109 protein-coding genes, 2 tRNA genes and 1 riboswitch (2 of these 112 running past the window's edge) are annotated in these 115,343 nt (G+C 48.3%); of the genes, 44 read left to right on the top strand and 67 right to left on the bottom strand.

All coding sequences use genetic code 11. The features are described 5' to 3' along the window. Both ACJJIM_RS21405 and ACJJIM_RS21400 read left to right on the top strand, forming a co-directional pair. Positions 1-580, top strand: partial view of an SDR family oxidoreductase gene (locus ACJJIM_RS21405; protein WP_444913411.1) — the 3' portion only. The gene continues 158 nt to the left of window position 1, outside the view; the window shows 580 of its 738 coding nt (coding positions 159-738); the start codon falls outside the window, past its left edge; it ends in the stop codon at positions 578-580. A gap of 11 nt (positions 581-591) precedes the next feature. Next, positions 592-1,200, top strand: coding sequence for a LysE family translocator (locus ACJJIM_RS21400; protein WP_413664051.1), 609 nt, complete (start codon positions 592-594; stop codon positions 1,198-1,200). A 3-nt stretch (positions 1,201-1,203) separates the two neighbouring features. On the opposite strand, the gene ACJJIM_RS21395 is transcribed toward ACJJIM_RS21400, so the two are convergent. After that, positions 1,204-1,950 (bottom strand): LytR/AlgR family response regulator transcription factor, encoded by a 747-nt coding sequence (locus ACJJIM_RS21395; RefSeq protein ID WP_444911924.1) that lies wholly within the window; start codon positions 1,948-1,950, stop codon positions 1,204-1,206. After that, the gene (locus tag ACJJIM_RS21390) at positions 1,947-3,104 is read right to left on the bottom strand and encodes a sensor histidine kinase (RefSeq protein ID WP_444911923.1); all 1,158 of its coding nucleotides are present in this window, start codon (positions 3,102-3,104) and stop codon (positions 1,947-1,949) included. Before ACJJIM_RS21390 ends, ACJJIM_RS21395 begins: the two co-directional genes overlap by 4 nt. 89 nt (positions 3,105-3,193) lie before the next feature. On the opposite strand from ACJJIM_RS21390, the gene argH reads away from it, so the two are divergent. Next, positions 3,194-4,618 (top strand): argininosuccinate lyase, encoded by a 1,425-nt coding sequence (gene argH, locus ACJJIM_RS21385; protein ID WP_444911922.1) that lies wholly within the window; start codon positions 3,194-3,196, stop codon positions 4,616-4,618. A 38-nt stretch (positions 4,619-4,656) separates the two neighbouring features. Here argH and cyaY read toward each other — a convergent pair whose 3' ends face one another. Then, positions 4,657-4,983 (bottom strand): iron donor protein CyaY, encoded by a 327-nt coding sequence (gene cyaY / locus ACJJIM_RS21380; protein WP_282930329.1) that lies wholly within the window; start codon positions 4,981-4,983, stop codon positions 4,657-4,659. A 107-nt stretch (positions 4,984-5,090) separates the two neighbouring features. Here cyaY and lptM point away from each other — a divergent pair, with 107 nt between their 5' ends. The 4 genes from lptM to ACJJIM_RS21360 all read left to right on the top strand — a co-directional run bounded on the left by lptM (position 5,091) and on the right by ACJJIM_RS21360 (position 8,491). Continuing rightward, positions 5,091-5,441, top strand: a complete 351-nt coding sequence (gene lptM / locus ACJJIM_RS21375; RefSeq protein WP_282930330.1) for an LPS translocon maturation chaperone LptM — start codon at positions 5,091-5,093, stop codon at positions 5,439-5,441. A gap of 11 nt (positions 5,442-5,452) precedes the next feature. Beyond that, positions 5,453-6,706, top strand: a complete 1,254-nt coding sequence (gene lysA, locus ACJJIM_RS21370) for a diaminopimelate decarboxylase (protein ID WP_444911921.1) — start codon at positions 5,453-5,455, stop codon at positions 6,704-6,706. 93 nt (positions 6,707-6,799) lie between these two features. Next, on the top strand, positions 6,800-7,630 hold the full coding sequence (gene dapF / locus ACJJIM_RS21365) for a diaminopimelate epimerase (protein ID WP_413664046.1): 831 nt from the start codon (positions 6,800-6,802) through the stop codon (positions 7,628-7,630). A 123-nt stretch (positions 7,631-7,753) separates the two neighbouring features. Beyond that, on the top strand, positions 7,754-8,491 hold the full coding sequence (locus ACJJIM_RS21360; protein ID WP_413664045.1) for a DUF484 family protein: 738 nt from the start codon (positions 7,754-7,756) through the stop codon (positions 8,489-8,491). 66 nt (positions 8,492-8,557) lie between these two features. Here ACJJIM_RS21360 and ACJJIM_RS21355 read toward each other — a convergent pair whose 3' ends face one another. The 5 genes from ACJJIM_RS21355 to ACJJIM_RS21335 form a co-directional block, all read right to left on the bottom strand. Next, complete coding sequence (locus ACJJIM_RS21355; protein ID WP_108731384.1) at positions 8,558-8,782, bottom strand: hypothetical protein; 225 nt, start codon at positions 8,780-8,782, stop codon at positions 8,558-8,560. Positions 8,783-9,165: 383 nt separating this feature from the next. Beyond that, positions 9,166-9,504, bottom strand: coding sequence for a P-II family nitrogen regulator (locus ACJJIM_RS21350; protein ID WP_108731383.1), 339 nt, complete (start codon positions 9,502-9,504; stop codon positions 9,166-9,168). 87 nt (positions 9,505-9,591) lie between these two features. Further along, positions 9,592-10,851 carry an ammonium transporter gene (locus ACJJIM_RS21345; protein ID WP_413664044.1) on the bottom strand — a complete coding sequence of 420 codons (1,260 nt, stop codon included), beginning with the start codon at positions 10,849-10,851 and terminating at the stop codon, positions 9,592-9,594. A gap of 54 nt (positions 10,852-10,905) precedes the next feature. Continuing rightward, positions 10,906-11,244 (bottom strand): P-II family nitrogen regulator, encoded by a 339-nt coding sequence (locus tag ACJJIM_RS21340; RefSeq protein ID WP_413664043.1) that lies wholly within the window; start codon positions 11,242-11,244, stop codon positions 10,906-10,908. Between the two features lie 52 nt (positions 11,245-11,296). Beyond that, positions 11,297-12,022: a TorF family putative porin gene (locus ACJJIM_RS21335; protein ID WP_413664042.1), complete on the bottom strand. Its 726-nt coding sequence runs from the start codon at positions 12,020-12,022 to the stop codon at positions 11,297-11,299. 426 nt (positions 12,023-12,448) lie between these two features. On the opposite strand from ACJJIM_RS21335, the gene ACJJIM_RS21330 reads away from it, so the two are divergent. Together ACJJIM_RS21330 and ACJJIM_RS21325 are read left to right on the top strand one after the other, a co-directional pair. Continuing rightward, positions 12,449-12,691 (top strand): accessory factor UbiK family protein, encoded by a 243-nt coding sequence (locus tag ACJJIM_RS21330; protein WP_108735120.1) that lies wholly within the window; start codon positions 12,449-12,451, stop codon positions 12,689-12,691. A 29-nt stretch (positions 12,692-12,720) separates the two neighbouring features. Then, positions 12,721-14,211, top strand: coding sequence for a YifB family Mg chelatase-like AAA ATPase (locus tag ACJJIM_RS21325; RefSeq protein WP_444911920.1), 1,491 nt, complete (start codon positions 12,721-12,723; stop codon positions 14,209-14,211). A gap of 85 nt (positions 14,212-14,296) precedes the next feature. Here ACJJIM_RS21325 and ACJJIM_RS21320 read toward each other — a convergent pair whose 3' ends face one another. After that, on the bottom strand, positions 14,297-14,998 hold the full coding sequence (locus ACJJIM_RS21320) for a YopT-type cysteine protease domain-containing protein (RefSeq protein ID WP_413664040.1): 702 nt from the start codon (positions 14,996-14,998) through the stop codon (positions 14,297-14,299). A gap of 309 nt (positions 14,999-15,307) precedes the next feature. Here ACJJIM_RS21320 and ACJJIM_RS21315 point away from each other — a divergent pair, with 309 nt between their 5' ends. From ACJJIM_RS21315 to ACJJIM_RS21305, 3 genes are read left to right on the top strand one after another with little or no spacing between them, the layout of a single operon-like run. Then, positions 15,308-15,595, top strand: coding sequence for a putative quinol monooxygenase (locus ACJJIM_RS21315; RefSeq protein ID WP_413664039.1), 288 nt, complete (start codon positions 15,308-15,310; stop codon positions 15,593-15,595). Positions 15,596-15,602: 7 nt separating this feature from the next. Continuing rightward, the gene (locus tag ACJJIM_RS21310; protein ID WP_413664038.1) at positions 15,603-16,046 is read left to right on the top strand and encodes a MarR family winged helix-turn-helix transcriptional regulator; all 444 of its coding nucleotides are present in this window, start codon (positions 15,603-15,605) and stop codon (positions 16,044-16,046) included. Then, the gene (locus ACJJIM_RS21305; RefSeq protein ID WP_413664037.1) at positions 16,043-16,240 is read left to right on the top strand and encodes a hypothetical protein; all 198 of its coding nucleotides are present in this window, start codon (positions 16,043-16,045) and stop codon (positions 16,238-16,240) included. The genes ACJJIM_RS21310 and ACJJIM_RS21305 overlap by 4 nt, the downstream gene beginning before the upstream one ends. A 31-nt stretch (positions 16,241-16,271) precedes the next feature. On the opposite strand, the gene bla is transcribed toward ACJJIM_RS21305, so the two are convergent. The 6 genes from bla to ACJJIM_RS21275 all read right to left on the bottom strand — a co-directional run bounded on the left by bla (position 16,272) and on the right by ACJJIM_RS21275 (position 20,012). Then, the gene (gene bla, locus ACJJIM_RS21300; protein WP_444913410.1) at positions 16,272-17,138 is read right to left on the bottom strand and encodes a subclass B3 metallo-beta-lactamase; all 867 of its coding nucleotides are present in this window, start codon (positions 17,136-17,138) and stop codon (positions 16,272-16,274) included. 15 nt (positions 17,139-17,153) lie between these two features. Further along, complete coding sequence (locus ACJJIM_RS21295; protein WP_413664036.1) at positions 17,154-18,104, bottom strand: alpha/beta hydrolase family protein; 951 nt, start codon at positions 18,102-18,104, stop codon at positions 17,154-17,156. 145 nt (positions 18,105-18,249) lie between these two features. Further along, positions 18,250-18,807 carry a GNAT family N-acetyltransferase gene (locus tag ACJJIM_RS21290; RefSeq protein WP_413664035.1) on the bottom strand — a complete coding sequence of 186 codons (558 nt, stop codon included), beginning with the start codon at positions 18,805-18,807 and terminating at the stop codon, positions 18,250-18,252. Between the two features lie 10 nt (positions 18,808-18,817). Beyond that, the gene (locus ACJJIM_RS21285; protein ID WP_413664034.1) at positions 18,818-19,321 is read right to left on the bottom strand and encodes a GNAT family N-acetyltransferase; all 504 of its coding nucleotides are present in this window, start codon (positions 19,319-19,321) and stop codon (positions 18,818-18,820) included. A gap of 17 nt (positions 19,322-19,338) precedes the next feature. Continuing rightward, entirely contained in the window at positions 19,339-19,791 is a 453-nt protein-coding gene (locus tag ACJJIM_RS21280; protein WP_152450565.1) for a YaiI/YqxD family protein, read from the bottom strand. A 2-nt stretch (positions 19,792-19,793) separates the two neighbouring features. Next, positions 19,794-20,012 (bottom strand): DUF3565 domain-containing protein, encoded by a 219-nt coding sequence (locus ACJJIM_RS21275; protein ID WP_252084134.1) that lies wholly within the window; start codon positions 20,010-20,012, stop codon positions 19,794-19,796. Between the two features lie 153 nt (positions 20,013-20,165). On the opposite strand from ACJJIM_RS21275, the gene rep reads away from it, so the two are divergent. Then, positions 20,166-22,199 (top strand): DNA helicase Rep, encoded by a 2,034-nt coding sequence (gene rep / locus ACJJIM_RS21270; protein WP_252084133.1) that lies wholly within the window; start codon positions 20,166-20,168, stop codon positions 22,197-22,199. A gap of 78 nt (positions 22,200-22,277) precedes the next feature. Here the strand turns inward: rep and ACJJIM_RS21265 are convergent, their stop codons facing one another. Both ACJJIM_RS21265 and ACJJIM_RS21260 read right to left on the bottom strand, forming a co-directional pair. Next, complete coding sequence (locus tag ACJJIM_RS21265) at positions 22,278-24,221, bottom strand: hypothetical protein (protein WP_413664031.1); 1,944 nt, start codon at positions 24,219-24,221, stop codon at positions 22,278-22,280. A 313-nt stretch (positions 24,222-24,534) separates the two neighbouring features. Continuing rightward, on the bottom strand, positions 24,535-24,957 hold the full coding sequence (locus tag ACJJIM_RS21260) for a c-type cytochrome (RefSeq protein ID WP_413665824.1): 423 nt from the start codon (positions 24,955-24,957) through the stop codon (positions 24,535-24,537). A gap of 191 nt (positions 24,958-25,148) precedes the next feature. On the opposite strand from ACJJIM_RS21260, the gene ACJJIM_RS21255 reads away from it, so the two are divergent. Then, positions 25,149-25,225: transfer RNA gene (locus ACJJIM_RS21255), tRNA-Arg, on the top strand. Positions 25,226-25,571: 346 nt separating this feature from the next. On the opposite strand, the gene moeA is transcribed toward ACJJIM_RS21255, so the two are convergent. Together moeA and narL are read right to left on the bottom strand one after the other, a co-directional pair. After that, positions 25,572-26,813 (bottom strand): molybdopterin molybdotransferase MoeA, encoded by a 1,242-nt coding sequence (gene moeA / locus ACJJIM_RS21250; protein WP_444911919.1) that lies wholly within the window; start codon positions 26,811-26,813, stop codon positions 25,572-25,574. Between the two features lie 41 nt (positions 26,814-26,854). Continuing rightward, positions 26,855-27,520: a two-component system response regulator NarL gene (gene narL, locus ACJJIM_RS21245; protein ID WP_108731363.1), complete on the bottom strand. Its 666-nt coding sequence runs from the start codon at positions 27,518-27,520 to the stop codon at positions 26,855-26,857. A gap of 198 nt (positions 27,521-27,718) precedes the next feature. Between narL and ACJJIM_RS21240 the strand changes: the two genes are divergently transcribed. Next, positions 27,719-29,332 carry an MFS transporter gene (locus tag ACJJIM_RS21240; RefSeq protein WP_444911918.1) on the top strand — a complete coding sequence of 538 codons (1,614 nt, stop codon included), beginning with the start codon at positions 27,719-27,721 and terminating at the stop codon, positions 29,330-29,332. A gap of 54 nt (positions 29,333-29,386) precedes the next feature. Here ACJJIM_RS21240 and ACJJIM_RS21235 read toward each other — a convergent pair whose 3' ends face one another. The 12 genes from ACJJIM_RS21235 to ACJJIM_RS21180 form a co-directional block, all read right to left on the bottom strand. Further along, the gene (locus tag ACJJIM_RS21235) at positions 29,387-30,586 is read right to left on the bottom strand and encodes a hypothetical protein (RefSeq protein WP_444911917.1); all 1,200 of its coding nucleotides are present in this window, start codon (positions 30,584-30,586) and stop codon (positions 29,387-29,389) included. A gap of 100 nt (positions 30,587-30,686) precedes the next feature. After that, the gene (locus ACJJIM_RS21230) at positions 30,687-31,805 is read right to left on the bottom strand and encodes an ATP-binding cassette domain-containing protein (protein ID WP_444911916.1); all 1,119 of its coding nucleotides are present in this window, start codon (positions 31,803-31,805) and stop codon (positions 30,687-30,689) included. Next, a complete protein-coding gene (gene modB, locus ACJJIM_RS21225) occupies positions 31,805-32,527 on the bottom strand; it encodes a molybdate ABC transporter permease subunit (protein WP_444911915.1) in 723 nt (240 codons plus the stop codon). The genes ACJJIM_RS21230 and modB overlap by 1 nt, the downstream gene beginning before the upstream one ends. Next, positions 32,524-33,306 (bottom strand): molybdate ABC transporter substrate-binding protein, encoded by a 783-nt coding sequence (gene modA, locus ACJJIM_RS21220; RefSeq protein ID WP_444911914.1) that lies wholly within the window; start codon positions 33,304-33,306, stop codon positions 32,524-32,526. Before modA ends, modB begins: the two co-directional genes overlap by 4 nt. Next, positions 33,291-33,770, bottom strand: coding sequence for a molybdopterin synthase catalytic subunit MoaE (gene moaE / locus ACJJIM_RS21215; RefSeq protein WP_252085941.1), 480 nt, complete (start codon positions 33,768-33,770; stop codon positions 33,291-33,293). Before moaE ends, modA begins: the two co-directional genes overlap by 16 nt. Before the next feature lie 10 nt (positions 33,771-33,780). Further along, a complete protein-coding gene (gene moaD, locus ACJJIM_RS21210) occupies positions 33,781-34,026 on the bottom strand; it encodes a molybdopterin converting factor subunit 1 (protein WP_444911913.1) in 246 nt (81 codons plus the stop codon). A 21-nt stretch (positions 34,027-34,047) separates the two neighbouring features. Then, entirely contained in the window at positions 34,048-34,539 is a 492-nt protein-coding gene (moaC, locus tag ACJJIM_RS21205) for a cyclic pyranopterin monophosphate synthase MoaC (RefSeq protein WP_444911912.1), read from the bottom strand. 3 nt (positions 34,540-34,542) lie between these two features. Beyond that, positions 34,543-35,085 (bottom strand): molybdenum cofactor biosynthesis protein B, encoded by a 543-nt coding sequence (moaB, locus tag ACJJIM_RS21200; RefSeq protein WP_108731355.1) that lies wholly within the window; start codon positions 35,083-35,085, stop codon positions 34,543-34,545. Between the two features lie 2 nt (positions 35,086-35,087). After that, complete coding sequence (gene mobA, locus ACJJIM_RS21195) at positions 35,088-35,687, bottom strand: molybdenum cofactor guanylyltransferase (RefSeq protein WP_444906676.1); 600 nt, start codon at positions 35,685-35,687, stop codon at positions 35,088-35,090. A 4-nt stretch (positions 35,688-35,691) separates the two neighbouring features. Further along, positions 35,692-36,669 (bottom strand): GTP 3',8-cyclase MoaA, encoded by a 978-nt coding sequence (gene moaA / locus ACJJIM_RS21190; RefSeq protein WP_413664021.1) that lies wholly within the window; start codon positions 36,667-36,669, stop codon positions 35,692-35,694. Continuing rightward, a riboswitch (molybdenum cofactor riboswitch) is annotated at positions 36,658-36,808 on the bottom strand. It overlaps the preceding gene by 12 nt. Before the next feature lie 196 nt (positions 36,809-37,004). Then, positions 37,005-38,213: an alginate export family protein gene (locus ACJJIM_RS21185; protein WP_444906677.1), complete on the bottom strand. Its 1,209-nt coding sequence runs from the start codon at positions 38,211-38,213 to the stop codon at positions 37,005-37,007. Positions 38,214-38,356: 143 nt separating this feature from the next. Continuing rightward, positions 38,357-39,667 carry an MFS transporter gene (locus ACJJIM_RS21180; RefSeq protein ID WP_444911911.1) on the bottom strand — a complete coding sequence of 437 codons (1,311 nt, stop codon included), beginning with the start codon at positions 39,665-39,667 and terminating at the stop codon, positions 38,357-38,359. Positions 39,668-40,070: 403 nt separating this feature from the next. Here ACJJIM_RS21180 and ACJJIM_RS21175 point away from each other — a divergent pair, with 403 nt between their 5' ends. The 4 genes from ACJJIM_RS21175 to ACJJIM_RS21160 all read left to right on the top strand — a co-directional run bounded on the left by ACJJIM_RS21175 (position 40,071) and on the right by ACJJIM_RS21160 (position 46,301). Next, positions 40,071-41,546, top strand: coding sequence for a NarK family nitrate/nitrite MFS transporter (locus tag ACJJIM_RS21175; protein ID WP_020413728.1), 1,476 nt, complete (start codon positions 40,071-40,073; stop codon positions 41,544-41,546). 101 nt (positions 41,547-41,647) lie between these two features. Continuing rightward, entirely contained in the window at positions 41,648-43,420 is a 1,773-nt protein-coding gene (locus ACJJIM_RS21170; RefSeq protein ID WP_444911910.1) for a protein kinase domain-containing protein, read from the top strand. Positions 43,421-43,859: 439 nt separating this feature from the next. Then, positions 43,860-44,363 carry a hypothetical protein gene (locus tag ACJJIM_RS21165; RefSeq protein WP_444911909.1) on the top strand — a complete coding sequence of 168 codons (504 nt, stop codon included), beginning with the start codon at positions 43,860-43,862 and terminating at the stop codon, positions 44,361-44,363. A gap of 450 nt (positions 44,364-44,813) precedes the next feature. Next, the gene (locus tag ACJJIM_RS21160; RefSeq protein ID WP_444911908.1) at positions 44,814-46,301 is read left to right on the top strand and encodes a hypothetical protein; all 1,488 of its coding nucleotides are present in this window, start codon (positions 44,814-44,816) and stop codon (positions 46,299-46,301) included. Positions 46,302-46,380: 79 nt separating this feature from the next. Here ACJJIM_RS21160 and csrA read toward each other — a convergent pair whose 3' ends face one another. Together csrA and ACJJIM_RS21150 are read right to left on the bottom strand one after the other, a co-directional pair. Then, positions 46,381-46,569 (bottom strand): carbon storage regulator CsrA, encoded by a 189-nt coding sequence (gene csrA, locus ACJJIM_RS21155; RefSeq protein ID WP_444911907.1) that lies wholly within the window; start codon positions 46,567-46,569, stop codon positions 46,381-46,383. A 398-nt stretch (positions 46,570-46,967) separates the two neighbouring features. Further along, entirely contained in the window at positions 46,968-47,123 is a 156-nt protein-coding gene (locus ACJJIM_RS21150; RefSeq protein WP_444911906.1) for a hypothetical protein, read from the bottom strand. Between the two features lie 176 nt (positions 47,124-47,299). Here ACJJIM_RS21150 and ACJJIM_RS21145 point away from each other — a divergent pair, with 176 nt between their 5' ends. Both ACJJIM_RS21145 and ACJJIM_RS21140 read left to right on the top strand, forming a co-directional pair. Continuing rightward, entirely contained in the window at positions 47,300-48,142 is an 843-nt protein-coding gene (locus tag ACJJIM_RS21145) for a hypothetical protein (RefSeq protein ID WP_444911905.1), read from the top strand. A gap of 126 nt (positions 48,143-48,268) precedes the next feature. After that, entirely contained in the window at positions 48,269-48,727 is a 459-nt protein-coding gene (locus tag ACJJIM_RS21140) for a hypothetical protein (RefSeq protein ID WP_444911904.1), read from the top strand. A gap of 216 nt (positions 48,728-48,943) precedes the next feature. Here the strand turns inward: ACJJIM_RS21140 and ACJJIM_RS21135 are convergent, their stop codons facing one another. The 3 genes from ACJJIM_RS21135 to ACJJIM_RS21125 are packed head-to-tail and all read right to left on the bottom strand — an operon-like array spanning position 48,944 to position 50,232. After that, complete coding sequence (locus tag ACJJIM_RS21135) at positions 48,944-49,519, bottom strand: hypothetical protein (protein ID WP_444911903.1); 576 nt, start codon at positions 49,517-49,519, stop codon at positions 48,944-48,946. Continuing rightward, positions 49,516-49,947: an AHH domain-containing protein gene (locus ACJJIM_RS21130; protein ID WP_444913409.1), complete on the bottom strand. Its 432-nt coding sequence runs from the start codon at positions 49,945-49,947 to the stop codon at positions 49,516-49,518. The genes ACJJIM_RS21135 and ACJJIM_RS21130 overlap by 4 nt, the downstream gene beginning before the upstream one ends. A 51-nt stretch (positions 49,948-49,998) precedes the next feature. Continuing rightward, entirely contained in the window at positions 49,999-50,232 is a 234-nt protein-coding gene (locus ACJJIM_RS21125) for a hypothetical protein (protein ID WP_444911902.1), read from the bottom strand. Positions 50,233-50,473: 241 nt separating this feature from the next. Here ACJJIM_RS21125 and ACJJIM_RS21120 point away from each other — a divergent pair, with 241 nt between their 5' ends. The 10 genes from ACJJIM_RS21120 (at position 50,474) to ACJJIM_RS21075 (ending at position 57,737) form a co-directional block, all read left to right on the top strand. Continuing rightward, the gene (locus ACJJIM_RS21120) at positions 50,474-51,028 is read left to right on the top strand and encodes a hypothetical protein (RefSeq protein WP_444911901.1); all 555 of its coding nucleotides are present in this window, start codon (positions 50,474-50,476) and stop codon (positions 51,026-51,028) included. 246 nt (positions 51,029-51,274) lie between these two features. Then, the gene (locus ACJJIM_RS21115; RefSeq protein ID WP_444911900.1) at positions 51,275-51,799 is read left to right on the top strand and encodes a hypothetical protein; all 525 of its coding nucleotides are present in this window, start codon (positions 51,275-51,277) and stop codon (positions 51,797-51,799) included. A gap of 441 nt (positions 51,800-52,240) precedes the next feature. Then, positions 52,241-52,780 carry an SF0329 family protein gene (locus ACJJIM_RS21110; protein ID WP_444911899.1) on the top strand — a complete coding sequence of 180 codons (540 nt, stop codon included), beginning with the start codon at positions 52,241-52,243 and terminating at the stop codon, positions 52,778-52,780. Positions 52,781-53,306: 526 nt separating this feature from the next. Next, a complete protein-coding gene (locus ACJJIM_RS21105) occupies positions 53,307-53,999 on the top strand; it encodes a hypothetical protein (protein ID WP_444911898.1) in 693 nt (230 codons plus the stop codon). Between the two features lie 8 nt (positions 54,000-54,007). Next, positions 54,008-54,424: a hypothetical protein gene (locus tag ACJJIM_RS21100; RefSeq protein ID WP_444911897.1), complete on the top strand. Its 417-nt coding sequence runs from the start codon at positions 54,008-54,010 to the stop codon at positions 54,422-54,424. Positions 54,425-54,910: 486 nt separating this feature from the next. Further along, positions 54,911-55,759 carry an EI24 domain-containing protein gene (locus ACJJIM_RS21095; RefSeq protein WP_444911896.1) on the top strand — a complete coding sequence of 283 codons (849 nt, stop codon included), beginning with the start codon at positions 54,911-54,913 and terminating at the stop codon, positions 55,757-55,759. Positions 55,760-55,976: 217 nt separating this feature from the next. Beyond that, a complete protein-coding gene (locus ACJJIM_RS21090) occupies positions 55,977-56,429 on the top strand; it encodes a hypothetical protein (RefSeq protein WP_444911895.1) in 453 nt (150 codons plus the stop codon). 64 nt (positions 56,430-56,493) lie between these two features. After that, positions 56,494-56,898, top strand: coding sequence for a hypothetical protein (locus ACJJIM_RS21085; RefSeq protein WP_413664000.1), 405 nt, complete (start codon positions 56,494-56,496; stop codon positions 56,896-56,898). Between the two features lie 179 nt (positions 56,899-57,077). Continuing rightward, positions 57,078-57,488: a hypothetical protein gene (locus tag ACJJIM_RS21080; RefSeq protein WP_413663999.1), complete on the top strand. Its 411-nt coding sequence runs from the start codon at positions 57,078-57,080 to the stop codon at positions 57,486-57,488. Between the two features lie 114 nt (positions 57,489-57,602). After that, positions 57,603-57,737 (top strand): helix-turn-helix domain-containing protein, encoded by a 135-nt coding sequence (locus ACJJIM_RS21075; protein WP_444911894.1) that lies wholly within the window; start codon positions 57,603-57,605, stop codon positions 57,735-57,737. A gap of 140 nt (positions 57,738-57,877) precedes the next feature. Here the strand turns inward: ACJJIM_RS21075 and ACJJIM_RS21070 are convergent, their stop codons facing one another. Then, complete coding sequence (locus ACJJIM_RS21070; protein WP_444911893.1) at positions 57,878-58,351, bottom strand: hypothetical protein; 474 nt, start codon at positions 58,349-58,351, stop codon at positions 57,878-57,880. 863 nt (positions 58,352-59,214) lie between these two features. Between ACJJIM_RS21070 and ACJJIM_RS21065 the strand changes: the two genes are divergently transcribed. Next, positions 59,215-62,310 (top strand): TonB-dependent receptor, encoded by a 3,096-nt coding sequence (locus ACJJIM_RS21065; RefSeq protein WP_444911892.1) that lies wholly within the window; start codon positions 59,215-59,217, stop codon positions 62,308-62,310. A 522-nt stretch (positions 62,311-62,832) separates the two neighbouring features. Here the strand turns inward: ACJJIM_RS21065 and ACJJIM_RS21060 are convergent. The 7 genes from ACJJIM_RS21060 to ACJJIM_RS21030 all read right to left on the bottom strand — a co-directional run bounded on the left by ACJJIM_RS21060 (position 62,833) and on the right by ACJJIM_RS21030 (position 72,719). Then, the gene (locus tag ACJJIM_RS21060; RefSeq protein ID WP_444911891.1) at positions 62,833-63,297 is read right to left on the bottom strand and encodes a hypothetical protein; all 465 of its coding nucleotides are present in this window, start codon (positions 63,295-63,297) and stop codon (positions 62,833-62,835) included. 1,137 nt (positions 63,298-64,434) lie between these two features. Beyond that, complete coding sequence (gene can, locus ACJJIM_RS21055) at positions 64,435-65,082, bottom strand: carbonate dehydratase (RefSeq protein ID WP_444895517.1); 648 nt, start codon at positions 65,080-65,082, stop codon at positions 64,435-64,437. Between the two features lies 1 nt (position 65,083). After that, positions 65,084-65,908, bottom strand: a complete 825-nt coding sequence (locus ACJJIM_RS21050) for a peptidylprolyl isomerase (protein ID WP_444892523.1) — start codon at positions 65,906-65,908, stop codon at positions 65,084-65,086. Between the two features lie 54 nt (positions 65,909-65,962). Continuing rightward, positions 65,963-66,652: a respiratory nitrate reductase subunit gamma gene (gene narI / locus ACJJIM_RS21045; RefSeq protein ID WP_282930422.1), complete on the bottom strand. Its 690-nt coding sequence runs from the start codon at positions 66,650-66,652 to the stop codon at positions 65,963-65,965. 4 nt (positions 66,653-66,656) lie between these two features. Continuing rightward, on the bottom strand, positions 66,657-67,379 hold the full coding sequence (gene narJ, locus ACJJIM_RS21040; protein WP_444911890.1) for a nitrate reductase molybdenum cofactor assembly chaperone: 723 nt from the start codon (positions 67,377-67,379) through the stop codon (positions 66,657-66,659). A gap of 19 nt (positions 67,380-67,398) precedes the next feature. After that, complete coding sequence (gene narH / locus ACJJIM_RS21035) at positions 67,399-68,946, bottom strand: nitrate reductase subunit beta (RefSeq protein WP_282930424.1); 1,548 nt, start codon at positions 68,944-68,946, stop codon at positions 67,399-67,401. 2 nt (positions 68,947-68,948) lie between these two features. After that, positions 68,949-72,719, bottom strand: a complete 3,771-nt coding sequence (locus tag ACJJIM_RS21030) for a nitrate reductase subunit alpha (protein ID WP_444892521.1) — start codon at positions 72,717-72,719, stop codon at positions 68,949-68,951. 320 nt (positions 72,720-73,039) lie between these two features. On the opposite strand from ACJJIM_RS21030, the gene ACJJIM_RS21025 reads away from it, so the two are divergent. Continuing rightward, entirely contained in the window at positions 73,040-74,890 is a 1,851-nt protein-coding gene (locus ACJJIM_RS21025; protein ID WP_444911889.1) for a histidine kinase, read from the top strand. A 481-nt stretch (positions 74,891-75,371) separates the two neighbouring features. After that, a complete protein-coding gene (locus tag ACJJIM_RS21020; protein ID WP_444911888.1) occupies positions 75,372-76,049 on the top strand; it encodes a CHRD domain-containing protein in 678 nt (225 codons plus the stop codon). Positions 76,050-76,171: 122 nt separating this feature from the next. On the opposite strand, the gene ACJJIM_RS21015 is transcribed toward ACJJIM_RS21020, so the two are convergent. Further along, positions 76,172-77,371 carry an alginate export family protein gene (locus tag ACJJIM_RS21015; protein WP_444911887.1) on the bottom strand — a complete coding sequence of 400 codons (1,200 nt, stop codon included), beginning with the start codon at positions 77,369-77,371 and terminating at the stop codon, positions 76,172-76,174. Between the two features lie 470 nt (positions 77,372-77,841). On the opposite strand from ACJJIM_RS21015, the gene ACJJIM_RS21010 reads away from it, so the two are divergent. After that, positions 77,842-78,285 carry an SRPBCC family protein gene (locus ACJJIM_RS21010; protein WP_413663988.1) on the top strand — a complete coding sequence of 148 codons (444 nt, stop codon included), beginning with the start codon at positions 77,842-77,844 and terminating at the stop codon, positions 78,283-78,285. A gap of 279 nt (positions 78,286-78,564) precedes the next feature. Here the strand turns inward: ACJJIM_RS21010 and ACJJIM_RS21005 are convergent, their stop codons facing one another. From ACJJIM_RS21005 to ACJJIM_RS20985, 5 genes are all read right to left on the bottom strand, one after another. Further along, a complete protein-coding gene (locus tag ACJJIM_RS21005) occupies positions 78,565-81,600 on the bottom strand; it encodes a S8 family serine peptidase (RefSeq protein ID WP_444911886.1) in 3,036 nt (1,011 codons plus the stop codon). A 245-nt stretch (positions 81,601-81,845) separates the two neighbouring features. Beyond that, a complete protein-coding gene (gene rtcA, locus ACJJIM_RS21000; protein ID WP_444911885.1) occupies positions 81,846-82,865 on the bottom strand; it encodes an RNA 3'-terminal phosphate cyclase in 1,020 nt (339 codons plus the stop codon). A gap of 46 nt (positions 82,866-82,911) precedes the next feature. Continuing rightward, positions 82,912-84,072: a slipin family protein gene (locus ACJJIM_RS20995; protein WP_444895524.1), complete on the bottom strand. Its 1,161-nt coding sequence runs from the start codon at positions 84,070-84,072 to the stop codon at positions 82,912-82,914. Between the two features lie 369 nt (positions 84,073-84,441). Next, positions 84,442-84,513, bottom strand: a tRNA-Ser gene (locus ACJJIM_RS20990). A 189-nt stretch (positions 84,514-84,702) separates the two neighbouring features. Next, positions 84,703-85,932, bottom strand: coding sequence for an RtcB family protein (locus ACJJIM_RS20985; RefSeq protein ID WP_444911884.1), 1,230 nt, complete (start codon positions 85,930-85,932; stop codon positions 84,703-84,705). A 219-nt stretch (positions 85,933-86,151) separates the two neighbouring features. Between ACJJIM_RS20985 and rtcR the strand changes: the two genes are divergently transcribed. The 3 genes from rtcR (at position 86,152) to ACJJIM_RS20970 (ending at position 90,172) form a co-directional block, all read left to right on the top strand. Then, positions 86,152-87,750 (top strand): RNA repair transcriptional activator RtcR, encoded by a 1,599-nt coding sequence (gene rtcR / locus ACJJIM_RS20980; RefSeq protein ID WP_444911883.1) that lies wholly within the window; start codon positions 86,152-86,154, stop codon positions 87,748-87,750. Between the two features lie 60 nt (positions 87,751-87,810). Further along, positions 87,811-89,301: a C13 family peptidase gene (locus tag ACJJIM_RS20975; protein WP_444911882.1), complete on the top strand. Its 1,491-nt coding sequence runs from the start codon at positions 87,811-87,813 to the stop codon at positions 89,299-89,301. A gap of 88 nt (positions 89,302-89,389) precedes the next feature. Next, positions 89,390-90,172 (top strand): TSUP family transporter, encoded by a 783-nt coding sequence (locus tag ACJJIM_RS20970; protein ID WP_444911881.1) that lies wholly within the window; start codon positions 89,390-89,392, stop codon positions 90,170-90,172. An 84-nt stretch (positions 90,173-90,256) separates the two neighbouring features. On the opposite strand, the gene ACJJIM_RS20965 is transcribed toward ACJJIM_RS20970, so the two are convergent. The 10 genes from ACJJIM_RS20965 to ACJJIM_RS20920 form a co-directional block, all read right to left on the bottom strand. Then, a complete protein-coding gene (locus tag ACJJIM_RS20965) occupies positions 90,257-91,483 on the bottom strand; it encodes a glycosyltransferase family 2 protein (RefSeq protein WP_444911880.1) in 1,227 nt (408 codons plus the stop codon). A gap of 2 nt (positions 91,484-91,485) precedes the next feature. Next, positions 91,486-92,463 carry a glycosyltransferase family A protein gene (locus ACJJIM_RS20960; protein ID WP_444911879.1) on the bottom strand — a complete coding sequence of 326 codons (978 nt, stop codon included), beginning with the start codon at positions 92,461-92,463 and terminating at the stop codon, positions 91,486-91,488. 268 nt (positions 92,464-92,731) lie between these two features. Continuing rightward, positions 92,732-93,775 (bottom strand): DUF5700 domain-containing putative Zn-dependent protease, encoded by a 1,044-nt coding sequence (locus ACJJIM_RS20955; RefSeq protein WP_444911878.1) that lies wholly within the window; start codon positions 93,773-93,775, stop codon positions 92,732-92,734. 252 nt (positions 93,776-94,027) lie between these two features. Beyond that, complete coding sequence (locus ACJJIM_RS20950) at positions 94,028-95,812, bottom strand: DUF885 domain-containing protein (protein WP_444911877.1); 1,785 nt, start codon at positions 95,810-95,812, stop codon at positions 94,028-94,030. Positions 95,813-96,017: 205 nt separating this feature from the next. Then, positions 96,018-96,755, bottom strand: a complete 738-nt coding sequence (locus tag ACJJIM_RS20945; protein ID WP_413663975.1) for a YopT-type cysteine protease domain-containing protein — start codon at positions 96,753-96,755, stop codon at positions 96,018-96,020. A 616-nt stretch (positions 96,756-97,371) separates the two neighbouring features. After that, on the bottom strand, positions 97,372-98,109 hold the full coding sequence (locus ACJJIM_RS20940) for a YopT-type cysteine protease domain-containing protein (protein WP_413663974.1): 738 nt from the start codon (positions 98,107-98,109) through the stop codon (positions 97,372-97,374). Between the two features lie 642 nt (positions 98,110-98,751). Next, the gene (locus tag ACJJIM_RS20935; RefSeq protein ID WP_444911876.1) at positions 98,752-99,759 is read right to left on the bottom strand and encodes a fumarylacetoacetate hydrolase family protein; all 1,008 of its coding nucleotides are present in this window, start codon (positions 99,757-99,759) and stop codon (positions 98,752-98,754) included. Then, complete coding sequence (locus ACJJIM_RS20930) at positions 99,756-100,316, bottom strand: VOC family protein (RefSeq protein WP_444911875.1); 561 nt, start codon at positions 100,314-100,316, stop codon at positions 99,756-99,758. Before ACJJIM_RS20930 ends, ACJJIM_RS20935 begins: the two co-directional genes overlap by 4 nt. A gap of 14 nt (positions 100,317-100,330) precedes the next feature. After that, positions 100,331-101,410, bottom strand: a complete 1,080-nt coding sequence (hppD, locus tag ACJJIM_RS20925; protein ID WP_413663972.1) for a 4-hydroxyphenylpyruvate dioxygenase — start codon at positions 101,408-101,410, stop codon at positions 100,331-100,333. A gap of 274 nt (positions 101,411-101,684) precedes the next feature. After that, complete coding sequence (locus ACJJIM_RS20920) at positions 101,685-101,936, bottom strand: hypothetical protein (RefSeq protein ID WP_413663971.1); 252 nt, start codon at positions 101,934-101,936, stop codon at positions 101,685-101,687. 348 nt (positions 101,937-102,284) lie between these two features. Between ACJJIM_RS20920 and ACJJIM_RS20915 the strand changes: the two genes are divergently transcribed. Together ACJJIM_RS20915 and ACJJIM_RS20910 are read left to right on the top strand one after the other, a co-directional pair. Beyond that, positions 102,285-103,265, top strand: a complete 981-nt coding sequence (locus ACJJIM_RS20915) for a calcium/sodium antiporter (protein ID WP_444911874.1) — start codon at positions 102,285-102,287, stop codon at positions 103,263-103,265. 138 nt (positions 103,266-103,403) lie between these two features. After that, entirely contained in the window at positions 103,404-104,390 is a 987-nt protein-coding gene (locus ACJJIM_RS20910; protein ID WP_413663969.1) for a glycerophosphodiester phosphodiesterase family protein, read from the top strand. A gap of 6 nt (positions 104,391-104,396) precedes the next feature. Here the strand turns inward: ACJJIM_RS20910 and ACJJIM_RS20905 are convergent, their stop codons facing one another. The 7 genes from ACJJIM_RS20905 to ACJJIM_RS20875 form a co-directional block, all read right to left on the bottom strand. Further along, positions 104,397-104,717, bottom strand: coding sequence for a chaperone modulator CbpM (locus ACJJIM_RS20905; protein WP_413665909.1), 321 nt, complete (start codon positions 104,715-104,717; stop codon positions 104,397-104,399). 5 nt (positions 104,718-104,722) lie between these two features. Further along, positions 104,723-105,694, bottom strand: coding sequence for a DnaJ C-terminal domain-containing protein (locus ACJJIM_RS20900; protein ID WP_444911873.1), 972 nt, complete (start codon positions 105,692-105,694; stop codon positions 104,723-104,725). 242 nt (positions 105,695-105,936) lie between these two features. Further along, the gene (locus ACJJIM_RS20895; RefSeq protein WP_282930449.1) at positions 105,937-106,305 is read right to left on the bottom strand and encodes a hypothetical protein; all 369 of its coding nucleotides are present in this window, start codon (positions 106,303-106,305) and stop codon (positions 105,937-105,939) included. A 310-nt stretch (positions 106,306-106,615) separates the two neighbouring features. Then, positions 106,616-107,179: a TFIIB-type zinc ribbon-containing protein gene (locus ACJJIM_RS20890; protein ID WP_282930450.1), complete on the bottom strand. Its 564-nt coding sequence runs from the start codon at positions 107,177-107,179 to the stop codon at positions 106,616-106,618. A gap of 121 nt (positions 107,180-107,300) precedes the next feature. Next, on the bottom strand, positions 107,301-109,010 hold the full coding sequence (locus ACJJIM_RS20885) for a flotillin family protein (RefSeq protein ID WP_282930451.1): 1,710 nt from the start codon (positions 109,008-109,010) through the stop codon (positions 107,301-107,303). Further along, complete coding sequence (locus ACJJIM_RS20880; protein ID WP_282930452.1) at positions 109,011-109,664, bottom strand: YqiJ family protein; 654 nt, start codon at positions 109,662-109,664, stop codon at positions 109,011-109,013. Beyond that, on the bottom strand, positions 109,664-110,326 hold the full coding sequence (locus ACJJIM_RS20875) for a PspA/IM30 family protein (RefSeq protein ID WP_282930453.1): 663 nt from the start codon (positions 110,324-110,326) through the stop codon (positions 109,664-109,666). Before ACJJIM_RS20875 ends, ACJJIM_RS20880 begins: the two co-directional genes overlap by 1 nt. Before the next feature lie 560 nt (positions 110,327-110,886). Here ACJJIM_RS20875 and ACJJIM_RS20870 point away from each other — a divergent pair. The 4 genes from ACJJIM_RS20870 to ACJJIM_RS20855 form a co-directional block, all read left to right on the top strand. Beyond that, on the top strand, positions 110,887-111,024 hold the full coding sequence (locus ACJJIM_RS20870; protein WP_282930454.1) for a hypothetical protein: 138 nt from the start codon (positions 110,887-110,889) through the stop codon (positions 111,022-111,024). Positions 111,025-111,061: 37 nt separating this feature from the next. Then, complete coding sequence (locus ACJJIM_RS20865) at positions 111,062-112,474, top strand: nicotinate phosphoribosyltransferase (protein WP_444911872.1); 1,413 nt, start codon at positions 111,062-111,064, stop codon at positions 112,472-112,474. A gap of 198 nt (positions 112,475-112,672) precedes the next feature. After that, complete coding sequence (locus ACJJIM_RS20860) at positions 112,673-114,304, top strand: TldD/PmbA family protein (protein ID WP_413663966.1); 1,632 nt, start codon at positions 112,673-112,675, stop codon at positions 114,302-114,304. Between the two features lie 35 nt (positions 114,305-114,339). Continuing rightward, positions 114,340-115,343: the 5' portion of a TldD/PmbA family protein gene (locus ACJJIM_RS20855; protein WP_413663965.1), read on the top strand. It continues 328 nt past the right edge of the window; the window shows 1,004 of its 1,332 coding nt (coding positions 1-1,004); its start codon is at positions 114,340-114,342; its stop codon lies off the right edge, out of view.

Genomic DNA, 115,343 nt, shown 5'->3' with positions numbered 1-115,343 from the left:
CGTTCGCGCCGATATCTCCTCAGAGAAAGATATTGTTCAGCTATTCAATGCGATCGACGAGCAACTAGGCCCAATTAGCTGCCTGGTTAACAACGCGGCAATCATTAAACCGCAAATGCGCGTCGAAACGATGGACGCTGAGCGCATCAATGAAATCCTGCGTACCAACATCACCGGCACCCTGCTCTGCTGCCGGGAAGCAATCAAAAGAATGTCTATCAAAAATGGGGGCACTGGAGGAACCATCGTGAATATTTCCTCTGCTGCCAGCCGTTCGGGATCACCTAACGAGTACATCGACTATGCAGCGAGTAAGGGCGCTGTCGATACGCTGACCATCGGGCTCAGCCAGGAAGTTGCCGATGAAGGGATTCGCGTAAATGGTGTTAGGCCTGGCTTTATTTATACAGAAATGCACGCTGATGGTGGCGAAGCAGACAGAATTGAGCGAGTAAAGTCTGCGATTCCACTCAAGCGTGGGGGACGAGCAGAGGAAGTGGCTAAAGCTGTGGCTTGGCTACTCGGTGATGAATCCACCTTTACTACCGGTTCATTTATTGACGTTGCAGGCGGGAAGTAGGACCAAAAAATATGTTAGAAGCACTCTTTTCACTAATTGCAGCAACCGCTCTATTGCTCGGCTCCCCTGGTCCAGCACCACTTGCCCTGGCCGCATCGGGAGCGACATTTGGAGTGAGAAAAAGCGGCGGTTTCCTTATCGGCATCCTGCTTGGCCTGAGTGTCGCCATTGTCGGGGCAACCGCCGGCATCGCCGCACTACTGGCAGCCTGGCCAGAAGCGCGCTTGGCGGTTCAGCTTTGCGGTGCCTTATATATTGGCTATATCGCGATCAAAATTGCCACGGCCCCGGTACTGGAGCAGGGCGAATCGTCGACGGCTCAGCCTCCGTCGCTGCTGGATGGGTTTATTTTTAACTTATTGAATCCCAAGGCCTATGCTGCTTTTCTCGCCATATTCTCCCAATTCTTACTACCGATTGAAGAGAGTGGCCTGAGCTATTTAGCCACAGGCTTGGTCTGTTTACTGGTAGCCGCTGCGGTGGATTTTATCTGGTTGTGCTTAGGAGGAAGCCTGAGGCCGGTTTTTCATAAACCCAGGCAGGCGCGAATAATCAGGGTATGTTTTGCGGTATTAATGGTTGCAGCCGTACTCGCTGTTTTTATCCGCGGAAGTATTTAAGCTCTAACACATCTCTGCGATCAATCCTTTTACCGAAGGCAGCATGCGCCGGCTCACCAGCGGCGCTGCTGTTACGCCATCCAGCTCTACCCGGTAATTTGTACCGTCCCTGCGCAACCCAACAATATATTGCACAGCCACCAGTGCGCTGCGGTGAATACGCACGAAACGCTGTCCAAACTCACTTTCAAGCTCTTTTAGAGACTCATCCAGAATGGTCTCTCCAGCGGAGTGATGGGCTACAACATACTTGCTGTCCGCAACCAGACAGCGGATAGAATCTACATCCAGCAGCTCCACCCCCAGGCGGCTTATCGCCTTAATGCGGCTGCGGCCACTGGGCTCCTCCAGATCCTGCTTGGTTAACAACTGCTGCTGCAGCTTACTCAGACGCTGCGCTTTGGAAACTGCCTCGCGCAGCTGTTCGACATTCACAGGTTTTAATAGATAACCAACCGCTGAGGTGGCAAAAGCGGGCAAAGCAAACTCATCGTGAGCAGTGCAGAAAATTATTGCCGGCGGACACACAAAGCTGGATAACTGCTGAGCCAATTCCAGGCCGCTACCACCGGGCATTTCAATATCCAGTAGCACAAGGTCCGGGTCGAGTTCGCGGATCTGTGATAGTCCGGCTTCAATATCTGCCGCTTCTCCTACAGCAATACAATTATCGATCCTCTCCAACTGCCGGTGCAGACGGGCACGAGCCAAAGGCTCATCATCAACAATCAGTACGCGCAATTGGGTCACTCCATCACCTCGATAGTCTTCTTGGAATTTGTGGTGGACTCTATTTCCCGCCGGTCCACTTCCCGGGGAGATAAGGGTAGCTGTAGTATGACCCGGTACCGGCCCTCCTCCCGACGGGCGGTAAATTTGAAGCGATCGCCGTAGTATGCAGTGAGACGCTGGCGAATATTCTCTGTCGCCATGCCATTACCTGTCTTCGCAGGAACTGCACTGTCCTGTGGCAATGGGTTTTCAATAACAACTTTGAACATGCCCCCCTCTTGCGAGAGTTGTACTCTGATCTCTCCGCCTGCCCGCAACTGTGCCACACCGTGCAACACCGCATTCTCCAATAGGGGTTGTAGCAACATACTGGGCAGCTGAACCTTATCCAGGCCCGCGTCTAGCTGCCAACTCTGGCGCAAACGCTCCCCCAGACGCAGGGCTTCAATCTCCAAATAGCGTTGGGCTAGAGTAATCTCTTGCGCTAAAGGCACCAGCTTTGGATCGGCGAGGCTTGCACGAAATAATGCACATAAATCCTCTACCAACCGCTCCGCGCGATCAGGATCAACAGCGATCAAACTAGCCAGGCTGTTCATACTGTTAAAAAGGAAGTGGGGGCGAATCCGCGATTGAAGTGCCTCAATTCGGGCACCGAGCTCCGCCTGCTGCTGGTTGTAGAGTTGCTGCTGAAGATAGGCGTAGCGCAATACCACCCCCGCACAAATAGCCCCAAGCAGGCAGTCGCCCGCAAACCCCCAGCTGTCAAAACTGGTCTGCAACAACACCGCGCGCAGGGAGCGCTGCACTGCCATCACCAATATGAGCACCGACAGCACTGCAATAAAACTCAAGCCGCCAGCGAGTTTGTGGGGCATTTTCGCCAGGCTCGGCCGAAGCCGGCACAGCAGCGCGGCCGAAGGTAATATCACCCATTGGATCACCAGAGAGATCAGCCCCAGGCGCTGCCAACTGAATTCCGGTAAACCATCCAGGGCCAGGACCAGCACCAACGCCAGCAACTCCCCCATCAACACCAGTACCGCCAGAGAGGTGACACTACAGAGGTCTGGCAGAAACGGAAGCTGCCCAGATAGCGCAGAATCCTTATTTCCTGTGCGATATTTTCGAATTTTCTGCGTTATAATGCCCGACGGCCAGGGGAATGACATGCAGTTGTTATTCTTGATTGTCCCAAAGTTCCAAGCGCAAGATATCACCAAGCTCCCCAGCCTTTCATCTCACTGCAGCCAGGAAAACCATGAGTAACGAAAAATCCCCCTCCGAGTCCGCCAACAATCCTGCCGCCAAACTCTGGGGCGGCCGCTTTAGTGAAGCCACCGATGCCTTTGTCGAGCGATTTACCGCCTCGGTGACTTTTGACCAGCGCATGGCCATGGAAGACATCCAGGGATCACTTGCCCACGCGCAGATGTTGTCAGAAGTGGGGGTATTAAGTGCTGATGAATATCACAAGATAGCCGACGGCCTGAAGGGCATCGCCGAAGAGATAAAAGCGGGAGAATTTCCCTGGTCTGTGCAGCTCGAAGATGTCCATATGAATATCGAAGCGCGCCTGACCCAACGCATTGGTGCCACTGGCAAGAAACTGCATACCGGCCGCTCGCGCAACGATCAGGTGGCAACCGACATCCGCCTGTGGCTGCGTGGGCGCCTCGATCTGATTGCTGCCGAACTGACCCGCCTGCAAAATGGCTTGGTCGATTTGGCGGAGCGCGAAGCCGATACCATTATGCCCGGCTTTACTCACTTACAGAGCGCGCAACCGGTGACCTTTGGCCACCACTTACTGGCCTGGAATGCCATGCTGAGCCGGGATTTCGAGCGCCTCATGGATTGCCGCAAACGGGTTAACCGCTCACCGTTGGGAGCCGCAGCACTGGCCGGCACCAGCTATCCGATCAATCGCGCACGCACAGCGGAGTTGCTGGGCTTCGATGCCCCCACAGAAAACTCCCTCGACTCAGTCAGCGACCGGGACTTCGCTATCGAGTTCTGTGCATTCGCCGCGCTGCTGCTCACCCATCTGTCTAGGGCCAGTGAAGAGCTGGTGCTGTGGACCTCCAGCCAGTTCGACTTTATTGACCTGCCCGATCGCTTCTGCACCGGCTCCTCAATTATGCCGCAGAAGAAAAACCCCGATGTTCCGGAGCTGGTGCGCGGAAAAACCGGCCGGGTTAACGGCCACCTGATTGCGCTGCTCACACTGATGAAGAGCCAACCGCTGGCCTACAACAAGGACAACCAGGAAGATAAAGAGCCGCTATTCGATGCCGCCGATACCGCTCTGGATTGCCTGCGCGCGTTTGCCGATATGGCGCCGGCACTGAAGGCAAAAAAAGAAAATATGCTGGAAGCTGCGGCCAAGGGCTTCTCCACCGCGACGGATCTGGCCGATTATCTGGTACGCAAAGGAGTGGCCTTCCGCGATGCTCACGAAATTGTCGGGCAGTCCGTATCCTTTGCTATTGAACAGGATAAAGACTTATCCGAACTCAGCCTGGCCCAACTACAGCAGTTCTCAACAGAAATTGGCGAAGATGTATTTGAGGTGCTGACTTTAGAGGGCTCGGTTGCGGCTCGCGATCATATTGGCGGTACCGCACCAAACCAAGTGCGCGCGGCCTGTAAACGCGCACGGGAAGAGATTTCGCAGCGCGCTTAAGCGCTGTTTAAGCGGATAATCCGAGGGAAACCTGTTCGCTAAGCGGATAATCCGAGGGAAACCTGTTCGCCTTGCTGCTCGCTCAATACGCGGTCGAGCAAAGTCGGCAGGTCCTCACCGGTCGTGGTGCACTTCCAACCGGGGTTTTCAAAAGAAAGATGGTAGCCACCGGATTTGGCGGCGACCCACAACTCCCGGTTGGCAGACTGGCGCGAGAGAATTACCTGGCTGCCATTGTCTTCCAGGGTCAGGGTCAGTACCGCATCACTGCGTTCGTAGTCAATATCCCAATCGCAGTGATCGAGTGCATCCTCAATACCGATTAGAGTCTGCTCCACAGCCGCATCATATTCCGCTTGGCTCATCTTTGGTTACTTCTGTTACCGTGTAATGTGTTGAATCAGGTGGGCCGCTATACTATCAGGCTTTTGCCGGTTGCCGCTGCGAATCTCCGACTCTCAGGATGTTATCGATGCTCAAAAAACGACTCTCTCTATTAACCATCACCATCGGTGCCACCGCACTGTTACTGGGCTGTGGCCAAAAAGGTCCTCTCTATCTTCCACAGGACCCCGCCATGCCCGCCTCCAATATTCCAGGTGGCCCGCCGGAGACAGTACCCACCAGTGGTGCAGCACAACCCGGCGAGCCCGGCTCCGCAGCAGAGCAAGCGGTGGAAACCGTTGACGAAATTGAATCTGAAGACGGCTATGGGCCCGATTTTGATATCGATGACACCATTGAGACCGGCCCGACTATCGAAGTCGACGACGAATCGGGCACAGCGGATGACTCCAATGTCGAGGAAGATTTAGAAGAGTAAGAACCGGTCATATGAGAGAGTTTAGTTATCGCGACGGTAGCCTGTGGGCTGAGCAGGTTTCACTGGAACAAATAGCTGAGAATTTCGGCACCCCCACTTATGTCTACAGCCGCGCACACTTTGAACGGCAATATCGGGATTACGCCGAGGCCCTCGGCAATCGTCCCGGCCTAATCTGCTACGCAGTGAAAGCCAACAGCAACCTGGGCATTCTGTCACTGCTGGCACAGCTGGGGGCGGGCTTTGATATTGTTTCCGGCGGGGAACTTGAGCGAGTGCTGCTCGCCGGCGGCGACCCATCGCGAATCGTATTTTCCGGAGTGGGTAAAACCTCAGAGGAAATGCGGCGTGCTCTGGAGGTTGGAGTGCACTGCTTCAATATTGAATCAGAAGCGGAAATTGACCGCCTTGAGCGCGTGGCCGCAGAGTGTGGCAAGACCGCCCCAATTTCCATCAGGGTCAATCCCGATGTGGATGCCCAAACCCACCCCTATATTTCCACTGGCCTCAAAGAAAATAAATTTGGAATCGCCATAGACAAGGCGATCGAGGTTTATCAGCACGCAGCGGATTCTGAGCACCTGAAAATTACCGGTGTGGACTGCCATATCGGTTCCCAGCTCACCGAAGTCGCCCCCTTCCTGGATGCACTCGATCGCCTGCTGGTCCTTATCGATCAGCTCGCCGAGCTGGGAATTACTCTGGAACACCTGGATCTGGGCGGAGGCCTCGGAGTGCGCTATCGGGGTGAGGAACCACCCCCTGTCGGGGATTACCTGGCGGAGGTCCACAAGCGTATCGGCGAACGCAATTTATCCCTGATTCTCGAACCCGGCCGCTCCATTGCCGCCAACGGCGGCGCCCTGCTGACCCGGGTCGAATACCTGAAGCGTACCGAAGAGCACAACTTCGCTATCGTCGATGCCGCCATGAATGACAACCTGCGTCCGGCCCTTTACCAGGCGTGGCAGGATATTGTGCCAGTGACACCGGACGAGAGTGAAAGTACCCTGTGGGATATTGTCGGTCCGGTATGCGAAACGGGTGACTTCCTGGGTAAAAACCGCTCCCAATCTCTGCGAGAGGGGCAACTGTTAGCCATGTTGTCGACCGGTGCCTACGGTTTCACCATGAGTTCCAATTACAACAGCCGCTGTCGCGCTGCTGAAGTACTTGTGGATGGCGACAAAACTTACCTGGTGCGTGAGCGGGAGACTTTTGCCGACTTGGTTCGCGGTGAGACCACTGTCCCCAAAAAAGCCTGATCAGCTACTTGCATCGCAGTGGGGTCCATTTTTCAGCCCGGGCCCCAAACCGCAGCTAACGCCGCGGAAAATCAGTACGAACAGAGAAATGGAATGCGCGTTAAATTCAGCAAGATGCATGGGCTCGGCAACGATTTCGTGATGCTCGACGGCGTCAGCCAAAAAATTAAACTGACCCCGGAAAAAACTCGTCGCCTGGCAGACCGCTGCCTCGGCGTGGGCTGCGACCAGGTACTGCTGGTGGAGCCGCCCCGCACACCCGAGGCGGATTTTCGCTATCGCATATTTAACGCCGATGGCAGCGAAGTGGAAAATTGCGGCAATGGCGCCCGCTGCTTTGCCCGCTTTGTACGTGAACGCCGCCTTACCGGTAAGAAAAATATCCAAGTAGAAACTGCCGCCGGTTTACTGCACCTGAGAGTACTGGACGGGGATCAGGTTAGTGTCGATATGGGAGCACCGGTCCTCGAGCCCCAAAAAGTGCCTTTTTCCGCCGATCGCCGTGCAGAATCCTATCCCCTGGAAGTGGACGGGGAGACCTTCACCATTGGTGCTGTATCCATGGGCAACCCCCACGCGGTTCTGCTGGTGGAAGATATCGCTTCCGCACCGGTAGAAAGACTCGGGCCCCTAATTGAACGCCACCCGCGGTTCCCACAAAAGGTCAACGCTGGCTTTCTGCAAGTGGATACACGCACCGAAGCCCGGCTCAGGGTATTTGAGCGCGGGGTTGGCGAAACTCGTGCCTGTGGCACCGGCGCCTGTGCTGCCATGGTATACGCTCGCCTGCGAAACCTGGTGGATGACAAAGTCCAAATTCAGCTCCCCGGCGGCACACTGACAATTCACTGGAGCGGACCCGGCCAGCCAGTTACTATGACCGGGCCCGCAACCACAGTTTTTCACGGGCAGATTATTCTCTAAACAATTGTCCGGGTATTTGGCAGTAAACCCGCCACAAGCGGGTACGGGATAACTCAGAGAGCAGAACGCTTCGCCACATCAGTTGTCCGATGCCCCATCCCCGTGCCAGAAAAAGCAAACACAATGGAACACACAGACGCCAATCAGCCCCCCGAAGAGATTGCCGGCGACACTCACAAGGAAACCCAGCGTGACGATAAACTGCTGGCACGGCAGGTAGCCCGCTACCTGATTCAAAACCCGGAGTTCTTTGAAGAGCGCATGGAACTTCTGGAAACCATCAAGTTGCCGCGGGAAAATGGCAAGACCGTGTCGCTGATGACCCACCAAACGAATTTGCTGCGTGAGCGCAATATCGAAATGCGCCAGCGCCTCGACCAGCTCTTGCACAACGCACGGGACAACGACCAGTTATTTTTCAATAGCCGCCGACTTATCCTGGCACTGCTGGAAGCTGAAAATATCGGTGAAGTCACAGAAGCTCTCTATGCCAGTTTCGCCGCTGACTTCAATGTTGAGTTCACCAGCCTGACTCTGTTCGAGCCACTATCTGTTCCCCGCCAAAGCCTGGGACAAGTTCAGACCAACACATTTTCCGATGCCGAGACGGCAATTGGCGGAATAATTCGTAACGGCCGCCCCATCTGTGGTGTTTTGCGCCAGCGGGAAAAAGAATTCCTATTTGCGGAAAAAGCGCAATATATCGCTTCAGCTGCCGTAGTTCCTTTGGGCAATCAACTTGGCACTCTAGCGGTAGGCTCTGCTGATCCCCAGTATTACCGGTCTAGCCTGGGTACTTTATTCCTATCCTATATCGGCGAAGTCCTGGAGCGCCTGCTACCGAAACTGCTCAATCGGTAAAAGCTCTGAGAGGGGTTTGGCCAACTGTCACTCCTCCTGCTGGAGGAGCAACAGCGACCAGAGAGATTAGATAGGGCGGCTGCCGTATTTTGGCTGCGGTTTGCGCGGGGGGTCGGCGGTAACTTCTGGATCAACTTCACTAATCGCGCCGCCACCGGCGAGAAACTCCTCTACATCGGAACTTAACTGGCTTCTGGCACGCTGGCGAGAGGTGATACTGCGTTCTTCTGCAAATTCCTCGGAGTCCTTGCTGCGAGAGTTCTTACCCTGATCTTCATAACCATCTTTCATAGCTAAAACCCTGTAACCTTTACTCCTGTTACAGAGGGAGTACCTCTGTGCCGCCCCTTTCCCGCGGCATCTACAAAACTGACAACCACTTTCCAGTGGCGATCCCCTACCGCGTCAATAGCGGCGATTAATTTATAGGCAGTTCCCCACCCCCGTGCCAGTAACACAAGGAGGAGGCTGTAGAGTTTTTTGTTGGGAAATGAAATGGGAATATTTCAGTTAGTTATGCAGATTTTTGCGCCTGCACCGGTAGCAGATATTTCAAGCAAAATAGATAACAAAGATCGAAGGCGAGATAGCGGGATTTATCAGAAGTGCATATAAAGCCCCTTGCGGGGCTTATGATACTCAATCGCTACGTTATGAAAGAGTTATCAAACAGGTTACACAGCTTCGCTACCGGTTTCACCGGTACGGATACGAATGACTTCTTCGAGAGCCGTGATAAAGATTTTGCCGTCACCGATTTTGCCGGTTTGCGCCGCCTTGGTGATTGCCTCAACAGCGGAGTCCACCATCTCATCATCAACAGCGAGTTCCAATTTTACTTTCGGTAGGAAGTCCACCACATATTCGGCGCCACGATAAAGTTCTGTATGGCCCTTTTGACGCCCAAAACCTTTTACCTCGGTGACGGTCATTCCTTGCACGCCCACTTCAGACAGGGCAGTGCGTACATCATCCAATTTGAAGGGCTTTACTACAGCCGTAATCAATTTCATCTTGAGTATTTCCCCTGATTCGTCCTCGTCGAGAGAACCTTACCCAGGCCACTGCCCCGCCTATGGGGCAGCACCGACACTGTTAACTTACTTGTTCATAAATTCCGGGTAAGCTTCCATTCCGCATTCGGTCAAGTCAACACCCTCTTGCTCCTCATCTTCGCTCACACGGATACCAGTGACGAGCTTGAGCAGGTACCACACTGCAAATGAACTGACGAATACCCAGCCAAAGATGGTCAGTGCACCAATCAATTGCCCGCTGAAACTGGAATCATTGTTAGTCACAGGTACCAATAGCAAACCGAGCAAGCCGACAACGCCGTGTACAGAGATAGCGCCCACCGGATCATCAATTTTCAGCTTATCCAGGGTGATGATAGAGAAGACCACCAACACACCGGCGATCATACCGAAGAGGGTTGCCTGCAATGCAGTCGGGGTCGATGGCTCCGCAGTAATTGCTACCAGACCAGCCAGGGCGCCATTGAGCAACATGGTCAGATCAGCTTTACCGAACAGGATACGGGCGGTGATCAGTGCAGCAATAGCACCACCGGCAGCAGCGGTATTGGTATTCACAAAGACCATGGCAACGGAGTGTGCACTGGCAGCATCGCCCAGCTTCAGTACGGAGCCGCCATTGAAGCCAAACCAGCCCATCCACAGGATAAAGGTACCCAAGGTTGCCAACGGCAAGTTAGCACCGGGAATGGCATACACTTGGCCGTTAGGGCCGTATTTGCCTTTGCGCGCGCCCAGTAGCAGGACACCAGCAAGCGCAGCCGCTGCACCCGCCATATGCACGATACCGGAACCGGCAAAATCAGAGAAACCGAGATCGCCCAAGTTGTACAGGCCGAAAACCTCTTTGCCGCCCCAGGTCCAGGCACCTTCCAGTGGATAGATGAAACCGGTCAAAACTACTGCAAAGGCCAGGAAACTCCACAGCTTCATACGCTCGGCAACCGCACCGGATACAATGGACATAGCGGTAGCTACGAAAACCACCTGGAAGAAAAAGTCTGAAGCTCCGGAATAAACGGAGTCACCTTCAAAACCATTTTCTGCAGAATCGCTGAGGACGCCTTCCAGACTAAACGCCTCAATACCGGACAATGCCCAGCCACCATCGTACATAATGGCGTAGCCAGTCAGCAGATACATAATGCAGGCAATCGCAAACAGGGCCACATTCTTGGTGAGAATTTCCGTGGTGTTTTTGGAACGCACCAAGCCGGCTTCCAGCATGGAAAAGCCGGCGGCCATCCACATTACCAAGGCGCCGCACATCAGAAAGTAAAAAGTATCAATTGCATACTGCAATTGAAAAATTTGGTTCTCCATATTCCTCTCCGTTCAAATCTGGATATTTATTAAAATTATGTTTTCGGTTTTTAATTAAATTGCTGCATTACCGGTTTCTCCGGTACGTATGCGCACGACCTGCTCAAGCTCTGCGACAAATATTTTTCCGTCACCGATCTTGCCACTCTGCGCGCTGGAACCAATTGCTTCGATAACCGCATCCAGTTGCGAATCTGACACCGCTATTTGCAGCATGGTTTTCGGAAGAAAATCCACCACATACTCTGCACCGCGATACAATTCCGTATGCCCTTTTTGGCGACCAAAGCCCTTCACTTCAGTAACCGTTACACCATTAACCCCCGACTCCCGCAGGGCATCTCTCACAGCATCCAGCTTGAAGGGTTTAATGATTGCAGTGATTAATTTCATGGTATTCCCCTAAAGAAAAACGGGCCCTCGTATTAGCGAAGGCCCTTTTGTATTACCAGGTATAAGTCGCGCCAGCGAGCAATGTAGGTTCGCACCAGTCGGTCTCGTAGCACTCTTTATCGCTGACATCGGTGCCCACGAAAGAAGCGCTCAGGCTCAAGCCGCCAAATTCCTTACTGAGGGAAACGGAGTAATCGATATAGGAATCAGATCCATCGAGAAAACCTTCTTCTTCAAAAAGGTTTAATCCCAGATGTAGATCGAGAGAAAGATCTGAGGGAAGAGCGAAACTATATTCCGCATAAGGGTAATAAAACTCACCGGTATCCGCCCAATAATCATCGGAATAGGCAAACCCCAACGTTAAGTCTGAAAAACTCAGGCTGCCGTATATTTCCTGATAATCTTCATCTTCACTTCCTCCGTGATAGGCGTAATAAATGTAGCCAACATCAAAGCTAACGCTGTCATTGATATCCGCACTATAACCGCCGTAAAAATCCTGTTCGTAGTCGGTTTGATCAGTCTCGTAATCAAAATCCACTTGGGATGCCCAGGTGCCAATATAAATGCCGTTTCCAAAATCGACATCGACACCACCCTGTAATGCGGGGCCTCCATCAGTCTGGCTAATACCACGGAATCTATAGTCAGAAACAAGACCCACATTGGCACTAATGCTGGGACCGCCCTCGGCAGCCATCGATAAATTTGCAGCGCCCAGTGCGAGAACGGCACCGGTGACGAGAGTGGCAACTTTATACATTTTATTTTCCACTTTAATCCTCCAAGGCTTTTGAAGCTGTTTTTTCGAGTGCTTTTATGGCGCCGCCTGCAATCAGTCCTTCACTGTCGGGTGTGACAGAGGGTCGCTTGCGTCTCGTGAACTGCTACTTTCCCAGACTCCCAATGATCGTTAATGGGACACCTGCACAGATTGTTTGCAGACTTGATGCCAACACTGCAACCGCAAGCAAAATCAATAAGTTAGGAGTAATTGAATTAGTAAAATTCGTACGAATAGAAACTCGGAGGCAAAGTGCTGCACCAACATGGAACTGCCTTTCTTCCTTTGCACTGAAGTGGGGAGGTAAAGATTAAGGTGCGCTCAGAACGGTGCGCTGTTAGGCTGCTTTTTCCAAAAAATGCACTGGGTTACAATCCCGTGCTATTCATATCCATCTTATTTAGCGAGGAAATGCCCGTGGCAGCAGATAAACTGCAACAGCTGCTGAAAGAGCTACAACAACAGGGCGCCGTGGTGACCAGTGACTTGCGCAGTGCTCTGGAAGTATCACTGGATAAATTGCCATTGGTCTCCCAGCGAGAGTTCGACACTCAGGTGGAGATACTGCGCCGGACCCGGGAAAAGCTGGCACGACTCGAAGATAAGGTCGAAATGCTGGAGCAGGCCCTGGCGCAGAGAGACAGCGCCGCCAAGGACTAAGCCCAGGGAGCCACTTCAAGGATGAAATCGTGAGCCTCTCAGTCACCTACTCCCGAGCTCAGCTCGGGGTCTCTGCACCTCTGGTTACCGTAGAAACCCACCTGGCAAATGGACTCCCTGCTTTTCATATTGTGGGTTTACCGGAAGCGGCGGTGCGGGAGAGCCGCGACCGTGTGCGCAGCGCCCTAATCAACAGCCATTTCGACTTCCCCCAGCGCCGTATTACCGTCAACCTCGCCCCCGCCGACTTACCCAAGGAAGGTGGCCGCTACGATCTGGCCATCGCCATCGGTATTCTCAGTGCCTCGGGACAGGTTCCCACCGAAACTCTGGAACGCTATGAATTTATTGGCGAGCTAGCACTCACCGGCGCCTTGCGGGAAGTAAGTGGTAGCTTACCGGCAGCCGTGGCCTGCACCAATGAAGACCGTAAACTCGTTGTGCCTACCGAGAACGGTGCGGAAGCCGCGCTGGCAACCGGCGAAGTCAGCATTGCCAACTCCCTACTGGAAGTTTGCGCCGAACTTCATGGGCGTGAATCTATGCCCAAAGCTGTTGCAGAGCCTATTGCCGAAGAGCACCTGTGCGCAGACTTAGCCGATGTGCGCGGCCAACTAAAGGCCCGCCGCGCTCTCGAAGTGGCAGCAGCCGGGAGCCACAATCTGCTTTTTTACGGTCCGCCCGGCACCGGCAAAACCATGCTGGCCAGCCGCTTGCCAGGAATATTGCCCCCGCTGACAACTGAAGAGTCACTAGAGGTAGCGAGCGTTTACTCCAGCGCAGGCCTACCTCACCAGAGCCTGCGCCCTTTCAGGGCCCCACACCACAGCGCCTCCCCAACAGCGCTGGTCGGTGGGGGCAGTACTCCACGGCCCGGTGAGATATCCCTCGCGCACCGGGGAGTCCTATTCCTTGATGAGATGCCCGAATTTCCCAGGCACGCCCTGGAGATACTGCGGGAACCCCTGGAGAATGGTGAAGTGCGTATCTCCCGCGCCCGAGCCCAAGTCACCTACCCCGCCCACTTTCAGCTGGTCGGGGCTATGAACCCCTGCCCTTGTGGCTATTTAGGCGAACCCCGCTGTCGCTGTACCCCAGACCAGATAGATCGATATCGTAACAAGCTCTCAGGCCCTCTGCTGGATCGTATCGATATGCAGGTAGAGGTGGGCGCTATGAATGCTGTGCAATTACAGGATTCAGCTCCCGGAGAAACTTCCGATACCGTGAGAGAGAGAGTTTGTGCCGCACGCCAGCAACAAATACAGCGGCAAGGTAAGACAAATAACCTGTTAAAAGGCGCAGAGCTGGAAAAGCACTGTGCCTTGGGGGAAAAGGAGAAACACCTCTTACGTCAATCGGTGGAAAAACTGGGGCTATCCGCGCGTAGTTACCATCGGGTCCTTAAAGTAGCCCGAACCTTGGCAGACCTTGCTAATTCTGAACGTATAAGCACAACTCAAATTGCTGAAGCTTTGGCGTACCGCAATCTGGACAGGCGCCAAACGGCTACGGCATAACTTGCCTATATGAACACTTACACATCCCGAGGAATCTATACCGGTCTCGATACCTTTATTCGTGAGCTGAGGTGGATACTCAATATCAGCTCATGAAGTAATTTAAATTAGGATCCCGACTATAAGACCCCATTTCCAAAACATGGAGCACTTTACGCCCCAAATATTGTGCACCTTGTTCACGTCCCCCAACCCCATAAGGAAAGATCACATCGCTTAAAAAATTCCTCAGGTGCGCCAGATAATTAAATTGGAAAGTCCCAATATTTGGATCAAAAAATATCAAATTTTCAAGATCCAAGGCCATAGTATGCGAATGAAAACTTCGAGTGGAAATTATTCGAAATTGATTTATATCTGGCCCCTGACAGCAGTAATCACCAACCCAATTTCTAAGTCTATTGACATATTCTTTACGGGGCATATTTCCTACGAAACCGTGAGTATTCATCCACAAATGGGCATCCTTCATCTGAGTACTCGCAGCTTTTGTGGCATTAAATAATTCTATTGCCGGTGAAAGAGCATCAGCAATAACTCTCTTATTCTGCCCGACCATAGGGTCTAGATAGACCCTGTTTTTAATTTGCCCCTCAAGCCAATAAAGTGCTAGTGCTATACATATACCATCTCCAACTCCCCTTTTAGTGAGTACAGTGTGAATTTTACTTCCAGGGGATTGTGAAAACTCAACGACTCTAATACAACCCCGAGCTCTTGCTGCTAAGATAACTCTTTCTATAATTCTGCGAGTATCTCTTGCAGTTCGATTCATCCATAAAGGCATATTTATCCTCACCCAGTAAAAGCTTCGATCATTATTCGACAAATTATTGCAACTCAACTTGTCGACAACTTTTCGTCCGATTGCATGTACATGAACAATTAACCTTCATCCTACAGTGAGGCTTTACTGTATTTTTGATTTTTCTTGCTATTTCTCCCCCTAGTGATTTCAGTATTTTATAAACCCAACCCACTTAAAATAGGCCTGTATTCATTCACATTAATCATTGCAATTATTGACATGGCGATCAGTTGACATAACCACCCAAATAGTTATCATGGCAATCATCTCTATGTAAAGGCACTATATATGAACAAGCATCTATTCATTATTGCCAAGATTTCCCCCAAGGCTGAATTCTTCATACAAGCCAAACAGGCCATCTTATCCATAGTGGCTAATACGTTGAAGGAAGAGGGCTGCCTGCAGTTTGCTGTGCACGAAGACGGGGAACACCTGTTTTTATACGAGGAGTGGCGCAGCCAGGAAGACTTAGACAAGCATTACGCTATGCCCTATATCGCTCCGATATTCGAAGCCTATCAAGAGTGGCTAAAAGAGCCTGTGGAGATCAATAAGCTGGTGAGGTTGGCTTAATACCCTTATGTTTTTTCTCAAAGAACTTCCCTCACAACAGATGGTTGAGGGATATTCCAAACGATTTTCTGTAAAAGACCCCACTGCCATTCAGGGCGCCCTCACCATGATGCGGGATGCGAGCCTCCTATTGCGGGAGCTGGAGGGTTACTTTTCTGAACACGGAACCTCCCAGCTGCGCTTCCTGGTAATGATCGTTATCGACCGGGAGCCTCAAAGAGATAGTTTACTCGCTTCAGAAATCGCAGAGCGCATCGATGTTTCTCGCCCGGTAATGACACGAACCCTGAAAAGCATGGTGGAAGATGAGCTCATCGTTATGGAAGCAGACTCCAGCGATGGCAGGGCAAAATGTGTAGCACTTACTGAGAATGGAAAACAATTTCTACAGAAAATCTTGCCCGGATATTTTAAGACAATTTCTAAATTTATGGAGGAATTGAACAAATGAAGAAACCGATACTACATGCTCTGTGCATCTGGGCATTGGTTTACCCTATTGTTACTCTATTACTTCTAGGGATGCAGGCACTGGAATTGCAAATTGCAATTGGTTTAAAAGCGCTAATAATGACCGTTATTCTGGTCCCACTAATGTATTTCTATCTTGTGCCAAAGGTGCATCAATTTTTGGCCCGGCATTAATATGCCGAGCCATGTTTTGTAGCGCAAATATCTAGTCAGCTGGATCTTTCTCAGCTTCCAGCTTTTCACTTAATTTTTCTTTCGCTTTCTCTGCATATTGATGACAGCTTACTGATTTTTTCTGTATAGCTTTGTTTTTAAACTCCCAACCGCTGGCAGGTGCATGAGGGGTAAGTAGTAAATCACAAGGTAAATCCCGCACACGGGCAAAGCTTGTGCGGAAGTCCTCTAAGATATTGGGATAGCGGCGGTTATCAATCAGTTGATAACCGGGCGCTGTAAGGCTATCCACATAAGCTATATCTTTAGTTTTACCATCAACTTTGTCTTCCCAGGTCCAGGCCATACTCCCTGGTGTATGGCCTGGGATAAAATGTACGCGTAGACGCAAATCCCCTAGAACCACTTGCTCGCCATCGTGCAGGATACGATCCGCCTTTATTGGCGGATATAAAAGTTCGTCGGCAAAATGAATATCATTGGCACCACCGCGAGCCATTAACACCGCTGACTCGGCATTGGTTACTACCTGTGCACCAGTTACGCGTTTTAGCTCGGCTAAGGAACCTACATGGTCTGCATGGGCCTGACTGTGCAAGATTAACTTGAGATCCGAGGGGGCGACTCCCAACCTGCGCATATTCTCCAATAAATGCTCAGCCGTCTGCTCCATGCCACCATCAATTAGAATCGATCCCTCTTTGCCTTTTAATAACAGTGAGGTAATTCCCTCGGTACCTATTTGCCACGTGTTACCTGCAATCTTTAGAGGCGCTACTGGCTGACGCCAGGATTCTGGTACCTTGTAGGTTTCCAGTTGTGGTAAGACAGCATAGTTTTCCGCTGCCGAAAAACTGGAATAAGCGGCCATCACTATTGCGGCTAATTGGATTCTTATATTCATTGATCAGTCTCAACTTTTACCGGCATCAGAGATACACCCGGGAGCTCCATTTAGTGCAGTCTTTTTGATCCATCCAGAAATTCTTTCAAAAACTTCTCCCCGGTGATTTACACCATCCTTATCTGTCATATAGTGATCGTAACCGGGGTACTCCCAATAAGTCAGCTCACAACGTCCGGCTGATGCATAGGCATCTTGTGCTGCTCGGCCGGAACTGACCGGGGCAGATTTATCTTCTGTACCCTGGATCAATAATACGGGGGCATGGCTGTTCAATAAATCGTTAACTGGTACCCGATCGACGACATCGGCCCACCAACGCATAGAGTTTCCACCCCAGACTTCCGCGCTTTCTGGGTTAGCTCGGGCATAGGCGAGTTTGGCATCTACCTCTTTAGCTACGTGGGGCGGAACCAAACTCTTTAGCACTTGAGCAAAGGATTCCCCCAATCCACTTGAAAAGACCACTGCCGCATCGGGATTTAGCCTCGGCGCCAGTCGTGCAACAAGATCACCACCCTCGGAACCGCCGAACAAGACCAGCTTGCCATTCCACCAATCAGCCCCGCGCAGTTCGTCGACAATCTGCTCTACATCTACCGCACGCTGCTCAACAGTATGGTTAGCTACATACTCTTTTGAACAATCTTTAAATTGCTCTTCCGGGCTGTCAGAGTGAGTTACACCATATTTTTCTACCAATAAAACAGCATATCCTGCCGCTAACTCTTTAGCCTGTTGGATAGTAGTATTTTTAACAGCAGGTAGGCAGCCAGACCCCTGGGCTATCAAAAACAAGCCATACTTCCCGTTAGCCGATGGTTGCTCTAAAGACCAGTAAAGCGTTGATCCATCTGGGCGTTTACTGACTTTAAGTAGAGGTTCGGCGGACACGCCGATATGCAAAGTCGCTAGCAGAAGACCAGTTGCCGTTATAAAGGCCGATTTAACACAACCCATAGCGAGAACTCCCTGCCCTCACCTGAAATTAATGGTGGGGCTATATTTGCTTGGTTATTGTTGAAGAGGGGATGAACCTCATATTCACCCCCTCTCCGAACCCAAGAAAAAGTAATGGTTCCCGAGCTAACTGAAGCTAATCACATCAAGATTTTTTCCAATCATCAGCACTTAAGCGATAAAGGCAGTGCCGCTGCAGATGGCTTTCGCTGGGGACAAGTGGATGTTCAAAGACGAGAGAATCCCGCCGCATACCCAGCCGCTCCATCACCCGCTGGGAACGAAGGTTTTGCAGTGCAGTAAAGGAAACGACTTCGCTGAGATTCAGGGTATTAAAAGCTACATCCAAAGATGCTTGTGCAGCTTCACTGGCATAGCCTTTTCCCCAGTGGGGAAAGGCCAAGCGCCAGCCAATCTCTACCGCTGGAGTGAAGGGCAAATCTTCGGTCACATTTTTCATGCCGACAAATCCAAGAAGCTCTTTAGTCTCTCTCAGCTCCAAGGCCCAAAAGCCCCAGCCGTATTTCTCAATATGCGCAATACTGCGATCCACACCGGCGTCGCTCTGTTGTCGCGTCAGCAATGAGGGGAAGAACTCCATCACCCTGGGGTCGGCATTCATTTCCGCAAGTACAGGCTTATCTTCCTCTCGCCACTGGCGCAGCTGTAAGCGCTCTGTCATAGGTTGTATTAATTCAGGCATGGAATATTCGCTATTCAATATTTTGTTTCTGCTGAAAATCTACAGACGGTGCGACCATAAAATCGCACTGATCCAGCCATTTTCGCTGCCCTGGGTAAGCCGCTTCCTCAAAGCCCAATTTCTGATAGAGAGTCCGTGCCGCTAGATTAGTACGCAGGACAAATAAAGAGCACTCGATTGCATCCAGGGCTCTGGCTCCTGTTTGTGCAAGCTGTACTACCAGCGCACGCCCTAATCCGGCTCCGCGATGATTGGGGGAGACAATTAAGCGACTTAGGTGGCAGCGGCCCAGGTGTTGGTAATACTGCCCAAAAGCCAGCACATCACCGCTGCTGTCCTGAAGTGCGTAGCTGGGAAACTCCGGCCAGCGACAATCCTCCAAGAAGGACCTCCCCTCGAACGGAAACCTGAAATCAGGCCCCCCCCACTGTTGGCACTGCTCCCTATCAGGTAGCCAAGACATCAATGTTGGGAATTGCCACTCTTCCATTGGCTTCAGTCTCAAATTATCCACGGCAATTCTCCTTAAAGTTACTTGCGACTCTTTGCCAGCCATCTATCTAACTGATCGGCAAAAGCTTTTCGGTCCGCCTGGCTAAGGGCCGGTGGTCCGCCGGTATGCACGCCGCTGGAGCGCAGGGTATCCATAAAGTCCCGCATATTCAGACGCGCGCGGATATTGGCTTTGGTATAGCGCTCCCCACGGGGATTAAGGGCTTCAGCACCCTTGTCGATCACCTCTGCTGCCAGGGGGATATCGCTGGTAATAATCAGATCCCCCGCCTCGCAGCGCTGCACTATCTCGTTATCCGCCACATCAAAACCCGCTGTCACTTGCACGGAGCGAATATAGCGCGACGGCGGCACCCGCACCGCTTGGTTGGCCACCAAAGTCAGTTCTGTGGCTGTACGCTCAGCGGCGCGAAACAGGATTTCCTTGATGGCGACCGGGCAGGCGTCGGCATCGACCCAGAGTTTTGTCATGGCTATACAACCTTTTCGAGCGTATCGGGCGGTGCGCCCTCATCGCATTTCTTGCAATTGAGCTGGAATCCCAGCATGGACTCGCGCCCTTGTTCAGTGATCACCCAGGGCCGGTTGGTCCAGGGAGGATTGTGGCGTACATGTTGGAAGTGGCCACAGGCGAGCTCCGCCACCCAGTGATTCTCTTCATCCAGGTGGTAGCCGGCGATGGGTTGTTGCATGGGGTTACACAAGCAGGGAATAAGGCGCAGTTATAGCCAATCCCAAGGGCAAAGTATACGTGTGGCCGGTGGTTCGCACTGGTACTGGGATGATTCGAGCCAAGACTGCTAGAATCTCCCGCTTTTCCGCGACGCGAAGATGCAGCCCCATCTATGACCCAGCTCAATCCCCGCCAATCCGAAGCCGTGAAGTACGTCGATGGCCCTTGCCTGGTACTGGCCGGTGCCGGCTCCGGCAAGACCAGCGTAATCACCCGCAAGATCGCCTACCTGATCGAGCAGTGTGGCTACGCCGCGCGCAATATCGCCGCCCTCACCTTCACCAACAAGGCGGCACGGGAGATGAAAGAGCGGGTCAGCAAACTGCTGGCGGGCCCTGATGGCAAGCGCTCAAAAGCGAGTCACGGTCTCACCGTATCCACCTTTCACAACCTTGGGCTGAATATCCTGCGCAAGGAATACCGCGCCGCCGGCTTTAAGCCCGGTTTCTCCATCTTCGATGCGGAAGACGCCCGCGCCCTGATCAAGGAGCTGATGCTCAGGGATGGCGACCTGGATACAGACCTGTTGGATCGGGTACAAAACCAGATCTCCAACTGGAAGAACGATATGCTCACCCCGCGCCGTGCCCTGGAGCAGGCACAGAGCCCCGGTGAGCAGGCCATCGCGGTTGCCTACGATCGCTACTGTGAAGCCCTCAAGGCCTACAATGCCGTCGACTTCGACGACTTGATCCTGCTGCCGGTACAGTTGTTCGACAAAGATCCAGAGTTGCTGCAACGCTGGCGCAAAAAGATTCGCTACCTGCTGGTGGACGAATATCAGGACACCAACAACTCCCAGTACCTGCTGGTGAAGCTGCTAGTGGGCGGGCGCGGCGGCCTCACAGTGGTGGGAGACGATGACCAGTCTATCTACGCCTGGCGCGGCGCGCGCCCGGAGAATATGAGTGCGCTGAAGACCGACTTCCCCAACCTTCGCCTGATCAAACTGGAGCAGAACTACCGCTCCACCAGCCGCATCCTCAAAGTGGCCAACCACCTGATCGCCCACAACCCTCACGAATTCGACAAAGCATTGTGGTCCGATCGCGGTCTGGGTGAGGAGATCCGCGTACTCAAAGTGGCCAATGAAAACGAGGAAGCGGAGCGGGTCGCCAACGAGATTTTTCTGCAAAAGAGCCGTCGCGGCTGCAAGTTTATGGATTTTGCCGTGCTCTATCGCGGCAACCACCAAGCGCGCTTGATCGAAATGAAACTGCAGGAACACCAGGTTCCCTACCAGATGTCCGGCGGTACTTCCTTCTTCGCCCGCGCTGAAATCAAGGATGTGATGGCCTACCTGCGCCTGTTGGTGAATCCGGATGATGACAACGCGTTCCTGCGCATTATCAATACCCCGCGTCGCCAAATAGGTACCAGCAGCCTGGAAGCCTTGGGCAACTACGCCAAGGGCCGCGAGATTTCCATGTTCAAAGCCTGCTCGGAATTGGGCTTTAAGGAGCATATCAACGAGCAGGGCTACGAGCGCCTAAATCGCTTCGCCCTGTGGCTCGAAGGGGTACAGCGCAACTGTCGCGATACCACTGCCAATGGCGCCTTGCGTGAAATGCTGGAAGATATCGACTACGCCGGTTGGCTCTCGCAAAACGCCAGCAGCGAGAAGGTGGCCGAGAAGCGCATGGAAAATGTGTATTGGCTACTGGAGAGCCTCAACAAGATTATGGAGGGCACGGACGATGAGCTGGAGCAGGATATTCGCCTGGAACAGGCCATCTCCAAACTGATTCTGCGGGATATGCTGGAGCGCCAGGAAGAAGAGGAAGCCACCGATAAAGTCAGCCTTATGACCCTGCACGCCGCCAAGGGCCTGGAATTCCCCCACGTATTTATGATCGGTATGGAAGAGAACTTACTTCCCCACCGCAACAGTATTGAAGACGACAATATCGAAGAAGAGCGCCGCCTCACCTACGTGGGTATCACCCGCGCCCAGCGCACCCTCACCATGACTTTGGCAGGCAAGCGCAAACAGTTCGGCGAAACCCAGGACACCACACCCAGCCGCTTTATTGACGAATTGCCGGAAGAAGATGTGTTGTTGGAAGGATTTGGTAAAGCGACGCCGGAGCAGAATCAGGCGAAGGGAGAGGAAACTTTAGGGTCTTTGTTGAGTATGTTTGATTGAAGTTTATTCACCCACCCATCAGCTCCAAGAACAATAAAGGCCGCTTGAAAAGCGGCCTTTATTATATGTATCAATCAATTACTGGATTGCTGACAAGGTCCAGCGATCGATATAGCCCGAGGCTTCTTTACATGAATCAATACCACTTAATTTACAGTAGTCCAGCTCCTGATAAACACGGAGGTAGTAGTAAGTACCATCAAAAAAGAGGGGTTCTACTTCTCGATATCGCCATTCTACACAATCAACATTGTCTGCAGGACAAGAACTGAAAGTTTCACTGGTAGTAGGATCTACAAAATAGCGATGTTCACGCATAATATTTGTATCTGACCAGCTGAAAAGGTTAAATCCAGACTCTGTAATTCCTTCACTCCCTTCGGAAACGTGTGTACCACTTCCATCGGCAAAGTACCGTAATCCGAATTGTTCCTGATAGCTTGGGAATTCCGAATCCAGTAAATCGAAGATACCACCGTAATTGAATATGTCGGAAGGAGCAGGCATAACAGTACCGCGCACAACCGGAGTGGCAAAGTGGCCTCCAACCGAAACTAAAGAACCATCTGCTCTGCGCAAAACACCCAAAGTCCGAATAGCAGCTCCGTAAGCACCAAAAGTATAGTATTCTACTTTTACCCCACGATTACTTTCTATAACCAGGTTTCCGGCATCATTAAAAGAAAGTACGCCACCATCTTTATAACCAGAGAGAAGGTCAAACCTTTGATCAATCGTTCCATTTGCATTTGGAGTAATGATCGAAGGTTGCCAAGAATCTGCGTATGAAAAATTGCTATCCCCAGATTGATCTCTAAAGCCAGCAATAGAAAATTCAGCTGAAGCTATTTCCTTCAAATCTCCTGCTCTCTGGATATTTACTTGGGCAAACTGATTTCCCGCTTGGAAATTAACTGCGTTTGCCTCATTTAAATCTGGTGATTCGCACGAATAGGCATAATCAATTTTATACGCTGAATAAAATGCAGCATCGTAATATTTTGTTAATTGGATACTATTGAGTTTAGCCGAAGAACTTCCATCCGCCGTACACTCTTCTGGAAAATAGCCACTTCGATCCCAGCCAGATACATCTAAAATCGTTTTATTGTCGGAAATTACATAAGTTAACGGATTAATTGTTTCAACATCATAGTGATCATCTATAAACTGCCCTGAACCCGATTCCTCTCCAGATAAGTTCATCACAAATCCATGAATACGCTCTATCTGGGGATCTGCTGCAACAAGTATTACATCTTCTCCAGAATAACCTTCAACAGGTGTAATTTGCTCACTATCACTCAAAAGCTGGGCTAGAAGATCTTCATAATTTTCAGCATTTACAGAAGATGTATTTTTCAACTGTAGTGCTACCTTTGCAGCTACCGGATAATCTTGAATAAATTCATAAGTATTATCGTGAGAAAAAAGTGGCGATTCACCACCACTAATAACATAACGAAGCCCAACAGCACTTTCTAACAGCATTTCTTGTGGCAAAACCTGAGATGCATTCAACAACTCAGTAGATAAAGTAATTTCGCCTCCATTAACTTTTTCTAAAAAAGCAGCTGCAGCGGTAGACATCGCATTTACATAAAGTGTCGGTAGCTCATCAACAGAAACCAATCCGTCATTTTCACGCGCTTCTACCAGTGAAACATCTCCTACATAAGACTTGAGGATAACTTCTTTACGATTTTCATTGGCAGGATAACTAACAACTATGCTGACTAAGTCATCAACCTCTGAATCCATTATTTCTGCAGAAAAGACTTTTCCATCAACAGTTGCATCGTAATCAGTGTCACCCACTTTGACTCTCACAGTAGCAACATCATCAATACTTTCTCCGATTAGGCCTTGAATCGTGAACTGTACTGATTGCGAACCACCCCCACCAGAAGTATCAGGTAATTCTCCATTATCGCTATCACTTCCACCACTACCCCCGCCGCCGCTACAAGCAGCTAATAAAATCGATAGAGTAGTGAAATAAAGCAACTTCCCTAGCTTCATATATAAATTCCCTGTGTTGTTATATACATCTTTTTAAGAAGCAGGTGCGGATAATACAGATTCTGCTGGGTTGGAGGGAAATGGCGCCTAATTACGGCTTATTACATTTATATTTTAAGAATTTTTCCAATAGTCATGTATGACAACTAACAAATCTATTCTTTATATTTGACTTAATAAGTTAATTAAAAAGTCAAATATGTGGCTGAAAATCACCGACTAAAAAGAGTAAATTGGCTGAAAGCAAGTTTTCTTTAGGCTAGATACAAAAAAGGCCGCTCAATGAGCGGCCTTTTTCCAATAGTGAAACAGCTTACTTGCTGTTATCCACCATGTAATTCACAGCAGCTTTGATCTCGTCATCGCTACAGTCCATACACAGGCCTTTGGCCGGCATGGCATTGATACCGTTAATGGCATTGTTGTAAAGAGTATCCATGCCCTTGGCAATACGGGGAGCCCAAGCTGCGGCATCACCAAATTTTGGCGCACCGGCAACACCCATTGCGTGACAGGTCTGGCAGCTTGCGTTGTAGATATCCTGGCCACTGCGAGCAGCGCCGCCGCTAGCACCCTCAGGTGCCGCCGCTACTGCCGCCGCACACTCTTCACCTTTCATGCAGGTTTCACCTGCCGGAGCAATTCGCTCTGCGATTTCTTCATTAACAGACTGCTGGGCCACTGCCGTAGCCGCACTGACGGCCAATGCCGCCACAATACCCAAAATACGCTTCATCATATTCCCCCAAAAGGACCGAAGTGAGTTGGCCCACAAACGTTCAAAATATCGTCGCAAACTCCTACGCCGCGCATTATAAGCACTGCATCGCCACCTGCCAAAGACTATATAAGCCAACAGAATGTCCTTTAACCCGCCCCCCAGCTTCTGTATAATCCGCCTCCCATTGGCACAGATAGCCAATTAAACCGCCCGTAGCTCAGCTGGATAGAGCGTCGCCCTCCGGAGGCGAAGGTCAGAGGTTCGAATCCTCTCGGGCGGGCCATATACAAAAAAGCCCGCTTATGCGGGCTTTTTTGTATATGGTTAACTCCCAGGGTTTTGTTCGAACTCAGGTTCGACTCGGAGGCAGCAAAGCTGCCGTAGAGCAGCGAGCCCAAAGGGCGAAGCTAATCCTCACGCACACCACCCGCTTATGCGGGCTTTCTCGTATATGGCTAACTCCCAGGCTTCGCTCAAACTCAGGTTCGACTCGGAGGCAGCAAAGCTGCCGCAGAGCAGCGAGCCCAACGGGCGAAGCTAATCCTCATCGCCCTTACCCATTTCAATCAAATTAATTTGGATATAGCTTATACGAGCCCATACTCAATACGAAAGCAGCTATAAAAAACCTACCCCAACGGCACCCTCAAAGGCTCAATCACCACCTGCTCCCCAGCCTCTACACTGCCACTCTCTCGCGCCAAAACAATAAAACAGTTAGCAGCAGCAAGACCGGAAAGAATATGGCTCCCCTGGGTACCAACCGGTTCTACTACCAATATTCCGTTTTCATCACTGCGATATACACCCCGCTGGAAATCGGTACGGCCAGGCTTTTTCTTCAGCGGTTTTAACAGTTTTGCCTGTAAGGTCTGCGGGCCAGTCCACTGATCGCCTTTCATCACACTCAGGGCGGGCACGGCCAGCTGGTAGAAAGTTACCAGGGCGGAAACCGGGTTACCGGGTAAGCCAAAGAAAGGGGTTCCCTGTAGGAAACCGAAGGCAAAAGGTTTACCGGGCTTCATCGCCACTTTCCAGAAGCCGATCTCTCCCAGTTCTTCCAACACTTCACGGGTGTAATCCGCTTCGCCAACGGAGACTCCACCGGAGGTGATAATAGCATCGGCCTCTTCGGAAGCACGCTGCAAGGCATTGGTAATAGCCTGTTTGTTATCGGGCAATATACCCAAATCCAAAATATCCAGGTCCAGCTGTTCCAGGGCGGATAACAGGGCAATGCGGTTGCTATCGTAGATATCGCCCTTACCCAGGGCTTCGCCGGGCTGGCGCAGTTCATCGCCGGTGGAGAAAAGTGCGATTACCGGTTTGCGCACTACAGTCACTGTGCCCACACCGGCAGCAGCGAGCAGGGCAATATGTGGAACGCTGATGCGCTCTCCGGCCTTGAGCAGGCTAGCTCCTTCAGCCACATCTTCACCGCAGCGGCGAACATGGTCGCCAGCGCGAACTTCACAATTTATTCGTATCGACTCCCCTTGGGCATCGACATTTTCCTGCATCACTACCGTATCTGCACCTGCGGGTACTGCGGCTCCCGTCATAATGCGCACGCAAGTGCCGGGGTTCACCACACCGTCAAAAGGTGCACCGGCAAAAGATTTGCCGATCAGTTCCAGCGGCAAGCCACTGGCCAGGTCTTCAAAGCGCAGGGCGTAACCGTCCATTGCGGAGTTGTCGCAGGGCGGTAGGTTTACTGTGGAGATAACATCCTCAGCCAATACTCGACCGGCGGCTTGTGCCAGGGGCAAAGTCTCAGTGCCACTGGTTGGGCTCAGTGCCTCGAGAAGTTTTTCGCGGGCGCTTTCGATGGGCATCAGGCCCGGTTGGCTACAGCAGTCGATAGTGGGCATGGACAATATCTCTTACTTCATTCCTTTGCGGTTGGGACAAACTAGTGGCTGCGGTTTTGGGATTCCGGTCGCTTCTGATTAACCATCCACACAGCAGCTTCTACGCGGGAGCGCATGCCCAACTTTTTCAATAAGTGTTTAACGTGAACCTTTACAGTGGCATCACTGATATCCAATTCACGGGCGATTAACTTGTTACTGAGGCCATCGGCGATCAATTGCAAGATCTGGTATTCGCGACTGGTAAGCGTCGACAGGGTATCCGCACCAGAATTGTCCGGTTTGCGCAGAGCGGAGGCGAGGATCTCGGTAAGGCGCTGGCTGATAGCGAGCTTGCCGTGTGTGGCCTGGATAACCTGATCGAGAATATCTTCCGGCTCCATATCCTTGAGCAGGTAACCATCGGCACCGGCACGAATACAGGAAACTACGTCCGCATTGTTATCGGAAACCGTGAGTATCACGATGCGAGAGGCTACATCGGCTGCACGCATTGCTCGCAGGGTATCCAGCCCGTCCATACCGCGCATATTCAGGTCCAATAGAATAAGGTCCGGCTCGTGCTGTTTGGCCAGCTCCAGCGCTTCCTCCCCGCTGCTGGCCTCGGCTACCAACTCCAGGCTGGGCTCCATAGCAAACAATTGCTTGAGACCTTTACGAAACAGAGGATGGTCATCAACCATCATTACCGTGGCAGAAGAAGTCATGGGGTGTCCTGCTTCATTGCTGTAAGTTGTACTAATTCTGAACAGTGACTTTAACACAGGGCTCAGTGCCTGCGCTTACCCCCAAATGGGTAGCTATTACGCGCGGGGGCAAAGGGGTTACTTACTGTTGGTAATTGAGCAGGGATAAGCCCCGGCCCATAGTGGCCGGACGAATCATTTCGAGGAGGAGTGGCCGCCGTGTCTGACATCTACGAGTGGGCCCCAGAGGACAGCAAGTTCTGGCAGTCCAAGGGCAAAAAAATCGCAAACCGGAATTTGTGGATATCCATTCCCAGTTTGCTGTGCGGCTTCGCCGTGTGGCTCTACTGGGGCATTATTACCGTTCAAATGCTCAACCTTGGCTTCCCCATTGCCAAAGCCGATCTGTTTACCCTGATGGCAATTGCCGGCCTCACCGGCGCTACCCTTCGAATACCCAGTAGTTTCTTTATTCGATTGTTCGGTGGGCGCAACACCATTGTCTTTACCACGGCCCTATTGATGATACCTGCCCTAGGCACAGGTATCGCCTTACAAAATCCTGAGACCCCATTGTGGGTATTCCAGTTGCTGGCTCTGCTGTCAGGTATTGGCGGTGGTAACTTCGCCTCTTCCATGTCCAATATCAGCTTCTTTTTCCCCAAGGAAAAACAAGGGTTGGCGCTTGGCCTGAATGCGGGCTTGGGTAACTTCGGTGTTACCACCATGCAGATCCTGGTACCGCTGTTTATGACCTTCGGTGCCTTCGGCGCTGCCGGCGGCGATCCCATGACCCTGGTTAGCAGCTCTGGCTCCCTGATTGGTAAAGTACCAGCCGGTTCTGAAGCGTGGATTCAAAATGCCGGTTTTGTATGGCTGCTGTTCCTGGTTCCACTGGCCTTTGTCGGCTGGTTCGGTATGAACAACCTGCGCACCGACGAAGTAACCCCGGATGTGGGCAGCTCTATCGGCGCGATGTTGAAGATGACCATGATGTTGGGAATCGGCCTCTTCACCGCAATCACAGGTCTGTGGCTGTTGCTTCCCGAAGCGGCCAACGGTTCAGGCTGGGGTGTGCCCAAGGAAATCGTTCTGGTACTGGTAATCGCCGCTACCGTGTTCGGCTTGAAGCTGCTGCCCGGTGAGATTAAAACCAGCTTGCAGCGTCAGTACCGTATCTTCAACAACAAGCACACCTGGGTGATGAGTGTCATTTACACCATGACCTTCGGCAGCTTTATCGGTTTCGCAGCGGCCTTCCCCCTGGCTATCAAGGTGATCTTCGGATACAGCCACGTGATGGTGGACGGGGTTATGACTCACGATACCATCAACAACAATGGCCCCAGCGCCCTGATGTACGCCTGGATGGGTCCGTTTATCGGCGCCCTGATTCGCCCGGTAGGTGGTTGGATCTCCGACCGCATCGGCGGAGCCCTGGTTACCCAAATCTGTGCTGCAATCATGGTGGGTAGTGCCCTGGGTGTGGCTTACTACATGAAGGCCGCCTACGGCTCAGCCACTCCGGAAGAGTTCTTCCTGCCCTTCTTCCTGCTGTTCCTGGTGCTGTTCGCCGCTACCGGTATCGGCAATGGCTCTACCTTCCGCACCATCGCCATGGTGTTCCCGAAAGAGCAGGCAGGCCCGGTATTGGGATGGACTTCAGCAGTTGCCGCCTACGGTGCCTTCTATATTCCCAAGGTCTTCGGCGAGCAGATCAAAGCCACCACCCCGGAATACGCTCTGGCAGGCATTGCTATCTTCTACGCGGTTTGCCTGGTGGTTAACTACTGGTTCTACCTGCGCAAGAACGGCGAATTCTACAATCCATAATTTGGTCTCACGGGCGGGAAACCGCAGTTGCGGGGAGGTTTAACCTCCCCTTTTTTATTTCACCTGAACCAATATCGGCGTTATATCCGAACCTTCAAGCAGGCTGGAAATCAGCTGTCTATCGGTGTCCCTGCGATAGTAGATCGTCACTTCATCCAAGTCTTCAACGGTTGGCATCGTCGGGCATAGATGCCTGGCAATAGCTATACACATCTGCTCATAAAAATCTAAATCGTGCAGCTTATCCAAATAGATATGGCACCCTGCGATATCCTCAGCACTAATCGTATAGTTGTAACCTATGGGCGGCTGAAAATAGTAGGCCTGCACAGTAATAGACCCATCTGCATTTTCAGTGACTTCGTATTGGACAGGTCTGCCGCAGATACTCTGTTGGTACCCAACAAGATCCTCCGCAACTGAGGCAAGACTGTCATCCGTCTCAATGGTGCTCTCAATTTCACTGTAGGCTTGATGGATAGCTTCAAAGCAGCTCAAGCAAGACTTAACACCCGCTTCTTGCAGCTCTGGCAGCAGTTCTGTCGCCATATCTTCAAGTAATTGCACCAGCTTTTCTGCCGAGATAGCGTCACGAAAATAGTAAGAGCCTTCTCTCTCAAGCGCCGACTGGAAGATTTTTAGCTTGCGCTCCGGGCAATAGAAATCGAGGTGGTAGAGAGGCTGTTCTGGATCGGAAGTGTGGTTATTCAGCTCTACCTTGCCCAAATACGGGATAAAGAAGGTAAAAGACCAGTACTCCGGGCAGTGAATAAATCGCCGGCAGTGCTCTTCGATATAACCGGGCAAATATTGAAGGTCAAAGAAATTGGCCAGATGGTAGTTACCACCCTGGTATTCCGCTATGGAGTCATAGTTATAAAACGGGTGCTCGCCGTGGAAATCTATCTTAACTCTCTGCCCACTGGCTGCACGGCAAGCCAGATGAAAGTACAAGGAATCGTCTTTGTAAGTAGAGTGGATAACGATATCGTCGCCCTTTCGGCGAAGCTGATAGCGGAAAGCATCGATCCGGTAGGGCTCACAATCCTCAAGTAGCTCGGCAATTTCCAGCTCACCCGATTTCAAGCGGCTTACTCGATAGTTGTGCCCGCCTTCTTCTATGCAGCGAGTAAGTACTGGGTGTAGTTCCTCAATGGTCACAGCTTTCGCTACAGATAAGCCCTCGACCTGTGCTTTTTCCCGGTAAAACTTATCGCCCTCGTTAAAGAGAGAAATTCCCAACACAACGCCCATAGGAGCACCACTAAGTTAGCTGATGTTCAAACTTAGCAAAAAAATTGCTGGGGTTTTAGGGATCGAAGCAATGCACTTTCAGAAATTTCCCTGGAACTACTTACAAACCGGCAAGACTACCGGCCTTAAACTGGGCAAAGTAGGTAGTGCCTTCACGCAGTTCTAGGCGCTCGCAGGAGAGACGGGAAATATCTGCGTAGAACACCTGATCAGCAGCGGCTAACTGCAGGCGAATGCGGCCATCGGTAAGGTTCTGCTTAGCAACTAAAGTTACCGGCAGGCAATTGAGGATACTGGACAGGCCCGGCCTCTCTACACTAAGGCTGATATCTCCAGCTTCCAGCAGAAAAGCAGCGGTATCGCCTTTGCGATAATGGCCTGCCACCCTATCTGCAAAGATAGAAATCCCCCCCAAATCCAAAGTCAGCAGACCATCGTTTAGGGATTCCACTCGCGCTTCAATCCGGCTGCGACAGCTATCCCCTACGCCGTGGCTATCCAGGCGCTGGGCAACTTCAGGTAAGGGAAGTGGCGCGGACAAATTAGTAGAACCCATCCACAAACAGCGCTGGGCCAGCAGCTGGATTTCATCAAAGTCGTGACTGGTCCAGATTACCAGCGCCGGATATCGGGCCCAGAAATCCCGCAGGGTCGGCAATAGGCGCCGAAGTACCTGGGCGCGGTCAACCGCTGAAAGCGGCTCATCAAATAATTGCAGCGGCGCGTTGTTAAAAAGCTGGCGCAATACAGCCACTCGCTGGGCTTCTCCACCAGACAATAGCTCCACCGGCTGATGGAGTAGCGGTTCAATACCAAAAGCCTTTAGCAGCCGATCACTCTCTTCCTCGGGTAGTGGCCTGCGGCTGTAACGGCGGGCCAGTGCCAGGTTATCTGCCACCGACTGGCCGGCAAACAGGCGGCTATCCTGAAAGCCCAAAGAAAGCGTTCTTTTGTGGGTAGCCAGGGCGCGGCGTCCGCGCTGCCAAACTGTATTAGCAAAAGTGATATTGCCACGGCAATGGCGCTGGCCCGCCAAAGCAGCCAGTAATGTGCTCTTGCCGCTGCCGGAAGGACCGGTAAGGCCAAAAACTCCAGAAGCAGGCAGCTCTAATTGCCAGGGAGTCGCAGCGTTAAGCGGAGTCACCAGCCCTGCAACACTCAGTCCGGTGGAATCAGAAGTGGTAGACGCAGTACCGAATAGGGGTAAGGTGATTTCCATTAGCCCAGCACCCCCATTACCGGTTTAGCGCGCTCACTGTTTAATCCACGCGGGGCCAATCTATGTCCCAGCCAACGGGCAGCGAGTAGCAGTACCGTAGTAATTCCCATCAACATCAAGGCCAGCCGGTGAGCCGCACCGTATTCCATCGCCTCCACATGTTGATAAAGAGCGATAGAAACCACCTGGGTCTCACCGGGAATAGCGCCACCAATCATCAGCACTACCCCGAACTCACCCAGGGTATGGGCAAACGTTAAAGCGCAGGCACTCACAATAGCGGCGCGACTCGCCGGCAAAAGAACTTTTAACAATGCCGCCCAGGGCGGTATACCCAGTGCTGCGGCAGCCTGGGTCAGGCGCTGGCCATTGGCATTAAACGCGGCCAATAGCGGCTGTACCATAAACGGCAGGGAATAAATCACTGACGCAAACACCAGGCCGGTGAAGGAAAATACCAAAGGGCCATCAAAAAGTTGTGACAACCACTGCCCAGGGGCGTAGTTAGGGGAAAATAAAAGCAGTAAATAAAAGCCCAACACCGTGGGTGGCAGTACCAGCGGCAGGGTAATTAATACCTCGATACCGTGGCGCCAGCGGCTCTGCCATTGACTCAATTTCCAGGCCAGGGGCACGCCGATAATAAACAGGAGTAAGGTGGTTAAGCCGGCCAATTTCAAAGTTAGCCACAGGGCCTGCCAGTCGGCAGCGGCGATATTCATAAGCCACTCCCTCCATCTCTACTTCGATCTTGAGTTGGCAAAACACCGTAACCCAAGTGCTGTAGTTGCGCCTGCACTTCCCCTGAACGCAAATAGTCAGCGAGGGATTGTGCCTCTTTAGGTCGGCGACTCTGGGTGGGAATCAGCAGCTGCTGTTCAATGGGCTTGTACAAATGCTGCGGCAGCAACCAGTAGTTATCGCGGCTGGCTGCTTGCATCTGGCTGGCGGCGACAAAGCCCAGCTGCGCATTGCCGGAATCCAGCATTAAATAGGCTTGGCCTGCATTGTGGGCCCGGACTAATTGAGTTTGTTTTTTCTTCCACAAATCCAGGCTTTGCAGCGCCTGCCGGGCGGCAGTGCCGAAGGGTGCTACTTTCGGATCGGCTAATACAATTTTATCGGGCCAGGTTTGCAGTAGCTGTTCGACATTCGATTCCGAATTTGGGTGCCAGAGAGCCAGTAAGCCCAGGGCGTAAGTCTTACGACTGTTGGCCAGTGCCCCACCCTGCTTTTCCAGCAGTTCGGGGCGCTCGCGATCGGCAGACAGGAATAAATCGAAGGGCGCGCGGTGCGCTATTTGTTGGTAGAGCACCCCGGAGCTGCCACTGCTGATTTGCACCACACAGGCATGGCGACGCTCAAATTCCGGCAGTACCTCTTCCAGTGCCGGGCGGAAACTGGCCGCTACCGCCACCCGCAAGGTGCAGTTATCCGCATTTACCGGTAGCGCGATGGCCACCAGTAAAGCGGATAGCAGCAGGCTCAGCCGGCGGACCACTTTTCCATCTCCGCAGCATCACTGGCCCGAGCTTCGACCCAGCGCTCTGAAGGCTTACCGGACTCATCCGCAACCGCTTCGCGCTTCCAGAAAGGCGCCTCAGTTTTGAGGCGATCCATGATGTATTGGCAAGCGGCAAAGGCGGCCTGACGGTGGGGGCTGGTGACGCCGACAAAAACAATCTCGTCGTTGATCTGCATGGGGCCAACACGGTGGACGATCGTCACACGACCCAGGGACCAGCGATCGCGGGCATCATTGATAATCCGTTGCAGGCTTTTTTCCGTCATGCCCGGATAGTGTTCCAGGGCCAGGCCGCAGACATCACTGCCCGCATTGAAGTCCCGCACCGAACCCACAAACAGGGCGCAGGCACCATCACCACTGTTGCCTTGCAGCGCAGTATATTCAGCCGCTACGTCGAGGGGCGTTTCACAGACTTCAATACGATCAACGGCTTTCATATTGGCACCACTAACCGCCGGTAACCGGCGGGAAAAATGCAACTTCATCCCCAGCCTTCACCTGGGCTCCGGTTTCTGCCAGCTCCTGGTTCAGGGCCATACGAATATCGTCTCTTTGCAGGTGCGGGCTCCAATCCGGGTGCTGTTCACATAGGGTTTTACGCAACTCGCTGAGACTGCCGGAAAAGTCCTTCAGGGTAGTCTCGCCCATGCCCAATTGCTGGCGCAGACGCGCGAAAAACAGAACCTTTACCATCGCTTTACACCTCTGAAATTTTTACGCCTTGTCCGCAGCATCGCCGCGCCAGTGGCCGCGCTTACCGCCGGTTTTTTGCAGCAGGCGGGTCGGGCCGATTTCCATCGCCGGGTCCACGGCTTTACACATATCGTAAATAGTCAGAGCCGCTACCGAAGCTGCGGTTAACGCTTCCATCTCTACTCCGGTGCGCCCGGCCAAGCGGCAGAAAGCAGTGATATGCACATTATGCTTTTCCGGCTGTAATTCGAAATCCACCGCTACTTTGGTCAATGCCAGCGGATGGCACAGGGGAATTAAATCCGATGTTTTCTTGGCGGCCTGGATGCCGGCGATACGAGCTACAGAGAGCACGTCGCCTTTTTTGTGCGCCCCTTGGCTCAGCAGTGCAAAAGCCTCTGCACTCATACAGATGCTGCTCTCGGCCAGGGCACTGCGGTCAGTGATGTCCTTCTCGGTAACATCCACCATGCTGGCTTCGCCGCGCTGGTTTAAATGGGTTAATTGGCTCACAAATTACCCCCGGCTCTCACAGGGCGCGCTGGCAAAGCGCACATGGGGGATAAAGTTACAGGGCTTGTGGCGGGCATCCAGCTGCTCCAGCAATATGCCTTCCCAAGCAGTGCGACATGCTCCGGTGGAACCGGGCATACAACATATCAGTGTGCGATTAGCCAGGCCGGCGAGCGCGCGGGACTGCACGGTGGAGCTGCCGATATCCCCCAGGGAAATATGGCGGAACAGCTCGCCAAAGCCGTCGACGGTTTTATCGAACAACGGGCTCAGGGCCTCCGGCGTGGAGTCGCGATCGGTAAAACCAGTACCGCCGGTCACCAATACCACCTGCACTTTCGGATCGGCAATCCAGGCGGAGACCACCGCGCGCATCTGGTAAACATCGTCCGGGGTAATGCGCTTATCTGCGAGCTGATGGCCGGCAGTTTTGAGGGCTTCCACCAGATACTGGCCAGAGGTATCAGTCTGCTCGTTGCGGGTATCGGATACGGTAAGTACCGCGATATTGAGCGGTACAAATTCTTTGCTTGCGTGTGCGGACATAATCAGTGGTCTCTCAAAAAACTGTTTTCTGGAGTTTTATCCGGCGTACTCAAGCCGAGATAATCTGCCGGCGTATTGATATTGCGATGCCAATCGCCAGCACTTTTTATGGGTATGGATTTGGCCCCCAGGTGACGCAGCAGCGCGCCGACAGAATTGCGCGCACTGCCCTCAACAGCACGGCGCAAATAATCCAGGCAGTCGCTGTTCAGAGGCAGCCACAGGGGAAAAAAGAAGTTTTCAAAATAACAGGGCCGGCCACTTGCCTGCCCCTCTGCCAATAACTCTGCGAGGTGCTCCCGCCCAAGCAAGGGCATATCGACCGGAATCACCAGGGCCGCATCGGCACCGGTTGTCAGGGCTACCGAATAAAGGCCGCCCAGAGGGCCCCGCTCTGGCACCAGGTCTTCAATCGCTCCGGGGCGAGCGCCGCTGGTGACGACTTTTTCCAGCGGAAGCCCACTCAGCAATGCCTCGGCATGCTGCAAAAAATTGCCCCGTTGGGGATGGGCCAGCAGAGCCTTATCGCGGCCCATCCGGCTGGAGCGGCCGCCGGCCAGCACCACACCAATTGTCGATTTACTACCAAGAGCCCTGGCCATAACCCTAGCCCCCCAGCATCGCCAGGTTGCGGGTAGCGCCGGTGAAACCTTCGTGCAGCTGGTGGCCTGCGGTCTTATCCACAATCAACTCGCGGATATGAGCTGCCAGCGCCTCGCTATCGCCATCGGCGATGATTTCGCGCATATCAAAGCCCTGGTCGGCGAACAGGCACAGGTGCAACTTGCCCTGGGCCGATACCCGCAGGCGATTGCAGCTTGCACAGAAGTCTTTGCCGTAAGGGGTAATAAGGCCGATACGACCGGCGTAATCCGGGTGGAAATACTCCCGCGCCGGACCGGCATCGCGGGTGCGGATCACCTGCTCCCAGCCTTCCCGCAGCAGCAGGGTTTCTATATCGCCACCGGAGACATGGTTGCTGGCGAAGAACTCACGGTTATCGCCGGTGCGCATCAATTCAATAAAACGCAGGGTCACCGGAGTCTCGCGAACCCAGGCGAGGAAGTTATCCAGCTCGGCCAGATTGTACTGGCGCATCAGCACTGCATTGACCTTGGTATCGATACCCAAGGCCAGGGCGCGATCCAGGCCTGCTAAGGCTTTATCCAGGCGATTGTGGCCGGTGATATGGTGGAATTGAGCCGGGTCGAGGCTGTCGATACTGACATTCACCTGATCCAAGCCCGCGCGGTGCCAGTCGTCAATCTGACTGGGCAGGCGGTAACCATTGGTGGTGATGGCTAAGCGGCGAATCTTATCGCTAGCGCGCACGGCTTCGAGCAGCGGCACCAGGTCTTTGCGCAGGGAGGGCTCTCCGCCAGTAAGGCGCACCTTTTCCGTACCCAGTGAAGCGAAAGCGCGCACTAATGTGCCCACCTCAGCGACTGAGAGAGGATTTTCCCCTTCCAGGGAACGTCCGCAACCGATGCCCTCAGGCAGGCAGTAGTTGCAGCGGTAGTTGCAGATGTCCGTCACGGACAGGCGCAGGTAGTAAAACCTACGGCCAAAATTGTCTTGTAACATTAAACGCCTTTCCAATGTCGGGAGGCCGCGCAGTTTCCCGCTAGACCCTGGTGGCCGGTACGGCCACGGTCCCGGCACCTTGCAACGTCAATAAAAAACGACGCGGTTTAGGTAGCGGGACTCGGTGTTTAAACTGATGTCAGTGTATCAAGCTGGTTAATTTATGCTTGGGGCAAAGGTGGTACTCCCTTGGTGCTCGAACTGATGCTCCTAGGGGAGACATCAAAACGTGGAGCTTCAGTCGATTAAAATTTATAAATTATAAAAACAGGTTCAAGGTGCAGGGAAAACCCCGGCCGAAGCCGGGGGCCTCGCTAAGGAGTTCTTTCAGCCGCTTAGAAATTAGCGGTTACCATGATCCAAAGCTTGTCAGTATCAGTGCTGTACTCATCAGCACGATAAGTTGCGTACTTAACGAGTGCAGAAATGTCGTCGGTGATTTTGTGCCCGTAGCTCAGGTTCCACTCATCACCGTAACTAACGGAGCCCTCGGCCGCTTCAAAATTGTGATAGGTCAAACCCAGCTTGCCACCGGCCACTTTCATAGAACCGCCAACATACAGATCTTCGACACCATCAGCGGGGGTTCCCAGGAATTTATCAGTGAAACCCTGGAACTTGTGCAAGGTTGCCAGCGGGGTTTTAAAACCAACGTCATTGTCGGAACCCAAAACTTCATAACCGAGTTTTGCCGCAACAGGACCCAGATCAGCGCCAAGCTCTGCCAGGTAATAATTAGCACTATAGTCATACTGGTTGTCACCAATATCTGACTGGTGCGCATAACTCAGGTTGGCTTTTACCGGACCAAATTTACCTTTGTAATCTACCCCATAAGTGCGGCTGGCATTATCGGTGAGATCTTCCAGATCCAGATTGTAAACAAAAGCGCTGATTTTATGGTTTTCAGCTACTGGATAAATCGCGTGTAACAGTTGGATATCGCCGCCCATATCGGAACCGGCACTGTCTTCACCGAAAATACGGTTAACGTTGTAGACGTAGCTATAATCCAACTGGAAGCTATCGGCACTTCCGTACTGGTAACGAACACCATCGTAAGTCTGCTCGTTTTGTCTCCAGCCAACACCGCCGACAAATCGCTGCCCGTCCAGGTTAATGCGCTGGCGACCGGCGGTAATTATGGAGTTGTCACCATTGTAGCGAATATAGGCCTGGTTAATTTCAGTTCCTTCTGGATCAACTACAGTCGGGTAGTCAGTTTTACCATTAATGGTGGAGTTGTAGCTGTCATTGCCAACCGCCGTAACATCATCCATTTCCAGGAAGCTGGTAAAGCCACGGTAGCTGCCACTGCGCCAGTTGAGGCGGGTTCTTAAAGTGGATGCAACTGCTTCATCATCAATGCCATCCTGATCAACAGTCTCTACGCGGTAACGCAGATTCAATCCGACTTCACCGGATTTCAACGCATCCACTAGAGTGGCATTTTCACTTTCCTGCGCAGCGGCCTGCAATGCAACAGTGCTGCATGCCCCCAACAGTAAGGCACCGAGAATTTTTGGGAATTTGGAAACGGTCATGACGCTTTTCCTTTGCAACAACGGAGTGAACAGTGACAAATTACAATTTTTCAGACTCGACTGAAACCATATATTTTTTCCTGCTTAATTAATCTTTACTCCCTAGCCTTTACTCAGGCGTAATCCCTTATTGGTAGTGGGCACTACCTATCCGGCAAAGCCTCGGTTTCGCTGGTTTCCTCAAGCAGGAAATTATTTTGCTGTGCGTACTGTAAACGCTGCATATAATTTTCTCTTTGAATCGCCAAATACATAACCAACATACAAATAGCGAGCACACCGTAGAGCAGCATAAAGGCCGCACTGTGGATACCTACTAAGTCCTGAGCGATACCAAAAAGAACAGGCAGGGTAAAACCACCGAGGGCACCAATAGTGGCTACGGTACCGCCAACACTCCCCATATGCGCGGGGAAATTATCGTGCAGCGCTTTGTAAACAGACGCGCGGCCAAATCCCTGGGCGATACCGATAACCAGTAGCAGTAAAGTGAACAGCTCAATACCCACTTCAATATTTAAATGCACATCCCGTTCCACCCCGTGAATAGTCATACTGGTGGGCGGGTAACTGAGGAAGAAAAGACAGACCAGGCAGGTCCAGAAAACACTCCAATTGACGGTGCGCGCACCGTAGCGATCAGCAAACCAACCCCCCAAAGCGCGCAGTGAACTGGAAAGGGCCACAAACAACAGGGTGAGTGCCATGGCTACCGGCGTGCTGACTTGGTACACCGACAGATAGTAATTCGGCAACCACAATAAAAGCGCGAGAAAACTGCCAAAAACAAAGTAATAGTAGAGCCCATAACGCCAAACCCGGATTTGCGTTAGCGGCTTTAAATGGCTGCGCAGATCCGGTTTTCCCCGACTACGCATATAGCGGGTTTCCTCTGGTGCAAAAAATTCGAATAAAACCATCATCAGAATAATCCCGGCCCCATAAGTCGGCCCAATCCACTCGCGACCAAACCAATTTTGAATGGCTGGAGCCAATGCCAAGGTAATTGCGGCTCCGGCATTTCCTGCACCAAAAATGCCCATCGCCGTGCCCTGCCGCCCTCTTTCGAACCACGGGCTGATATAGCGAATCCCCAAAACAAAAGACACCCCGGAAATACCCAGCCACAGCCCCGCCAGCAAGTGAGCCCCGTAGCTATCGATAAAGGGCAACAAAAAGAGCACAGGCAGCAACAACAGCATCTGCAATAAAATCAGCTTTTTCGCAGAAAAATATTCCACCAGTAATCCCACCGGAAAACGCAACAGCGCCCCACTCAAAATCGGCGCAGCCAGTAGAACCCCGTATTCAGTTGCAGACAGATCCAGTTGCCCGCGAATCTCTACCCCCAATACCGCATAAAGCGTCCAAACAGAGAAGTTAGCGGCGAACATGGCCGAGGCAAATATCAGCGCGCGCCCGGCGAGTTGCTGTGTATATTGCACGGCAGGCATCTCCAAAATATTGGCTGTCGAAAATTAATTGCCACCCCGGTTATTCACCGCATTGAGCCCCCGCCCCAGAAAAGTGATCACAGAATTACAGCGGGGGCGAGAAATCTACAGAGGCAAGCTATTGGCAAGATGCACAAAAAATCGGCTAGCGACAATTACTCCCAAAAACCCTTTTTAATCATTATCAATTTCCACCAACTACCCCCACAGGGGTAGAAACGCACTAAAAACCGCCCCTACCCATTCCGAGCTACTAACCCCAAGGGGTTACTCCCTTCCAACTACAAATCGATTTCCCTTCCACTTACCCCTTTTGCGCGCTTTCCCTCTGGCGCTGCTCAAATACTATCGGTCATGACCCTATCCACCTCTAAAAATTTCTGAGAAGCCGGAGAAAATAGTCATGAGTCAATCCAGCGGCCTCAATTTATTTAATTGGGGCGATCCCAAAATAAAGACGCTGCACGTTACTTGGTTTGCGTTTTTCCTGACTTTCGTGGTGTGGTTCTCCCACGCTCCGCTGATGGTCTTTATCAAGGAAGCGTTCGACCTCACCAGCCAGCAAGTAAAAGCCCTGTTAATCCTCAATGTGGCACTCACCATCCCCGCCCGTATCATTATCGGTATGCTGGTGGATAAATTGGGGCCGCGCCTGGTGTACAGCGGACTGCTGATGACCTCATCTTTAATCTGTTTGGGCTTCGCCACCGCAGACAGTTATGAATCCCTGGCCCTGTTCCGCTTCCTGCTGGGATTTGTGGGTGCCGGCTTTGTAATTGGTATCCGCATGGTGGGTGAATGGTTCCCAGCCAAACAAGTTGGCCTGGCAGAAGGTGTTTACGGCGGCTGGGGGAATTTCGGTTCTGCTGCCGGTGCCATGACCCTGCCCACCATCGCCCTGCTGTTCGGCGGTGAAGACGGCTGGCGCTATGCCCTGGGCCTCACCGGCATCATCGCCGGCCTGTACGGCATCATCTACTACCGCGTTGCCCGCAACACTCCTAAAGGTTCCACTTACTTCAAGCCGAAGAAGAGCGGCGGCCTGGAAGTGACCAGCAAGCGGGATTTCTACTTCTACCTGCTGATGAATGTGCCCATGTACCTGGCACTGGCAGCGCTGGCTTACAAACTGTCTCCCAGCGGTGTAGCCCTGCTGAGCCAGAATGCCACCTACGCAATGTGGGGACTGCTGGTAGCACTGTTTGCCTTCCAGACCCGCATGATCTGGAATGTAAACAAAGACCACCTGCGCGAAGGTGTGCCCGAGCTGGAGAAATACAACTTCAAGCAGGTAGCCATCCTCGACCTGGCCTACTTCGTCACCTTCGGCTCAGAGCTGGCCGTGGTTTCTATGCTACCCCTGTTCTTCCTGGAAACCTTTGAAGGATTGAGCCCGGTGAAGGCCGGCCTGCTCGCCTCTGGCTTTGCCTTTATGAACCTGGTGGCTCGCCCAACCGGTGGATACTTCTCTGACAAACTGGGACGCCGCCGCAGCCTGATGTTCCTGATCGGCGGCCTGGCAGTGGGTTACTTTGTGCTGAGCCAGATCAACGGCGGCTGGTGGATTCCCGCTGCGGTAGTTGCCACCATGTGCTGCTCTTTCTTCGTGCAGGCCGGTGAGGGGGCCGTATTCGCCGTCGTACCCCTGGTGAAGCGTCGCATGACCGGGCAGATCGCCGGTATGGCTGGAGCCTACGGCAACGTGGGTGCGGTTACTTTCCTTACCGCCCTGTCTTATGTCAGCTACAGCCAGTTCTTCCTGATTATCTGCGGCGCAGCAGCGGTGATCTTCTTCGCCTGCCTGTTCCTGGAGGAGCCCAAAGGCAATATCGCCGAAGTGCTACCGGATGGCACAGTGCAGCTGATCAGCGTGGAATAATTGGAAAGCAATTATCCAGCAACAAACGCAAAGGAGGGCCAATGGCCCTTCTTTGTTTTTCGCCGTTGGTCTGAGGGGACGAAAAGAGATAGGAGAACGCTGTGAGCGAAACCAATTCCGGGGTGCAAACAGAAACCGAGGCAAACCCCGAAGCCCAGACACCGCGATTGAGCCACGGCCTCTGCACCAGTGCCGGCATCAAACCGCAGAACGAAGACGCAGCAATCTATCACTGGCCAGCCAGCCCGCACTTACAGGAATACCTGGGCGCAGTCGCCGCACTGGCCGATGGAGTCAGCTCCGCCGAAGCCGGTGCCCAAGCCAGCCACACCGCCACCGAGCAGTTTGTGCGGGACTATTACAAGGTGCCGGATACCTGGTCTGTGGCCCACGCCGGACAGAAAATCCTCGCCTCCATTAACAGCAAGCTATACCGCAAGAGCCACGACTTTCCCCAACAGGAAAAGGGCTTCCTCTGCACCTTCTCGGCCCTGATTTTTAAATCCCGCACTGCCCACTATTTCCATATTGGCGACAGCCGTATCTATCACCTGCGCGGTGACAACCTAAAATGCCTCACCCGGGACCACAACATCACCCTGGCCCATCGCCAGCAGATGCTATCCCGCGCGCTGGGCATGGATACCGGCCTGCAAGTGGATTACGGCCAGCTCAGCCTGGCTAAGGACGATGTGCTGCTGATTACCAGCGACGGCGTGCACGACTTTATCAAACAGGATTTGCTGCGCGAGCTGCTGGCAGATACCCAGCTAAGCGAACAGGAAACAGCGGAAACCCTGGTTCGCCTCGCCGAGGAAAACGGCAGCGACGATAACCTCTCCGCATTAGTGGTAAAGGTAAAAGCATTGCCACAAACCACCCTGGACGACTACAGCCGCCAGCTTACCCGCCTGCCCTTCCCACCGGAATTGGAACCGGGCATGGTTTTGGATGGCTACCAGGTGGAACGGGAGCTGTTCTCCTCCCAGCGCAGCCAGCTGTACCTGGTGCGCGACAGTGCCACCGGCGAAACCCTGGTAATGAAAACCCCCTCGGTAAATTACGAAGATGATATCCACTATATCGACCGCTTTATTCAGGAGGAGTGGATAGGCCTGCGTATTCGCAGCCCCCAGGTAGTGCGCCTGCACCGCCAGACCCGCCCGCGCACCGCGCTCTATTACCTGATGGAGTATGTGCAGGGCAGCACCCTGGAGCAGTGGATCACCAATAACCGCTTTCCCAAACCGGCGGAAGCATTTCGTATCCTTAAGGAAATTGCCACCGGACTGCAGGCCTTCCACGATCAAGAAACCATTCACCAGGATTTACGTCCAGCCAATATCATGATCGACGGCGATGGGCGGGTAAAAATTATCGACTTCGGCTCAGTTTACGTAGCTGGCAGTGCCGAGATTTTCCGCCCCCTGGAGCACCCAGAAGCGCTAGGTACCGCCAGCTACTCCGACCCCCACTATATCCTCGGGCACAACAGCGGTATTCGCGGCGATGTCTATGCTTTGGCCACTATTGCCTACGAAATGTTTACTGGCGAGCTGCCCTACGGCGAGGAAATAGAAAACTGCCGCTCCCACGCCGACTTCGAGCGCCTGCGCTACCGCACCGCCAGCCAGTTTAATCCGGTAGTCCCCATCTGGTTCGACCGCGCCCTGGAGCGCGGATGCAGTATCGACCTGGAACAGCGCTATTCCACCCTAACGGAATTTATGCGCGACCTCGCCAATCCCAACCCGGATTACCTAAAGGAAGATCCTACTGAGAAAGGGGATGCCTCTTTGTTTTGGAAGATTCTTTGTGGGATTTGGGTGGCTACTTTATTGGCGGTGGCGGCGTTGTTTTCTTCTAGTGCTTAAGAATATAGTTATTCGGTACGATAGTACCTTTCAGTAAAAATATTGGCCAGAATATCTATAAAGCGCTCTGCTTTAAAAAATAGTTTTGGATAATATCTACCCAAAACAATGCCTTTTTTCTTCTGCACTTTCTTTGACGATTTCTTGTAGTATAACCGTCAAGGACCGAGTGCAGCTTCGTATATTCACAGTAGCCTATGCACTACCTAAATGTTTTTTAATAATTTACGTCTTTGATCAAAAAAAATAAGTATCAAGATATATTGAAGCCGCCATATTTTCGCTAGAGTAATTATGCGCCAGTTCTGGTTAAAATTCTGACAAATTTTTCTAACTAGAGTGGTTTCCTATGCTCAGGATATGTTGGTAAGTAATATGATGCAGCTGCTTTTGAATACGTCATTAAATGCAAGTATAAAAATCAATTAAGGAGTCAAACTTGATTAGTCTTTCTTACGGAGAAAAAAGACTTGATGAATTGCTTGCAAAGCAAAAAACTGGTTCCAGTATGAGCGAAGCTCAAACCAGGTTTCATATAATAGACAAAATATTATTTGATTGTTTAGGCTGGGATAAAGAAAGAGAAGTTGAAGTAGAAAAACATGAAGATAGGAAGTTCACAGATTATGAACTTGGAAAACCTAGGTTAGCAATAGTCGAAGCAAAGCGGGAAGGTAGAGTATTTAATCTTCCTGCAGGAATCAACAGCAATAAGATTACTGACTTGAGATCAATTACAAAAGTCAGCTTAGAAGCTAAAGAGGCGATTGAACAAGCACAGAACTATTGTTCTAGTAGAGGTGTACCTCTAGCAATAGTTACTAATGGACACCAATATGTGATATTCCTGGCATCACGACAAGATGGAGTGTCTGTACTTGAGGGAAACGCAGTTGTCTTTAATGGTTTGGGAGACTTTAAAAGCAATTTTACATTAGCATAGCAACTTATATCCTCTGCAGGAATAAAAGAAAAAAACATCTATAGATATTTATCATCAGGCGGCCTAGGAATTCCTTGCAAGCTATCAACAAGCCTGACTAACTACCCTGCAGTCAGATATCCAAGTGAAATTCAAGCAACACTCCGACAATTATCTGAACTATTCATTCAGGATATAGCTGAAAACGAGGAAATAGAAGAACGTTTTTTTTCAGAATGTTACTGCGATAGTGGTGCATTATCAAAATATGCCTTACTAAGTAAAAAACTGCTAGACGCAAGATATGCATCTCTCTTTAGTGACAAAGAAGTTACTCCTCATATAAAGCCTGTTAAAGAGAAAAAAAATGATAATTTCTCTCCAGATATATTATCGGAGGCAATCTCTAGACGACCAATTGTTCTACTCGGTGATGTAGGGGTAGGCAAGACATCATTTGTTAAAAATTTGATGTACAACAGTGCATTTTCTGAATTCAAGAATGCAATCTATGTATATATTGATCTTGGCTCAACGGCTGCACTTACGACTGATATAAAAAGCTATGTCTTAAATGAAATTGAGGCCCAACTTTTAAATCTGCATAATATTGACATTAGAAATTTTAAATTTATAAAAGGTGTTTATGCTTCAGAAATCTATAGATTTTCTACCGGCATATGGGGTGAGAAAAAAGAGTCAAATCCAGATTTGTATGAGACAAAACTACTAGAATACCTAGACGAACTTACAAAGAACAAAGATGAATATTTGAAGCGCTCAATAACAGCTCACTCAAAATCCACGAAGAAGCAAATTATTATCTCCCTGGATAACGCAGATCAGAGAGATTATGAAATTCAACAAACCGCCTTTATTATTTCACAGGAATTGGCCAAAGAATGGAGTGCCACGGTCTTTATATCTGTTCGCCCTCAGACCTTTTTTAAATCAAAAAGATCAGGGGCTTTATCAGCCTACCCACATAAGATTTTTACTATATCACCCCCTCGAATTGATACCGTAATAGAGAAAAGGCTGAAATTTGCCCTTGATATGGCTGAAGGTAAAATGCCATTAGAAACTCTTGATTATGTAAGAGTCAATGCTGGTAACTTATCTTTATTTATTAAAGCATTACTTTCATCCTTAAAACACAACAACGAACTTTATGAATTCCTGTCCAACATTACTGGGGGGAATATTAGATCTGCAATAGAGTTCGTCAGTGGCTTCATTGGAAGTCCAAATGTTGATGCTGATAAAATCATAAATATAATGGCCACCAAAGGTAAATATTTAATACCACTTCATGAATTCACAAAATCTGCCTTACTTGGTGAGTATTCACACTACAGCCATGACACGTCTATAGCAATGAATATTTACGATGTTACTACTTCAGATAAAAATGAACACTTTTTAGTATCTATCATTATCTCTTTTTTAGATTCTAACAATGATAACCGTGACAACGATGGTTTTTACAGTTCGTCATCATTAGTAGAAAATATTCAAAACCTAGGATTTAATGCAGACCAAATAACATCAGCTTTGAGGAAGGCTACGAATAAGAAATTAATAGAAACATCACAAAGAATAACTTTTGAAGAAGATATAAATGGCACTCTCATTGGTGATATGCCTAACTCGTTCAGGATAACTACAATTGGAGCTTATCACCTAAAAAGGTGGCTAGGGGTATTTACATACTTAGATGCTATGGTTTTCGATACACCGATATTTGATTCATCTATACGGGAAGACTTACAGAACTCTGTTAATTCATTCGCGATTGACAAACGCTACGAAAGAGCAAATCTCTTCAAAGAGTATTTGAAATCATGCTGGGCCAAATTCGACAACAAACCGGATTTTTTTGACTTTGAAGAATGCCTCTCTACAGGTGAAACTTCATTTGAAGGAGTTAAAAAGGCCATTAGCACAGCAACACATTAAATCAAGACACTTAACGAGATACTCCAGGTGACGCCCACGGCGCACCTGGTTTAGACGTTCCATAATCGCTACCAAGTCCTCAACGATTTATCTCCCCCATAGATCGTTCTTTTCGGATACGAATATATATTTCCTCACGGTGAACAGGTAGAGATTTGGGGGCCCGTATTCCTATCCTCACCTGATTTCCCTTAACTTCCAAAATTGTAATCGACACATTGGTTCCAATCCGGAAGTTTTCACCCGTCCGGCGCTTTAAGATCAACATACTTATTTCCTAATGATACGCAAACCATGGATAGACCTTCTCTGATAGAAGGCTGAGAAAGTAACGTTGTGAAGAAATACCGGGTGGTGCGCGGGAACGGTAGGCATAAAAGAAGAAAAGGCGGGCACTACGCTCCCAGAGCTTGGGAAATCGCACCAAGCCGCTGAATGAACTCCACTTTATTGAAGACGAGCAGGTTTCTAGCGTATGATCCATATAGCCATTTTGATAGGTTGCTTATCAATTTGGTTAGCTGGCCCCTGGTGTTGCTGCACCTTGGGTCAGCGCCTTTTACTGTCTCTTACGTCACGCTACCGTTCTCCTGTGAGAAGATGGTTCTTTAGAAAACTCTTAGATGTCTTGATTCTCTCGAATCCCTTTGGACTTTGGTCATCGGCCTACAAAAGGCCACCCAATTCCGGCCAAAATACCAATAAATATCTATCGATTTTACGCAGCTTTGACACTAAAACAAACTGAATAAAATCCAATAAGATCATTTTTGTGCCTATATTTTTAATGGCGATGCCCTTTCCATTAAGTACTTCAGGCATGAATATCCGGTACGTAAGTCCCTTTCTACTCATAAGTAATTTTTCCAACCCGGACGATCCTATTGGTAGATAGTTTTTTCTGGATAGAAAAGCTTCCGATTTTTGGAATCAGTGGACCAAATGATATGATGCGATTTCTTTTGAGTATTCTGATTTACCTTCGGTAGGGTGTAAAAGTGTATAAGTACTTCGGGTTATTAGCGTTAATATTTGTATCTGCCTGCGCTACAAATATACCGGTAGAAAAATTAAGTGGTTTAGAAGCAAGAACACACCTTGATCATGAATACTGGAGCGTCTCACTGCCGGGCAAGTGGAGCTATGAGGATAGTGAGGGTATGATCATCGCCACATCTCCAGAAGGACAATATGCGCTCTATATCACGGTTTATACCGCCTCTGAATCTGCATCCGACATAGCCTGGGGCAACGAGGAGATTAAGCATCTTAAGTCTGGAAAATATTCAAGGCCGGGGTATCTTTTTGACTTTCAAAAAGAGCAGAGTTATGAAAAAAACGGCAATGCTTATTACGAGCTTGATGGCATAGATGTAAAGAATGAAATGAGGCTATATAGCAAAGGAATACATCTGGGCAGTAAATTCTACACAGTATCATTTCATGATTACTATTATACCGACTCTCTAGAATCAGACAGCATATTGAAATTGATTCTTAACTTATTTGAGACAAAAGCAGATGAAATTAAGTGGGAAGGTATAAAAAGCTCAGACCAAGGCAGTACAGCAAGTATAAGTTTTCAGCACAGCAACATTAACTGGCCTCAAATTTCCACCTGGTTGAAAGTAACTTTTGATGATCCCGACCAAAATGGATTTTATGGCCAAATAAACGAGCTATGGATTAACTGTGAAAAAGATATTGGAACGGTAGTTACTACACGCTACTACGATAATCCAGTGTTTGGCATAAGTGACTGGAAAAAGTTAAGGCACCCCAACACACCTGTTGAGCCTAAATTAGTATACGAAATATGCAATTCATACAAAAAGGTTTAAACCAAGCGCATACAAGACTTATAAATGGGGCGCTTCACTACCCTATCACCCTTTCTGCAACAGGCTTCAAATGAATCGGTTGTAGGATATGCATGACGCTCTCGAATCGACCATAGAAGTAATTAAATGAAGAAAATCATCCCCATATCTGAACAGCAGGCAAAGGCAAGGTTAGCAGAACTTAAGGAAGCAAAGATATCTCATGCCTGGATAGGGCATGGAAGTGCGATCTTTTTAGAATTGGGAGAACTCACACCACCGAAACGAGAGAATAACCCTTCCGGTGAACAAACAATAATGATCGAATGGTCATGGAGACTAGAAGACAAGCGATCAATAGTACTGGGGAGTTGGAGTGATCAGACTGAAATTGACCAGCTTCCAGAATTATTAGTCGGGAGAAAGATAGAAACGATTAAACTCTTTGGCCGAATACCCGAGTTAGAAATATCCTTGAGCAAAGACCTTTGGTTACTGACATTTATGACAGATAAGAAGTATCCTGAGTGGTCAATTAGGTTTAGAAATGGGCAATGGCTGGACTATAATAATGGTTCGTTTAACATTGAAATCACAAAAACTTAATAAAAGTATGAAGCCAAATTTTTAGCTCCAAAAACTAGTATTCACTAACACTTATTTAGCACTCTTCTATTCTAATAGAAACACTTTCGGGATAAAGCGTTAATTATAAGACTTCCCACATTTAGGAGACACCCTGTATCTAAAGATATTATGGGGCTTCTTACTAGCCCCAATAGGTTATATTGCTATAAAAGAGCAACATCGTTATAACCCAAACTAGAATGCTGCTATGAGATTCTCCGAGAAGTTCAACCCTTTCAGCTCAGCCTCTTCTACAAAAGTCTTGAAGCGATCTCCACAATAGAGATTCGCACAGCGGTCAAATCGAGTCTTGAAAATTAAATTTGAAGCAACATCTTCATCGATGAAGCCGATGTTTTTAATTCCCATCCAAAGATCATCTTGAATATCAGCCTCACTTACGGACTTGTCGGCGGAAACCGCATTCAAGCAGTTAAAGATTACATAGGGCTCACCATCCAGGGTAATAGGCAGGAACTCCCCATACGGCGCAAGCTCTTTAGAAAGCACGGAGTGGGCTTTGGATGAGAGCACCAAGTGTGCCCCATTCCAAGTAGTGATATCAGGTTTAACGCTCTGATCTAAACCTTCTACCTGGATAAAAGCCCCTCCATGATCCTCCCAAATATCCTTGATAGACTTATTGTCCCAAGGATAATTCTTAAAGGCTTTCATACCGCCCATACGTTTACCCACGGTGAACATTAGCTTCTTGAGGTCAATACTGAGATTCAAAAAGTCTTCGTGGTTAAAACTGATCCTATAAGTCATTGCCCATTCCAATTCTTATCAGAAGGCGCTGTCACCTTCTCCGGTTGAGTACCATTCTTCAGGTGTGTACGAATAATGGTCAACTTAGCGCGTATTTCAGATTCACTATTAAGGTTATTGATTTGGCCGTAAACCCAACGTTCATAATTGTGCGTGTGGATCTTACTATGAGGAGTTGCTTTAGGAATTGCCCAATGACCGTTCTGCTCGCTTGAGCGCGGCATCCACACACCGTTATCAGGATCATTTATCCTAACATCGTGCATGAAAAGTGTCAGTCGGACATCGGCGGTAGCAGGTAGCTTGCCTTTCCCTTCAACAATATGGTGAGCTGTGTACTCTTTACTAGGCTTGGCCCTACCAACTAGACGTAGGTTTGTTTCAAGAACTTCAGTAGGGTGGTGCCTCTCCTGCTCATAGGCTTCTATACGCTCTTCGTCGTCCTCTATGCCCCGAAACTCATCTCGCTACTGCTGAAGCTAACTCTGAACCGAAACCATTGTCATGATGGTTCGACGTTCATGCTTTAATTGTTCCATTTCCACCTTGAGACCTGCCAAGCGCTCCTTCCGCTGCTCTTCGGTTTCACCCGCCACTTTCAGCTTACGATAGTGGTGGTTCTTACATCGATTCTCATATTGTTGAATGCAAAGGTCTAGTGGGGAGAGCTCCCAAACATGGGGAGTCACACGTCTACCGTGGTCGTATTCCATCAGTCTTCTCGGTAAGGTGGTTTTAACTATGGCTAAACTGTCGATGGACACGACAAGTGAGTCCAGGGACTTAATAGCTTAGTAAGCTCGATATGAGAGCCAATTATCAAAAATATCATTATTAGAATAGTGTGAAACTAGAAGTATCAGATATGTATAGAATTCGGTCAAAAAAAATCAGGCTGATTCTTGCACGCTTGTACCGCATAGATAATACACTTTCAAAATGGAGTCCTTAATTATGAGTTATTTAGTAGATAGTGATTTTGAAAAATATTATTCACTTACACTAGATGTCTCAGATCTTGCAGAGAAAATGCCATCCTATAGTCAGCGATTTCGTGCAAAACCGAGGCTAGATAAATGGGTAGCTCCCAAAGCGTATTTCTACGCTAGTGATAATTACACAGGTAAAGAAGAATCTATACCAGACATTACTACATGGGCTTTAGGAAATATAGTTCTAAGCCCTAGAGCATTTTCATCCCTAAAAGATATTCTAAATTCATCTGGTGAGTTCTTACCACTTCTAATTGGTGATGAAACATATTATATGTTTAATACACTATATGTGATTCCAGAAGAGTATGTTGACTCAACTAATGCTGTTGAAGTGGTGAACTCAGGAGTTCACATGGGGCAAGATTCTGTTAAGTTCATTGACTCAGAATTAGAGGGGCACTGTATATTTAAATCTTATACAAATAAACTGACTTTTAGTTTTGTAACTGAAGAATTTAAAACTGCATATGAGGCGAATTCTTTTACAGGTCTGAAATTTCAAGAAGTAAGTTAGCACACAGATTTGAGAGCAATCTAGTACACTCATAGATTGCTCGATTATACAAATATCTTCCAAGTATGGAAACATTACTGGACAACCATAGATCAGTAAATGCTTAGCTACATGAATACCTCTTATATTTGGTACTTGTTATCTAGTATGACAATCAATATCGCACTATTCAGGCAGCTTTTAAACTCTTGATATTTGCCAGTAAGTGATATGATATGCTTAGTTTGAATACTCTGTGAGCTTCAAATGAAAAAGCGTAAGAAATTACTTTGGTTCAGCCTTTTTGCCGTCTCTTTAATTGGAGTCGGATTTATACTTGGTATGTTTGGCAGTGCCCTAAAGCCTCCAGCAAATGCTGGTGAACTATCTCCTAGTATAGATATAGCTGATCTAGAGCCGGGTGAAATACTTACTCAGGATGTAAATTATGAGGGGGGTGGCAAGTGGGGCTATAGATACATAATTTATAAAAACTATGAATCCGAAATCACAGTTTTTAGTGTTCCCCTCAGAGAAGGCATGGTAAATATGCCAGATATAAAGTGGTGGAGGTGGGGCACAGAATGCAGGAATTTTGGGCCGACCATGAAAAACGGTAAGGTAGTCCCACAAAGCCAGTTCAGATGTCATGACCAAGAATTAAATACGTGGTTAGCTAAAGAAAATGTCTGGGATCTTGATGGAAATAACCTCGGCAAATATACAGAGGACATGGAAAGAGCAAAATTTTCAATAAAAGGTTTTGACTTAATACTTCATAGGTTTTATTAGAAAATAAATCAACCTCTACCCCTGCTGTCATAGAGCTTTTTAATGTCTGACCCGCTTCATCATGTGAGAAGAAATTTTAAAACTAAAATGGGATATACGGAGAATCTGATGTAATCTTTGATCCTCATAAGATTAAGGACTAAGGATAGTTACTAATTTAAGTGTTAGTGGTATCCAAAAATATAAGGCTCCGAAGTCGAGGGCTTCATGAACATTGCCAATGATGCCTAAGGAGGGGCACGAGAGACGAGTTCCCTTATGGCCACCTTACTTCTGAAGGTGGAGGTGCTGGTGATCCGACTGGCGAGGCGTGGGGTGAAGACGATTTACCAAGGCTATACCCTACTTTGTATAATAAGTATTTTTAACTTTGAATATTGTTTACAGCAAAAATAAATACAGTGAACTAATAGAATTATGTGTAATTAGGAATACCCCCCAATGAAATGGAGCAAGCTGAAATCTCTAGTTGAAGAAAAATTTTCTCCATCCCTGGATGGCCGTATCTCTATCAATAGTACCAGTTATGGAAACTGTTCGTGTGGACATGCCTGGTTGACTCTTGATAAAGAGGTCATAGCAAACTTCTGTACAAGGGCCTTTTGGAATAGAGCGAGTGGTGATTACTATAGAAAAGATAATCGCTGGGTTACTGATTCCGATGTGCCTGAGCATGTAAGTGAAAAGCAGAAACTATCCTATGGTGAGATGGAATATGGAGAGTTATCTCGGCAGGATGCCTATCAAGCCTGCTGGGAATTCGTTCATACCCACAAAATTGATGAAGCTCTAAACTCCGAGAACCCATTGATTCAGTCCCTAGCCACACTGGATAAGCGTTTAGGTAAGCGCAGACTCAAGGAGATTGATACAGCAAGTTTACATCCATTTGCAAAGAAATTATTGAGCATAAGATTGGAGTCTGAAGGTATTAAAGCCCCAGCAATCACAGAACAAACCTCTTCAACGCAACACCCGTAGATTATTTAATTATCTAAGCATCCAGCAAGCCATCAAGATAATATTACAAGGTTGAGATAGCAGGGATGTTTACTCCAACACTTAACACCAGGCATACCCGGTACGATAGTCCACTTTTCAGAAATGTAGCTCCAAATATAGATAACGCGCTCTGATTTAACATAAAACTTTGGGCGAAGATTATCTATCACACCCCATTTTTTTATTTCTTATACTCGGTGTAATGCTATGTTATTTCTTGCGTTAGTAGCATCAAGGTCCAAAGGCTTCCAAGTGCATACCTACTATACACCGTACTAACTTTCTGATTCTTAATGATTTATGTCTGTGATTGATAAATATCAAAAATAGAAGATGTGAAATAGCTCCGTTTTTAGAGCGATATTATCAGCCAAAAATACACTATAACAAACTCAGCGGTACAGGATCTCTATTTTCACTTCCTTGACCCTAATTGGCTATTGTCATCTAATCAAATCGTTCTCGATAAGGAAATTCCACAATAATAACAACTGGGAAGTTAGGTATGACAAAGACATTTTCACAGCATGCTGTAGACAAGATTAATTCCATTATGAATGATCACAGCAATCATGTTGGTAGCCAGCTTAAAATAGGTAACCCCACAAAATATAAAAATCATATTTCTAGCGATTGTATAACAATGGCAATTTGGGTTCTTAAATATAGTTTTGAGAAACTTGGAAATCTTAATTCCAGCAAGCGAGTGGGTGGACTTGGAGAAAAAGGTACCGAGTTAGCAAAATACTTGATTAATACTCATAATTGGAAAGGAGTATATTATAATCCTGATATTAACCACCCAAGCGATGGTCTGGGTGAACATATTGCAAGCTACTACAACCAGGTAAAGAAAAGCTGTACTTATAGTGTCAGTCGTGTGCCTATAAGCAATACTCTTATTAACTATAATCCGAGTAAAAATAAAGTAACTACCTACTTGAATCTAACAAAGAAAAAAGACGCAGATTACAACACGTTTGCAAATATTCCATTTGGACTGGGAATGTCAAGTGGCGGTAGGCATGTATGGCTTTATTCAAAAGAGTTTGTGTACGAATCACACTGGGAAAAAGAAGCTGGCGATGGATTATACACTAAGACACAATTAAAAATGTTTCCCTGGCTCTCAGGAATTATTGTTGTACCGCCAGACACGCACAACCTTTTAACTATTACTTCCACCAACTGTAAGTAATTATATTTATGCTAAAACCTATAAAGATTCTACTACTACTTTTAATGACATTGTCATCCTTCACTTGTGCCAGCACGGAAACGGATGATGTTAAACTGGACAAGGCTCAAGTTGATGTTGTTTTACGAGAGTGGAACAAAAAAGGATTCGGCGATAAGATCGAAACAACTACATTAACGATAATAACAGCTCCAGATTACAAGGGTGATATCGTTATTTTACGTGAAAATGAGCCAAAACGCGGTTTCACCGCGGAAGTTTACAAACCAAAGCCAAATGCACTGAATCCTGAGCTATGGGAATTTGTATCTGGTGATATTGAAAAATCCATAGTGAAACAACCTAATGGAAAATTTCATTTATCCGAGATGGTTGATAAAGGGGTAAGAATAGAAGTTATCGAGCTTGATAAGGAGGAGCAATAACTATTTTAGTTCGAGTGGCAGTGCAATAGCTTTATCTAATACTTAAGGTCATCCCTATTTAAGGGGATGACTCTCATCACGAATAGATTGACCACGAAAGACTATAAAGTGTTAATTTATTGATTCTCACAAAAATTAGCACTTAATTCATATAGTATGTCTAGTTCCTCTATTGTCATCGCCAAAGATCGCCACGACGTCCCACATCCAGATTAACTTATACGATAACTTGCTGGCACTTATTTATTACAACCTTTTTTCAAGTCGAGTTAATTAGTCTAGTATTGATTATTTGCAATACATTCATCAAACAACTTGGTACTAGTATTAGCTAACGTGGTAATCAATATAAATCTGACCAAGACAGTTCCCATTCTTGAGATGTATTTATAGGTGATATGATAAAGATTCCTTAGAATACAGCTCTAGGACAATAAACTACAGAATACTGGCTAATACTTCAGCTCTAAGTTAAAAGGATATTGTATGGGTGATGTGATAAATGCTCCAAAGGAGAGCAGCAGTAATTCACATGATGAGTTAGATAAGAGAAATAGACTATCTAAATATGTTGTAGGAACAAAAGATAAAACAGACTATACGATAACTGAAATCTATGCTCGCGAAGAAGAATTTATTATTTTCGGTTCGGAAGGAACTTCTGGGTTTCATCATTTCAAAATAACTTTGGATACTATTGACGAATGCGACGATATGTTAACTAACAATTTTCAGCGCACAAAAGATAAGTTCAAAGAATTAATATTATATCTAGATAAAGTCGATGCGGACGCATCATATAAAAGGCGCGCATCAAGCGCCATTCTTACAGCCATTAAAGGGAATATAGCTGAGGCAGAATTCCTTTTCGAAAAAATAGAATCTGATGCACGGAAAGAATATAGAGGGCCTGGATTGTTTTACTATCTTCTTGGCCCATTTATCATAACTTTTACTTTATTTATTTTAGCTCTGTCAGTTTACTTATTTCAACCACGAGTAATATCAAGTATTGATCCAGAACTACCAACAATTATATACGCTATTGCGTTCGCATGCTTTGGAGGATTAGCTTCAATTGTCGAGCATATTTATAGAATTTCTACAAAATATAATTTTGGAAATTGGATATATGCTGTCTGCGGGGCTAGCCGTCTGATATTTTCAATACTTGCAGGAGTAGTAGCATATATACTGTTTTCTTACACTCTATCTTTTTTCATGCCTCAAGCAGAAAATATTCCTATATTTTTGTTGTTAGTACTGAGCTATTTTTTAGGCTCAAAAGAAAATTTAATCCCAAGTCCGCTTAGAAGATCTATGAAAAAAATATAGATTCATATAAAAAGCAATGGATAAATTATTAACAATAGAGTTATCATTTACTCAATGCGAAATCACCAACATATTGACTATAAAAATCAATGGTAGAGGAAAAATAAGTATTTTAAGGCATGATGAATTTGAATAATAGCAAATCTAGCTAATGTCAGCACATTGCTGCTAGCTAGCCATTATTTTTAATACAAAACTTAATTAGGAAACTTTAAAAATGAATAGATATGTAATAATTGGTCTTATGAGTTTATTATTCTCAATGACGAAAAGTGTGCACGCCAAAGAGGTAATTTTAGAACCAGAATCATGGTCTTTTCCTGAAGTTATTGAACATGCTAGAAAAATAAACACAAATAATATCGAAGGTAAATCTTTCAATCAGTTTGGTTTAGTATACACACCTGAGGAAGTTTCCACTCTGAAATTATCTGCTTTGGCAGCAAAAGAGCTTCAAAAATATGCAGATATTGTTACCCACGCATATCCTGATGCAGTGGCAAAACATCTGCCTTCTCAATGTAGCGTATTGCCTTTAGATAAGATAAATGAAACAGCTGTAGCTGGTATTGCATATGTTTCTATCAATGCCATTCAAGCAAATACTAGAGACAAAGCAGCCAAATGTTTAGCTGAACTCCAAAGTAGACTTGCAGAGATAGGCAGATAAAATATTCAACCTCCATCTAAAGGTAATTTCGTTCGAGCTACTGACAAGCACGTTAGTGTAAATTATGAAAAGATACGGCTACAAATTCGCCAAAGATGATGGCGGGCTATCTAGATTAAGTGGGCTCCGCTTCTTTATCGGGCTATGTGCTTTTTTCAGTACAATCGCCAGCTTGATTTTCTCTGGTGAGAGCTACTTAAAATTATATTTAGCCTCACTCTTCGCTTTTTGGCTTGCGGCCTTCTTGGCAGAAGTTATCCCCAAAGTAAGATCTTACCCAGTTATATTTTCCGCAATAACGGCAAGTATAATTTTCTGGATTGATCAGAGAAATGTTTTTATAGTCCGTCAATGTGAAAACTGGAAATGTGTTAATGTTGAAGATTTAAGCGGTAAAATAATATATTTGGGTTTTTGTGGATTAGTAATAATTGCTTCTCTGTGGTCTTTGCGAAGACAGTCACACTAACGCATATAGGTATCATTCGACCCATTGGCACGAAAATACTATATGGATATAGTGCACCAATAAACGACATAGCTTCAGCACACAATAGTAGCTTATAATTTATTTAAAATTTAATTTCTGTGCGACATATACCATCAATAATTGCTGCAATTCTTATTCCTTCGATAGTACTTTTGCTAATGGCCGGCACGTTTGGATTTTCTAAAATAAATTCAGCCGGCCCAGCATTTATTTTTATTTTTTCAATCCCTATATCACTAGCACACATGATTATTTATGTACCACTTGCATTAATCATAGAACGATACTTTGGGTTAAATCTATTCAAATGTATTTGTCTAGGCCTAATTGTTGGCTCACTATACCCTGGAGTTAATGCTTGGCCGTATCCTGATGGAAGTTACATTGGTAAGGTTGAAGATACTTTAATGGGCATAGATGTGATCAAAGCAATTAATGGCTATCCAACGCTTTTGGGTTGGTTAATTTACCTAAAGCATGTACTTACAGTAGGCCTCCTTTTTGGAGCTACTAGCGGTTTAGGTTACGGTCTTTTTTATAAAAGGCCAGTATCCTCTATCCATAGATAGAGAGATCTAATTGTTATAGATATATTCATCAACATCTCATAAATAGCCCTCAGGTACACTGAATTTTTTATGTCATACGTTTCTACAGAGCACTTGAGATAAAAGTACAATGTATTGCTGGTACGAAAGTTAAGGCTGCAACATGGCATGACTCAGGAGCAATTAGCACAGATTACATGGCTCAGTGTGCGTACCGTTCAGCGCACCGAAAGAGATCAACATGTTGGTTTGGAATTGCCAATAAAATAAGAATCTAATTTCCCTGGTATAGTCGCACTTTATGAGAGCCAAAGTTTGTCCAGACTAAAAATTCTTGATCGGTAAAGTCCCTAATATTTTAGGGACGTAATAAGATTGGCAGTTAAATAAATTTCTGATTATAACTTTGCCTACCCCCAAAATTTTTTACGAATAGACTTCCAAAGTTTGCCGAGCAGATCCTGATTGGAGCGAGAGGCAGATTCTACAATGGCTCTATGCATCTCCTTTTCAGACTCAGTAAATTCACTTCGATATTTTTCTTCAATCTGTTCATAGGTCAGCCCTTTTGCCTTCATAAACCAAGACAGGAGCTGCCCTAAGTAAGATATTTTTTCTCTTGTTTTTTTCAGCTCATGATTTCTCTGCAACACAGCGCCCTCACCTAACATCTTCCAAATACCAGCTTCAATCTGTTGAGCTTGCTCTACAGAAAGCTGTTTATCTTTAGTTGCTTCTTCAAACATTTCATCTGCAAGTGCCTGTACATTATCTGGCATAGTCGAAAGTGGAACGGAATACTCCTGCTCTCTGGTTTTATAATCTTGGATAACAGCCTGTAATACATAAATTATTGCAGCAATTAGAGTGGTGATAAATTTCATTGTTACGCCTCTATTGGTTGACTATTTTATAAAAGTATTTTGAATTCAAGTTGCTCTTCTAGGAGCCAAGACATATCTATATAGGTTCCCCCTAAAAAGACTGGATTAGCACCCTACTGATGGATCAAGAACGGAAGACATGCACCAAATCAGAGCATAAAAATCACATGCCTGAAAAATGCTATAAATTTAATATATAGAATTTTTACAAAAATTTGTTTGATGAGTTGTACATCCTGTTCTATAGAATACGTATCGAAATTCACCAAATAGAATGACATGCTTTTAATAGAATAAGCTTACCTGGAAAAATATCTGTCAGAGGAAAAACAAACGCCAGAATTTAAATTCAAAAACTTTTAAGTATTAGAGTGTTATGATTGTTTTGATATTTTCTACATACTTTAGGCAAGGCCATGGTTCTTTGCTGGCATACCTATCTAGTCAGGATCAGGTTTTCTAAACAACCATCACATTTAATTTATATTCTGCTTTAACGAGTAATAAGCTAAATCAAACTAGATATTAACCAGATGATATCTATTAGAAAATCTTTCCTTCATAGGTTATACAGGTGCAATTATTCTGTCCCTCGTCAATCTTCTGAGGGAACTTACATTAGATCAACAATATAAATATGAGATCCTGAGGGAAATTATTTATAGGAAGAACTTCTATTTAATTAAGATATAGATGCCTACCAACCATTCAGGCACGCTTTTCAACGCTCAGACTTCTGTTGTGCCCAATTCTTGTGCGTTACTTAAAAAAAGTAAAATTTTTAAACTTTTAACCTCTTTTTTATCCCCCCTAATATCATTTTTTTACGTCTTCAATCTAGTTGGGCCCCAAGGAAGGCAGTTTTGGCCTTGAAAAAAAATAATAGTGAGCATAAGAGAGAGAAACTCAGTATGATGATGCGCCTTCGTAAACAAAAAAATTTGATTGCTCAAGCAATCCCCGCCACAAACCCTAACGACTATTCAACCCCCTGGTACAGTGTGGCAATTGCCTGTTTGGTAATAAATACTGCATCTGTGGCAGCATTTGCCCAGGAGGGGCAAGGGGACAAGCCCAGTAACTATTCTGGTTCGGCTATTGAAGAAGTTACGGTTACAGCACAGAAAATTGAGGAAAGCATTCAAGATGTTCCTATTGCAGTCTCTGCGCTATCTGGGGATAACATGGATGCTTTAAAGATTGAAGGGGGCAATGAACTGCTGCGAGCCGTTCCCAATGTTAACTTCTCCAAAACAAACTTTAGCTCATACAATTTCTCTATTCGAGGAGTGGGAACTCAGTCAATTTCTGCCAGTAGTGATCCTGCCGTTGCAGTAAGTTTTAATAATGCTTCTTTAATCAGGAATCGTCTGTTTGAGCAGGAATTTTTTGATGTACAGCGGGTAGAAGTTCTGCGTGGCCCTCAGGGCACATTATATGGTCGTAACGCCACTGCTGGTGTGGTTAATATGTTACCAATCATGCCGGAAGATGAATTCGCCTCAGAGATTGAGGTTGAAGTGGGCAATTATAATAGTAAGCGCACCAAGGGTATGTTGAATATACCATTGGGTGAAACCATGGCTTTCCGCTTTTCTGGAGCCATGACCAAGCGGGATGGCTTTGATTACAATACTTATACCAAGAATGATGTTAACGACCGGGATCTCTACTCAACGCGTGCCATTTTTGAATGGACTCCCAGTGATAAGTTTAATGCTAATTTGATTTGGCAACACTTTGATGAAGATGACAAGCGATCCCGCACCGGTAAGCAGCTTTGTACTACTGACCCCGGTGATGCAATGGTCGGTGATACGGAAACAACACAGTTTACTCAAGCAATGACAAGTCAGGGCTGTTTGCCTAGCTCGCTATATAGTAGTGATGCTTTTAGTGCACCCAATGGGGCTGGCCTTGCTTATATAGTTGCACCGACAATGCTTATCCACCCAAATCTTTTTCAAGATGGTAGTCTCACAAATCTCCCAAATCCCTACAGTGGGGTTGATCAATCACGTGATTTACGTGAAATATCCACTAGTTTTGATCCGGTATTTCGTGCAGAAAATGATTTAGTACAACTGAATTTTGAATGGGCTTTATCTGATACTCTGACATTTTATTCTCAGTCTACCTATGCTAAGGACGATTACTACTCCTCTCAGGACTATAATCGTTTTACAACCGGCGCGGTCTTTACTGACTCAGCAGAACTTGGTGATAGTTGGGCATTAGGCCCTACACCTGGAGGAATTTATACCGACCCACAACTCGGTGCCTCTGATGGTATTTTGGCAGTAGATATAAGCCGCTCTGATAATGAACAGTGGAGTCAGGAGTTCCGTTTGCAAACAGCTTTTGATGGCCCCTGGAATTTCTCCGTTGGTGCAAACTACCTGAATTTTGAAACCCAGGATGATTACTTTGTTTTTAATAACATGTTCACCATGATTTCTGAATATGTTTACAGTCGGGGATACGATGAAGATGGCAATATCATTCCGATAAATTGCATTGACCCCGCCACAGATTTATCTGGGGATGACTGTATATATGTAGACCCTAATTCGTTAACCAATGTTGATGAAATGGGTCATAATTATTTTCTTAGCCGTAATTTGGTAGAAACTAGTTCCTGGGCTGTATTTGGTGAGGCATATTGGCAAATTACTGACGATGTAAAACTTACCACTGGTCTACGTTATACCAATGATGAAAAGACCACAAATCCTGTACCTAGCCAGTTATTACTTGGTAATTATTATGAAGATGGTGAAACTTATTCAGGTCGCAGCTCAGGTGGTTATTCCAATATGGGATATCCTGAGGGTGAGGAGTTTTCTCAGGATTGGCAAGAGTATACCGGGCGGGCAGTGCTAGACTGGCGAGCAGATACTCCCTTTACCGATGATACTATGTTCTACGTTTCTTTTGCCCACGGTTATAAAGGAGGCGGTTCTAACCCACCACGTGCGGTGATTGATCCAGCGCGGGTTCAATACCAAGATTTACCTAATACTTTTGAACCTGAATTTGTAAATTCCCTTGAGTTCGGTACCAAGAATGTTTTGCTTGATGGCCGTTTAAACTTAAATGCAACAGCTTTCTATTACGACTATACCGATTACCAGGTTTCCCAGATTGTTGATCGTATCGCATTAAATGAAAACTTTGATGCAGAAAGTATGGGACTGGAGTTAGAGCTGGCATGGCAAATGACAGAGAGCACCAGGATGAATATGAATGTGGGTTACTTGAGAACCCGCATAGCAGAAGGGGAGGAATCCATAGATGTTATGGACCGCACCCAGGGAAATGAAGACTGGACAGTTCTACGGCCTAGCTTACAGGTACCCTCCAACTGTATTGCTCCGGTAGAATATGTAGAAGCTGCTATGACTGCCTTGGAAGGATTTTTTGGTGTAGTCCCCCTTTGGGCATTATGTGCGGGCTCACAGCAATGGGGCGTTTACTCTGATTCTATTGAAAATCCAAACTTCCGATGGGATCAAATGCTGGCTCTTTTCGGTTACGATCTGGGCGAATATAACCCACTTACTGATGCCCCCAATGGCGGACGCGGTTTTTCTGCTGATCTAAGTGGCAATGAACTACCAAATGCTCCTAAGTTAACGTTTAACTTAGCAGTGGAGCATGTTATTCCCCTTTCAGATTGGGAATTAGCTTTACGTGCAGATTACTATCGACAGTCTGAGAGTTATGCGCGGGTTTATAATACCGAGTATGACCGCTTAAAAGCCTGGGATAACTTCAATGCATCAGCGACCCTTACTCATCCGGAATCAGAATTGCAAATGCAGTTATATGTGAAAAATATCTTTGATGATACGCCTATCACAAGCGCCTTTACCAATAGTGATGACTCCGGCCTTACTACCAATGTATTCACCCTGGATCCGCGTATTATAGGCTTTAGTCTAAATAAGCGTTTCTAATTTTTATATTTCCAGTAAGGCACTAATAGTTCTATAGTGTCTTACTGGTTTTTCAGACTGGCTATGCCTGAAAACACCTCTATTTCTAACCTTCTTTTCACTCATATAAATCATCGATCAATCGTGTAGCGGGCGGTTGATGATTGTTTGCTAGGACTAGCCACACACCTCCCAATTGTACTTTATTTTGGGAATAGCCTAGTCTCTCTGCATTGTCTTCTTATTAAGGCCTAAAGTAACTTTGAGCCAAAAATGCAAGTTTATACAATCTATAAACAAATAGTTAGGTAAAACTATATAGCCGTACATTTGATACATTATTAACGTGCCGAGTTAATAAAGCGAGCGGGTCAACTAATGGCAGGCATATTAAAAAAAGAGGATAAGAATTTTTTTTCAGATAATGATTGATATTTAGAAACAGATATCTTGGTTTTTTTATGAATATACAGACGGGGAAAAAGTAGAGCAGCCAGTACTTTCTGACTACTCTACTTTAGATATTGACCTTTTAAAGGTTACTTATGGCACGAAAGATGCCTGGGGATTTGTGGAGATAGTACCGGTTATTTTGCAGTCGCTACCAATACCAACGCTTGGGAGTACCGCGGCATTAAAAGTAATTTCTCCGGTAGATTGGTTAAAACTACCGGTAATATCACCAAAACAATTGCCGGTAATAGCTGCAACAGTTACATCTTTTAGGGTAACGGTATTCCCTGCATTACCTACCAATGTATAGGGCAGATTGGTAAAGCTAACTGCTCCACAAAGGAAACCAGTATTCAGTGACAAGCTGCCCACAGAGGCGTTACCTGCTGAATTTGTAGTAGAACTACCGGATAGACCACAAGTAAGGTTTATACCCTTAGATACTTTTATATCACCGACATTGGCCAGGCCAATGGTACCTTGGGGAGACCAGGTGTCAGCGGCTGCACCGGTGCTAACAATTGTCAGGGCGAGCGCGGTAAGGATCTTTTTCATGTTCATTATTTCCTATTTTTAGTAATTAGAATAGGTAGAAGCATGAATACGCTGGGTATTCATCCCTTACGGGTAATGCATCTACATTAATCATCGCTGGAGAAGCAAAAAATTGGGCCCACTTAAACTGCAGTAATATTCAACTTCCAAGTCCTCTTATCTCCACTCCTATAAGACGCTTTTCTCCGTCAGTTCGGAGGGATACAAATTTTGATAAACATGGTATTTGATGCCAGTTTTAGTTATATTTTTTCCGTGAGGATAAATATCGGGAGCGCTTATTAATTTTATGAATTTATAAATTACTTAATGATTTTCATTTATTCGTGAATATATTTATTTATAATAAGTAAGCCACAATCTGGGGGCGTAAAACTCTTTATCTTTGCCTGCTTATCCTTAATTTCTTGTTACTAAATTTGAATATTTTTCAAATATTGAATTTCCAGTAATCGAAGGTTTTAAGATAAATATTTTTGTCTCCTATCGATGTTCGAAAATCAGATAGACCTCAGGCGATAAAGTGGCATAGAAAGTAGCGTTTTTAGGAAAAGCAGAGTGCTACGAGGAGCGGCAAGCGCAGAGTAGATGAAAGAGAGATTTTAGCGTATGACTCACATATCCAAATTGATGTTCAAATGATCAATTTGGTTTTGTACTTCTAAAAGTTGCTCAGCTCGTTCTAGGGTTTGGCCTTCAATTTTTGCTAACGGATTATCTCCTCACCAAAATCTATCTCTAGCTCTTATTACGCCAGTATCCCGTGATCTTGAGTGCATTGGCTTTATTTCGCAGCTTGGGTAATTCAGGTATTTGAGGGCCCTATCAGTAATAAACCGCTATTTATTTATCATATTAGGGATTTAATCACTGTGTCTTGCACTCAGTGCAGTATTGGGAGTTAGAAGAAATAGAGATAAGCATGGGGCGAACATGTGATTGAGGATAACGGTATTTATGGTTACCCTCTTTGCAGTTTGGAAAGAGACGGCGGTATCGCTCCGCCCCACCTGATGCTGATAGCCGTCTGCTTTAGCAGAAGCCAAGTAGAATCGAACGTAGTATTACTAAAAAATATTTAAACGCAACTGCGCTATTTATACTTATGGTCTCGAAGGGGATAAAGCAGTTATAAACTCACCCCACCTCCTGCACCTCACCATAAACATGATAAATCTCTGGCACCTGACCGCGGTCGTCCATCCGCATTCCCAGATCTCTAATCAGGCCGTCGCGAATATCGTAGATCCAGCCGTGCAGGCTCAGGCGTTGGCCTCGGTCCCATGCGTGCTGGACTATTTTGGTCATGGCCAGGTTTTGTACCTGCGCCATCACATTTAATTCACAAAGGCGCGCTGAGCGGGATTCTTTATCGAGGGATTCCAGCTCTTGCCGGTGGCGGGCGTAGACATCCTTGATATGGCGCAACCAGTTATCCACCAGGCCACATTCGCTGTGGCCCATGGCGGCCTGTACACCGCCACAACCGTAATGGCCACACACCACCACGTGTTCCACCTTGAGTACTTCTACGGCGTATTGCAGCACCGAGAGGCAATTAAAGTCTGTGTGTACCACCACGTTGGCGATATTGCGGTGAACGAACAGCTCCCCCGGTGCCATGCCCACAATCTCGTTGGCGGGCACGCGGGAATCGGAGCAGCCGATCCATAAATACTTGGGTACTTGCAGGCGGCTCAGGCGTTGGAAAAACTCCGGGTCCTGTGCCGTCCTATCCTCTGCCCAGGCGCGATTGCGCGCGAACAATTGGCGAATCTCTGCCACCTCAGTGGGCCTCCCCCGATAAATCCAGGCCAGAGATTTGCGCGGCCTGCACCATTTTTTGCAGGTAGTCGCTGGTCATCCGGCGGCGGCGTTTTTCGGTCAGGTATTCCTCGATTCGCTCCGAGACATATTCGTATTCCAGTGGGCGGCCCGGTTCGCATTGCTCCACATAAATCAGGTGCACACCGTAGGGGGTCTCCACGGGTTCCGCTACCAATCCGGTGCCCTGCTCGAACACTGCGCGCTCGAAGGAGGCGACGGTGTCACCGCGCCCCACTTGGCCGAGGCTACCACCGGCTTCGGAGGAGGAGCAGGCTGAGTGGGATTGGGCCAAACGAGCGAAAGATTGAAGCGGATTGGAGTCGGCGCGAATCTGTTCCAGCATATTCTCGGCTGCGGTGCGTGCCTTGGCGCAGGCCTCGGAGTCATCCGGTGCGGCCGGGATCAGGATATGGCGTACTTCTGCAAGGGGATCGGAGCGGAACTTATACGGGTGGGCTTCGAAGTACGCGCGGCACTCGGCGTCGGTTGCCGGGTTCACCTGTAGCTCGCCTTTTAATAGATCTGAGACTGCGCGATCGAAAGCCTCACTGTGCAAGTCTTCGTCGGCAGCGCAGAGCCCCTGCCCTGCGGCTCGATCACGTAAAAGCCAGCCGATAACCAGAGCGCGTGCGGCGCAGTAAATCGCCTGACGCGGAGAATCGGCAGGCTGGTACTGCATCTCTTGGTAAATCAGGTCGGCGGGGATTTCAGTTCCGTTGACGGCCACTACCTCGGCCATCTCAAATTCGCCGCCGGCAGCATCAGTGGCCAGTAATGTATTCATGACTCAACTCCACACTGGGCCCGCTCATGGCGGGCCATTTAATAGTTGCAGGGATTAGCGCGCGGCTTTGGCGCGAACTACCTGGTAATTGCGGCGGAAGTACTGCACCGGAACACTCCATACGTGTACCAGGCGGCTGAAGGGGAACAGCAGGAACAGTGTCATGCCGAGGAAAATATGCAGCTTGTAAATGATGTTCACTCCGCTGATCGCGGCAGCTGCACCGGCACCATCTAGCGTGACAATGGACTGAGCCCAAGCCATCAGTTTGAGCATTTCAGCACCGTCCATATGGCCGGCAGATACCACAATACTGATCAGGCCGAGGATCAATTGGGCGTAGAGCATCAGCAGTATGGCCAAGTCCATTTTGGAAGTGGTGGCGCGTACACGCTTGTTGGTGAGGCGGCGCTTCACCAGAATGGTGAGACCGATAAAGCAGATCACCCCGAAGAAACCACCGATCCCCATTGCCATCATCTGCTTGGTGGAAGCTTCAATGCCGAGGAAGTGCCACACCGCTTTGGGTGTGAGTAGGCCGACAAAGTGGCCCGCGAGAATGGCGATCACCCCGATATGGAACAGGTAACTGCCGATGCGCAATTGCTTGCGCTCCAACAACTGACTGGAGCCGGTGCGCCAAGTGTACTGATCCCGGTCGTAGCGGATCAGGCTACCCACCAGAAATACCGTGAGGGCGACAAAGGGGTAGATGGCGAAGAGCAGCGTATTCAGATAGTTCATCTTGTTACTCCTGTGGTGCGGGCTGGGCAGAATTCTGCGCGGCGTTGGCCCAGTTAAGGGGCTGGCCGTCGCGCAGCTGCGCATTGCTGGGCCGCGTTATTGACTGGTCGCAACTATTGGCGCCGCTAAAGCTAACGGCCTCTTCCTCCCAGATCTTGTCCAGCGCCTCGGGGGTATCGTCACGTTCTTCGTTGGCGACTTCTTCCTTGAGTGCTGTCAGATCGACATATACCCCGGCCATCTGCAAGAGCGCATCCATCAGCAGGTGATAGGGACTCTCACGCTTGGACAGGCGCGCGCTCAACAGGGCAATCACATGGGTAATATCGTGAACCCAGCCGTAGGCTGCTTCCCCCTGGGTGGCACAGAACTCTAAGTAGGTGGGCAGGTAATCCGGCAGTTCGCGCTCATTCAGCTCAAGGCCGGCGCTGCGATAGCGCGCGGTCAGGTCTACCATGGCTTGGCCACGATCACGGGATTCACCGTGGATATGCTCGAAGATATGCAGGGATACAGCGCGGCCGCGCTCGAACAGACCGTCGTATTCGCTCTGCCAATCGAGCGCATCCATACGCTCGTAATGGGAGATAAATGCCAGCAGCTTGTCGCGCAACGGAGCATCCAGATCCTCGGATTCAGCCAACCAGCTGGTCAGCCCATCCAGGTGCGCCACCAGCTCATCGGACGGGTAATCCAGCAGGCGGGCGATCAGGTTTAGTACTTTCATCGGTATTCTCCGCTCGACCTTAGTCGACTACTTTGGCGGGTATTACTTCGCGCACTGCGTGCTGCTTGCCACCGAAAATATTGGTGCTGTCGTTGCCGGTGCTACAGCCGTTGCCGAAGCTGAAACCACAGGAGGACTTCATGTCGTAGGCGTTTTCGGCGTAGGCCTTATGGCTTGAGGGCACCACGAAGCGATCCTCGTAATTGGCCAGTGCCATGTAGCGATACATCTCTTCTACCTGGGCTACGGTCAGGCCAGCCTCTTCCAGCAATTCGCGCTCCTGAATGCCGTCCACATGGATGCCGCGCATATAGGCGCGCATCACAATCATGCGTTCCAGGGCACGGGCCACTGGCTTCTCGTCGCCGGCGGTGAGCAGGTTGGCCAGGTATTGCAGCGGGATACGCAGGGTGGAGAGATCGGGGATCTCGGCGCCGCGACCCACGGTAACGGTTTCCACTTGGCCTGCCTGTACTGCGTTCTGGATCGGAGACAGGGGTGGCACATACCAAACCATGGGCAGGGTGCGGTATTCCGGGTGCAGCGGCAGGGCGATCTGCCAGTCGATAGCCATCTTGTACACCGGGGACTTCTGCGCAGCTTCGAGCCAGGCTTCGGGGATACCTTCGGCGCGGGCAGCTTCCTGGACCTTGGGGTCGCTGGGGTCGAGGAAGATATCGCACTGGGCCTGGTAGAGCGCTTTTTCGTCTTCTACGGAAGCGGCTTCCTCAATACGGTCTGCGTCATAAAGCAGTACGCCCAAGTAGCGGATACGGCCCACACAGGTCTCGGAGCAGATGGTTGGCTGACCCGCCTCGATACGTGGGTAACAGAAGATACACTTCTCAGATTTACCGGTTTTCCAGTTGTAGTAGATCTTCTTGTAGGGGCAGGCGGATACGCACATGCGCCAGCCGCGACATTTGTCCTGATCGATCAGAACAATGCCGTCCTCTTCGCGCTTGTAGATGGCACCGCTGGGGCACGCAGAAACACAGGCCGGGTTGAGGCAGTGTTCGCACAGGCGCGGCAGGTACATCATGAAGGTGTTTTCAAATTCACCGTAAATATCGGCCTGCACCTGCTCGAAGTTTTTATCCTTTTTACGTTTCTCGAATTCGGTGCCGAGAATCTCTTCCCAGTTGGGGCCCCATTCGATTTTTTCCATACGCTCGCCAGTAATCAGCGAGCGCGGGCGGGCTACCGGCTGGTGCTTCTGCTCCGGAGCCTTGTGCAGGTTCTGGTAGTCGAAGTCGAACGGCTCGTAGTAGTCGTCGATCTCCGGCATATCCGGGTTGCCAAACAGGTTGGCTAGTACGCGGTGCTTGCCACCAATCTTCGGCTGCAATTTACCGTTCTTCTTGCGGGTCCAGCCGCCGTTCCATTTGTCCTGGTTCTCCCACTCTTTGGGGTAGCCAACACCGGGTTTGGTTTCGACGTTATTGAACCAGGCGTATTCAACCCCTTCGCGGGAGGTCCACACATTTTTACAGGTCACCGAGCAGGTGTGACAGCCGATACATTTATCGAGGTTCAGCACCATGCCTATCTGGGCTCTAACTTTCATTGCTACACCTCCTCTCGCGTCGGCTCTTTGACGTCTTCGCCATCCAGCCAATCGACCTTGTTCATTTTCCTGACCACCACAAATTCATCCCGGTTACAGCCCACAGTGCCGTAGTAGTTGAAGCCGTAGGACTGCTGGGCGTAGCCACCGATCATATGGGTGGGTTTCATCACCGCGCGGGTTACGGAGTTGTGGATACCGCCTCGGGTGCCGGTAGTTTCCGCTCCCGGTGTATTCACGATGCGCTCCTGGGCGTGATACATCATGGCCATACCGTCGGGCACTCGTTGAGATACCACTGCGCGGGCAGCAATGGCGCCGTTGACGTTGAAGATTTCGATCCAGTCGTTGTCTTCAATACCTGCCAACTTGGCGTCGTACTCACTCATCCAAACGATGGGGCCACCGCGAGACAGGGTGAGCATCAGCAGGTTGTCGGAGTAGGTGCTGTGGATGCCCCACTTTTGGTGCGGGGTGATCCAGTTCAGCAGGATCTCCTTGTTACCGTTGGGCTTCTGGTTCAACACCGGTTGCACGGTTTTCAGGTTGATCGGCGGCTTGTACACACACATGTTTTCGCCGAAGTCACGCATCCACTCGTGATCCTGGTAGAACTGCTGGCGGCCGGTGATGGTGCGCCAGGGGATCAACTCGTGCACATTGGTGTAGCCGGCGTTGTAGCTCACATGCTCATCTTCCAGGCCAGACCAGGTGGGCGAGGAGATAATCTTGCGGGGCTGTGCCACGATATCGGCGAAGCGAATTTTTTCGTCTTCCTTGGGCTTGGCCAAATGGGTGTGATCGCGACCGGTAATCTCACCGAGGGCTTCCCAGGCCTTCACGGCTACCTGGCCGTTGGTTTCAGGGGCCAGTGACAGGATCATCTCCGCAGCATCTACCGCACTGTCGATACGGGCGCGGCCATCGCGAGCAGTCTCATCTTTCCAAGTGCGATTGAGCTTTTTGAGGAAGTCCACCTCGTCATCAGTATTCCAGCTGATGCCCTTACCGCCGTTGCCGAGTTTCTCCAGCAGCGGGCCGATAGAGGTAAAGCGGTTGTAGGTGTTGGGGTAGTCGCGTTCCACCTCAATCATGCTCGGCGCGGTAACGCCGGGGATCAGGTCGCACTCGCCTTTCCACCAAGCCTGTACACCGAACGGCTGGGCGATTTCTCCGGGGGTATCGTGGTGGATCGGCAGAGTCACCAGATCCTTTTCCACCCCCAGGTGGCCATCGGTCAGGTTGGAGAATTCCTTCGCTATGCCTTTGAAAATTTCCCAGTCACTTCGCGCTTCCCAGGCCGGGTCCACCGCCTTGGTGAGCGGGTGAATAAAGGGGTGCATGTCTGAGGTGTTGAGGTCGTCCTTCTCATACCAGGTGGCCGTCGGCAATACGATATCGGAGTAGAGACAGGTGGTGGACATACGGAAGTCCAGTGTCACCAGCAGATCCACTTTGCCCTCGCTGGGGGCGTCATGCCAGGCCACGTCTTCTGGTTTTTTGCCGCCTTCTTCACCCAGGTCTTTGCCCATCAAACCGTGCTTGGTACCGAGCAGATGGCGCAGCATGTACTCGTGGCCCTTACCAGAGGAGCCGAGCAGGTTGGAGCGCCAGATAAACATATTGCGCGGGAAGTTCTGCGGGTTATCCGGGTCCTGGTTGGCGAATTTGAGCGCACCGCGCTTGAGCTGCTGCACCGTGTAGTCTTTGGCAGACATACCGGCGGCGGCGGCATCTTTAGTCAGTTGCAGAGGATTGATCCCCAGCTGCGGCGCGGAGGGCAACCATCCCATACGCTCGGCGCGGCTGTTGTAGTCGATGATGGAAGCCTGCCACTTGCTCTTGTCGGCCAGCGGCGAAACCACTTCATCCATCTCCAACTTCTCATAACGCCATTGGCTGGCGTGGTTATAGAAGAAGGAGGTACCGTTCATATGGCGTGGTGGACGCTGCCAGTCGAGACCGAACGCGAGTGGGGTCCAGCCGGTCTGTGGACGCAGTTTTTCCTGTCCCACATAGTGAGCCCAACCACCGCCGCTCTGGCCGATACAACCGCACATCATCAGCATATTGATGATCCCGCGGTAGTTCATATCCATGTGGTACCAGTGGTTGAGACCCGCTCCCAGAATTACCATGGAGCGTCCACGGGTCTTGTCGGCGGTGTTGGCAAACTCACGGGCAACCTGGATGACATTCTCACGACGACAGCCGGTCACCTTTTCCTGCCAGGCGGGGGTGTAGGGCTTGTCTTCGTCGTAGCTCTGAGCACAGTTGGGGTCGTCGAGGCCGTGCTCGACACCGTAGTTAGCCAGGGTCAGGTCGTAGACGCTAGCTACTTTTAGAATCTCGCCATCTTTGTTTTGAACAAGCTTCACCGGCACCTTGTAGTCGATTACTTCATCGTGTTCGGTGTGCTGGAAGTAATTGTGCTCGTGGGTCTGGCCGCCGAAATAGGGGAAGGCGACCTGTGCGATTTCATCGGCACAGTCTTTGAGGCTGAGCTTCAGCTCCAACTCTTCGCCACTGCGACCATCGCGCTGCTCAATATTCCACTTGCCACGGCCTTCTTTCGCTGAGGGCTCTCCCCAGCGATAACCCATGGAGCCCTGAGGGGAAACCAGCTGGCCATCGTGATTTACACCGATGGTTTTCCATTCCGGGTTGTTATCCTGGCCGAGGTTGTCCGCCAGGTCAGAGGCGCGCAGGAATCGGCCCTGTACCAGCTTGCCGTCGCGCTCTTCCAGGGTCACCAACATCGGCATATCGGTGGTGGTGCGCACATACTCGGTGAAGTAGGCGCTGGGCTTGTCGACGTGGAATTCTTTCAGGATCACATGGCCGAAGGCCATCGCCAGAGCCGCATCGGTACCCTGGCGCGGTGCCAGCCAGGTGTCGCCAAACTTGGAGCACTCTGAGTAGTCAGGAGTGACCACACAGGTTTTGGCGCCCTTGTAACGTACTTCACTGAGGAAATGCGCGTCCGGGGTACGGGTCTGAGGCACATTGGAGCCCCATACGATCAGGTAGTTGGAGTTGTACCAGTCGGCGGACTCGGGTACGTCGGTTTGCTCACCCCAGACCTGCGGTGAGGCGGGCGGCAGGTCACAATACCAGTCGTAGAAACTCAGGCAGTTGCCGCCGATCAGAGACAGATAGCGGGCACCAGCGGCGTAGGAGACCATGGACATGGCGGGAATCGGCGAGAAGCCGGTCACCCGGTCGGGACCGTATTTCTTGGTGGTGTAGACGTTGGAAGCGGCAATCAGCTCGTTGACTTCATCCCACTTGATCCTCACAAAGCCGCCCATACCGCGGCGCTCTTTGTAGGACTGTGCCTTGGCCGGGTCTTCGACAATACTGGCCCAGGCCTCCACCGGATCACTGTGTCTCAACTTGGCTTCGCGCCAGAGTTTTACCAGACGTTTGCGGATTTTCGGGTACTTGAGGCGGTTAGCCGAGTACATATACCAGGAGTAGCTGGCACCACGGGGGCAGCCACGAGGCTCGTGGTTGGGCAGGTCCGGGCGGGTGCGCGGGTAGTCGGTCTGCTGGGTTTCCCATGTGACCAGGCCGTCTTTGACGTAGATCTTCCAGCTGCAAGAGCCGGTACAGTTCACCCCGTGGGTAGAGCGCACGATCTTGTCGAACTGCCAGCGACGACGGTAGCCATCTTCCCAGCTGCGGTCGTCATTCGTCTTTTCCCCGTGTCCTCCGGAAAAGGGCTCTTTTTGTTTCTTCAGATATTTCAGTCGGTCCAGGAAATGGCTCATGCGGTACTCCCAGGGCATCGGCATGCGGTTAAAGCATCGGTTTACCGGGAATATAAAAGGGAGGGACGGCAGGATCACCTGACCAAAAAGGGGTAGAAAAGCGACGAACTACCCCCGAATGGGTAGGGAAACGACGCCAGGGGGCCGCTATGGTGGAGCCCTATCCCAGCAATAACAGGGCCTCTGTGCAAAAAACAGGCGTCAGGTTAAATTATGTGCAAAACTGGCGATCTTTAGTGGTACCCACAACTTTGTGCGCCAATGGACGGCACAATAGAGATCAGCCATCCACAACCGCCCCAGGGCGAAGTGAATCCGATATGCTGAACCGAATTCGACAGTCCATCGTCTACCGCATCGGCACCCTGATGCTACTCACTGTGCTGGTAGCACTGAGCTCTATGGTGGCGTCCTATATTATCTCCGATGCCGCCGAAAACGATGCCGCCGCCGTTAACCTGGCCGGCTCATTGCGGGCTATGAGCTACCGACTTGCGGCCACCGCACCCTCCGGGGATGTCGAAACCACAGCTGAGTTGGCAGATGAGGTGACCGCACGCCTGACCCGGGTCCTCAGCATTTCCGACTTCACTGCCAGCGATAACCTGCCCGCAGCCCGCAATTACCGCAAGGTAATCGAAAGCTGGGAGGGAGAAATCCGCCCACTGCTGGAGTCCATTGCCGCCGGGCGCACCTCCATGGACTCCTTGCAGTTAGCCAACCGCCTGGAGCCCTTTATCGGTGATGTGGATACACTGGTGTTTGATTATCAGACCATCGCCGAGGAAAAAATAAGCCTGCTGCGTTTGGTGCAGGTGGGCTCACTGTTTGCCATTGTGACCCTGGTGTATCTCTCTTTGTGCATTCTGCACCGCTCTGTGGAGCAGCCTCTCAAGCAGCTGACCAACCGCTCCCTGAGCATCGCCCAGGGAGACTTCAACCAAAACCGCCTGGAGATTAACAGCGAGGACGAGCTGGGGGTTTTAGCGCGCACCATCAATTATATGAGCGATGAAATTCATGCGACTCACCGGGATCTTGCCCATCGCGTGGAGCTAAAAACCTCTCAATTACAGAAGAGCCATAAAGCGCTGGACTTCCAATACCGCTTGGCACGACGGATCAGCGAGGGCCCGCTCACAGGGGCGGAGTTGGGCCAATGGCTGGGAGAGTTCGCCAATGTCGCCAGCCTGGACAACCTGGATCTGTGCCTGATGACCCCGGAGGGCGAAGCGCCCTACGAGCATCTGGTACAGGGGCTCGGCAACACTCAGTGCACTGGTAGTGAATGCCATATCTGTGTAAACACCTGCGGCCCCTCTGATGAAGACCAACAGCGCGTGTACCGATTCCCACTGGAAGTGGACAAACGCAATTACGGCGTACTCACCTGCACCCTGCCCCGAGGTGAGAGCCTTGATGAAGAACAGCAGCAGCGCTTGGCTACCTTTGCCGACAGTGTCACTGCGGCCATCGCCATTAATGAGCGGGAGGCTCAGGAGCGCCGTGTTGCCCTACTGGACGAGCGCGCGATCATCGCCCGGGAGCTACACGATTCCCTGGCCCAATCCCTGTCCTATCTGAAAATTCAGGTTACCCGGCTCAACCGCGCCAATCGCAGTGAGCAGGTGGACAAGTCCAAGGTGGAAGAGATTATTACCGAGCTGAAAGAGGGGCTGGATTCCTCTTACCGTCAGCTACGCGAACTGCTCACCACCTTCCGCCTGCAAATAGGACCCGGCGGCCTGCGCAGTATCCTGGAGCAATCTATCCTCGCTTACCGGGAGCAGCACCCGCAAATTAATGTGCTGCTGGATTACCATCTGGACGAGGTGCCCCTCACTCCCCACGAGGAAATTCACCTGTTACAACTGGTGCGCGAAGCCTCGCAAAACGCTGTGTACCACTCCCAGGGCGACATGGTGCAGATCAGCCTGACCCAGGCCGACAACCACTCCCTCAATGTACGCATCCTCGACAACGGCATCGGTATCAGCAACGCGCCGGAGAAACGCAATCACTTCGGTATGTCGATCATGCAAGAGCGCGCCAGCAACCTGAATGGCAATCTGAATATCCGCCGCCGCGACGAAGGGGGCACCGAAGTGCGCTTCAACTTTATTCCCCTCTACGCCCGCGAGCGGGAATTGGTGTGGAAAGACGTGGGGTGATAACTCTCTACCTTTATGAAAGGTCACTCGGAACGAACACATTAGTGCCGCCCCTATCATTCGAAATCCGCCAGTATCTTTATTACTAAAAAGGGAGAAGGAGAGAATACACCGCGCTCGGGACCCTATGAGGCATGGATGCCGATTAGGAGCTTGCAGGGATGTATTCACTGCGTGTCTCGAGTGCGGTGTATTCTTTCCTTCCACCCCAGTAGTAACTATCTTCAACGACCTTATTACCTATCCAAGCGCTCTCCCATCCTGAAGCCCCTCCGACACCCAAGTAACTATCGTCAAAAATACTGACTCTTAAATTGACCCCCAAGGGCCAATAGCGAGCCCATATGCTACAAGTACTTATCGCTAGCCTATCCCGTGATTCACACCGATGACATTGGTGAATATCAGCCCCCTCGATGGCCTGGCACCCAACCATTCCATCAAGCAATGACTATATCGATTTAATAGAGAGGAGAGGTTTATGAAACTGAGTTCATTGCCCAGAGCCACTTTCTTAATGTTGGCAGTATTTCTGCTGGCTTATTCTGCATTCACGATTTCCGATAGCCATAACAAAAAAGAGAAAGATCCATCAGCTGCCAAGCATGGGGCTGGTGGTGAGAAAGCCTGGTCCAAAGCGGGCAATGACAAGATGTTCACCATCTTTAAATCTGACTTAACCACCGCTAATGAGAATATGCTCGGCAAGAAGGTGAATCCGCAAACCCCCAAAGATGCCGATGGCTTCTTTATTGGCGCCTACGACAAACAGTCACATGTGCTGCACTTTATGGTGGGCTACAGCGATCTATCAAAGGGCGGGGTGGCAATGTCGCACTTCCATATGCAATGTGCAGGCGATGGAAAAGAGCCCCCTATTTGCAAGCCGGGTAAACCTAGTGGCCCGATTATCCAGACTATCTGCGGAATGCCCAATCACCCGGGTATGGTCCCGGACTGGCCCGAGACTAAAACTGACAAGGGCAAGCACGGCCTGGCAAAAAAATGTGCTGAAGGCACCAGTGGATATATTATGGGCAAGTGGATGGTGGAGGAGCCCTATCGCAAGGCGCTAATGGATGGGAAGGTCTTTGTTAACTTGCATACCCAGCTGGACCCCAAAGGTGAGGTTTCTGGCCTGTTAACAATGGATAAGTAGATTACAAATTTACTGACGCGTCTATAAGCCAGAGTTTACTGGTGAGACAAGAAAAAGCTGGGCTTCGTTATGTACAAGCCCAGCTTTTTTATATCTACTTGAAAATTGTTAATTAACAAAAATCAGAATTTTGCTGTAAGCATCAACCAGAGCTTATCGGTATCCTCACTATATTCATCTGCATCGTAAGCGGCATACTTTACCAACGCTGAGAAATATTCATTAAACTCGTGACCGTAACTGATATTCCACTCAGTCCCGTAATCTGCTGAACCTTCATTGGCTTCAAAACTGTGGTAAGTAATTCCCAAGTCTCCCCCGGCAAGTGCCAGGCTGGCACCGAGATATAAATCTTCAACACCATCTGCTGGAGTTTCAATAAACTTATCTGTGTAGCCCTGGAATTTGTGTAGTGTCGCCAGTGGTGTGCTAAAACCCACACCGTCGTCAGAACCCAGAACTTCATAACCCAACTTGCCTTTTACCAGCCCCAATGGTGCGGCAACTTCAGCAAGGTAATAATCGGCTGCAAAATTACTGGGATTATTGCCGATATCCTCCTGGCGGGCATAACTCAGCTGAGTTTCGAACAGGCCAAAATCTCCCCGGTAAGCGGCACCGAAAGTACGGGATGAGAAGTTCTCAGCATTATCCAGGTCCAGGTTGTAGAAGAAGGCAGTTAACTTATGCGCTTCTACCAGTGGATAGCTGGCATGAAACAGTTGAATATCCCCATCCAGGTCCGATAAGTCACTGTCTTCACCAAAAATACGGTTTACGTTGTAGATATAACTGTAATCCAGCTGTAACTCCCCTTCCCCACCAAATTGGTAACGCAGGCCGTCATATGTTTGTTCATTCTGGCGCCAACCCACACCACCGATAAAACGCTGTCCATCCAGGTTAATTCGCTGTCGACCAGCAATCACCATGGAGTTGAAACCACTGTACTTTAAATAGGCTTGATTAACCTCAGTGCCCTGGGGGTCGGCAACGACGGGGTGCTCGTTATTGCCATTCACTGTGGAATTGTAATTGTCGTTGCCAATTTCACTAATGTTATCCACTTCAAAAAACGCATCAAAACCACGATAACTGCCACTGGTCCAATTCAGGCGGGTTCTCAAGGTTGAGGCAATAGCAACATCGTCCATATTGTCCTGATCAACATTTTCTATCCGGTAGCGAAGATTTACCCCCGCCTGCCCTGAAGTCAGGGCATCAGTAAGTGTGGCGCTTTCATTCTCTGCTGCAATTCCCTGAGAGCCGGAAATGCCAAGGATGATGGCCGCGATTACGGTGGATAATTTCTGTTGTTTCATTCGCCGTTCCTTTGCAAAAGATTAAGTAGAAGGCAACCGCTGAAACAGGATTCATTCCATAAAATAATTCCAATATTCAGCAGCCATCCCAGGTGCGGGGAGCATTATGCAGCTCGAGTAGCAACTTAGCTATTGATATAAATCAGTGAAATTGTCTTCTTCTAAATATATTCAGCTCTTTTACAATTTAATTTAACTGAGACACATCAACCACTTGAAATCAGATCTTCCATAGCTAAATAAAATAGAAAAAAACAGCTTAATGGAACATTTTGAACAAATTTAACTAATATAGGTATTAAAAAATCATAATAAACACCAGTTACTATGAGTGAAATAAAAGAGTAATACCATTAGGCCGGCTCAATAAACCAAATAATTTCAGCTTAAACATTTGCAAGAATAGTATTTAACGCTAAAACTAATATTTAAAATCTATCCAAAGAAAAAACCTAAGTGGGAGGAGAGTTATGTCTGACTATACCGTATCTTTCTTTAGTCCAGTTACACAGGAAAGAGCTTATCTGGCAGTAACTGAACAAATGCCTAAGTGGTGGACTCCCACAAGCGCTCCGTTCTTGGCAGTTGACGATATCGCCAAAACTGGATTTACAGGGAAGTCATATTGGATATTTCGCGCCAAAAAATTAATACCTATGCAGCTGATAGAACTCGAATGTATACAGTCTTTTATGATCTCAGAATATGTTGATGATCCCAAAGAGTGGGAAGGAACCACACTACGTTTTGAATTTAGCAGTGCCAACAATGGAACCGAAATCATATTCACTCATATTGGCCTATCCCCTGACATTAAATGCTGGGATATGTGTAAGAGTGGTTGGGACCACTATCTACTCGGCAGCTTGAGGGACTTCCTGGAAAGTGGTGATGGCAGGCCAAATAGTTATTAATATCGCGGGGCAGAATACGTGACACCGTTTGCGTATTAATACTTGAACTAACCTGGCCGTAACAAAAGAAAAGATCAATAACTACGAAAACCAATAGTCAGTTATTGATTTTGACAATTGTAAAAACTATGGAATTTTATACGGACTTGACTAACTAAACGGTACTTCAAAATCCATGCTATGCATTATTTTTAATAGTAAAAGTAGATAAGAGCTTAAACTTGCAGCAATCCCCATCAAGGGATGGGGATTGCCAGACTTAATCAAGTGTACTTGAGTTTATAACTCTTCAAGGGTATCCGACAGCACACCCAACTCCATATCTACGTTTTTCACGTTCATATGAGATGGTCCTGCACTCACCGGATCCCAGCCATCCTCACCTTCTAAACGCTGGCAGAGTTCATCTATCTCGCAGATAACACCATCATTATCGACATCAGTACCAGCCATCACACCAAAGCCTGATTCCGAGGTCGCATCCAAAGATGGTGAGGTGTAACTATAACTTCCCAGCTCAGGATCATAAGTTGCCATCACCCGACCAACAGCTTCGCCAGTTGCAATATCTACAAACTCCACATATATGGCACCAGCATAAGAATTTGAAGCAACATCCTCACTGGCAATCTGCACCGACACCCACAGATCAAATCGGGTATCTGTAGATGCTGTAAAGCTGACGGTGCCGGTATAGCGTCCGGCTTGCATGGCATCGGTATCTACAGTAACTCGATAACTACCAAGTCCGCTTGATTCCTCATCCAGGTAAGTAGCACTTAACCAAGAGTCTGACACGCTAACTTCAGCCACCGAAACTCCCGATGTATCGGCGAGCAGCTCAATATCCAGCTCGGTCTGGGTCCACAACTCTCGCTGGTGGCCATTCTCGACATAAAGGCGACCAGCCATAGTTGAGCCAGTGGCCTGGGCTCTTGCCGAGGCAACAGCGAGCTCCGCATCAATTTCACCATATCCGTAAAAGGCATCCGGTGTCTCGCCGTATGAAACCTTGAAGTCTGTGACTAACCCATCAAAGTCGTCGGGAGTCATTGACTCCCACTCCTCTTTCATAAGAGCAATAACACCAGCCACGTGAGGTGCGGCCATGGAAGTGCCCTGCATCCCCGTATAGGTAAATTCTATTTCCCCACTTTCAGTTTCTTGCCCGACCGTGCTAATCACACCACCGTCGGCATTGAACTCTCCTGTCTCCCCCCCCGGCGCAGTCAAATCAACAACGGAGCCATAATTGGAGTACCAGGCAGATTCGCCCCCCTCTCGAGTCGCAGCTACCGTCACAACCCCGTCTAGGCCTGCTGGTGAGTAATTAGTAGCATCATCTGTAGAATTACCGGCAGCCGCAACCACTATGACACCCGCCTCACGAGCTGCGCTTACCGCATCCTGCAAGGTCTGGGAGTAGCCCCGCCCACCAAGACTCATATTGATAACATCTGCTTTGCGATCGGGGACTGTGCCAGAATCATTGGTAAGGCCCGCTGCAAAATATATGCCTTGTGCGATATCATAATCACTCCCGCCGCCGTAGCCGAGTACCCGCACAGGCATAATCTTGGCGTTATAAGCAACCCCTGCAATACCGACGCCGTTATTGGCCGTTGCTGCGATAGTGCCCGCTACATGGGTTCCGTGCCAAGAGTCAAAAATGCTGTTGGGATCGTCTCCCGGATCTTCTGGATTAGAGTCAATACCGTCCCCATCCAGTGCTGCTCCGCTATCACTAATCATGTCGTAGCCAGAAACTAACTGGCCCTGCATATCAGGATGCCCGGATAAAATACCCGTATCCAATACCGCGACAATTGCCCCTTCACCCGTAGAAGTTGTCCATGCATCTGATACAGCAATTTGCGAGTAGTGCCACATTCTGGGGTAAAGTGGGTCGTCAACTGACTGACTTTGGCGAATACGGTTTAATTCCACATACTCAAACTGACCGGTGGCATGGAGGCCCTTAAGTGCATCAATGGTCTCCAACTTGAACTGCACTTCACTAGGAACTTTTATTCCAATGCGGCTTAAATCTGTAACAGTGCCGGTTGCCTTAGCCTTACCAAACCCAATTGCAGCTTGATTAGCATCTAACAGCATCGGTCGATGAGTTCCAGAACTTCCCTTAATCGCACCCACTGAGTCCAGCGCTTGTATACCAGCAGCTTTAAGACTGGGCTTAAGACGAGCTACTAGCTGATTGGCCACAAAATTGTCACTAGCCCGGATTCCTTTTCTTGCACCGGCAACCGTCGGAACTGAAGACAATCGCATTCGGTATGCTGAGGCACCCCAGTAAGCATGTGTAACTACATAGTAAGTACCGTCTTCAGGTACCAGCACAGACTCCTCATCTTCAACACCATATGAACCTTCTACCCAATTTCCAGATTCATCGATGAGATACAGGTCAATATCTGCACTGCCATCATTCCACTCCTGCATGTGGAGGAATACTTCTTGATTCTTTTTTAGGGTAGTGAGATAAAAATCGTACCGACTTTCCTCGGAGCTGCTATCTAATCGGCTTACAAAACCAGACACTTCGCTAATACTTGAAATTGCCTGTGCATCTTTCATGAGGTTATTAGGCATGTGCTCGGTGTTTGAATCATTGGTGTCGCTATCAACAAATACACCCTGCAAAAGCGACAACTGGCCCGAGATAAGAAACTCTCCGTTGCTGACGATTACGCTAATAGATTGTTCACTAGTCAGCCCCGTTTGATCGTCCACCACAAGATGAACTTCATATTCTCCGTTTTCTTGGTATTCATGCTCGGGCTGTACACCCTCACCGGTATTACCATCACCAAAGTCCCAAGTGTAGAGTAATTCGCTACTTTCCACATCAGTACTTTCTGATGCATCAAACTTAATTGAACGAGATTTAACATCTGGTTGGCTGTACGAAAATTTTGCAACCGGTTGTGAATTTTTTAGTGCTGTAAACGTTATCTCGGCTGTATCCGTGGCTCCATCATTATCAGTTACGGTCAGCTTAATCGTGTACTCCTGATCTGCGGTTTCGTCTGCATAAAAAGTATGCTCGACATCCTTCCCGTTAGCACTACTACCATCGCCAAAATCCCAGTCGTAGCTATTAATATTGCCATCACTATCACTGGAAGCAGATGCATCAAAGCTAACAACAGCTGGTGAGAGCCCTGATTCAGGAGATAAAGTAAAACTGGCTACTGGTGCCTGATTCGATTCAGATGTTGATGACCCTCCGCCACCACATGCCGTTATTATCAGAGCTAGCATAGGAACCGCTAACTTTAGGAAATTAGTGCTCATTCCTATAAATTCCTTTTATAAGTTTGTAAAAAGTTCATCAAGAAAAAATGTCGCAGAAAGAGAAATTAAAAAAGATATTCGCTAGTCTGAGCATTAATGCCAAAATCAGTACCAAAGCACCTCTAACGCTTGCAGAAATCTCCTTTATTTTCCTTGTAGGATGAGTAAGAAAAAGCTTCTTTGAGGGGGGCTATGATAACCTAAAACTATTTTCATCCGATAACTATATTTTTCTCTGAAGAGCTTTAAGTATCACCAACCCAAACCTCCCAGTCATTGTCACAAAATTTTGTTAACTGTATTTCCGTACCAATAACATTCCTAATTACCTCGATATTGGTCAGAAGATGTGGGCTAGGATTTATAGTGCGAAAACGACCACCAGTGCCCAGGGCCATCGGCAGTAACAACTGATCAGCCAAATACTCACCAACCGGCACGCTAGAGTTTAAATATCTCTGCATTTGTGAGATTCCACGCTGTGCAACTCGCTCGGCACTCAGCCCCTGCTCACCCGTAGATTCAAAAACTTCTGTCACTTTTTCAAATTGCAACCGCAACGATAATAAGTTACCCGGCCCCTGGGATTTCACCTGCCTTTGATGCAATTGCTCCGATGGCCATTCGCACTTTCTGTGCACCTGTGCCAGTTCACGCTGGGCCACATGAGCGGGAATATAGGCAGAGGTGGCAACTGCTTCGCGATTCAGAAGTTCGCCGCGTTCCGTCAGTTCCAGCTTTGACCACTGTGATAACGGCTGGACACGAGCACGCCAAGAGCCCCCTCCGGCGGGGTAAAAGCCATAATCATCCAGAGCCACTTCTACACCTGCGCCCATACGAGCCAACAAAGGCAAATAAGCATGGACCATAAAATCGAAACTGGGAGCACTTTTATTATGGGTGCCACCTTCGAAGCGCAACTCACTGGCACTATCGGCCAATAATAGCGGTAGCAACACGGTTTGAAACACCAAACTGGTACTACCGGCCGAACCAATAGGAAAGTGGTATTTACCGGGACGCACTTTTCCCGGTGCAAAAGTAATTTCCGAAGCACCCAATTGTTCGCCGCTGACTTCGGCATGGCTAATCGCTTTGGCTGCTCGCAAGCAGGCTAGGTGCTGACGCAACAAACCGGGTTTTTTACGACCTGCTCGAATATTCTTAATTCGAACCGGTACCCCTAAACAAACAGACAAGGTGAGGGAAGTCCGCAAAATCTGTCCGCCGCCCTCCCCCTGGGCGCCGTCTATCTCAATCACTATCTAATTCCTTAAAATTTACATCTTTCTTTGGTGAATGGCGCCTTTAAGCCGTAGGGCGTAACTTCACCAACTCATTCATCACCCCATCGAGACCGCCATATACGGAAATTTTATCGATGCGGGTACTGACTCTCTCCAGAGCTTCCAGTTCTTTCAAGCGCAACAGTACCGGGTTGTTATCCATCAGCTTGGCGGTATTGTGCAGAGATCTCATTGCTTGGGTTTCTTCTCTGCGCTTAATCAGATTTGCCTCAGATTCCTTCTGTGCTTCTACAACCTGATTAAGGATCATCTTCATGTCGCCGGGCAAAATAATATCCTTGACCCCCACACTGGTAAGCTCAATACCATATTTCGCCAGCTTGTCGCGGATGCCGGTCGCAATCACAATGTTCAGTCTGTCCTTATCGGCCAGAAGGCTATCCAGGGTTTGAGTGCCTACCGCCTCGCGCAAGTGCAGCTGCAATTCGCGATAAATATAACCTGTACTATCGCTGAGCTTTAGCGCTACTTTTTTTGCATCTGCAATTTTGTAAGCACCAGTCAAGTTGATACGCAGGCTGACCCGATCCTTGGTCAGGATTTCCTGGCCGCTGACTTCGATGGTTTTTAACCGCAAGTCCAGTACCTTGACCTCGATAGAGCGGTTGTATTTCCAGTAGCCATAACAGCCGGGCTGTAACACCTTTTCCAACTTACCGTTGACCATTAACAGGCCCACGTGCTCATCGGGAATCTCGTTGTAGCTTACCGCCTGAAGGGCGGTGCGCATTTGTCCAGCACGTACACCTCGCCCCAGTAAGCCCAGGACTTTTTTATCGATGGCGTATTCCTCAGAAATGTCCACGATTTCCACCCGCACGGATTCACCGCCCTTCCACACAGCACGAAAAGTACCCGGTGGCAAAATATCGACCAAGTGATTATCCCGGTAAAACAATCCCACCTGATGGTCTGACAATTCATAGGATTGCAGGTATTCACCAAGGATCTCACCATAGGTGTTTAACAAAAATTTGGCTTTGATTTCACCGAATACCACATCGGTAATATCATAAGTTTCTGCCCGTACATCACCGGACAATAGGGATATACGATGGCTGCCAGGTGGCAGCACCCCTTCAAAACGGTTGCGGCGAAATAGCAACACTCGCTCGCTATCCGCAACATCCACGTTCTTCCATATTTTGAACAGAGATATCATGGTTCTTATCTTTTATTCCGTTTCCATACTGCGCTACCCCATTGGGCCGCAAGGGTGGGGCCCGTCCAGCGACAGGTGGTAAACCGTTTGTGCCGAGTGGGCCCCAGCGGCAGAGGAATTACGATTTTCTCCACTTGGCTCCCCCTGAGCCTACAGCCAAAATCCTTGGCCAGGAGACACAATCATAAATCTTGCCGCTGGATCGCACAGGGCAGACCCACGATTAACGACACAGTTGCCAGAGTGCCTCCGCAGTAAATCGCTAAATCCTATTTACCGTATCAAGAGGCTTTCGGACCCCAGGTAGATTTTTAATGGGGAGTCGAACCCCAGGCTCTCGCCTCTTTCCAGGTCGTTTGGATAACGATGGGACTTTGACAGGAATCGAACCTGCTACCAATCGATAAGTTATCGACTGCTCTACCAAGTGAGCTACAAAGTAGGCGTTTGAACTTCTATCCCGTGGGTACACCTGCCGCCATAGGCGGTGGTGCCGGGCCGGAATTCAGAACCGGCTCCGCTGACGGGCTAAAGGCCTCAAACTCGGTTGCGGCAACCCGGCAAATTCGCCCGGCAACCTGCATGCTTTGGCAATTGCTTTAGTTCGGCCGATCCCTGGCCTAAAATGCGTCAGCCTTTGACGCAAACCACTTGCTTGAGGGTGTAAACGATTTCCACCAGGTCTTTCTGTGCTGCCATAACCTTTTCGATAGGTTTGTAGGCCGATGGGGTTTCATCGATCACACCCTCGTCTTTTCGGCATTCCACATCGGCGGTGGCCGCGCGATGCTCTTCCAGGGAGACCAGCTTTTTGGCCTTGGTACGGGACATCACTCGTCCGGCCCCATGGCTACAGCTACAGAAGCTTTCTTCGTTACCCAGCCCCCGCACAATAAATGACTTGGCCCCCATACTACCGGGAATAATACCCATTTCGCCGGCACGCGCTCTTACAGCGCCTTTCCGGGTCACCAACACATCTTTGCCATAATGATGCTCGCGGGAAACGTAATTGTGGTGACAATTCACCGCTTCCATCCGTGCCTCAAAATCCATCCCCAGGGCCTGCTTCACCGCGCTAATAGTTCGCACCATCATTACTTCGCGATTGATACGGGCAAACTCCTGCGCCCACTCCACCGCCTGCACATAGTCATCAAAATGCTCTGTACCTTCCGGGAAATAGGCCAGGTCACTGTCCGGTAAGTGGATATGCCAGCGCTCCATATCCCGCTTGGCTTTCTCAATAAAGTAAGTACCTATTCGATTTCCCACTCCCCGAGAGCCACTATGCAACATCAACCACACGCTACCCTGTTCATCCAGGCACATCTCGATAAAGTGATTGCCTGTGCCGAGTGTTCCCAAGTGATTGATATTATTAGTATTTTTTAATACTGGATGCCTCTCTTTGAGCAGTTCAAACTGGGCGGCAAGAGGCACCCAACCGGCAAGTGCATCGTCCGGTGGGTTCTCCCAGGCCCCCTTGTCCCGCCCTCTCCCCCGGTGTCGTCCAGTGCGGCCGTGGGGCACAGCGCGCTCGATGGCGCTGCGCACTCCAGCCAGGTTGTCCGGCAGTTGCGCCGCCGTCAGGCTGGTGCGAACCGCCATCATGCCGCAGCCAATATCCACCCCTACGGCAGCGGGAATTACTGCCCCTAGAGTTGGGACCACGCTGCCAATGGTGGCGCCTTTGCCTAGATGTACATCAGGCATCGCCGCGACCCATTTATGGACGAATGGCATCTGCGAGATATTTTTGAGCTGCGCTTTGGCTTCATCTTCAAAAGGCACACCCAGGGTCCAAGACTTAATCGGTACCCCACCTGCCTGCATTACTTCATATGGCATTGGTTTCATCTTCTACTCCTTTTGAAACCGCGCTTGGTATTCATGTGTTTCATTTAGTTATTGATATAGCGAATTGGGTGCCAACTTTTGCAGACAACTGAAAAATACTTGTAACCTATTGTTTTTTAACGATTTATTTTTTATCTCAGGATTTTTTAGTAGAATTCTTGAGACAGGGGATTCATAAATATCTATCTTTTTTGATAGTTAAATCATATTTTAGATAGCATGAAGACAATCGCTATCAGTATTCTCGGTACCAGCAAGGACCGGCGCGGCAAAGGCGACAAGCGCTGGGATAAATGGCGCCCAAACATTTCCATGTGCCAGCACGATGACCTATTGATCGATCGGCTGGAGCTCCTTTTCGACAACCACTCGAGAAGCCTGGCTGACCAGGTCACAGAAGATATTGCGCGGGTCTCTCCAGAGACCGAAGTGGTCCACCACCGGGTGAATTTCAATGACCCTTGGGATTTCGAGAGCGTGTATAGCAATCTGCTGGATTTCGCCCGCGCCTATAGCTTCAAGCCGGATGACGAGCAGTACCTGGTGCATATCACCACCGGTACCCATGTAGCTCAGATCTGCTTGTACCTGTTAACAGAGGCGGGGTATTTCCCCGGGCGTCTGCTGCAAACTTCCCCGGCGCGAAAGAACAGTAGCTTGCCGGGCGAATACCAAATCATCGATTTGGACCTGTCCAAATACGACCAGATTGCCTCGCGCTTCCAGAGGGAACACCAGGAGGGCACCACCTATCTGAAGGGGGGAATCGAGACCAACAATCTCGCTTTTAACCAGATGATCGAGCAGCTGGAGCAGGTATCGATTCGCTCCGACGCCCCCATACTAATTACCGGTCCCACAGGGGCAGGTAAGTCCCAGCTGGCCCAGCGTGTCTTTGAACTACGCAAGCAGCGGGGCAAGCTGGAGGGTGGCCTGGTAGCCGTTAACTGCGCCACCCTGCGCGGCGAAAATGCCATGTCCGCGCTGTTCGGCCATCGTAAAGGCGCCTATACCGGTGCCACCACCCACCGTCCAGGCTTGCTAATGGAAGCAGATATGGGCCTGCTGTTTCTCGATGAAATCGGTGAGTTGGGATTGGACGAGCAGGCCATGTTATTGCGTGCGATTGAGCACAAACGCTTTATGCCTTTCGGCTCTGATAAGGAAGTAAGCAGTCACTTCCAGCTGATCGCCGGTACCAACCGGGATCTGGTACAGCTCTGCCAAGAAGGTAAATTTCGCGCGGACCTGCTCGCCCGTATCGATCTGTGGACCTACCGACTGCCCTCTCTACGAGAGCGTATTGAAGACCTGGAACCCAATATAGATTTTGAGCTGGAGGCTTTCTCCAGGAAATCCGGACACCTTGTCAGTTTTAATAAAGCAGCACGGGAAAAGTACCTGAGTTTTGGGCGCTCCCGCGAGGCCAGCTGGTCTGCGAACTTTCGCGATCTTAACGCCAGCATCCTGCGTATGGGTACCCTCGCCGACGGTGGGCGTATCACGACTCAGGTAGTGGAAGAGGAAATCCATAGGTTGCGAATTAAATGGCAAAACCCACTAACAGATTCATCGCTACCCCTTGCCCGTATCGAAACACTGTTGGGGCGTGACCACATCGAGCAGATGGATTACTACGAGCAAATCAAACTAGCTGGGCTAATTCAGGTTTGTGCAGAGTCCAATTCGATGGCAGAGGCCGGACGCAAATTATTTCAAGTAAGCCGCACCTCAAAAAAATCCAACAACGACTCACACCGGGTACGCCAACTTTTAGATAAATACGGTCTTAAATTCGACCAGTTGAATAAAACATAGAGGCCCTCTGGCATCTTTTTTTGTTAGTCTGATTCCAAAAGCCGGACGCTGGATCATGGGATGAGATACACCTATTTAACGCCTTTTATTTTCTTACTCAGCGCCTGTGAGCCAACCCAGTTCGCAGGTGGTACCGCCTTACCAGATGGCTCTGTTTACAAAGGCGAGATGCTTAACGGTCTGTTTCATGGGCAGGGTCAGCTCGAATGGCCCAATGGCAGCCATTATCGTGGCGACTTTCAAGAAGGCCGCATGACAGGTGAAGGTGAGTTAACTGGAAGTGATGGCTGTAGCTATGAAGGGGAATTCCTCAATGGAGAGCCCCACGGCAAAGGTCGCTATAGTTGCGATGAAACTGAGTGGGCGGGAGAGTTCCATGAAGGGGAGCTGCAAAGCGGTACTTTAAATTGGGATGAAGGTGGGAGTTATCATGGTGAGTTTTTAAACTTTGATCCCCACGGCGAAGGCAAACTCACTGCAGAAGATGGCAGCTTTTATCAGGGCAGCTTTGAAAACGGTTTTTTAATACAAGGTAGCTATTCGGATAGCGATGGTCATCGTTATACCGGCAATTTCGAATACGGCTCCTATTCCGGCGAAGGTGAACTCACACAGCCCGACGGTACGATTATCCGTGCTACTTTCCGCTATGGAGAAGCAGAAGGTGAAGGTGTGCGAATTATTGCCGATGCTGAAGGTAACAAAATTGAAGAGCCTGGTTATTTCTCCGATGGCACTTATTACCCCAGCGAAGACGCCTGGCGCGCACAGACGGATATTCCCGGTGCCCAAGTAGAAGCCAGGCTCTACAGTGAGAGTGAGCGCTTACAAAGCGCCATAGCCGCCCTCCCCTCACAGCGGCCCGGCGTACGCGATATTTACACCCTACTGATAGGTGGTGACGGTACCTCTCCAGTATTTGCCAGGGAGCTGGACTGGGTGGCAGAGCGCCTCGATGAAGCCTTTAGCATTGACCAACGTATGCTACGCCTCAGTAACGGCGGCGGATACGGTTTCCCCCTGGCTACCCGCACCAGTATCCAGGAAAGCCTCAATGCTATTGATCAATTAATGGACCCCAAAGAAGATTTACTTCTTATACACCTGGTCAGCCATGGTGCTCGAAATGGAGATTTCAAAATTGCCGAGGGGGAGATTCCCCTAAATGATTTCTCACTGAAAGATGGGCAACGATTGCTGGACAATATTAACGCCCAGTACCAGTGGATCGTTGTTTCAGCCTGCTTTTCCGGTCAATGGGTAGAAGCCCTACATAGCCCCAATCGGGTCATCTTTACTTCGGCCGCTGCGGATCGCAGCTCCTTTGGATGTAGCGATGATTCCGAGCGCACCTGGTTTAGTTCCGCGCTTTACGGTGAAGCCCTCAATCAGGGAGTGAATAATCCTGAGGCATGGTTTGAAGCCGCCAAGTTAAAAGTAACCGAGATGGAACAGGAACAGGGGATTAAAAGAAGCCGCCACTCCCTGCCCCAATATTCTGTGGGAGAGAATTTCCTAATGTGGTGGCATGGAAAAAAATCGATTTATTAATTTTGGAATTCCAGTACAAACCGACTAAAAAATTATTTTTGGTACTAATCACTATCTACCATAATACCAAGCGAAAGGAGATACCTTCTTGGAGTTCGCTAGCCTCTCTGTAGAATTATTGTTTATTTTGTTTTTCGTTGCCGTTATTGCGGGCCTACTTGATACACTAGCAGGTGGGGGCGGCCTGATAACTGTACCGGCTCTTATTCTTAGTGGCGTCCCGCCACTAGCTGCCTTGGGCACCAATAAATTACAAGGCAGTATTGGTACTGCAACTGCTACCTACATGATGCTTAAAAACAACAAGATCAGTTGGAATGGAATCAAAAATCTAATGCTATTTGCCTTTATTGGCGCAGCCATGGGCACAATAGCAGTACAGTTCATCAATACTGATGTTTTGTCATTTATTATCCCTGCTGTTCTTTTATTTATCGCTATTTATTTTATAGTTTCTCCATCCCTTACTCACAGTAGTACTAAACCCAAGGTCTCAAGAAAGAAATACCAATATGGCGTAATCCCATTTATTGGTTACTATGATGGTATGTTTGGCCCCGGAACTGGATCATTTTTTGCCTTATCAGGCGTTGCCTGTAGAGGACAGGATTTACTAACCTCCACGGCCAATGCAAAACCTCTCAATTTTTCCACTAATATCGCATCTTTAATCGTATTCTTATTTGCCGGTCAAATTTTTTGGGTTGCGGGAATCTTAATGATGATTGGACAAGTTATAGGTGCCTGGCTGGGATCTCATTTTCTATTTAAAATTAATCCTGGTTATTTACGGGGAATGGTAGTTCTTATGTGTGGTGGAATGTTAATAAAATATATCCACTCTATGGGATGGATAGATTATATCTTCTGAAGGGTATGGAGGTGGCTGGAACTCAGAAAAATCAGATTAAACATTAATACTTTGGATTGTTTTATGGAGCATCTAAAAAGATCTTTAATGAACTTCTTTTTTAAGCTCCATCAACTCCTTCTTGATCTCGGTGATTTGATTCGATAGCTTGCTCTCAAAACCCTCATTGATTATCGACATATACTGCTCAAACCGGCTCTGTTTTATTAGATATTCTAATCTCTCTAGCAATTCATTATTGGAAACTCTTCTCCTGGCTCGTTTCCTGGTAAATTTTATCAGTGGCTTTACCCAATCAGGCAGTCGATAATAAGTATTTTGAAAACCTCTGCTCAAGGAGTATCTAAAACCATTTTGCCGTATATAGCTAGATAGCTTTGGTGGTAGCAACCTATAAAATAGATTTAAATATTTATCTATCTTATTGCAGTCAGAATACCACTCTTTCACCAAACTCTGCTTATCTCTGTCCAACTTCAGATTGCCCAAAGCTTCATTAAATTCTCTTTCTGTATATTTTCCGACTAACTTTGATTTGGTTAATAGAGAAATTACTTTTTTATCACCATAAAGCGGTCGTAATTCTATCAAATACAGCAACCAACATCCCAGAAGATCATTCTTATAATCCGCATAACTAGCATTTTTTGTTAAGTAGTCAAATACAAAATGGTATTGATTCACCAATCGCTGAACCATTAGATCACTTTTCTTTTCATCCATGTTGACTAAACTATACGACCCAATTTCTGACAAAACTAATATTGATTTAGCCTTGACGGTTGTTATCCAATGTAGAGAGTGACCATTAACGCAGGAACCCAAAATAAATTCGGATATTTTATTTCCACAAACAAAGTCCCTGCGATAAAACCTCCTGACATTTATAGAATTTATTTTTAAAACAAAACTGGATTTATCACCAATGGATTCTGAGAATTTTTGTAGGGGTTTATTATGGCTAAAAAATACTACATCTGGATTCTCACTATTGACTATATCCTGTAATTTAGGGATCAATGTAGGGTACCAACAATCTCCCTCATCGATAAATCCAATATACTCTCCAAAAGTATTTTTTACTCCAAATTCAAAAATTAGCTGGTCATCAATCTGTGAAGTACTCGGAATATGAATACTTCGAATTCTGGGCATTGAACCTGTAAAGTTATTAATCCGGCTTCGCTCATCATTTTCGCAAAAATGAAGAACAAGTATCTCTATGTCCTTGTACTGCTGTCGAATAATACTCTGCAGACAGTTATTGAGATAGACACCGCTAGACTTTGAAATAACGACAATCGAAATCATGCTCATACCACTGAAGTTCGGTAATCTAATACAGAATTAGCAGTATCTGGATCTTTGTCAAAGAGCATTCTCAAATCCGCATTACTCAATGATAGAAAAGATCTTGTAAACTGAGATTGAAAGCTCCCCCTATACTCTTCGTCAAGATTACGCCAGCACCAGTTAAACAATGCTAACTTGCTTTTGACATACAAGTGGTAAAATCTATCTCTAAGATTAATATTCTTATTAAAGAAGTCTTCAACCTCATCAAAAACCTGTAATACAGATGTACGCCGTGCATCTGAAATATTTGACAGCCTATTTCCTGTGGAATCTACATTATGAATACAAAAAGGGGATTCAAATAATGCAATATCTTTAGCATTTGTGAGCAAATTCCAATGTGCTAACACATCATTATGTACAGGCGTTTGTGAAAATCTAAGGGAAACCCTTTTTGCATAACTGGTTTTAATCAATCTATTCCAAGGGAAGGGTGTTAAACATAGAATGCTATCATGATCAAAAGTGGAAAAAGTCCTGTTACCAAAGGTTCTAATCGCTCTGTAGAAAATGAAATTGTCATCACCTGCCATACCGAGATTAATAGTGCTTCCTGGAAATCTACACTGATAGGCCATCAACAAAACATCACTGTTAACTTTTGTAGCAATTGAAACAGCTCGATCCAACATATTTGGGAGGATTAGATCATCGGCATCAAAAAATAAAGTCAGCGGTTCAGCTATTTGATCGAGAGCACTATTCCTACAATAGCCTGCCCCATTGTTGCCATCGCTTAAAATAATTTTATATGGGATTCTATTTTTCTGAAGAAAATCAGCGGCCAACCCAACCGTGGTATCTGAGGAATTATCGTCAGATAAATAAATTTTTACATCAGTCGTATTATTATGAACAATAGAATTCAACGTATTAACAATATTATTTTTTTCATTGTATGTTGGTATCACCACCCCAACTTTACTGTTAGGCATACAAATTCTCTTTATAATTCTCTCAATTATCCCAAAGCAGCAGAATTAAATGCAAACACAATAAATAAATTAATTTGAATATAATCAAGTCTGATAAAGGCTGTACCACTTAAAGTAGACAGCTATACACCTTTTTTCAAACTTATTAATCGATAATTTGCTTAAGCTAGATGCTTTCGGGAAGGCTAGGGTATGTAACAAGAGAATTAGACGCCTATTCAAGGCGCCTAAATTTTCCAGAACCAACTCTTAGAGTTTTGATTAGGTGCTATATGGCAAGAATAATATCTTCAATCGGTTTATCAAATTTTATTAAATCGTTATTTTTCTCATCTTTATAAAGCTTGATATAAGCTTTAAACATAGCTGAAGGTGATTCCTGTAAAAGTGAAATCAGATAATCCCTACCCTTTAACTCTTCGACTCTATTGCCGATATAGAAACCTACAAAATATAGCGGGCTATCCCATACTGCAGAAAAACCCAAATGATAGATTTTGTCAAAGTCTAAACTTGAGTCAATGCATGCACGAAAAAGCATTGTTTCAAATAAAACAAAGTTACTATCTATTCGCTGTAAATTTCTTTTAAATTTTTTCTTAAACCATTCTGTGTACTCTTTTCCGTCTATAACATTTAATGGAGAACCCACAATAGAGGCTATACCCTCCAGACGGGTTTGATTTAAGATTTTCTCACAATTAGAGTCTGGATTTTTTCCCTTTCCATAAAAATTGGACTGAACAACATGATATAACTCATGCGTTGAAAGTGTCAGTAAACCTTCATAATCTCCTTTAAAATACTGCAGCGCAATATAAAAGTTATCATCTTGGGCCCAACCGTCAGAAGTTCCCCCAACTACCATAAAAATATTGGTATCAAAGGAAATATCTTTAGGAGAATAATCACCAATTCCCCTCTTTACACTATTTAAATATTGCTGAGGGTTGCGCTTTATTATCTTGAGTATATCTTCAACTTCGGACAATCGTTCATTTAACTGTTGAAATCTAAAGGGATCATCTTTAACTGGATTACCTTCAACAACATCGATCAAACTAGACCGAAATGACTCAGCATTGGCTTTATTGTCAAATCTTGAGGTTTGATGGATCGTTGCTTGTATACCCTGCAAGCTCATCAGCTTATCTAATTGATTATCAGATACTTTGTCTCCAGATAAAATATCAACTAATCTATCAGCACTCTCAAAATCAATTGTTATATTATCAGTTACTTTCGCTGAGGAAAAAGCCATAAGGCTTATCAGTGACAAGCCTAAAAAAATCACCCACTTAAAGATATTCATTTTACCTCTCATAAAAATGTAAAAGAGAAGAATAACCAGGTATTCAACCTGAAAAGATTGCTTATTGTGTGATTATTAGACCTTTTTTGCCAACACAACCTCCACTCCAAATATGAGACAAAAAGATTGCAGTTTGTGCCACTAAAGGAGCTTGTGTTTTCAGCTATCTAAAAGAAAGTTTTACTTACGACAGAGGACATCTTGAAAAGATTGAATCCCACCCACAGGTTGTGAATGGGATTCAGGGTAGGCTTAGGCAGACTTCTGCTCTTCAATAAAGCGCTGCATCCGCTCTTCCAGCATCGAAAGAGGCAAAGCACCATTACTTAGCAGTGCATCGTGAAATGATCGCAAATCAAACTTATCGCCAAGCTCTTTTTCCGCAAGAGCTCGCAGCTGTCGAATTTTAATTTCCCCCATCTTGTAAGATAGCGCCTGACCCGGCCAGGATATATAGCGATCTACTTCTGCACGTACATTAGCCGGAGAGAGGGATGTATTATTGGAAAGAAAGTTTAATGCCTGCTGTCGTGACCACCCCTGAGAATGAATGCCAGTATCAATTACAAGGCGTGCGGCACGCCACATTTCATAGCTGAGTCGCCCAAAGTGCTCATAGGGAGTGGTGTACAGTCCCATCTCTTTACCCAGTCGCTCTGAATAAAGGGCCCAACCTTCTCCATAAGCACTCAGATAAAGGTTGCGACGAAAGTCCGGTACATTCTCAAGCTCTTGCGAGAGAGCATTTTGTAAATGATGGCCCGGTACTGCTTCATGCAAGGTAAGAGCAGGTAGCTCATACAAGGGACGCTGGTCCAGCCCGTGAGTATTCAACCAGTAGGCACCACCGCGAGTACCGCCAATGGCGGCTGGATTATAGGAGGCCGTAGTGTAGTTAGGTGCTATTTCACTGGGAACTGGTACCACGCCATAGGGAGTACGCGGCAGTAAGTTAAAGAACTCCGGCAATACATAGTCAATACGCTTGGATATATAGGCCGTTTCCTTGAGCAGCTGTTCCGGCGTTTTAGCGTAAAACTGTGGGTCTGTGCGCAGGAATTGGGTGAATTCTGTAAAGCTGCCCTTAAAGCCTGACTCCTTGATCAGGGCTTTCATTTCCGCACGGATTCTCTTCACTTCTGCAAGGCCCGTGCGATGAATCTCCGCAGGGTCCAGATCCAGGGTCACGTAGTAGCGGATGTTGTGGCGATAGTAGTCACTACCACCAGGCATCTGTTCAGCACCCAAAGTCTTTGTGGCCGCCTTCAGGTAGTCGCCCTCAAGGAAATCCGCTACTCGTCCAAATGCGGGAATAGCTACTTGCTTAATCACAGCTAAGCCCTGCTCTCGCAGACGCTTCTGATCATCGGGCGCGATGTTTTTCGGCATCTCAGCAAAAGGCTTATACAAGCTGCTTTTACTGGGATCTTTATATACTTGAGCGCGAACAGTTGGCGCTATACCTTCTACAACGATTTTGGGCAACACAAAGCCAGAGCGAATACCTTCGCGCATATTGGCAATGTTCTCATCGAAGTAGCGACCAAATTCACCGATACGGGCAATATAGTCCTCGTAATCGGCGATATCCCTCATCGCCAAACCACTATTTGCCTCAAGCGCACTTGCGTAAAAACTTGAGAAGGTGTTTAGGGGAATTCGGTCGAGAAACAGTTCCTCTTCCTCAACTGAGCTGGCAAGAACCCAAGAGAGAAGCTCACTATTGACGCGGTCTGAAGCACTTAACTTACTTTGATCGATAGCCTCAAGGCGCCGGATAAAGGCCTGCTCAGCCTCTATACGACGTTGACGATCCTCTGCAGTTACCCCGGGCAGTTCTCGATTGTAATCGGAAACGCCAACTCGCCCGGCAGTAATCGGGTCTTCTCTCAGCGTGTATTGCCAGTGATCCTTAAGAACACTTTGAAGCTCTTCTGTAGCAGTTGCTGCCCAGGCTGAGGGCATCAATAGGCTAGTGGCAATAAGCGGTCCTGTTAGGGACTTGAGGTAGTAGGTAAGTGATTTCTTGAATTTCACCCTTGGCTCCGTAGTGCTGTTGGCATCTAAAAAGAACAACAGAGCTTGCTCTTTTAGTTACCCTACAGAGTAGGCGTGGCAAGCTTGTACCAGCACTATACACGAAGGATGGATAATAGTGACTCAGCGGAATAGACATACCGCCACAAGCAGGGTGGAGGAGTATAATTTCCTCCACCAAGCGGTCAATCAGTTGGCTGGCAACTTAGGTGGCATGCGCATAACAGCGCACGTCATAGCTCCCACTCAGACCAATGGCATACATAGATGTATTCCAGAAAGAGTTTACAAACCAGTTGCGGAATGCGTTCTTGGTTGGGAACCAGAATTCTCCAAAATTTGGGTCGAAAAACAACACATCTTCCGCAACCCAGGCTGCCATGGCGTGGGCACCCACCTTACCTGAAATACCGATTTTCTTGTAAGAGCCAGCGCTTCTCGTCGGCTCCCTAATAATTTCATCGGCAAGCGCTGCAGAGTTGCGCATAGTAGTTTGCCCACGATCTAAACGAGGGCCTGTGACCACGTGAATTTGGCGCTGACCATTTGGCCCAGCAATACCCACACCGCCATTATTCTGAAGAGGCAGAATATTGTGAGATTGCAGCCACGTCTCTGAGACCTGATCCTGGTTTGGTGCATTTCCACCAATCTGGTGCAAGGTCATCACATGGAAAAGATGCTGCTCACTCAATGTATTATTGGGGAAGAGCCAATTCCAAAGGCTTCCATCCTCTGCGTGAAATTTGATCCAGTGGGCACTCAGGGATTCACAGACTCCGCCAGCAGTATCCTGGTGTATGGTGATCTGTGCCTTCACCGGATCCAAACACTGACTGAAATTATATTGAAGTGTGCCACCGTGCTGGGCCACAGATCGCTGAACAGGACCAACCCTTGTCCCGGTAAGTGCAAGTACTGTTTTATCAAACCAAATCGGCATGTCCATCTCCCCTGTATTCACAATGTAGAAACACTTATTCAGCGATTAGTTAACTACTTCTGAGAAGTGCTTTCCGGTATATGCATTAGATTGAAACAGAAAAATTACAGGGCAGATAGGTGTCCATTTTTTTTTAAAATCGACTCTGGCACTCTTTTCTCAGGCCATAGATAGCAGTTCGAAATAGATTGAGGCGCAAATATTTATTTGACTCTGGCACTATTTTTTATGGGTAAGAATATCATGGCTATTTACGATTAATTTCATGCTAGAACAGACCCAACTACTCTTGCCAGTCAGATTACACAGGTCCTTTAATTCGACTCTGGTACTATTTTTGGTGCAAAAAAATTGACCTATGACATGGAAACTATCTAAACGGAAATATTTTTTTGTAGTTGGCGACATTTGATTTTATCTTTCCAGAGATAGAGCTTATTACCTCCAGATAATTACGACTTGAAAATGAGTCAATGATAAGAAGTGAAATAGGTAGAAGTGGTAATAACTAAAAAAGGCAGCCGGGTGAACCCGGCTGCCGAGCGCCCATGGGGGAAGGGCTAAGAGGAAAAAATTGGTAGTGGATTGCTAACCACTAAAAACAGCTACTGCCAATTTATGTGCGGCGAGCGTAAGAGCGAACTTCATAGCCACCGCTTAGCCCTACTGAATACATAGAGTTATGCCAAAATGATTGGGTAAACCAATTGAAGAATGAATTTCTGGATTCGAACCAGAATTCACCAAAGTTGGGGTCAAAAAAAGTAATGTCCTGCGCAACCCAGGCAGCCATTGCATGACCTGCAAAAGTGCCATCAAGACCTATCTTCTTATAGCAACCAGCACCGCCCGTCTGATCCAAAATAATCTCCCTTGCCAAAGCATTGGGAGAGAAAACGCCACTCTGGCCTTGCGCTCTACGGGAATGATGAATACCCCGAATAGTATTTCCTCCCCGGCCATTCGGGAAAGCACCACCAAATACATTTTGACTGGTGGGAAAAATATTCTGTGTGCTGAGCCAGGCTTCTGTAGTTGCGTCTTGGTTATTCTGTGTACCCGCCTGTTGCAGGGTCATTACGTGAAATAAGTGCTGTTCATCCAGTGCACCCGCCGGCATTAACCAATCCCACAAGCTCCCTCCATCAGAGTGATACTTGATCCAAAAAGCGGAAAGCGCTTCACAAACACCACCGGAAGTATCTTCGTGAATAGTGATTTGTGCTTTTACCGGATCCTTACACTGGCTGAAGTTGTATGTCAGTTGACCCCGATGATTGGCTACAGATTGTTGTACGGGGTTTACGCGTGTTCCAGTTACAGCGAGAACGGTTTTATCGACCCAAATAGGCATATTCGATCCCTCATTTTATGAGATAAAAACGCTGCACAAATCCTTTTTTAAAAACTGAAAATTTGTAGCGCCTGTGAATTGGGCGGGCATTGAACCAGAAAAGTTCCAGGGCCAACAGAGTATAAAAGCGCTTTTTAAATCGACTCTGGCACTATTTTTTTATCTAGCGTTAATCTTGCCTGAATCCTACTTTGTTGAAATCTATTAGCCGAAAATAATCTAGCAACAAACAATATTTAGCCGTTTCCAACTGGGAAGACAAAATAGAGATAAGAAGATATTTTTACTTATAAATATTTATCATTCTTAATCTCAAATAGGACACATAGCAATTTATAGAAAGTACACTTTTACAAAACTCATCAGTTTAAAAAAGTGGCTTGTAACAACAAACTGCTAAAGTAGGTGTGCAAGTAAAAAGCTATGCAATAAATTGCATAAAAAACTAAGTAACAACGCCTGTGCCGGTCTCTTTGCCAGCACACTTTTAGCCACTCAATACAGTACTACTAAGTTGGTTGTAAAAAATTTAGGCAGGAATGATTCAACAGCAAAGTGGTAGGTAGGATACCTCGACCAAATTCTGTCCCTAGGTCGTTAACTCCAGGGGATGAAATCCGGTCGAGGTTTGGCTAAGCGGTGTTAAACCTGCTCTACAGTCTGCTCAATACGTCCAAAGATAGATTGCCCTTGATCGTCGAGCATTTCGATGGAAATGGTATTTCCAAAGTCCATAAATGGCGTGCTTGCAGAGCCATTCTGGATGGTCTCAATCATGCGAATCTCGGCAATACAGCTGTAACCGACACCGCCTTCTGCTACAGGCTTACCGGGGCCGCCATCCAACTTATTGGACACCGTTCCAGAGCCAATAATGGTGCCTGCGCAAAGTGGACGAGTTCTGGCCGCATGGGCGACCAATTGCCCAAAGTGGAAGGTCATATCCACACCGGCATTGGGCTCGCCAAACTTCTCACCATTCAGATGGGAAACCAGTGGCAGATGCAATTTACCCTCGCTCCAGTTTTCACCCAGCTGTTCAGGGGTTACACAAACAGGGGAGAAAGCACTAGAGGGTTTGGACTGGTAGAAACCAAATCCTTTGGCCAGCTCCGCAGGTATCAATCCGCGCAGGGATACATCATTGACCAACATTACCAACTTGATATGGGACAGTGCATCCTCAGCGGACACCCCCATAGGAACATCGTCGGTGATCACGGCAATTTCTGCCTCGAAGTCGATGCCAAAGCCATTGCTTTGCGGCATCTTTACCGGCTCGCGTGGATCCAGGAAGGTATCGGAACCACCTTGATACATGAGCGGATCGCTGTAGAAGCTCTCCGGCACCTCGGCACCGCGGGCTTTGCGCACCAGCTCAACATGATTCACGTAAGCACTACCGTCGGCCCAGTGATATGCGCGCGGTAAAGGCGAAGCACACAGAGTTTGGTCAAAGGCTTCCCCTTGAATCTCGCCACTTTGCAGGCGTTCGTGTAGCTTCTCCAACTCGCTGCTGACTGATGCCCAATTGTCCAACGCACTCTGCATGGTGGGGGCAATATCGCCAGCTGGCACCATACGGGTAAGATCGTCGCTAACAACAACCAATTGGCCATCGCGGCCGGATTTAAGGCTGGCTAACTTCACTGTGCCTCCCCTTCAGTTTTTTCCACAAATTCTTCTTCCCCATGCATCCAGGCGGCGTGCCTTGGGGCTTTTTTAGTACGTGACCACTCTTCCAACATATCCTCAGCAACCCGCTTCAGCTCTTTGTGCATACCGGGCTTGGCGGTATTGGCGGCCAGCTCGATACGATGGCCGTTGGGGTCGAAGAAGTAGATCGACTGGAAGATAGTGTGATTGGTAGGGCCGAGTACGTCGACCCCGGCCGCTTCCAGTCGTGCTTTGGTCTCAAGCATTTCCTCCATGGACTCCACTTCGAAAGCGATATGCTGCACCCATTTGGGTGTGTTCTCATCGCGCCCCATCTCTGGGGAGTTGGGGATTTCGAAGAAGGCAAGCACATTCCCCATACCCGCATCCATAAAGATGTGCATGTAAGGGTCCGGCTCACCGGTTGAGGGTACCTCGTTTTCGGCAATGGCCAGCTGGAAGTCCATGCCGAGAAGATCGCGGTAGAATTCCACGGTCTCCTTGGCGTCCCTACAGCGATACGCCACGTGGTGAATGCGCTTAATGCCCATTGAAGCCTCCGTTATTATTCCTTTTCTTTAATGACGCCACGCTTGAGCTGGTCGCGCTCAATGGATTCGAACAGGGCCTTAAAGTTACCCTCACCAAACCCTTCATCTTCCTTGCGCTGGATAAACTCAAAGAATACCGGGCCGAGCATATTGGCGGAGAAAATCTGCAGCAACAGACGCGGTTGGCCGCCCTCAGTGGTGCCATCCAGCAGGATGCCACGGCTCTGGAATTCTTCAGTAGGTTCACCGTGTCCAGGAAGGCGCTCTTCCAGCATTTCGTAGTAAGTGTCCGGCGGCGGGGTCATAAACTCCATGCCGCGCTCTTTCAGGCGATCCCAACAGGCAATTAAGTCATCACAGGCAAAGGCGATATGCTGGATACCTTCGCCGTTGTACTTCATCAGGAACTCTTCGATCTGGCCGCCGCCACCAGCTGCCTCTTCGTTCAGCGGAATACGGATCTTGCCGTCCGGTGCGGTCATCGCCTTGGACAGCAGGCCGGTGTATTCACCCTTGATATCGAAGTAACGAATCTCGCGGAAGTTGAACAGGTCTTCGTAATACTTGGCCCAGTAATCCATACGGCCGCGATACACGTTGTGGGTAAGGTGATCCAGAGTGTGGAAACCACAACCTTCGGGGCGGCGCTCTACGCCCTCTTCCCAGATAAAGTCGATATCGTAGATGGACTCACCATCTTCGTAGCGGTCAATCATGTACAGGGTCGCACCGCCAATACCTTTGATTGCCGGCAGGTGCAGTTCCATCGGGCCGGTATTCACATGAACAGGCTGTGCACCTTTACGCAGAGCCTCTTCGTAGGCGAACTTGGCATCTTTTACGCGGAAGGCCAGGCCACAAGCGGAGGGACCGTGCTCCTGGGCGTAGTAATAGGCGTGGCTGTCAGGCTCGTAATTGGTGATAAAGTTGATATCACCCTGGCGCCACAACTCCACTGCCTTGGAGCGGTGACGGGCGATTTTCTCAAAGCCCATGGCGGTAAAAACGGTTTCAAGGATGCCTTTTTCCGGCGCTGTAAACTCTACGAATTCGAAGCCGTTAAGTCCCATCGGGTTTTCAAATAAGTCGGCCATGCGGTCCTCCATTTCTTATCATCGCAGCACTTCAAAGCGGGGCTGCGGATTGTGGATTTAAAGCGCAAACGAAGTTAGTTGCAGATGTAACTAATGTCAAGAAACTCTGGATCAGCTAACAAATGAGTACTTGAAGTGTGCTTTTAGTCACCAGCCTCCAAAGCTAGCGCCTGGGAAAATAACCAGCTGGCAACGGGTCCTTGAACAGGACCGGGAGAGTAATCGGGAGCCGGGTGCGACACAGTTGTTGCGTCACACCCATGCACAGCCGACCTTATTTACGCGTGCATTTTCCGGTATCAGTACGACACATATGATCCTTGTGAAACTTGCCGGTCATCTGGTCGCACTGGGATTTGCTCACATCTCCGGCACAGGCATTTTCGGCATGCTGGCAGCAACCGGTTTCAGCGGTGCCCATCCCTTTATTGCCGTCCATCCCTTCATCTTTCTTGCGCTGTTCGCAGGCAGACAGGGTCAAAACCATCGCCGCGGCCAGTATCCCAATTGAAGCTTTGAGTCTCATAAAGGCCTCCTAAATACCCGGCTTAGCGGCCGGTGACATGGATATCGCGGAATCTGCCGCGCATTGCTTTGTGCGACCCGCGTAGATTTACCCGACATCTCCACCAGCTCAGGGATTTTGCGATTAGGCGCGCCATCCCATTATCACCCTGCAGATTTACCGGGCCATGCATTGACTGTAGCCCACACTGGCAGCGAAACCATCTGACTGACGGGACATTTACGTTAATTTGCCCCTGACAGCCCATCCAAATAACTGAATACCTTTTTGTATTTGTCAGAGCCGGTACAATCGGCCCCCGTTTGTCGGGTAAAAACCCCGCCTGAATGTATTTATTGAGGACCCCCTATGCTTCTCGCCGCTGCTGCCATCATTGCTGGCTTTATTGTGCTGGTCTGGAGTGCCGATCGTTTTGTGGATGGAGCTGCCGCCACTGCTAAACATTGCGGCATGCCCACACTGTTAATAGGCATGGTGATTGTCGGCTTCGGTACTTCCGCTCCGGAGATGGTGGTCTCAGCCATTGCCGCCTTGAATGGCAACCCCGGCCTCGCCCTGGGTAATGCCTACGGTTCCAATATTGCCAATACCGGTTTGATTCTCGGTTTCAGTGCCCTGCTGATCCCACTATCGGTACACTCAAAGATTGTGCGTAAAGAGCTGCCACTGCTGCTGACAATCACCCTGCTCAGTGGTGCCTTCCTGTGGAATGACCGCTTGGAGCGCTGGGAGGGTATTGTTCTGTTATTCGGTTTCTTCGCCTTGATCGGCTGGAGTATCTTTTCTGCCATGCGCAATAAAGGTGACCAGCTTGAGGGAGAAGTAGAAACTGAGCTGGAAGACAACCCTATGCCACTCGGAACTGCCATATTTTGGTTGGTAGCGGGGCTGGTACTATTGATTGTCAGCTCCCGAATCCTCGTATGGGGAGCAGTAACCATTGCCGAATCTTTGGGGGTCAGTGACCTGGTGATAGGCCTGACTATTGTTGCCCTGGGAACCTCACTGCCGGAACTGGCCGCAACTTTAGTGGCCGCACGAAAAGGTGAGCACGATATCGCCATCGGTAACGTTGTCGGCTCCAATATGTTCAATCTGCTGGCGGTGGTTGGCATTGCCGGCACCATTGCTCCCATGAACAACGTACCCCACGAGGTGCTGTCCCGGGACTGGCCGATGGTTCTGGGCCTCACAATTGCCCTGTTTATTTTTGCCTACGGCTTCAAAGGCCAGGGCCGAATCAATCGCTGGGAAGGCTCCGCGCTGCTAATGGCTTACCTCGTATATACCGGCTACCTGGTGGGAACCATTACCAAAGCTGCACTCTGATAATATTCGGGGTGGTGCCGCACCACCCCATAGTTACTGCCTGAATTCACCATAATTCGCCACCTCTGCGCCCATTTCTCTTCCCAAAAACTGACTAATATCTGCAACACCTTCCAAGGAAAAGTGCAGAGCAGCTTGATGAAGAGAAGCACCATTGGCAAAACCGTAGCGCTAACGGCCCTATTTGGACTCGGTGCAATTTACCTACTCAATGCCTCTTGGCTGGCGACAGCCCAGCAAGGGGAACCGATCCTGATTGCCCATCGCGGCGTCTACCAAACTTACAACCGGGATAATTTGACCCGTGACGAATGCACCGCAGTCCGTATCTATACCCCGGAACACCGCTATCTGGAAAACACGATTCCCTCTATGGAAGCTGCCTTTTCTCATGGCGCGGACATTGTCGAAATCGATGTCCATCCCACCACTGATGGCGACTTCGCGGTATTTCACGACTGGACCATAGACTGCCGCACGGATGGAACAGGTGTCACCCGGGAACAGTCCATAAAGGACTTAAAGAAGCTGGATATTGGTTACGGCTATACCTTTGATGGCGGCAAGACATTTCCCTTTCGTGGCCAGGGGGTGGGTTTACTTCCCACTTTAAAAGAGGTCTTGCTGCACTTTCCCGGCAAGCAGTTTCTGATCAATATTAAGAGTAATGATCCAACAGAAGCAGAGCGATTGGATAACTATCTTCGGCAACACCAATTGCCTATTAATTCCCGGCTTATGGTCTACGGTGGCGATCGCCCAATTAAAAGGATGCGCCAGTTACGGCCAAATGCATTGGCCTTCAGCAAGACAAGCGCCAAACAATGTGCTTTGCAATATGCACTGTTCGGTTGGAGTGGCTACTTTCCCGAGTCTTGCCGAAACAGCATTGTTGTTGCACCCAATACCTGGCGATGGGCTTTGTGGGGTTGGCCCAACCGCTACTCTGAACGAGTAGCCAAAGCCAATAGCTTGGTGATGGCAGTGGACCATAAAAATGGTAAGCGGGGCTTGCCCGGTATTTACACACCGGAAGAGCTCAGTTTTCTGCCCGAAGGGTACAGCGGAGCTATTTGGATTGAGAAGATCGAGCTGATTGGCCCATATCTACAAGCAAGACAATAGATAACCTTAGCGTTTTCGACCTTTCTCCAGCCGTGCCAGATGCGCCTGAAGACGCTCTATTTCTTCCAGCAGCTCTATCGCTAATGCAGCGCCGGCAAGATTTACCCCCAGATCTCGCTCCAGGCTGTAAACCCGGCGCACCCGGCGCACACAAATTCCGCTAAAGCGCCACTGCACTTCCCTGCTACGCGGCTCAATAATTCCCTCCTCAACCAAGGCAATAATGCGCTCCGCCGGCACACCACAAGCCCGACACAGTTCACTCAAAGTTAACTCACTCTCTTCATCCAGGAGAACACCGCTAAGCTGCTCAACCTTTTTAGGCATCACAATTATCCTCCCATGGACTGACGCGGATTGAAGTTGAATGCGTCGCCAAACTGACGGTATGCCTCGCGTTCAATATCAGTAGTGGCTGGCGGCGTAACAGTTTGCATCACTATATACATATCCCCCGGCTGCTTTGCCGGGATACCGCGGCCCTTGAGGCGCAGTTTTTTACCATTGGTGCTGTTTGCTGGAATGGTCACTTTAATGGGACCATCGGGAGTGGGTACCTGAACTTTGGCTCCAAGCGTTATCTCCCAGGGAGCCAAAGGCAAATCCAGGTAAACCGTTTTACCTTCTGTATGGAAAAGGGGATGGGGGTTGAAAGCAATTTCCAGGTAGAGATCACCAGGCTTACCTTCTCCAATGCCAGGCTCACCCTGTCCAGCTAAGCGAATCTGTTGCCCTTCAGTGATCCCCTTGGGAATTTTTATATTAAGAGTGCGCTCACGCAGTTGCGGTCGCCCATCTGCACCCAATACCGAGTGCTTTAAGGTTACTTGGCGTGTACCGCCACGATAACTATCTTCGAGGTCTACTGTGATGCGGGCATAGGTATTTTCACCCTGGGCACTATAAGAGCGGCGCTGCCCCTGCCCATAAGCCTGACGAAACCCGCCGCGGCCAAACAAGCTTTCAAAGAAGTCACTAAAAGCTTCAGGATCAGCTTCGGTATATCCACCACCGTGAAACTCAAAACCCTGGTCCCAATTGGGGGGCGGTCGGAAATCCTGGCCAGACTGAAAACCACTGCCGAGCTGATCGTAAGCAGCTCGCTTCTCTGGGTCCTTCAATACTTCATAGGCCTCATTTACTTCCTTAAAGTGTTCTTCGGCGCCCTCCTCTTTACTGACATCCGGATGATATTTACGTGCTAATTTTCGATAGGCACGCTTAATCTGTGCCTGATCCGCACTCCGATCCAGGCCGAGTATTTTGTAATAGTCCTTGTATTCCATGGCTTTAATAAAAGCCAAAGATGGTGCATTTTGCCATGCATAATTTAATTAACTAGCAGAAGAATATGTCAGTGATGAGTGAATCCGCCAACCTAATTTAAGAGTCATTAGGATGCGGAACAAACAGCATTAAGGTGAAGACACTGAGGATAATTATTAAACTTCGATATGGCGCATTTATACTTTAAGTCCAGCAAGCATACCGCAATACATATATTATATTTGACGCCGACATAAAATTCGGCGCCAAATACCACAGGTTAATGACCTGTTTCATACCACATATCAGCACTCACATACTCAATACTGCCATCAACATAGTGAATATATGCTTGGCCTTGATTTGTTGAATAGGCTCTTACTGTCACATTGCATGAAAGGCCTGAACTACAACCTTTTATCCAATTTATTCGATCAATAGACTTGGTTATATTCGTAATAGTCCATTTACCAGAGGTGGAATTTCCAAAACTAAAGTCTATCCCCGTGCAGCTAGAGGTGCCATTGCCAAAAACTTGACCTCCAGACTTTACATTGAGTTGACACACAAGATTAGCAGATAGCGCAGGCAACGAAATAGATGCACCCACTAATAGTAAACTTGCCAGTAATAATTTTTTGATATCCATATACCTAACCTTAAATTTAAATGTCTCTATTATTTTTTTAAGTAAACAACGAATTTGAGGTTATCATTGAACAGTTGCGCTTCCTATACGACTCCAAAAATACGCCATAAAAATAAGCTAACCAGTTATCAAATCAAGACAATTAAATTCCATTAATTCAAAAAAACAATGTAATCAAATTAAATCTGTAATTTTTTCGGATATGATCGATTGAAAATAAATCTGTTTTTACATGAGAGTACAATGGAGCTAATATTCTAGGGAAGCCACGTTAGTCAGCCTCCCTGGAACAGGACATATTGATTAGGCGTTAACGTTCAGCAGAGTAAGGATCTTCCGCATTTAAATAGGCCAAAACATCTGCTTTCTGTTCGGTTGAATTAAGCCACTTGCGAACTTCTTTAGCTTTATCATATAAGTCATCGCCAAATTTACTCCGATACATTTCAGAAAAAGTCTCTTGGGCCTTATTCTCCCTGATCTTTTTCTGCCATTCATGAGTAACTAAAAAGTTAAGTGAGCCAGCAAGTCCTTCAGCTTTTAGTAAATCCCACTCGCCTTTATCTAACCAAACTCCACCGACAACAGTGCTGTAATCAATACGGTGCTCACTACTAGCAATAATTTTTATCTTTTGCATTATGGAGCCAGACACTGGGCACAGGATAGCTCGTTTAGTATCTTCGGCAACTACATCATTCAGATTACTAATGTCTTCTGAAAATTTGTATTCAGGATTTTGTCTTTTCCAGCTTAAGTAATCTTCAATAAGAATCCAGTTACCCTCACAGGAAGAACAGGTATATCCACGAAATAACTCTTCGATAGATCCTGGTTTAAGAACGCCATCTTTACAGCTGGTACAGCGCTTCATATTTTGTACCTTAATAAAAAATAACCCGGATCTATCTATTTAGAACCGGGTTATAAGAATCATTTATTTCTAAAAACAATAGTTAGTTTTGTACTATATAATTTAAAAAATGTACGTTGTTTTAACTATCAATCTCAGTAGTCTTATTGAGGTCGCCAACTCCAGCTTCTTTTAAGAGCGAGTCTACCAGCGGCGCCATAGCTCGGTGTTTTAGAGCACTACCCACCAGAGCCTCAGGCAAGCTTTGTCCTTTGGATTCAGCCTCGCCATCTAAAATGCCGCTGCTTGCTCTACCATCAACACCATTTAAGCCTTCAACAGAGATAATTTTCATTCCCTCAATACTTTCCATCGGCTTAACGCTTTCACGGATAATATTGGGCAGATTTTCGTGCAGACTGAGGACCTTCTTAAGTGCAATCTGGGCCTCATTAAGGCTATTAAAAGCCTCATTCATCAGGCGCTGCCCCTCAGCGTCCACCGCATATTTTTCACGATCAGCTTCGACTTTAATACGAATAGCCTCAGCTTCAGCTGCAGCCTGCAAGCGCAATGCTTCAGCCTTATCCTCTGCAGCTGCTTTCTCTGCATCGGCCATTACCTTAATACCCGTGGCCTGACGCTCCGCTACTTTTTGAGCTTCGATAATTTCAATGCGCTTATCACGCTCAGCAACTTCAACATCCTGAGCCGTGCGAACTTGCTCTTCGGCTTTTACGGCTTCAGCTCGAGCTACGTTGGCCTGTTGGTCCGCAAGAGATTGCTCTTTGGACTTTTCTGCAACAGCAATTGCACGTTCCTGCTTGGCAATTTCCACTGATTTCTCTTTGGAAATACGCTGCTCATCGAGAATACGCTCACCTTCAATCTCTTGCTCTTTCAAGCGTCGCTCTTTCTCGATTTCCAGTAACTTAGTTGCCTGTTCCGCAGCAATTTGAGATTGGCTCACCTCGCGCTGGGCTTCAATTTCAGCCTTGCGTGCGGCGCGCTCCTGCTCTGCTTGTTCACGGGCGATATCCGCCTTCTGAGCAGCTTCACGATTTTCCAGCTCGCGCTGTTGCTCCAAGTGTGCGTAACGTTTTTCCTTATCAATTTCTAACTTTTGGCGTTCAGCTTCGAGGTTTTTCTTCTCGATCTGTACCATAGTTTCCTGCTCGACATCATTGACCTCTTTACGACGCGTCTCAATAGAGCGGGTCATGCTGGCGAGGCCCTCAGCATCAAACACATTATCCTGATTGAAGAATTCTTTATGGGTTTGATCCAAACCGGTCAAAGATACAGCCTCGAGTTCCAATCCATTTTTTAATAGATCTTCGGAAACTACCTGCTGAACTTTTTGTACAAACTGACTGCGCTGCTCATGCAATTCGGCCATTTCCATTTCAGCTGCTACAGAGCGTAACGCATCAACAAATTTACCCTCGATCATTTCTTTTAATGCTTCGGGGTCTAAAGTACGCAGCCCCAAAGTCTGTGCAGCATTGGCTATCGCATCTACATCCGGTTTTACCCGCAGATAAAATTCAGCAAGTACATCAACACGCATACGATCCTTGGTGATCAGCGCTTGATGCTCTTTACGGGAAACCGCCAGGCGCAAAGTATTCATGTTCACAGGAATAATTTCATGTAGAACCGGTAGTACCAATGCACCTCCATTCATTATGACTTTTTGACCACCCATACCAGTACGCACAAATGAGCGTTCTTTTGAGGCTCTTGTATACAGGCGCGCAAAAATAGTTCCAATAACAATTAAGGCCACTAGTACAGCCCCGGCAATAAATACCATAACCGGTAGGTTTCCTATCACTTCTAGATTCTCCATTTAGTTATTCTCCATAAGATGTATACTGCTGGGGCGTGTTACTCGAAAATGTGCTCCCAGCTCTTCAACCAGTAACACCTTATCCCCCTGATTAAATGTTTCACTTTCATCCGGTTCCACCATCACATAATGTGTAGTTCCGTATTCATCACTAAAACGTGCTTCTGCTGGTGAACCGATTTCTGCTTTACCGATCGTAATAATAGCTACACGGCCAATAAAGGAATTTCTCTCAACTGCCTCGGATTCATCACCCACAGCAAAGCGCCGCATAATGTTGCCAACAAAACGTACCTGAGGTAGCGCAAGAAAAAAGACTGCCACAGCAAGTAAACCGCCTGGCAATAAATATCCAACAAGAGACTCTATGAGCATTTGGGCTACTAGGCCGGTGACTCCAAAGCTAACCAGAAAAGTTACTAACAGTATAAGTGCAGGAACTTCACCGAAACGCAACCACCCAAGCATCTTAGTCATCCCGCCAGACAACCCTGTATCTGGCACGTCAACATCAAAATCTGGTAATAAATTATCCAGTAAATCTGAAATACCAACACCAATCAATGTCATGACGCCTTCAAGAAGCGCTATCATAAACATTAAAATCAGCGCACCAGTAAAGATCAGGTTTTGGTCTTGCAATAAAAATATCATCAGCCCCCCGATTTAATCTTGGCTAAACGTTCTTTCACACGATTATTTCGCGCGAACTCCTCAAGCTCTGCTAATTTGCTGGCATCTATCCCAGAGTCAAATGTCGATATAGCTATATTACCTACTGCTCGATTAAATGCATCGGTAGCTTGTTCTACCTGGGCTTTTGGCTTTCTATCCCTGCCATATTCATCGGCAGTAACTCTATTGCTTACCTTTTTATTGGCTGCAATAAATTCTTGTAATTGCTCACGCATTTCACGTTTCTTACCTTGCAGGGCAAGAATATAGGAACCTAGTTCCTTTATTTCTATCTCATTTTCATTGATCGCTTTTTCTAAAATTGGAAGTTGCGCCTCAATATCCATTTGTTTGGCAATGGCGACTTCAGCCAAATCATCACGACCTTCATTTATAGCAATATCAATTTGTTCAGCTAAATGCTTATGACGAGCATTTTCATCGCTTAACGCTCTACTGTTTAGATACTTGGATGCCTCCACCTTCCCTAGCTGATCTCGCACATCTGCAATTGCATCATCCACCTCCCGAATTGCCTGCTCCATCACTGACTCTGGTGCAGTGGCTTCAACCGAGTCCACGACGGCATTGGCGGACACAGAGATTAAACGTGATATGCGCTTTATAAACCCTTCACTCATAACTTATCTCCTGCTCCCAAATAGAAAAATCCACCTTATTATTAGCTACAAACTTCAAATGATCTCGAAACAGTATCCAATCTCTCACTAAAGATACTGTTTATGCTTTCCTGCTATGACGGCAAGACAATTTTTCCGCAAAGTATTACGAGTCTGCAGCAGAGTTTTTATAAGTAGCTCAATAGGATTGGAATCAATAGTAAATTATATCAATGCCGTATTCTCTACGAGCAATTCCAATATCATTCAAATTAGTAAACTGCGATGACTTTTTCCCAAACAACAAGTCATTAATGGAAGGAACGCTTCTACACAGGAAAGTTATGACCGGGCAGATTTTTTTGCTCTGCCGAACCTCTCTCTACAGCAACCAATTTACGCATTTTTTACTTTGTGTGACAGCGCTACTGCAATCGATCGACACCAAGGTAGGCATAGTCATCCGCCGATAAACACGCCGAAATTTACTGGAGTTCATTGAGCATGACGTTCCTTTGCCTCACATGCATATAAATGTACACATACCAATAGAGTAGGTCAATCAATAGAAGGTAAAATGAGTGGATGACAAGTTTTTAAACGTGGGTCGCTTGCTTTTATGCTTTGCTAAAGTAGCAGCTATTAGCGCTGTAAAACTGAACATTGTGGTTGGCATACAATTCAAAAATCAATTACACGCTATAACAGCAGGTAAATAGTAACATAAAATCAACGCCAACTTATGGTTTTGAAAATATGAACGCGCCCAGTTCTAATTCATCCTTTCAGTGCTTGGAAAATCCTATTCTCAATGTCGATAGCTATAAAACTAGTCATTATCTGCAGTACCCCCCAGGAACATCACATATTAGTAGTTATGTAGAGTGTCGTGGTGGAGAATTTACGTCGACGGTATTCTTTGGCTTGCAGGCGTTTATCAAGCAATACCTGAGCACCCCCATCAGTTCTCATCAAATTGATGAAGCTGAAAATATTTTAACCCCCCATGGACTACCATTTAACCGTGATGGATGGAATCATATTTTAAATGACCACAATGGTTTAATGCCCCTTGAAATTGCAGCGATAGAAGAAGGACAAGTCATTCCAGTAACCAATGTTTTAGCTCAGGTTGTAAATACCTGCCCCTCCTGCTTTTGGCTCACCACTTATATTGAAACTGCACTTTTACGGAGCATCTGGTATCCATCAACCGTAGCTACCCAGAGCCGCGAAATAAAGAAAATTATCTCACAGTATTTATTTGAAACAGCGGAAAATCTGGATACGCTGGAATTTCGTTTACATGATTTCGGGGCTCGGGGAGCCAGCAGTCTCGAAACAGCCATGCTGGGAGGCATGGCTCATTTAGTTAATTTTAAGGGGACTGATACGATATCCGGAATATTAGCCGCAAAAAGATTTTACAACGCCGCTGTACCTGGAGCTTCCATTCCCGCCGCTGAACACAGCACAATTATCGCTTGGGGACAGCAGCATGAGGAAGATGCTTACCGTAATATACTTGAGCAATTTTCTGGGGAAGGAAAAACTGTGGCTGTTGTCAGCGATAGCTATGATTTATGGAATGCTATAGAAAATATCTGGGGAAAAAAATTAAAGGATAAAGTTACTCACGGTGGCGGCACATTAGTAATAAGGCCTGACTCCGGCAACCCAGAAGAAATCGTGATAGAAGCAATAGAAAGGTTGATGCGGATATTTGGCTCGCAGAAGAATAAAAAAGGGTATCGATTACTCCCCCCCTTTATTCGGGTTATACAAGGAGACGGTATCACCCGATTTGTAATCCCGAAAATTCTCCAAGCAATGAAAGAAAACAATCAAAGCACAGAAAATCTGACCTTTGGTATGGGAGGAGGATTACTACAAAAAGTTGACCGCGATATGATGGGGTTTGCAATGAAAGCCAGCGCTATCTGTATCAATGGCAGTTGGTACGATATTTTTAAGAATCCGAGAACCGGACCCGAGAAAAGGTCCAAGGGGGGCCGCCTTGCGTTGATTCGCGGCGATGATGGTGCACTTCGAACTATTGTGCAGAGCGACCTAAAATCAGAGGCTAACCTGCTGAGGCCCGTTTACCGCAACGGTATCCTGCTTAAAGATTTTACTTTCGACAAAGTTCGAAGAAATGCTGCTCTTTGAATCCCTTTCCACCCTCACAACGTCTTACCCCTACGAAACTTCACTTTACCGAGCGAGTACTTTACAACTTTAGGTTGGTCCTGTTAGTTGTGCGTATCCAAAGTCTGACCTCCGTGCACATAAGGCCTCCAGCGTCAGTCGTAATAACAATAAGTACCCGCAGAGAGTGCTCATGCTCTCGTGGGGTAAAGGTAGCCAATGGAAAGAAGAAAATTCCTCAAGATCGCCGGCGTCGGCTCCAGTGGTATTTTGTTGCCGCTACAGGGCATTCAGGTCAGCGCCGAGCAGCTGCTCAATGAGGGCATGCACAGCTCCCATAAAAGACACCTGGCTGATGTAGTCCTGAATACCGCGCGCAAAGCCGGGGCCAGTTATACCGATGTGCGTATCGGCCGCTATCTGAACCAGTACGTTATGACCCGCGAAACCAACGTGGAGAATATCGTCAACACAGAATCCCTTGGCGCTGGTATTCGTGTGATCGCCAATGGTACCTGGGGCTTCGCCGCCACCAACGACCTTACAGCGGATGGCGTCGCCCTTGCCGCGCGCCAAGCAGTTGCCGTAGCTAAGGCCAATGCCAAGTACCAAACCGAGCCCGTGCGTTTGGCACCGGTAAAAGGCGTGGGCGAGGTTTCCTGGCAGACACCTATCGAACAAAATGCCCTGCAGGTCCCCATCAGTGAAAAAGTCGATTTCCTGATGGATGTTAACAATGGGGCACTCAAAGCTGGGGCCAGCTATATCCGCTCTTCCCTGTATTTGGTGAATGAGCAAAAGTACTTTGCTTCTAGCGACGGCTCCTATATTGACCAGGATGTCCATCGCCTATGGGCACCTATGCAGGTGACCGCTGTTGATAAACAGAGCGGTGCTTTCAAGACTCGCAACGGTCTCAGTGACCCAGTGGGGAGAGGCTATGAATACCTGGCCGGTCACGACAAAGACAAGATTCGCGGTCAGACCACGCTCTACAAAGCTTCCTATGATATGGCCGAGGATGCAGTGCTTGCAGCCGAGCAGGCCCAAGCCAAGCTATCAGCCAAGTCCATCGATCCGGGCAAGTACGATTTGGTACTGGAACCCTCGCATCTGTGCCTGACCATCCATGAATCTGTGGGTCACCCACTAGAGCTGGACCGCGTGCTGGGTTACGAGGCCAACTACGCGGGAACGTCCTTCGCCACCCTGGATAAGTGGCGCAGCGGTAAATTCCAGTACGGCAGCGATAAGGTCACCCTGTTTGCCGACAAGGTGCAACCGGGCTCCCTCGGAGCCGTCGCCTATGACGACGAGGGGGTAAAAACCAAGCGTTGGGACTTGGTAAAAGACGGCATCCTGGTGAACTACCAGGCTACCCGCGATCAGGTGCATATGATCGACCAAAAGGAATCCCACGGTTGTAGCTATGGCGATAGCTGGTCCAGTGTGCAGTTCCAGCGCATGCCCAATGTCTCCCTGGCTCCGGGCGAGAAGAAGTACTCAGCCAAAGACATGATCCGCGATGTGGAAAAAGGCATTTACATTGTCGGACGCGGCTCTTATTCCATCGACCAGCAGCGCTACAATTTCCAATTCGGCGGGCAGCTGTTCTACGAGATCAAAAACGGCGAGATCGTCGGCCAGGTTGAGGACGTCGCCTACCAGTCCAATACCCAGGAATTCTGGAATTCCTGCTCGGCGATATGCGACAGCAGCGATTACCGCTTGGGCGGAACCTTCTTCGATGGCAAGGGCCAGCCGAGCCAGGTGAGTGCAGTCTCCCACGGCTGTTCCACCACCCGTTTTGACCAAATTAATGTAATCAATACCAAGCGCAAGATTTCCTGAGCGGCGCACAAGAATAAGTAATTGGAGAAAAGGCAATGGCCATTCTGAGTAGAAGTGAAGCGAAGCGTATTCTCGACAAGGTTTTAAAATACAGCCGCGCCGATGAAGCCAGCGCGCAGCTGGCCGGCAGCGAAACCGGCAATATTCGCTACGCGCGCAACAGCGTTTCCACCAGTGGTATCGTCAATGATATCGAGCTGGCCGTAGAAGCCCGTTTCGGCAAGAAATCCGGTGTGGCCACTATCAATGAATTCAGTGATGCCTCACTCGAAAAAGTGATGCGTCGCGCCGAAGAGTTGGCCAAGCTATCTCCGGAAAACCCGGAAGCCATGCCGATGCTGGGACCGCAGAAATATGTCAGCGTAGACGGCTTCGCCAAGTCCACTGCAGATATCACTCCAGACCAGCGCGCCAAGGCTGCGGCAGATTCCATTATTGCAGCCAAGGAAAAGAAAGTGGTTGCCGCAGGTTACCTGGAAGACCAGCGTTCTTTTGCTGCAGTCGCCACCAGTAAAGGCTTGTTCGGCTACCACGCTTCTACCTCTGCCAATTTCACTGTAACTATGCGCACCGAGAATGGCCTGGGTTCTGGTTGGGCCGAAAGTGACGTTACCGATTTCGGTGCAATGAATACCGGCAGCACCTCCTCTGTCGCCATCGACAAAGCGGTCCTGTCCCAGGAAGCCCGTGCCCTGGAACCGGGCAAGTACACCGTGATCCTGGAGCCCAATGCGGTGTCCGGCCTGGTGGGTTACATGATGAGCGGCTTCGATGCGCGCAGTGCCGACGAGGGCCGCAGCTTTATGAGCAAAAAGGGCGGCGGCAACCGTACCGGCGAGAAGATGTTCGACAAGCGAGTAAATTTCTACTCCGACCCCACCAGCCTCGATGTGCCGGCTCAACCCTGGACCGACGGTGATTTTATGCAGCTGGGACGCACCGAATGGGTGAAAGACGGCGTAGTGAAAAACCTGGCGCGCAGCCGCTACTGGGCCGAGCAAAGCAAAGGCGAAGTGGTCCCCGAACCCAACAACCTGAT

Source organism: Microbulbifer maximicatervae (SeqCode), from assembly GCF_052467615.1.
The sequence above is the reverse complement of the archived record's forward strand: the minus strand, read 5'-3'. Positions and strand labels throughout refer to the sequence as shown.

Bases quoted from the DNA above. Each gene is read 5' to 3' on its own strand.
- dapF (WP_413664046.1), top strand. From the start codon at position 6,800: ATGCGCGTTAAATTCAGCAAGATGCATGGGCTCGGCAACGATTTCGTG.
- ACJJIM_RS21020 (WP_444911888.1), top strand. From the start codon at position 75,372: ATGAAACTGAGTTCATTGCCCAGAGCCACTTTCTTAATGTTGGCAGTA.
- ACJJIM_RS20875 (WP_282930453.1), bottom strand. From the start codon at position 110,326: ATGAGTGAAGGGTTTATAAAGCGCATATCACGTTTAATCTCTGTGTCC.
- ACJJIM_RS21390 (WP_444911923.1), bottom strand. From the start codon at position 3,104: ATGTCATTCCCCTGGCCGTCGGGCATTATAACGCAGAAAATTCGAAAA.
- ACJJIM_RS20960 (WP_444911879.1), bottom strand. From the start codon at position 92,463: ATGCCTAACAGTAAAGTTGGGGTGGTGATACCAACATACAATGAAAAA.
- ACJJIM_RS21230 (WP_444911916.1), bottom strand. From the start codon at position 31,805: ATGGAAATCACCTTACCCCTATTCGGTACTGCGTCTACCACTTCTGAT.
- narJ (WP_444911890.1), bottom strand. From the start codon at position 67,379: ATGAAAGTACTAAACCTGATCGCCCGCCTGCTGGATTACCCGTCCGAT.
- ACJJIM_RS20880 (WP_282930452.1), bottom strand. From the start codon at position 109,664: ATGATATTTTTATTGCAAGACCAAAACCTGATCTTTACTGGTGCGCTG.
- ACJJIM_RS21310 (WP_413664038.1), top strand. From the start codon at position 15,603: ATGTTTTTTCTCAAAGAACTTCCCTCACAACAGATGGTTGAGGGATAT.
- modB (WP_444911915.1), bottom strand. From the start codon at position 32,527: ATGAATATCGCCGCTGCCGACTGGCAGGCCCTGTGGCTAACTTTGAAA.
- ACJJIM_RS21320 (WP_413664040.1), bottom strand. From the start codon at position 14,998: ATGCCTTTATGGATGAATCGAACTGCAAGAGATACTCGCAGAATTATA.
- ACJJIM_RS21085 (WP_413664000.1), top strand. From the start codon at position 56,494: ATGAAAAGATACGGCTACAAATTCGCCAAAGATGATGGCGGGCTATCT.
- ACJJIM_RS20940 (WP_413663974.1), bottom strand. From the start codon at position 98,109: ATGCCTATTTGGGTCGATAAAACCGTTCTCGCTGTAACTGGAACACGC.
- ACJJIM_RS21350 (WP_108731383.1), bottom strand. From the start codon at position 9,504: ATGAAATTGATTACGGCTGTAGTAAAGCCCTTCAAATTGGATGATGTA.
- ACJJIM_RS21305 (WP_413664037.1), top strand. From the start codon at position 16,043: ATGAAGAAACCGATACTACATGCTCTGTGCATCTGGGCATTGGTTTAC.
- ACJJIM_RS21275 (WP_252084134.1), bottom strand. From the start codon at position 20,012: ATGCAACAACCCATCGCCGGCTACCACCTGGATGAAGAGAATCACTGG.
- ACJJIM_RS21015 (WP_444911887.1), bottom strand. From the start codon at position 77,371: ATGAAACAACAGAAATTATCCACCGTAATCGCGGCCATCATCCTTGGC.
- ACJJIM_RS21340 (WP_413664043.1), bottom strand. From the start codon at position 11,244: ATGAAATTAATCACTGCAATCATTAAACCCTTCAAGCTGGATGCTGTG.
- ACJJIM_RS21175 (WP_020413728.1), top strand. From the start codon at position 40,071: ATGAGTCAATCCAGCGGCCTCAATTTATTTAATTGGGGCGATCCCAAA.
- lptM (WP_282930330.1), top strand. From the start codon at position 5,091: ATGCTCAAAAAACGACTCTCTCTATTAACCATCACCATCGGTGCCACC.
- ACJJIM_RS20885 (WP_282930451.1), bottom strand. From the start codon at position 109,010: ATGGAGAATCTAGAAGTGATAGGAAACCTACCGGTTATGGTATTTATT.
- ACJJIM_RS21095 (WP_444911896.1), top strand. From the start codon at position 54,911: ATGGGTGATGTGATAAATGCTCCAAAGGAGAGCAGCAGTAATTCACAT.
- ACJJIM_RS21140 (WP_444911904.1), top strand. From the start codon at position 48,269: ATGAAGAAAATCATCCCCATATCTGAACAGCAGGCAAAGGCAAGGTTA.
- ACJJIM_RS20975 (WP_444911882.1), top strand. From the start codon at position 87,811: ATGAGATACACCTATTTAACGCCTTTTATTTTCTTACTCAGCGCCTGT.
- lysA (WP_444911921.1), top strand. From the start codon at position 5,453: ATGAGAGAGTTTAGTTATCGCGACGGTAGCCTGTGGGCTGAGCAGGTT.
- ACJJIM_RS21070 (WP_444911893.1), bottom strand. From the start codon at position 58,351: ATGAAATTTATCACCACTCTAATTGCTGCAATAATTTATGTATTACAG.
- ACJJIM_RS21030 (WP_444892521.1), bottom strand. From the start codon at position 72,719: ATGAGCCATTTCCTGGACCGACTGAAATATCTGAAGAAACAAAAAGAG.
- ACJJIM_RS20910 (WP_413663969.1), top strand. From the start codon at position 103,404: ATGAAGAGAAGCACCATTGGCAAAACCGTAGCGCTAACGGCCCTATTT.
- ACJJIM_RS20985 (WP_444911884.1), bottom strand. From the start codon at position 85,932: ATGAAACCAATGCCATATGAAGTAATGCAGGCAGGTGGGGTACCGATT.
- ACJJIM_RS21100 (WP_444911897.1), top strand. From the start codon at position 54,008: ATGCTAAAACCTATAAAGATTCTACTACTACTTTTAATGACATTGTCA.
- ACJJIM_RS21025 (WP_444911889.1), top strand. From the start codon at position 73,040: ATGCTGAACCGAATTCGACAGTCCATCGTCTACCGCATCGGCACCCTG.
- ACJJIM_RS20865 (WP_444911872.1), top strand. From the start codon at position 111,062: ATGAACGCGCCCAGTTCTAATTCATCCTTTCAGTGCTTGGAAAATCCT.
- ACJJIM_RS21005 (WP_444911886.1), bottom strand. From the start codon at position 81,600: ATGAGCACTAATTTCCTAAAGTTAGCGGTTCCTATGCTAGCTCTGATA.
- ACJJIM_RS20890 (WP_282930450.1), bottom strand. From the start codon at position 107,179: ATGAAGCGCTGTACCAGCTGTAAAGATGGCGTTCTTAAACCAGGATCT.
- ACJJIM_RS21295 (WP_413664036.1), bottom strand. From the start codon at position 18,104: ATGGGTTGTGTTAAATCGGCCTTTATAACGGCAACTGGTCTTCTGCTA.
- ACJJIM_RS21160 (WP_444911908.1), top strand. From the start codon at position 44,814: ATGTACAACAGTGCATTTTCTGAATTCAAGAATGCAATCTATGTATAT.
- ACJJIM_RS21090 (WP_444911895.1), top strand. From the start codon at position 55,977: ATGAATAGATATGTAATAATTGGTCTTATGAGTTTATTATTCTCAATG.
- narI (WP_282930422.1), bottom strand. From the start codon at position 66,652: ATGAACTATCTGAATACGCTGCTCTTCGCCATCTACCCCTTTGTCGCC.
- ACJJIM_RS20995 (WP_444895524.1), bottom strand. From the start codon at position 84,072: ATGATATCTCTGTTCAAAATATGGAAGAACGTGGATGTTGCGGATAGC.
- ACJJIM_RS21315 (WP_413664039.1), top strand. From the start codon at position 15,308: ATGAACAAGCATCTATTCATTATTGCCAAGATTTCCCCCAAGGCTGAA.
- ACJJIM_RS20945 (WP_413663975.1), bottom strand. From the start codon at position 96,755: ATGCCGATTTGGTTTGATAAAACAGTACTTGCACTTACCGGGACAAGG.
- ACJJIM_RS20965 (WP_444911880.1), bottom strand. From the start codon at position 91,483: ATGATTTCGATTGTCGTTATTTCAAAGTCTAGCGGTGTCTATCTCAAT.
- ACJJIM_RS21260 (WP_413665824.1), bottom strand. From the start codon at position 24,957: ATGAAGCGTATTTTGGGTATTGTGGCGGCATTGGCCGTCAGTGCGGCT.
- ACJJIM_RS20930 (WP_444911875.1), bottom strand. From the start codon at position 100,316: ATGGGCATTAAGCGCATTCACCACGTGGCGTATCGCTGTAGGGACGCC.
- ACJJIM_RS21060 (WP_444911891.1), bottom strand. From the start codon at position 63,297: ATGAAAAAGATCCTTACCGCGCTCGCCCTGACAATTGTTAGCACCGGT.
- ACJJIM_RS21345 (WP_413664044.1), bottom strand. From the start codon at position 10,851: ATGGAGAACCAAATTTTTCAATTGCAGTATGCAATTGATACTTTTTAC.
- ACJJIM_RS21120 (WP_444911901.1), top strand. From the start codon at position 50,474: ATGAGTTATTTAGTAGATAGTGATTTTGAAAAATATTATTCACTTACA.
- ACJJIM_RS21115 (WP_444911900.1), top strand. From the start codon at position 51,275: ATGAAAAAGCGTAAGAAATTACTTTGGTTCAGCCTTTTTGCCGTCTCT.
- moaD (WP_444911913.1), bottom strand. From the start codon at position 34,026: ATGGTAAAGGTTCTGTTTTTCGCGCGTCTGCGCCAGCAATTGGGCATG.
- moaE (WP_252085941.1), bottom strand. From the start codon at position 33,770: ATGAAAGCCGTTGATCGTATTGAAGTCTGTGAAACGCCCCTCGACGTA.
- ACJJIM_RS20955 (WP_444911878.1), bottom strand. From the start codon at position 93,775: ATGAATATCTTTAAGTGGGTGATTTTTTTAGGCTTGTCACTGATAAGC.
- ACJJIM_RS21150 (WP_444911906.1), bottom strand. From the start codon at position 47,123: ATGCCTGAAGTACTTAATGGAAAGGGCATCGCCATTAAAAATATAGGC.
- moeA (WP_444911919.1), bottom strand. From the start codon at position 26,813: ATGCCCACTATCGACTGCTGTAGCCAACCGGGCCTGATGCCCATCGAA.
- narH (WP_282930424.1), bottom strand. From the start codon at position 68,946: ATGAAAGTTAGAGCCCAGATAGGCATGGTGCTGAACCTCGATAAATGT.
- ACJJIM_RS21105 (WP_444911898.1), top strand. From the start codon at position 53,307: ATGACAAAGACATTTTCACAGCATGCTGTAGACAAGATTAATTCCATT.
- argH (WP_444911922.1), top strand. From the start codon at position 3,194: ATGAGTAACGAAAAATCCCCCTCCGAGTCCGCCAACAATCCTGCCGCC.
- moaB (WP_108731355.1), bottom strand. From the start codon at position 35,085: ATGTCCGCACACGCAAGCAAAGAATTTGTACCGCTCAATATCGCGGTA.
- ACJJIM_RS21400 (WP_413664051.1), top strand. From the start codon at position 592: ATGTTAGAAGCACTCTTTTCACTAATTGCAGCAACCGCTCTATTGCTC.
- ACJJIM_RS21180 (WP_444911911.1), bottom strand. From the start codon at position 39,667: ATGCCTGCCGTGCAATATACACAGCAACTCGCCGGGCGCGCGCTGATA.
- ACJJIM_RS21280 (WP_152450565.1), bottom strand. From the start codon at position 19,791: ATGACAAAACTCTGGGTCGATGCCGACGCCTGCCCGGTCGCCATCAAG.
- mobA (WP_444906676.1), bottom strand. From the start codon at position 35,687: ATGGCCAGGGCTCTTGGTAGTAAATCGACAATTGGTGTGGTGCTGGCC.
- hppD (WP_413663972.1), bottom strand. From the start codon at position 101,410: ATGGCCGACTTATTTGAAAACCCGATGGGACTTAACGGCTTCGAATTC.
- ACJJIM_RS21355 (WP_108731384.1), bottom strand. From the start codon at position 8,782: ATGAAAGATGGTTATGAAGATCAGGGTAAGAACTCTCGCAGCAAGGAC.
- rep (WP_252084133.1), top strand. From the start codon at position 20,166: ATGACCCAGCTCAATCCCCGCCAATCCGAAGCCGTGAAGTACGTCGAT.
- ACJJIM_RS21010 (WP_413663988.1), top strand. From the start codon at position 77,842: ATGTCTGACTATACCGTATCTTTCTTTAGTCCAGTTACACAGGAAAGA.
- ACJJIM_RS21360 (WP_413664045.1), top strand. From the start codon at position 7,754: ATGGAACACACAGACGCCAATCAGCCCCCCGAAGAGATTGCCGGCGAC.
- ACJJIM_RS21265 (WP_413664031.1), bottom strand. From the start codon at position 24,221: ATGAAGCTAGGGAAGTTGCTTTATTTCACTACTCTATCGATTTTATTA.
- ACJJIM_RS20860 (WP_413663966.1), top strand. From the start codon at position 112,673: ATGGAAAGAAGAAAATTCCTCAAGATCGCCGGCGTCGGCTCCAGTGGT.
- moaA (WP_413664021.1), bottom strand. From the start codon at position 36,669: ATGTTACAAGACAATTTTGGCCGTAGGTTTTACTACCTGCGCCTGTCC.
- ACJJIM_RS21290 (WP_413664035.1), bottom strand. From the start codon at position 18,807: ATGCCTGAATTAATACAACCTATGACAGAGCGCTTACAGCTGCGCCAG.
- ACJJIM_RS20895 (WP_282930449.1), bottom strand. From the start codon at position 106,305: ATGGATATCAAAAAATTATTACTGGCAAGTTTACTATTAGTGGGTGCA.
- ACJJIM_RS20905 (WP_413665909.1), bottom strand. From the start codon at position 104,717: ATGCCTAAAAAGGTTGAGCAGCTTAGCGGTGTTCTCCTGGATGAAGAG.
- rtcR (WP_444911883.1), top strand. From the start codon at position 86,152: ATGAAGACAATCGCTATCAGTATTCTCGGTACCAGCAAGGACCGGCGC.
- cyaY (WP_282930329.1), bottom strand. From the start codon at position 4,983: ATGAGCCAAGCGGAATATGATGCGGCTGTGGAGCAGACTCTAATCGGT.
- ACJJIM_RS21185 (WP_444906677.1), bottom strand. From the start codon at position 38,213: ATGACCGTTTCCAAATTCCCAAAAATTCTCGGTGCCTTACTGTTGGGG.
- ACJJIM_RS21135 (WP_444911903.1), bottom strand. From the start codon at position 49,519: ATGACTTATAGGATCAGTTTTAACCACGAAGACTTTTTGAATCTCAGT.
- narL (WP_108731363.1), bottom strand. From the start codon at position 27,520: ATGACTTCTTCTGCCACGGTAATGATGGTTGATGACCATCCTCTGTTT.
- csrA (WP_444911907.1), bottom strand. From the start codon at position 46,569: ATGTTGATCTTAAAGCGCCGGACGGGTGAAAACTTCCGGATTGGAACC.
- ACJJIM_RS21080 (WP_413663999.1), top strand. From the start codon at position 57,078: ATGGCCGGCACGTTTGGATTTTCTAAAATAAATTCAGCCGGCCCAGCA.
- ACJJIM_RS20920 (WP_413663971.1), bottom strand. From the start codon at position 101,936: ATGAGACTCAAAGCTTCAATTGGGATACTGGCCGCGGCGATGGTTTTG.
- ACJJIM_RS21125 (WP_444911902.1), bottom strand. From the start codon at position 50,232: ATGGAATACGACCACGGTAGACGTGTGACTCCCCATGTTTGGGAGCTC.
- ACJJIM_RS21050 (WP_444892523.1), bottom strand. From the start codon at position 65,908: ATGAATACATTACTGGCCACTGATGCTGCCGGCGGCGAATTTGAGATG.
- ACJJIM_RS20915 (WP_444911874.1), top strand. From the start codon at position 102,285: ATGCTTCTCGCCGCTGCTGCCATCATTGCTGGCTTTATTGTGCTGGTC.
- ACJJIM_RS21235 (WP_444911917.1), bottom strand. From the start codon at position 30,586: ATGGGCGTTGTGTTGGGAATTTCTCTCTTTAACGAGGGCGATAAGTTT.
- ACJJIM_RS21110 (WP_444911899.1), top strand. From the start codon at position 52,241: ATGAAATGGAGCAAGCTGAAATCTCTAGTTGAAGAAAAATTTTCTCCA.